The sequence below is a fragment of the Limnohabitans sp. G3-2 genome (assembly GCF_002778275.1).
In the GTDB taxonomy this organism is placed as follows: domain Bacteria; phylum Pseudomonadota; class Gammaproteobacteria; order Burkholderiales; family Burkholderiaceae_C; genus Limnohabitans_A.
The window spans coordinates 111,223-222,743 of record NZ_NESG01000007.1; the positions used below are offsets into that span (position 1 = coordinate 111,223).

111 protein-coding genes (2 of these 111 only partly in view) are annotated in these 111,521 nt (G+C 60.8%); 52 read left to right on the plus strand and 59 right to left on the minus strand.

Going from position 1 to position 111,521, the window contains the following annotated elements:
- A protein-coding gene (locus B9Z31_RS12645; protein WP_100119937.1) for an inorganic phosphate transporter crosses the window boundary here: on the plus strand, nt 1–807 show its 3' portion. Its footprint begins 207 nt before the window's first position; the window shows 807 of its 1,014 coding nt (coding positions 208–1,014); its start codon lies off the left edge, out of view; the stop codon is at nt 805–807.
- A gap of 78 nt (nt 808–885) precedes the next feature.
- On the opposite strand, the gene B9Z31_RS12650 is transcribed toward B9Z31_RS12645, so the two are convergent.
- The gene (locus B9Z31_RS12650; protein ID WP_100119938.1) at nt 886–1,332 is read right to left on the minus strand and encodes a hypothetical protein; all 447 of its coding nucleotides are present in this window, start codon (nt 1,330–1,332) and stop codon (nt 886–888) included.
- Nucleotides 1,333–1,340: 8 nt separating this feature from the next.
- Nucleotides 1,341–1,862, minus strand: a complete 522-nt coding sequence (locus tag B9Z31_RS12655; protein WP_100119939.1) for a GNAT family N-acetyltransferase — start codon at nt 1,860–1,862, stop codon at nt 1,341–1,343.
- A 137-nt stretch (nt 1,863–1,999) separates the two neighbouring features.
- Here B9Z31_RS12655 and rpsP point away from each other — a divergent pair, with 137 nt between their 5' ends.
- From rpsP to rplS, 4 genes are all read left to right on the plus strand, one after another.
- Complete coding sequence (gene rpsP / locus B9Z31_RS12660; protein ID WP_019430383.1) at nt 2,000–2,251, plus strand: 30S ribosomal protein S16; 252 nt, start codon at nt 2,000–2,002, stop codon at nt 2,249–2,251.
- A 16-nt stretch (nt 2,252–2,267) separates the two neighbouring features.
- Nucleotides 2,268–2,885, plus strand: a complete 618-nt coding sequence (gene rimM / locus B9Z31_RS12665) for a ribosome maturation factor RimM (protein ID WP_100119940.1) — start codon at nt 2,268–2,270, stop codon at nt 2,883–2,885.
- Between the two features lie 28 nt (nt 2,886–2,913).
- On the plus strand, nt 2,914–3,711 hold the full coding sequence (trmD, locus tag B9Z31_RS12670; protein WP_100119941.1) for a tRNA (guanosine(37)-N1)-methyltransferase TrmD: 798 nt from the start codon (nt 2,914–2,916) through the stop codon (nt 3,709–3,711).
- 116 nt (nt 3,712–3,827) lie between these two features.
- Nucleotides 3,828–4,211 carry a 50S ribosomal protein L19 gene (gene rplS, locus B9Z31_RS12675; RefSeq protein WP_062405559.1) on the plus strand — a complete coding sequence of 128 codons (384 nt, stop codon included), beginning with the start codon at nt 3,828–3,830 and terminating at the stop codon, nt 4,209–4,211.
- A 171-nt stretch (nt 4,212–4,382) separates the two neighbouring features.
- Here rplS and B9Z31_RS12680 read toward each other — a convergent pair whose 3' ends face one another.
- Entirely contained in the window at nt 4,383–6,470 is a 2,088-nt protein-coding gene (locus B9Z31_RS12680) for a DEAD/DEAH box helicase (RefSeq protein ID WP_100119942.1), read from the minus strand.
- Between the two features lie 259 nt (nt 6,471–6,729).
- A complete protein-coding gene (gene orn / locus B9Z31_RS12685; protein ID WP_100119943.1) occupies nt 6,730–7,320 on the minus strand; it encodes an oligoribonuclease in 591 nt (196 codons plus the stop codon).
- 94 nt (nt 7,321–7,414) lie between these two features.
- Between orn and B9Z31_RS12690 the strand changes: the two genes are divergently transcribed.
- The 3 genes from B9Z31_RS12690 to rsgA are packed head-to-tail and all read left to right on the plus strand — an operon-like array spanning nt 7,415 to nt 9,969.
- A complete protein-coding gene (locus B9Z31_RS12690; RefSeq protein ID WP_100119944.1) occupies nt 7,415–8,674 on the plus strand; it encodes a M48 family metallopeptidase in 1,260 nt (419 codons plus the stop codon).
- The gene (locus B9Z31_RS12695) at nt 8,671–8,982 is read left to right on the plus strand and encodes a 4a-hydroxytetrahydrobiopterin dehydratase (RefSeq protein ID WP_100119945.1); all 312 of its coding nucleotides are present in this window, start codon (nt 8,671–8,673) and stop codon (nt 8,980–8,982) included. Before B9Z31_RS12690 ends, B9Z31_RS12695 begins: the two co-directional genes overlap by 4 nt.
- A gap of 6 nt (nt 8,983–8,988) precedes the next feature.
- Nucleotides 8,989–9,969 (plus strand): ribosome small subunit-dependent GTPase A, encoded by a 981-nt coding sequence (rsgA, locus tag B9Z31_RS12700; RefSeq protein ID WP_100119946.1) that lies wholly within the window; start codon nt 8,989–8,991, stop codon nt 9,967–9,969.
- Nucleotides 9,970–9,980: 11 nt separating this feature from the next.
- Here rsgA and B9Z31_RS12705 read toward each other — a convergent pair whose 3' ends face one another.
- Complete coding sequence (locus tag B9Z31_RS12705; protein ID WP_100119947.1) at nt 9,981–10,946, minus strand: CobD/CbiB family protein; 966 nt, start codon at nt 10,944–10,946, stop codon at nt 9,981–9,983.
- A gap of 7 nt (nt 10,947–10,953) precedes the next feature.
- The gene (locus B9Z31_RS12710; protein ID WP_100119948.1) at nt 10,954–11,619 is read right to left on the minus strand and encodes a CoA pyrophosphatase; all 666 of its coding nucleotides are present in this window, start codon (nt 11,617–11,619) and stop codon (nt 10,954–10,956) included.
- Between the two features lie 157 nt (nt 11,620–11,776).
- Here B9Z31_RS12710 and B9Z31_RS12715 point away from each other — a divergent pair, with 157 nt between their 5' ends.
- Nucleotides 11,777–12,679 carry a hypothetical protein gene (locus B9Z31_RS12715; protein WP_100119949.1) on the plus strand — a complete coding sequence of 301 codons (903 nt, stop codon included), beginning with the start codon at nt 11,777–11,779 and terminating at the stop codon, nt 12,677–12,679.
- A gap of 114 nt (nt 12,680–12,793) precedes the next feature.
- Here B9Z31_RS12715 and B9Z31_RS12720 read toward each other — a convergent pair whose 3' ends face one another.
- The 5 genes from B9Z31_RS12720 to B9Z31_RS12740 all read right to left on the minus strand — a co-directional run bounded on the left by B9Z31_RS12720 (nt 12,794) and on the right by B9Z31_RS12740 (nt 19,240).
- On the minus strand, nt 12,794–13,801 hold the full coding sequence (locus tag B9Z31_RS12720) for a class 1 fructose-bisphosphatase (protein WP_100120054.1): 1,008 nt from the start codon (nt 13,799–13,801) through the stop codon (nt 12,794–12,796).
- A 28-nt stretch (nt 13,802–13,829) separates the two neighbouring features.
- Entirely contained in the window at nt 13,830–16,541 is a 2,712-nt protein-coding gene (gene pepN, locus B9Z31_RS12725; RefSeq protein ID WP_100119950.1) for an aminopeptidase N, read from the minus strand.
- Nucleotides 16,542–16,574: 33 nt separating this feature from the next.
- A protein-coding gene (prfB, locus tag B9Z31_RS12730; protein WP_100119951.1) for a peptide chain release factor 2 occupies nt 16,575–17,679 on the minus strand; the annotation gives its coding sequence in 2 pieces (ribosomal slippage) (nt 16,575–17,597 and nt 17,599–17,679; 1,104 coding nt in all).
- A 71-nt stretch (nt 17,680–17,750) separates the two neighbouring features.
- A complete protein-coding gene (locus B9Z31_RS12735) occupies nt 17,751–18,239 on the minus strand; it encodes a hypothetical protein (protein ID WP_233200943.1) in 489 nt (162 codons plus the stop codon).
- 86 nt (nt 18,240–18,325) lie between these two features.
- Nucleotides 18,326–19,240 (minus strand): alpha/beta fold hydrolase, encoded by a 915-nt coding sequence (locus tag B9Z31_RS12740; RefSeq protein ID WP_199174498.1) that lies wholly within the window; start codon nt 19,238–19,240, stop codon nt 18,326–18,328.
- Between the two features lie 25 nt (nt 19,241–19,265).
- On the opposite strand from B9Z31_RS12740, the gene B9Z31_RS12745 reads away from it, so the two are divergent.
- The 5 genes from B9Z31_RS12745 (at nt 19,266) to B9Z31_RS12765 (ending at nt 23,701) form a co-directional block, all read left to right on the plus strand.
- Nucleotides 19,266–21,035: an acyl-CoA synthetase gene (locus B9Z31_RS12745; RefSeq protein WP_100119954.1), complete on the plus strand. Its 1,770-nt coding sequence runs from the start codon at nt 19,266–19,268 to the stop codon at nt 21,033–21,035.
- Nucleotides 21,036–21,114: 79 nt separating this feature from the next.
- Nucleotides 21,115–22,176: an aldo/keto reductase gene (locus B9Z31_RS12750; RefSeq protein WP_100119955.1), complete on the plus strand. Its 1,062-nt coding sequence runs from the start codon at nt 21,115–21,117 to the stop codon at nt 22,174–22,176.
- A gap of 22 nt (nt 22,177–22,198) precedes the next feature.
- Complete coding sequence (locus B9Z31_RS12755) at nt 22,199–22,690, plus strand: aminoacyl-tRNA deacylase (RefSeq protein ID WP_100119956.1); 492 nt, start codon at nt 22,199–22,201, stop codon at nt 22,688–22,690.
- A gap of 28 nt (nt 22,691–22,718) precedes the next feature.
- Nucleotides 22,719–23,348, plus strand: coding sequence for a glycerol-3-phosphate 1-O-acyltransferase PlsY (plsY, locus tag B9Z31_RS12760; RefSeq protein ID WP_100119957.1), 630 nt, complete (start codon nt 22,719–22,721; stop codon nt 23,346–23,348).
- Nucleotides 23,345–23,701 carry a RidA family protein gene (locus tag B9Z31_RS12765; RefSeq protein WP_100119958.1) on the plus strand — a complete coding sequence of 119 codons (357 nt, stop codon included), beginning with the start codon at nt 23,345–23,347 and terminating at the stop codon, nt 23,699–23,701. Before plsY ends, B9Z31_RS12765 begins: the two co-directional genes overlap by 4 nt.
- Before the next feature lie 33 nt (nt 23,702–23,734).
- Here B9Z31_RS12765 and bktB read toward each other — a convergent pair whose 3' ends face one another.
- The 4 genes from bktB to B9Z31_RS12785 all read right to left on the minus strand — a co-directional run bounded on the left by bktB (nt 23,735) and on the right by B9Z31_RS12785 (nt 28,251).
- Nucleotides 23,735–24,919: a beta-ketothiolase BktB gene (gene bktB / locus B9Z31_RS12770; RefSeq protein WP_100119959.1), complete on the minus strand. Its 1,185-nt coding sequence runs from the start codon at nt 24,917–24,919 to the stop codon at nt 23,735–23,737.
- Nucleotides 24,920–25,037: 118 nt separating this feature from the next.
- A complete protein-coding gene (locus tag B9Z31_RS12775) occupies nt 25,038–25,793 on the minus strand; it encodes an SDR family NAD(P)-dependent oxidoreductase (RefSeq protein WP_100120055.1) in 756 nt (251 codons plus the stop codon).
- A 278-nt stretch (nt 25,794–26,071) separates the two neighbouring features.
- Complete coding sequence (locus B9Z31_RS12780; RefSeq protein ID WP_233200944.1) at nt 26,072–27,406, minus strand: cytochrome c; 1,335 nt, start codon at nt 27,404–27,406, stop codon at nt 26,072–26,074.
- Complete coding sequence (locus tag B9Z31_RS12785; RefSeq protein WP_369804705.1) at nt 27,403–28,251, minus strand: cytochrome c; 849 nt, start codon at nt 28,249–28,251, stop codon at nt 27,403–27,405. The genes B9Z31_RS12780 and B9Z31_RS12785 overlap by 4 nt, the downstream gene beginning before the upstream one ends.
- Nucleotides 28,252–28,342: 91 nt before the next feature.
- On the opposite strand from B9Z31_RS12785, the gene B9Z31_RS12790 reads away from it, so the two are divergent.
- On the plus strand, nt 28,343–28,861 hold the full coding sequence (locus tag B9Z31_RS12790; RefSeq protein ID WP_100119960.1) for a GNAT family N-acetyltransferase: 519 nt from the start codon (nt 28,343–28,345) through the stop codon (nt 28,859–28,861).
- An 8-nt stretch (nt 28,862–28,869) separates the two neighbouring features.
- Entirely contained in the window at nt 28,870–29,844 is a 975-nt protein-coding gene (locus B9Z31_RS12795) for a tRNA-dihydrouridine synthase (RefSeq protein ID WP_199174505.1), read from the plus strand.
- On the opposite strand, the gene B9Z31_RS12800 is transcribed toward B9Z31_RS12795, so the two are convergent.
- Together B9Z31_RS12800 and B9Z31_RS12805 are read right to left on the minus strand one after the other, a co-directional pair.
- A complete protein-coding gene (locus tag B9Z31_RS12800) occupies nt 29,829–30,194 on the minus strand; it encodes an Hpt domain-containing protein (protein ID WP_233200945.1) in 366 nt (121 codons plus the stop codon). The genes B9Z31_RS12795 and B9Z31_RS12800 overlap by 16 nt on opposite strands.
- Before the next feature lie 53 nt (nt 30,195–30,247).
- Nucleotides 30,248–31,132: an NUDIX hydrolase gene (locus B9Z31_RS12805; protein WP_100119962.1), complete on the minus strand. Its 885-nt coding sequence runs from the start codon at nt 31,130–31,132 to the stop codon at nt 30,248–30,250.
- Between the two features lie 141 nt (nt 31,133–31,273).
- Here B9Z31_RS12805 and B9Z31_RS12810 point away from each other — a divergent pair, with 141 nt between their 5' ends.
- Nucleotides 31,274–32,185: an SDR family NAD(P)-dependent oxidoreductase gene (locus B9Z31_RS12810; protein ID WP_100119963.1), complete on the plus strand. Its 912-nt coding sequence runs from the start codon at nt 31,274–31,276 to the stop codon at nt 32,183–32,185.
- Nucleotides 32,186–32,240: 55 nt separating this feature from the next.
- Here the strand turns inward: B9Z31_RS12810 and B9Z31_RS12815 are convergent, their stop codons facing one another.
- Nucleotides 32,241–32,771, minus strand: a complete 531-nt coding sequence (locus B9Z31_RS12815) for a PAS domain-containing protein (RefSeq protein ID WP_100119964.1) — start codon at nt 32,769–32,771, stop codon at nt 32,241–32,243.
- Between the two features lie 385 nt (nt 32,772–33,156).
- Between B9Z31_RS12815 and B9Z31_RS12820 the strand changes: the two genes are divergently transcribed.
- Nucleotides 33,157–35,259 (plus strand): PAS domain S-box protein, encoded by a 2,103-nt coding sequence (locus B9Z31_RS12820; protein WP_100119965.1) that lies wholly within the window; start codon nt 33,157–33,159, stop codon nt 35,257–35,259.
- A 69-nt stretch (nt 35,260–35,328) separates the two neighbouring features.
- On the plus strand, nt 35,329–36,417 hold the full coding sequence (locus B9Z31_RS12825) for an adenylate/guanylate cyclase domain-containing protein (protein ID WP_100119966.1): 1,089 nt from the start codon (nt 35,329–35,331) through the stop codon (nt 36,415–36,417).
- Between the two features lie 63 nt (nt 36,418–36,480).
- Here B9Z31_RS12825 and B9Z31_RS12830 read toward each other — a convergent pair whose 3' ends face one another.
- A complete protein-coding gene (locus B9Z31_RS12830; RefSeq protein WP_158235684.1) occupies nt 36,481–37,452 on the minus strand; it encodes a tripartite tricarboxylate transporter substrate binding protein in 972 nt (323 codons plus the stop codon).
- A 5-nt stretch (nt 37,453–37,457) separates the two neighbouring features.
- On the minus strand, nt 37,458–38,399 hold the full coding sequence (locus B9Z31_RS12835; RefSeq protein WP_100119968.1) for a LysR family transcriptional regulator: 942 nt from the start codon (nt 38,397–38,399) through the stop codon (nt 37,458–37,460).
- Nucleotides 38,400–38,992: 593 nt separating this feature from the next.
- On the opposite strand from B9Z31_RS12835, the gene B9Z31_RS12840 reads away from it, so the two are divergent.
- Nucleotides 38,993–39,760, plus strand: coding sequence for a YadA C-terminal domain-containing protein (locus B9Z31_RS12840; RefSeq protein WP_158235685.1), 768 nt, complete (start codon nt 38,993–38,995; stop codon nt 39,758–39,760).
- Between the two features lie 115 nt (nt 39,761–39,875).
- Nucleotides 39,876–40,466 carry a hypothetical protein gene (locus B9Z31_RS12845; protein WP_100119970.1) on the plus strand — a complete coding sequence of 197 codons (591 nt, stop codon included), beginning with the start codon at nt 39,876–39,878 and terminating at the stop codon, nt 40,464–40,466.
- 442 nt (nt 40,467–40,908) lie between these two features.
- Here the strand turns inward: B9Z31_RS12845 and B9Z31_RS12850 are convergent, their stop codons facing one another.
- Entirely contained in the window at nt 40,909–41,130 is a 222-nt protein-coding gene (locus tag B9Z31_RS12850; RefSeq protein WP_100119971.1) for a TIGR02450 family Trp-rich protein, read from the minus strand.
- Between the two features lie 12 nt (nt 41,131–41,142).
- Nucleotides 41,143–42,348 (minus strand): lytic murein transglycosylase B, encoded by a 1,206-nt coding sequence (gene mltB, locus B9Z31_RS12855; RefSeq protein ID WP_233200947.1) that lies wholly within the window; start codon nt 42,346–42,348, stop codon nt 41,143–41,145.
- Nucleotides 42,349–42,487: 139 nt separating this feature from the next.
- Here mltB and B9Z31_RS12860 point away from each other — a divergent pair, with 139 nt between their 5' ends.
- Genes B9Z31_RS12860 through B9Z31_RS12870 form a run of 3 tightly spaced genes read left to right on the plus strand, consistent with a single transcriptional unit; the run spans nt 42,488 to nt 45,541 of the window.
- Nucleotides 42,488–43,441, plus strand: coding sequence for a histone deacetylase family protein (locus B9Z31_RS12860; RefSeq protein WP_100119972.1), 954 nt, complete (start codon nt 42,488–42,490; stop codon nt 43,439–43,441).
- A gap of 37 nt (nt 43,442–43,478) precedes the next feature.
- Nucleotides 43,479–44,279, plus strand: a complete 801-nt coding sequence (locus B9Z31_RS12865; protein ID WP_100119973.1) for an enoyl-CoA hydratase — start codon at nt 43,479–43,481, stop codon at nt 44,277–44,279.
- Nucleotides 44,267–45,541: a mechanosensitive ion channel family protein gene (locus B9Z31_RS12870; protein ID WP_100119974.1), complete on the plus strand. Its 1,275-nt coding sequence runs from the start codon at nt 44,267–44,269 to the stop codon at nt 45,539–45,541. Before B9Z31_RS12865 ends, B9Z31_RS12870 begins: the two co-directional genes overlap by 13 nt.
- A gap of 10 nt (nt 45,542–45,551) precedes the next feature.
- On the opposite strand, the gene B9Z31_RS12875 is transcribed toward B9Z31_RS12870, so the two are convergent.
- The 3 genes from B9Z31_RS12875 to B9Z31_RS12885 all read right to left on the minus strand — a co-directional run bounded on the left by B9Z31_RS12875 (nt 45,552) and on the right by B9Z31_RS12885 (nt 48,433).
- The gene (locus B9Z31_RS12875) at nt 45,552–46,844 is read right to left on the minus strand and encodes a TRAP transporter large permease (protein ID WP_100119975.1); all 1,293 of its coding nucleotides are present in this window, start codon (nt 46,842–46,844) and stop codon (nt 45,552–45,554) included.
- Nucleotides 46,841–47,323: a TRAP transporter small permease gene (locus B9Z31_RS12880; RefSeq protein ID WP_233200949.1), complete on the minus strand. Its 483-nt coding sequence runs from the start codon at nt 47,321–47,323 to the stop codon at nt 46,841–46,843. Before B9Z31_RS12880 ends, B9Z31_RS12875 begins: the two co-directional genes overlap by 4 nt.
- Before the next feature lie 87 nt (nt 47,324–47,410).
- Complete coding sequence (locus B9Z31_RS12885; RefSeq protein WP_100119976.1) at nt 47,411–48,433, minus strand: TRAP transporter substrate-binding protein; 1,023 nt, start codon at nt 48,431–48,433, stop codon at nt 47,411–47,413.
- Nucleotides 48,434–48,721: 288 nt separating this feature from the next.
- On the opposite strand from B9Z31_RS12885, the gene B9Z31_RS12890 reads away from it, so the two are divergent.
- The 4 genes from B9Z31_RS12890 (at nt 48,722) to B9Z31_RS12905 (ending at nt 53,371) form a co-directional block, all read left to right on the plus strand.
- Complete coding sequence (locus tag B9Z31_RS12890; RefSeq protein ID WP_100119977.1) at nt 48,722–49,477, plus strand: electron transfer flavoprotein subunit beta/FixA family protein; 756 nt, start codon at nt 48,722–48,724, stop codon at nt 49,475–49,477.
- Between the two features lie 98 nt (nt 49,478–49,575).
- Nucleotides 49,576–50,508 (plus strand): electron transfer flavoprotein subunit alpha/FixB family protein, encoded by a 933-nt coding sequence (locus B9Z31_RS12895; RefSeq protein WP_100119978.1) that lies wholly within the window; start codon nt 49,576–49,578, stop codon nt 50,506–50,508.
- Between the two features lie 85 nt (nt 50,509–50,593).
- Nucleotides 50,594–52,384 carry an acyl-CoA dehydrogenase gene (locus B9Z31_RS12900; protein ID WP_100119979.1) on the plus strand — a complete coding sequence of 597 codons (1,791 nt, stop codon included), beginning with the start codon at nt 50,594–50,596 and terminating at the stop codon, nt 52,382–52,384.
- Between the two features lie 33 nt (nt 52,385–52,417).
- A complete protein-coding gene (locus B9Z31_RS12905) occupies nt 52,418–53,371 on the plus strand; it encodes a nitronate monooxygenase family protein (RefSeq protein ID WP_100119980.1) in 954 nt (317 codons plus the stop codon).
- A 3-nt stretch (nt 53,372–53,374) separates the two neighbouring features.
- Here the strand turns inward: B9Z31_RS12905 and B9Z31_RS15640 are convergent, their stop codons facing one another.
- Nucleotides 53,375–53,512: a hypothetical protein gene (locus tag B9Z31_RS15640; RefSeq protein WP_233200951.1), complete on the minus strand. Its 138-nt coding sequence runs from the start codon at nt 53,510–53,512 to the stop codon at nt 53,375–53,377.
- On the opposite strand from B9Z31_RS15640, the gene B9Z31_RS12910 reads away from it, so the two are divergent.
- Nucleotides 53,511–54,587, plus strand: a complete 1,077-nt coding sequence (locus B9Z31_RS12910; protein WP_233200953.1) for an acyltransferase — start codon at nt 53,511–53,513, stop codon at nt 54,585–54,587. The two genes, B9Z31_RS15640 and B9Z31_RS12910, sit on opposite strands and share 2 nt — an antisense overlap.
- A gap of 17 nt (nt 54,588–54,604) precedes the next feature.
- Here the strand turns inward: B9Z31_RS12910 and cphA (B9Z31_RS12915) are convergent, their stop codons facing one another.
- Nucleotides 54,605–57,181: a cyanophycin synthetase gene (gene cphA, locus B9Z31_RS12915; RefSeq protein WP_100119982.1), complete on the minus strand. Its 2,577-nt coding sequence runs from the start codon at nt 57,179–57,181 to the stop codon at nt 54,605–54,607.
- A 47-nt stretch (nt 57,182–57,228) separates the two neighbouring features.
- Complete coding sequence (gene cphA / locus B9Z31_RS12920; RefSeq protein ID WP_100119983.1) at nt 57,229–59,403, minus strand: cyanophycin synthetase; 2,175 nt, start codon at nt 59,401–59,403, stop codon at nt 57,229–57,231.
- Between the two features lie 167 nt (nt 59,404–59,570).
- On the opposite strand from cphA (B9Z31_RS12920), the gene B9Z31_RS12925 reads away from it, so the two are divergent.
- Nucleotides 59,571–61,880, plus strand: coding sequence for an ABC transporter ATP-binding protein (locus tag B9Z31_RS12925; RefSeq protein ID WP_100119984.1), 2,310 nt, complete (start codon nt 59,571–59,573; stop codon nt 61,878–61,880).
- Nucleotides 61,877–62,341, plus strand: a complete 465-nt coding sequence (locus tag B9Z31_RS12930) for a DUF1854 domain-containing protein (RefSeq protein ID WP_100119985.1) — start codon at nt 61,877–61,879, stop codon at nt 62,339–62,341. Before B9Z31_RS12925 ends, B9Z31_RS12930 begins: the two co-directional genes overlap by 4 nt.
- Nucleotides 62,342–62,419: 78 nt before the next feature.
- On the opposite strand, the gene dnaJ is transcribed toward B9Z31_RS12930, so the two are convergent.
- The 14 genes from dnaJ to B9Z31_RS13000 form a co-directional block, all read right to left on the minus strand.
- Nucleotides 62,420–63,562, minus strand: coding sequence for a molecular chaperone DnaJ (gene dnaJ / locus B9Z31_RS12935; protein ID WP_100119986.1), 1,143 nt, complete (start codon nt 63,560–63,562; stop codon nt 62,420–62,422).
- A gap of 131 nt (nt 63,563–63,693) precedes the next feature.
- Nucleotides 63,694–65,619, minus strand: coding sequence for a molecular chaperone DnaK (gene dnaK, locus B9Z31_RS12940; protein ID WP_100119987.1), 1,926 nt, complete (start codon nt 65,617–65,619; stop codon nt 63,694–63,696).
- A 120-nt stretch (nt 65,620–65,739) separates the two neighbouring features.
- Nucleotides 65,740–66,288, minus strand: coding sequence for a nucleotide exchange factor GrpE (grpE, locus tag B9Z31_RS12945; RefSeq protein ID WP_100119988.1), 549 nt, complete (start codon nt 66,286–66,288; stop codon nt 65,740–65,742).
- A gap of 183 nt (nt 66,289–66,471) precedes the next feature.
- The gene (locus B9Z31_RS12950; RefSeq protein WP_100119989.1) at nt 66,472–66,822 is read right to left on the minus strand and encodes an FKBP-type peptidyl-prolyl cis-trans isomerase; all 351 of its coding nucleotides are present in this window, start codon (nt 66,820–66,822) and stop codon (nt 66,472–66,474) included.
- Nucleotides 66,823–66,940: 118 nt separating this feature from the next.
- A complete protein-coding gene (locus tag B9Z31_RS12955; RefSeq protein ID WP_100120061.1) occupies nt 66,941–68,101 on the minus strand; it encodes a fumarylacetoacetate hydrolase family protein in 1,161 nt (386 codons plus the stop codon).
- A 108-nt stretch (nt 68,102–68,209) separates the two neighbouring features.
- Nucleotides 68,210–68,602 carry a MarR family winged helix-turn-helix transcriptional regulator gene (locus tag B9Z31_RS12960; RefSeq protein ID WP_233200976.1) on the minus strand — a complete coding sequence of 131 codons (393 nt, stop codon included), beginning with the start codon at nt 68,600–68,602 and terminating at the stop codon, nt 68,210–68,212.
- A gap of 176 nt (nt 68,603–68,778) precedes the next feature.
- A complete protein-coding gene (locus B9Z31_RS12965; RefSeq protein ID WP_100119990.1) occupies nt 68,779–70,506 on the minus strand; it encodes an acyl-CoA dehydrogenase family protein in 1,728 nt (575 codons plus the stop codon).
- A 72-nt stretch (nt 70,507–70,578) separates the two neighbouring features.
- Complete coding sequence (locus B9Z31_RS12970) at nt 70,579–71,580, minus strand: Bug family tripartite tricarboxylate transporter substrate binding protein (RefSeq protein ID WP_100119991.1); 1,002 nt, start codon at nt 71,578–71,580, stop codon at nt 70,579–70,581.
- A gap of 91 nt (nt 71,581–71,671) precedes the next feature.
- Nucleotides 71,672–72,352, minus strand: coding sequence for a flavin reductase family protein (locus B9Z31_RS12975; RefSeq protein WP_100119992.1), 681 nt, complete (start codon nt 72,350–72,352; stop codon nt 71,672–71,674).
- A 16-nt stretch (nt 72,353–72,368) separates the two neighbouring features.
- Nucleotides 72,369–72,788: a thioesterase family protein gene (locus B9Z31_RS12980; RefSeq protein ID WP_100119993.1), complete on the minus strand. Its 420-nt coding sequence runs from the start codon at nt 72,786–72,788 to the stop codon at nt 72,369–72,371.
- A 13-nt stretch (nt 72,789–72,801) separates the two neighbouring features.
- Nucleotides 72,802–73,566: an SDR family NAD(P)-dependent oxidoreductase gene (locus B9Z31_RS12985; RefSeq protein ID WP_100119994.1), complete on the minus strand. Its 765-nt coding sequence runs from the start codon at nt 73,564–73,566 to the stop codon at nt 72,802–72,804.
- Between the two features lie 29 nt (nt 73,567–73,595).
- Complete coding sequence (locus B9Z31_RS12990; protein ID WP_100119995.1) at nt 73,596–74,846, minus strand: thiolase family protein; 1,251 nt, start codon at nt 74,844–74,846, stop codon at nt 73,596–73,598.
- Nucleotides 74,847–74,939: 93 nt separating this feature from the next.
- Nucleotides 74,940–76,790: a feruloyl-CoA synthase gene (locus B9Z31_RS12995; RefSeq protein WP_100119996.1), complete on the minus strand. Its 1,851-nt coding sequence runs from the start codon at nt 76,788–76,790 to the stop codon at nt 74,940–74,942.
- 13 nt (nt 76,791–76,803) lie between these two features.
- On the minus strand, nt 76,804–77,550 hold the full coding sequence (locus B9Z31_RS13000) for a crotonase/enoyl-CoA hydratase family protein (protein ID WP_199174508.1): 747 nt from the start codon (nt 77,548–77,550) through the stop codon (nt 76,804–76,806).
- A gap of 307 nt (nt 77,551–77,857) precedes the next feature.
- Between B9Z31_RS13000 and B9Z31_RS13005 the strand changes: the two genes are divergently transcribed.
- Nucleotides 77,858–78,730, plus strand: coding sequence for an amidohydrolase family protein (locus tag B9Z31_RS13005; protein ID WP_100119998.1), 873 nt, complete (start codon nt 77,858–77,860; stop codon nt 78,728–78,730).
- A gap of 25 nt (nt 78,731–78,755) precedes the next feature.
- On the opposite strand, the gene B9Z31_RS13010 is transcribed toward B9Z31_RS13005, so the two are convergent.
- From B9Z31_RS13010 to B9Z31_RS13020, 3 genes are read right to left on the minus strand one after another with little or no spacing between them, the layout of a single operon-like run.
- Nucleotides 78,756–80,108: an MATE family efflux transporter gene (locus B9Z31_RS13010; protein ID WP_100119999.1), complete on the minus strand. Its 1,353-nt coding sequence runs from the start codon at nt 80,106–80,108 to the stop codon at nt 78,756–78,758.
- Nucleotides 80,109–80,146: 38 nt separating this feature from the next.
- Nucleotides 80,147–80,488, minus strand: coding sequence for an ATPase with chaperone activity (locus B9Z31_RS13015; RefSeq protein ID WP_100120000.1), 342 nt, complete (start codon nt 80,486–80,488; stop codon nt 80,147–80,149).
- A 6-nt stretch (nt 80,489–80,494) separates the two neighbouring features.
- The gene (locus B9Z31_RS13020) at nt 80,495–80,833 is read right to left on the minus strand and encodes a zinc ribbon domain-containing protein YjdM (protein ID WP_100120001.1); all 339 of its coding nucleotides are present in this window, start codon (nt 80,831–80,833) and stop codon (nt 80,495–80,497) included.
- A gap of 106 nt (nt 80,834–80,939) precedes the next feature.
- Between B9Z31_RS13020 and B9Z31_RS13025 the strand changes: the two genes are divergently transcribed.
- Complete coding sequence (locus B9Z31_RS13025; RefSeq protein ID WP_100120002.1) at nt 80,940–82,700, plus strand: ABC transporter transmembrane domain-containing protein; 1,761 nt, start codon at nt 80,940–80,942, stop codon at nt 82,698–82,700.
- Nucleotides 82,701–82,819: 119 nt separating this feature from the next.
- Here B9Z31_RS13025 and B9Z31_RS13030 read toward each other — a convergent pair whose 3' ends face one another.
- Nucleotides 82,820–83,008 (minus strand): hypothetical protein, encoded by a 189-nt coding sequence (locus B9Z31_RS13030; RefSeq protein WP_100120063.1) that lies wholly within the window; start codon nt 83,006–83,008, stop codon nt 82,820–82,822.
- 172 nt (nt 83,009–83,180) lie between these two features.
- Here B9Z31_RS13030 and B9Z31_RS13035 point away from each other — a divergent pair, with 172 nt between their 5' ends.
- The 18 genes from B9Z31_RS13035 (at nt 83,181) to B9Z31_RS13120 (ending at nt 99,386) form a co-directional block, all read left to right on the plus strand.
- Nucleotides 83,181–84,095, plus strand: a complete 915-nt coding sequence (locus B9Z31_RS13035; RefSeq protein ID WP_100120003.1) for a polyprenyl synthetase family protein — start codon at nt 83,181–83,183, stop codon at nt 84,093–84,095.
- 32 nt (nt 84,096–84,127) lie between these two features.
- Nucleotides 84,128–85,342, plus strand: coding sequence for a methyltransferase (locus B9Z31_RS13040; protein ID WP_100120004.1), 1,215 nt, complete (start codon nt 84,128–84,130; stop codon nt 85,340–85,342).
- Between the two features lie 37 nt (nt 85,343–85,379).
- Complete coding sequence (bchC, locus tag B9Z31_RS13045) at nt 85,380–86,333, plus strand: chlorophyll synthesis pathway protein BchC (protein ID WP_100120005.1); 954 nt, start codon at nt 85,380–85,382, stop codon at nt 86,331–86,333.
- Nucleotides 86,330–87,334 carry a chlorophyllide a reductase iron protein subunit X gene (locus tag B9Z31_RS13050; RefSeq protein WP_100120006.1) on the plus strand — a complete coding sequence of 335 codons (1,005 nt, stop codon included), beginning with the start codon at nt 86,330–86,332 and terminating at the stop codon, nt 87,332–87,334. Before bchC ends, B9Z31_RS13050 begins: the two co-directional genes overlap by 4 nt.
- A 30-nt stretch (nt 87,335–87,364) precedes the next feature.
- A complete protein-coding gene (bchY, locus tag B9Z31_RS13055; protein ID WP_100120007.1) occupies nt 87,365–88,918 on the plus strand; it encodes a chlorophyllide a reductase subunit Y in 1,554 nt (517 codons plus the stop codon).
- Nucleotides 88,915–90,441, plus strand: a complete 1,527-nt coding sequence (bchZ, locus tag B9Z31_RS13060; RefSeq protein ID WP_100120008.1) for a chlorophyllide a reductase subunit Z — start codon at nt 88,915–88,917, stop codon at nt 90,439–90,441. Before bchY ends, bchZ begins: the two co-directional genes overlap by 4 nt.
- Before the next feature lie 140 nt (nt 90,442–90,581).
- Nucleotides 90,582–90,725: a light-harvesting antenna LH1, beta subunit gene (gene pufB / locus B9Z31_RS13065; RefSeq protein ID WP_019425952.1), complete on the plus strand. Its 144-nt coding sequence runs from the start codon at nt 90,582–90,584 to the stop codon at nt 90,723–90,725.
- 44 nt (nt 90,726–90,769) lie between these two features.
- Entirely contained in the window at nt 90,770–90,994 is a 225-nt protein-coding gene (locus tag B9Z31_RS13070; RefSeq protein ID WP_100120009.1) for a hypothetical protein, read from the plus strand.
- Between the two features lie 10 nt (nt 90,995–91,004).
- Entirely contained in the window at nt 91,005–91,214 is a 210-nt protein-coding gene (gene pufA, locus B9Z31_RS13075) for a light-harvesting antenna LH1, alpha subunit (protein ID WP_053168888.1), read from the plus strand.
- Nucleotides 91,215–91,297: 83 nt separating this feature from the next.
- A complete protein-coding gene (pufL, locus tag B9Z31_RS13080; RefSeq protein WP_100120010.1) occupies nt 91,298–92,134 on the plus strand; it encodes a photosynthetic reaction center subunit L in 837 nt (278 codons plus the stop codon).
- 49 nt (nt 92,135–92,183) lie between these two features.
- Nucleotides 92,184–93,161: a photosynthetic reaction center subunit M gene (gene pufM / locus B9Z31_RS13085; RefSeq protein ID WP_100120011.1), complete on the plus strand. Its 978-nt coding sequence runs from the start codon at nt 92,184–92,186 to the stop codon at nt 93,159–93,161.
- On the plus strand, nt 93,158–94,219 hold the full coding sequence (pufC, locus tag B9Z31_RS13090; RefSeq protein WP_100120012.1) for a photosynthetic reaction center cytochrome PufC: 1,062 nt from the start codon (nt 93,158–93,160) through the stop codon (nt 94,217–94,219). The genes pufM and pufC overlap by 4 nt, the downstream gene beginning before the upstream one ends.
- A gap of 29 nt (nt 94,220–94,248) precedes the next feature.
- Nucleotides 94,249–95,088, plus strand: a complete 840-nt coding sequence (locus B9Z31_RS13095) for a hypothetical protein (protein WP_100120013.1) — start codon at nt 94,249–94,251, stop codon at nt 95,086–95,088.
- Nucleotides 95,081–96,613: a 1-hydroxycarotenoid 3,4-desaturase CrtD gene (crtD, locus tag B9Z31_RS13100; RefSeq protein WP_100120014.1), complete on the plus strand. Its 1,533-nt coding sequence runs from the start codon at nt 95,081–95,083 to the stop codon at nt 96,611–96,613. Before B9Z31_RS13095 ends, crtD begins: the two co-directional genes overlap by 8 nt.
- A complete protein-coding gene (locus tag B9Z31_RS13105; RefSeq protein WP_100120015.1) occupies nt 96,610–97,473 on the plus strand; it encodes a carotenoid 1,2-hydratase in 864 nt (287 codons plus the stop codon). The genes crtD and B9Z31_RS13105 overlap by 4 nt, the downstream gene beginning before the upstream one ends.
- A gap of 104 nt (nt 97,474–97,577) precedes the next feature.
- Entirely contained in the window at nt 97,578–97,730 is a 153-nt protein-coding gene (pufB, locus tag B9Z31_RS13110; RefSeq protein ID WP_019429105.1) for a light-harvesting antenna LH1, beta subunit, read from the plus strand.
- 12 nt (nt 97,731–97,742) lie between these two features.
- A complete protein-coding gene (locus tag B9Z31_RS13115) occupies nt 97,743–97,937 on the plus strand; it encodes a light-harvesting protein (RefSeq protein WP_100120016.1) in 195 nt (64 codons plus the stop codon).
- Between the two features lie 51 nt (nt 97,938–97,988).
- Nucleotides 97,989–99,386 carry a PucC family protein gene (locus B9Z31_RS13120; protein WP_100120017.1) on the plus strand — a complete coding sequence of 466 codons (1,398 nt, stop codon included), beginning with the start codon at nt 97,989–97,991 and terminating at the stop codon, nt 99,384–99,386.
- A gap of 218 nt (nt 99,387–99,604) precedes the next feature.
- Here B9Z31_RS13120 and B9Z31_RS13125 read toward each other — a convergent pair whose 3' ends face one another.
- Nucleotides 99,605–100,252, minus strand: coding sequence for a LysE/ArgO family amino acid transporter (locus tag B9Z31_RS13125; RefSeq protein WP_100120018.1), 648 nt, complete (start codon nt 100,250–100,252; stop codon nt 99,605–99,607).
- A gap of 136 nt (nt 100,253–100,388) precedes the next feature.
- On the opposite strand from B9Z31_RS13125, the gene B9Z31_RS15505 reads away from it, so the two are divergent.
- Nucleotides 100,389–100,532: a hypothetical protein gene (locus B9Z31_RS15505; RefSeq protein ID WP_158235687.1), complete on the plus strand. Its 144-nt coding sequence runs from the start codon at nt 100,389–100,391 to the stop codon at nt 100,530–100,532.
- Here B9Z31_RS15505 and B9Z31_RS13135 read toward each other — a convergent pair.
- The 12 genes in view from B9Z31_RS13135 to B9Z31_RS13190 are tightly spaced (at most 33 nt apart) and all read right to left on the minus strand, a layout consistent with a single transcriptional unit that may run on beyond the window.
- Nucleotides 100,505–100,948, minus strand: a complete 444-nt coding sequence (locus B9Z31_RS13135; RefSeq protein ID WP_100120020.1) for a BLUF domain-containing protein — start codon at nt 100,946–100,948, stop codon at nt 100,505–100,507. The two genes, B9Z31_RS15505 and B9Z31_RS13135, sit on opposite strands and share 28 nt — an antisense overlap.
- 10 nt (nt 100,949–100,958) lie before the next feature.
- Nucleotides 100,959–102,050 carry a phytoene/squalene synthase family protein gene (locus tag B9Z31_RS13140; RefSeq protein ID WP_100120021.1) on the minus strand — a complete coding sequence of 364 codons (1,092 nt, stop codon included), beginning with the start codon at nt 102,048–102,050 and terminating at the stop codon, nt 100,959–100,961.
- Complete coding sequence (locus B9Z31_RS13145) at nt 102,037–103,620, minus strand: phytoene desaturase (RefSeq protein ID WP_199174499.1); 1,584 nt, start codon at nt 103,618–103,620, stop codon at nt 102,037–102,039. Before B9Z31_RS13145 ends, B9Z31_RS13140 begins: the two co-directional genes overlap by 14 nt.
- A gap of 8 nt (nt 103,621–103,628) precedes the next feature.
- Complete coding sequence (puhE, locus tag B9Z31_RS13150) at nt 103,629–104,414, minus strand: putative photosynthetic complex assembly protein PuhE (protein WP_100120022.1); 786 nt, start codon at nt 104,412–104,414, stop codon at nt 103,629–103,631.
- Nucleotides 104,408–105,490 (minus strand): magnesium-protoporphyrin IX monomethyl ester (oxidative) cyclase, encoded by a 1,083-nt coding sequence (gene acsF, locus B9Z31_RS13155; RefSeq protein WP_100120023.1) that lies wholly within the window; start codon nt 105,488–105,490, stop codon nt 104,408–104,410. The genes puhE and acsF overlap by 7 nt, the downstream gene beginning before the upstream one ends.
- Nucleotides 105,491–105,519: 29 nt before the next feature.
- Nucleotides 105,520–106,002, minus strand: coding sequence for a photosynthetic complex assembly protein PuhC (gene puhC, locus B9Z31_RS13160; protein WP_100120024.1), 483 nt, complete (start codon nt 106,000–106,002; stop codon nt 105,520–105,522).
- Complete coding sequence (gene puhB, locus B9Z31_RS13165; protein WP_100120025.1) at nt 105,999–106,676, minus strand: photosynthetic complex putative assembly protein PuhB; 678 nt, start codon at nt 106,674–106,676, stop codon at nt 105,999–106,001. Before puhB ends, puhC begins: the two co-directional genes overlap by 4 nt.
- On the minus strand, nt 106,673–107,434 hold the full coding sequence (puhA, locus tag B9Z31_RS13170; protein WP_100120026.1) for a photosynthetic reaction center subunit H: 762 nt from the start codon (nt 107,432–107,434) through the stop codon (nt 106,673–106,675). Before puhA ends, puhB begins: the two co-directional genes overlap by 4 nt.
- 27 nt (nt 107,435–107,461) lie before the next feature.
- Nucleotides 107,462–108,919 carry a BCD family MFS transporter gene (locus B9Z31_RS13175; protein WP_100120027.1) on the minus strand — a complete coding sequence of 486 codons (1,458 nt, stop codon included), beginning with the start codon at nt 108,917–108,919 and terminating at the stop codon, nt 107,462–107,464.
- Nucleotides 108,916–109,626: a magnesium protoporphyrin IX methyltransferase gene (bchM, locus tag B9Z31_RS13180; protein ID WP_100120028.1), complete on the minus strand. Its 711-nt coding sequence runs from the start codon at nt 109,624–109,626 to the stop codon at nt 108,916–108,918. The genes B9Z31_RS13175 and bchM overlap by 4 nt, the downstream gene beginning before the upstream one ends.
- A 33-nt stretch (nt 109,627–109,659) precedes the next feature.
- Complete coding sequence (gene bchL, locus B9Z31_RS13185; protein ID WP_019429120.1) at nt 109,660–110,571, minus strand: ferredoxin:protochlorophyllide reductase (ATP-dependent) iron-sulfur ATP-binding protein; 912 nt, start codon at nt 110,569–110,571, stop codon at nt 109,660–109,662.
- Nucleotides 110,568–111,521, minus strand: the 3' end of a protein-coding gene (locus B9Z31_RS13190; protein WP_100120029.1) for a magnesium chelatase subunit H. 2,874 nt of this gene lie beyond the right edge of the window; the window shows 954 of its 3,828 coding nt (coding positions 2,875–3,828); the start codon falls outside the window, past its right edge; the stop codon is at nt 110,568–110,570. Before B9Z31_RS13190 ends, bchL begins: the two co-directional genes overlap by 4 nt.

Genomic DNA, 111,521 nt, shown 5'->3' on the forward strand with positions numbered 1-111,521 from the left:
ACGGTGGGAAAGGGCATCGTTCAGCCAGGCATCGTGGACACCCATGTGGTGTTTGGCGCCTTGTTGGGGGCCATCACTTGGAACGTCATCACCTGGTTTTACGGCATTCCCAGCAGCTCTTCACATGCCCTGATTGGCGGCATTGTGGGCGCTGTCATTGCCAAGGCGGGCGCCGGTGCGTTGGTGTCCACGGGCATCATGAAAACGGTGGCTTTCATTTTTGTTTCACCCTTGCTTGGCTTCTTGTTGGGCTCTTTGATGATGGTGGCTGTGGCCCATATTTTCCGACGTTCCAGACCGTCCAAGGTGGATAAATGGTTCCGTCGTTTGCAGCTTGTATCTGCTGGTGCTTACAGCTTGGGCCATGGCGGTAACGATGCGCAAAAAACCATCGGCATCATCTGGTTGCTCTTGATTGCGACCGGTTATGCCACCACTGCTGATGCATCGCCTCCGGGCTGGGTCATCGTCTCTTGTTACATGGCGATTGGCTTGGGCACCATGTTTGGCGGCTGGCGCATTGTCAAAACGATGGGTCAAAAAATCACCAAACTCAAACCCGTGGGTGGGTTTTGCGCCGAAACGGGTGGTGCCATGACCTTGTTTTTGGCCACCACCTTGGGCATACCCGTATCCACCACGCACACCATCACGGGTGCCATTGTGGGCGTGGGCTCGACCCAGCGTGCCAGCGCCGTGCGTTGGGGAGTCGCTGGCAACATCATTTGGGCCTGGGTATTGACCATTCCTGCCAGCGCTTTTGTTGCAGCGCTGGCCTATTGGGTGAGCTTCCAGATTTTTGACTGATGTACAAACCGACAGCGTTGGACTAGGGCGCTGTCAGGTCAAGCCAAGCCGTCCGCATGAAAGCATCGGGTGGCTTTTTTATTGGCTGATCAGGCGCGCCGCTTCGATCTGGTATTCAAAGTAACGTTGTAAGCTGAAGACCAAGCTGGCCATCAAGACGGTGGTGCCTAGCAGCAAGGCTGTGGCAGTGCCAATGATGGTGCCCCACTGGGTTCTGCCAGCAGCTGCCAGTTCATCGGCGGTCGGGTTGAATTTGGCGTTCCATTTTTCGATGGGCATCAGGCCATACACGATGGCATTGAGGGCGCAGCCTGCGATGGTGAAACCCAACAAGGGGATCAGCAACCAGCTGAGGGTGTCGTCCTGGCCCAACTTCTGCACGCGCTCGAGGCCATATAAACCCAGCGCTGTGGGCACAGGGAGCAGCCATCCTAAGGTGTCGGTCAAGCCATAGAGGTAAAAGCGGTGCAGGCCCAATGGGCCCGTCCAAAAAGTCAGCCAAGTTGCAAGGGTTTTGTTTTTCATCGGCTTGATTATTGCGGAGCCGAGCTGTCGCCAGCGCCCAAAGGCTTTTCCATCATCACGACATCGAGCCAACGGTCAAATTTCCATCCGCATGACTTGAGGATGCCTACGTGGCTGAAGCCCACGGCGCTGTGCACGCCGATTGATCCTGCATTCGCCGAGTCCCCAATCACCGCCAAAAATTTGCGCACCCCTGCGCGTTCGGCCTGGGCGCACAATTCGCCCAGCAGGGCGCGGCCCATGCCCTTGCGGTGCAGATCGGGGGCCATGTAAATGGAGTCTTCGGCCGAAAAGCGGTAGGCGGGGCGGGGTTTGAACCAATTGCAATAGGCAAATCCCATGACTCGGTCTTCGTCTTCCAGCACCAAGTAGGGCAGACCTTTGGACAGCACATCGGCGCGGCGGCTGGCCATGTCGGCCTCAGAGGGCGGGTCGATCTCGAAAGTGCCAGTCCCTGTGAGCACGTGGTGGCGGTAAATGGCCGTGATGGCCGCAACATCTTCGTCGCGGCTGGGTCGGATGAGTGGCAAGGCAGAGCTCCCGTTGTATAATGGTGGGCTTTTCAGTGTGTCACTGGCCGGGTGGCCAGTTGCGTGTCTCAAACGCTGAAGGATACCGGGCATCTGGGCAATTGTTCCCAAGATACCCAACCACCCAAGGATAAATCATGGTTGTTATTCGTTTGAACCGCGGCGGCTCTAAAGCACGTCCTTTCTTCAACATCGTCGTGGCTGACAAGCGCGTGCGTCGCGATGGTCGCTTCCTCGAGCGCATCGGTTTCTACAACCCCACAGCCAAAGGTGGCGAAGAAGGCCTGCGCATTGCACAAGACCGCCTGACCTACTGGAAGAGCGTGGGTGCTCAGGCTTCCCCCACCGTGGAACGCCTGATCCGTCAAGCCGGCAAAGCTGCCGCCTGATTGGTCCGCACGGGTCATGCGTCCGCCTTTGGAAACAGCCGCACTGCCGGCTGACGCCATCGAAATCGGACGCATCACCGATGCCTGGGGCATCAAAGGCTGGTTCAAGGTCTTGCCCCACAGCGCCTCGCCCGAGGCGCTTTTTTCTGCCAAGCGCTGGTTTTTGTTGCCGCCCGAGCGGCCCATGAAACCTCAACGCGCGACCGAAATGGCGGCCTCTAAAACAGAACAAGTGGCTTGGACCGAGCCTTTGCTGTTGTGCCTCAAGGAAGTCAAAGACCATTCGGACACCGTGGTCGCCTGTGCCCAAGACATCAACGACCGCAACGCCGCCGAGGCTTTGCGCGGCGCACGCATTTTTGTTCCGCGCTCCAGTTTTCCGACCGCTGCAGAGGGTGAGTACTACTGGGTCGATCTGATCGGCTTGCAAGTGCTCAACCGTGAAGGCATTGATCTTGGCCAAGTGCGCGACCTCATGTCCACCGGTCCACAAACCGTGTTGGTCATTGAAGCCGCTTCTGAGACCGAAGGCGCCAAACCCGTCGAGCGCATGATTCCGTTTGTGGCGGCCTTCGTCGATGGCGTTGACCTGTCCGCCAAGCGCATCACAGTCGACTGGCAGCCCGACTACTGAGCGGCCCCGGCCGTGGAGGGCCATCCCCATGCGCTTTGACATCATCACCCTGTTTCCCGAGCTTTTTGCGCCGCTTATGACGAGTGGCATCACCCGCCGTGCTTACGAAAGCGGTTTGGTCGATGTGCGCTTGTGGAATCCGCGCGACCACGCCGAAGGCAATTACCGCCGTGTCGATGACCGGTCTTTTGGCGGTGGCCCTGGCATGGTCATGTTGGCTGAGCCCTTGTTCAAATGCCTGACGGCGATACGTGCCGAGCGCCAAGAGGCCCATCCAGCCCCTTTGGTGTTGTTTTCTCCCATTGGGCAGGTGCTGAACCATTCGGTGGTCGAGTCGTGGTCGAGCAGCCCGGGGGCCGTGTTGTTGTGTGGCCGCTATGAAGGTGTCGATCAGCGGTTCATTGACAAGTACGTCGATCGGCAAATCAGTCTGGGAGATTTTGTGCTCTCTGGCGGTGAAATTGCCGCCATGGCGCTGCTCGATGCCGTCGCCCGTTTGCAACCCGGTGTCCTCAATGACGAAGGCAGCCACCAGCAAGACAGCTTCAACCCTGCATTGGACGGTTTGCTGGACAGTCCGCACTACACCCGCCCTGAGGTTTGGCAGGACAGTGCCGTGCCCACGGCCTTGATGTCGGGCCATCACGCCCAGATTGCGCGCTGGCGGCGCGAAGAAAGCTTGCGCATCAGTGCCTTGCATCGGCCGCAATTGCTGGAGCAGGCGCGTCTGTCGGGCAAGCTCAGTCGACAGGACGAAGCGTTCCTCCAGCAGCTTGAGCAGGGCCCATCGGCTGTTCGCAGCAGTGCGGACTCGAAAAAGCTATAATCAAAGGCTTTTCGATCCTCTACCCGCCGCGATCTGGCTCAGTCATGCACATGCATGGCCTTTACAGCACAGAACGCCCCTTGTGTAGCGAGGCATGATCGGACGGAGTTCAAAAAATGAATTTGATTCAAACTCTTGAGCAGGAAGAAATTGCCCGTCTGGGTAAAGTGATTCCTGAATTTGCCCCCGGCGACACCGTGATCGTCAGCGTCAACGTGGTGGAAGGTGCGCGCAAGCGTGTCCAAGCCTACGAAGGTGTTGTGATTGCCAAGCGTAACCGTGGCCTGAACAGCGGCTTCACTGTGCGCAAGGTCTCCAGTGGCGAAGGTGTGGAACGTACGTTCCAAACCTACAGCCCTGTGATCGCCAGCATTGAAGTCAAGCGTCGTGGCGATGTTCGCCGCGCCAAGCTGTACTACCTGCGTGACCGCAGCGGCAAGTCGGCACGTATCAAAGAAAAGTTGCCTCAGCGCAAAGCAGCACCTGCTGCCAAAGCGTAAAGCCTTTTCGGAGATACGAAAAAACCGCCCGGGTTTGCGCCCAGGGCGGTTTTTTTTATGGGCGTTTCAAATGGGCTCCTGATGGCCTTGCGGCCATGAAAAAAGGTCTTGCCGTTGAGGGCAAGACCTTCGAGAGGGCCATGAAGTCCTGGTTGCAAGCCAGAACAACAATCAACCGCGTGTGATCTTCAGCACGCGGGTGCCGCCGCGCTTGGCAGGGCCTTCGCCAGCTGCGCCGTGGGGTTTGAAGTTGCTGGCACCGAACTGCTTGGGGCCGCGAGCGAACTTGTCGCCCGCACCTGCTGCGCCACGTGGTGCAGGACGCGCGGCGTTGCGGTTGTCACCACCACGCTCTTCCCAGCGGCCACCTTGACGGGGACCGTCTTGACGTGCGTCCTGGCGTTGGGCAGGGCGGCTGTCGCCACGGTCCCAAGGGTGCGCAGGTGCTGCGCGTTGCTCAAAACGGTCACCGCCTCGGTTCTCACCACGGGGGGCGTCAAAACGACCGCCTTCTTTTCGGACGTCGAAGCGGGGTTCGCTGCGTTGCTCAAATCGAGGTTGCTCGTCACGGAAGTGGCCACGTGGGGCGCGGTTGTCAAAACCACCACCGTTGTCGCGGTCGCGGTTGCCACCGAAGTCACGGCCACCAGGGGCGGGACGACCACCACGGAAACCACCGCCTGCGTTCGCGTAATTGCGCTCACCACCAAAGCGGTCACCGCCACGGCCCATGGGCTTGCGGGCTTCGGGCATGCGAACCTTGGGCTCCAAGCCCGGAATCACTTCGGCCTTGAAAGGCTGGCGTGTGTAGGACTCGATGTCGCCAATTTTGCGACGGTCACGGATCTCGGCAAATGTCACGGCCAAGCCATCGCGGCCAGCACGGCCTGTACGGCCAATGCGGTGGGTGTAGTCCTCGGCCTTCATCGGCAAGCCGAAGTTGAACACGTGGGTGATGGTGGGCACGTCGATGCCGCGGGCGGCCACGTCGGTGGCGACCAAAATTTGGACCTGGCCATTGCGCAGGGCCATCAGTCGGCGGTTGCGCATGCCTTGGCTCAAGGCGCCGTGCAGGGCCACAGCCGAGAAGCCGTCTTGCTGCAGATCGGCGGCCAAGCCGTCGCATTCGATTTGGGTGCTGGAGAACACGATGGCTTGGTCGATGGTGGCGTCACGCAACCAATGGTCAAGCATCTGGCGCTTGTGTTGGGCGTTGTCAGCCCAAAACAGCACCTGCTTGATGTTGTTGTGTTTTTCTTGGGGGTTGTCGATCTGGATTTTCTGGACCGATGAGCCACCGTCGTGCATCACACGCATGGCCAATTGTTGAATGCGTGGCGCAAAGGTGGCGCTGAACATCATGGTTTGGCGGCGCTGGCTGGTCATGTCGTTGATGTCAGCCAAGTCGTCCGAGAAGCCCAGGTCGAGCATGCGGTCGGCTTCGTCCACCACCAAGAATTGCACCTTGTCCAGCTTGATTTGCATGGAGCGTTGCAGATCAAGCAACCGGCCGGGGGTGGCCACGACCAAGTTGGCATTTTGCAGTTTGGCAATTTGCAACTGGTAAGGAATGCCGCCGACCACGTTGGCCACGCGCAGACCGCGTGTGTGTTTGACCAGCTCAATGGCGTCTTGCGCCACTTGCTGGGCCAACTCGCGTGTGGGGCACAAGATCAGCGCACCCGGTGTGGGTGCCTTGAAATTGCGTGGATTGGTGGGGTCTTTGCGCTTGGAGCGCTTGGGTGCTGGCTCGCCCTTGGCGGCAGCGTCGGCGCATGCTTGGTCAAATTCTGCACGTTCAGCCGCTTCTTGCTCTGCCATCTGCTGGATCAGCGTGTGCAACACGGGCAGCAAAAAGGCGGCGGTTTTGCCGCTGCCGGTTTGGCTGGAGACCATCAGGTCGGTGTAGCCATTGGATTTGCCGTCTTTGGAGCCGCCCGCTGTGGGCAAGGCCAGAGGAATGGCACGCAATTGGACCGCAGTAGGCTGGGTGTAGCCCAAATCGGCCACGGCTTGCACCAGCTCAGGGGCCAGGCCCAGTTCCACGAACCCATTGGGTTCATCGGCGACAGCGGCCAATTGTTCGGATTCTTCGCTCGCGATTTCAGCGGGCGTTTCAGAGGTGATTTCGGCCGCTGCGGCGACCATGATTTCAGTGGCCAAGTTTTTCTGGGCGGCTTGCGCAGTCGACTCGGTGGTGATGGATGTGATTTCGGCAGGCGACAAGTCGTCCTGCACTGTGTTCAAAGTGTCGGTCATGTGTGTAAAAAACTCGCACGGGACAACGACCGCCAACAGAAAAACTGTTGCATCAGGTCTTAGCACCGCAAGGTTGAAAAAACATCAACCATCAAACGGTGCTCGCGAGGGGCGCTGGGCATGAAGCCTGGCCACTGTGAGTGACCCTATCGTTGGGTCAAGGCATGAAGGGAGATGTATGAATTGCCGCACCTGAAATGCAGCAAGCCCACGATTATGGCACGGCCAAAGAAAAAACGCTAGGGTTTTCCCTGAAAAATCACAATCGGATGAAATGCTCGCGGTAATGCGCCAATTCGTCGATGGATTCATGCACATCGGCCAAAGCAGTGTGCTTTTGCTGTTTCTTGAATGAGGAATACACCTCGGGCTTCCAGCGGCGCGAGAGTTCCTTGAGCGTGCTCACGTCCAAATTGCGGTAGTGGAAAAACGATTCCAGTTTGGGCATGAACTTGACCAAAAAGCGGCGGTCTTGGCTGATCGTGTTGCCGCACAGAGGGGATGCGCTTTTGGGCACGTACTTTTTCAGGAAAGCCAGGATCTGCTCTTGGGCATCGGCTTCGCTGGTGGTGGAGGCCTTGACCTTGTCGATCAGCCCACTTTTGCCGTGGGTGCCCTTGTTCCATTTGTCCATTTGGTTCAGCAATTCGTCGCTTTGGTGAATCACCAGGACAGGCCCTTCGATGCGCGGGGTCAGGTGCGGGCCGGTCACGATCACGGCGATCTCCAGCAAGCGTTCTTTTTCCGGGTCCAGGCCGGTCATTTCGCAATCGATCCAGACCAGGTTCTGATCGGATTTGGCCAGCGCTGTGGCTTCAGGGGCGGGGGTAGGGTTGTGCTCATCAGACATGGGGGGATTGTCGCCGATGCCATGAACCTGCAGGCAGCATGCTTGAAACGCGGCACAACAGAGCGCACTCGGGGACGGCTCCTACAATGCAGGGATGAATGCATCCCTGACTTTGACCCTGACGCTGGTGGTGGCCTTGCTGGCCCATGTGGCGCTCAAATTTTGGCTGAACGCCCGCCAGGTGCGCCATGTGGCCCGTCACCGTGATGCGGTGCCACAGGCTTACGCCGACACCATGGCCTTGGCCGACCACCAAAAAGCGGCCGATTACACCTTGGCCAAAGCCCGACTGTCGCAAATCGACATCGCCCTCGATGCGGCGGTGCTGCTGGGCTGGACGCTGCTGGGTGGTCTGGATGCGCTCAACCAAGTGCTGTTGGGCTGGATGGGTCCGGGCATGGGGCAGCAAATCGCGCTGGTGTTGGGTTTCATGCTGGTCGGCGGTCTGATCGGATTGCCGCTGTCGCTCATGCAGACTTTTGGCGTGGAGCAGCGCTTTGGCTTCAACAAAATCACTATCGCTTTGTGGCTGGCCGATGGGGTCAAGGGCCTGGCGCTGGGTTTGGTGTTGGGCTTGCCGCTTTTGTGGGTGGTGCTGTGGCTCATGCAAGCCGGGGGGCCATGGTGGTGGCTGTGGGCTTGGGGCGTGCTGGTGGCTTGGCAGCTGTTTTTGATGGCCATTGCGCCCAATGTGATCATGCCGCTGTTCAATAAATTCACACCCCTGGAAGACGAGACGCTCAAGGCCCGCGTCCAGGCCTTGATGCAACGCTCAGGGTTCACGGCCAAAGGTTTTTTTGTCATGGACGGCAGTCGCCGCTCAGCGCATTCCAATGCATTTTTCACAGGCTTTGGCGCCAGCAAGCGCGTGGTGTTTTTCGACACCTTGCTCAAGCAACTGAGCCCGGCCGAAATGGAAGCGGTGCTGGCCCATGAGTTGGGCCACTTCAAACACAAACACATCGTCAAGATGATGGCCAGCAGCTTTGCCATGACGCTGGCGGGTTTGGCGCTGCTCGGTTGGTTGGCCCAGCAGGTTTGGTTCTACACAGGCCTGGGCGTGATGCCCCATTTGTCGGGCAGCAACGATGCGCTGGCGCTGGTCTTGTTCATGTTGGTCACGCCCGTGTTCACTTTGTTCTTGGCCCCTGTGTCGTCCTGGCGCTCACGCCAGCAGGAGTTTGAAGCCGATGCCTATGCCTTGTCGCAAACCCCGGGTAAGGACTTGTCTTCGGCCCTGCTCAAGTTGTACCAGGACAATGCCTCGACCCTCACGCCCGACCCTTGGTATGTGAAGTTTTATTACTCGCACCCTCCGGCCAGCGAGCGTTTGCTGAGGATGAAAACCGCATGAGCACGCCAGAAGTTCGCGCCCTCAAACCCACCGAGGTGATCATGGCGCTCAGCCAGGTGTCGGGCTGGCGATTGTCGGGTGATGGCGACAACATCGCCATCGAAAAGGCCTTTGACTTTGTCGAACACACCCACGCATTGCTCTTCGTCAACAGCGTGGGCTGGTTGTCTGAAAAGCTCAACCACCACCCGGAGCTGGTGCTGACCTACCGCCGCTGCGTGGTGCGCTGGAACACGCACGATGTGCGCGGCTTGAGCCGACTGGATTTTGATGCCGCGACCCAGACCGATGCCTTGTTACCGGCATGATGCGGCATGAATAAACCCAAAGCGCGCCCGGCCTTGCCCCTGGCCCACGATCTCGAGCCGGGCTTGGTGGTCGCAACCTATGGCCGCCACTGCCTGGTGGAAACACCCGAAGGACGGCGCCTGATCTGCCACCCCCGTGGCAAGAAAAACCAAGTGGTGGTGGGTGACCAAGTGCTCTGGCAAATCGCAGGCGACGAGGGCAGCATCGAAAAATTGCTGGAGCGCCGCAACCTGTTTTACCGGCAAGACGAAATCCGCACCAAATCTTTCGCGGCCAACCTCGACCGCGTGCTGATCCTGATCGCTGCCGACCCTGAGTATTCGGAAAGCCAGCTCTCACGGGCCTTGGTGGCTGCTGAGGCCGAGCGCATCACGCCCATCATTGCACTCAACAAAAGCGATCTGGCCCAAGCCTTTGCCCAAGCATGGGAGCGACTGGCCCCCTATCGCGCCATGGGCTACAGCGTCATGCCCATCAGCCTGAGCCCGCGCAGCCCGGTGGCCGACGATGGCGTGGCCGCCTTGTGTGGACATTTGCAAGGACTGACCACGCTGGTGCTGGGGCCTTCGGGCAGCGGTAAAAGCACGTTGATCAACCGCTTGGTGCCCGATGCGCAGGTGGAAACGGGTGAGATATCGCTGGCGCTCAACTCGGGCAAACACACCACGACGAGCACCCGCTGGTACTGGGTGCCCGCTCTCGATGCAAGCGCTGCTCAGGGCGCTGGACGAACGGCCTTGATTGATTCACCTGGTTTTCAGGAGTTTGGCCTGCACCACATTGAACCCACCCGCCTGGCCGACTGCATGCCCGATTTGCGCAAGCACTTGGGGGGCTGCAAGTTTTACAACTGCACGCATTTGCACGAACCCGGCTGTGCGGTGTTGGCGCAAGTAGAAACCGAGCAGCACGTTGGCACCATCAGCGCACGCCGTCACCGCATTTACGCACAGCTGTTTGAAGAGCTGGGCCAGCAGCGCTGGTAACCCTGTGCGTCTCAGCCCAACAGATTGGCCATGGTCAACAAAGCCACCAGCACCAGCCACATGATGACCGTGCGCCAAACCAGACCCACCACTTGGGCAAAGTGAGCCACTTCTGGCGTGCGGCCAGGCGTGCTGCTGCCGCCCGATGGGGGCACCGCTTCCTCGTCTTGTTGGGTGGCTTGCAAGGGGGCGCCACCCAAACGGATGTTGATCGCGCCAGCAGTGGCCGCCAAGATGACCCCATCGTTGTCTTCCGGAAAGTTTTGCGCATGGTTGCGCCAGCCATCCATGGCGTCTTCAAAACTGCCGACAATGGCAAAACCCAAAGCCGTCATCCGCGATGGCAGCCAGTCCAAGGCCAGCCAGGCCCTCGAAGCCACTGAGCGCAGCGCCTCGCTGGCCAAGGCGCCATCGGCGGCGGGCTCTTGCCAACGCCGTTGCGCCAGTTCAGTGAGGCGATAAACCACGGCGCCCAAGGGCCCCAAGCCCACGATGGACAAAGCCGTGTACCAAAAGAACACCCCAAACACATGCCGATGGGCAGCGATCATGGAGTATTCAATGACATGGCGCACGATTTCGCTGCGCGGAATTTGTCCGACCTGCACTTGTTGCCATTCGGCCAGCTTTTCGCGGGCCTGGTTTTCATCACCGTTTTCGAGCGCTTCGCGAATGGCTGTGAAATGGTGACTGAACTGTCGAAAACCCAAGGTCAGATACAGCAGCGCCACATTCCAAACCACGGCGAACAACCACCCCAAACCCCACTCTAGGCTCCAGTGCACCACCATGGTCAAAAGGGCGGGTCCGACGACCGTGATGCCCCAAGTGATCCAGGCTTGGTGCTGAACACCGGCGTCAAATGTGCGGGCACCCCAAGCGATCCACCGGTTCATGGTGGTGTAAATCACGTTGACCGGGTTCAGCGGTCGGGCCTGCTCCAGCACCAAGGCCAGCAGAATGGCAAAAAAACTCATGGCTTCCTCATTGCACTGGGTTGACCACCAGAAAACGGTAGAAGTTACGAAGCATAGCGGCAGTCGCTCCCCAAATGAAACGCTCCACCGCTTCGCTTTGCCCATTGGGGCCCAAGCGAGCTTCGTGGTAGGGCATGGAGAACCATTGCCGTTGTTGGCCCTGCCAGTCCACTTGATGGCGGCGGTGGTTTGCCGGGTTCATCAAAAAAGACAGGGGCACCTCGAACACATCCTGCACTTCGTCTGGATTGGGCGTCAATTCGAAATCGGGCGAGACCAGCGCAATCACGGGTGTCACCCAAAAGGCGGTGCCCGTCACATAGACCGGTAATTCACCTAGCACTTGCACATGTTGAGGGGCCAGTCCGACCTCTTCTTGTGCTTCGCGCAGCGCCGTGGCTTGATGGTTGGCATCTTCACGGTCCACCTTGCCGCCAGGAAATGCAATTTGCCCAGAGTGCGTGCTCATGTGCGTGGCCCGCTGTGTCAGCAAAACGGTGGACTGCGCCACATCTGTCCCCCGCATCACGATGGGGACCAAGACGGCGGCTTGGGCTGGGGCCCGGGTGGAGAACGATGTTTCCCTTTCAACCTCGGGCTGCCAAACGGGGGGCTTGGCAAACCGCGCTCGCAGAGCATGAGGCGACAGGTGTGCAGACGGCACGGCCGGCATATCGTGGTCGATGCGCCAAACAGGAACATTGCGGGGATCAAAAGACGGTGGGGAAGACACAGTCGGTGTTTATAACCGACACAGACGCGGCCCGCTTTAAAATGGCCCTTGCTGCATTTTTTAGCAGCGCTATTTTTTATTGATTTAGGTTTACAGCATGAAGCGTGACTATTTTTCGCACAACACCTCGTCCGAGCGCCGTTTTGGCGAACACCGCTCCGGCACCTGCATGGCGCTCATCGATGGTCGGTTTTTGATTTGGATGGCCCAGCAAGGCGCCGTGGGCACCACGGGCGAGACGGTCAATCGCCAGGGCTTGCTCAGCTTGCTCTCACAAGCGCTGGCACATGCCGGATTGGATGTGGATTTGCGCCGAATTTATTGGTACAGCGACCGCTCGGACGGGCTGATCATCGACGACCAGATTGTTCGTTTGGTGCAAACCCACGATGCCGACGGCGGTGCTTCATTGCTGCGCTCTCTCGGTCACGACCTGAAACAGCTGGCCGAACACCATGCGTGTGACCACGTGCTGGTGGCCAGCGATGACGAGCGCTTCTTGGCCACCATCGATGAAGCCCAACTCAGTGGCGTGAGCGTGCATTTGCTGGCCGACGAGTCCGCCCGCAACATGCCACAAATGGTGCGTACCGATCCGGGTTGGGCCCGCTTGTTGGCGCAGGCAGACCGTCGCGTCATGGTCAACTCGCAGGCGCTGGCCGACATGCTGCAGGGCAAGCTGCCCACGGGCATGGGCTTGGCTGTGGAGGATGTGGAAGAACTGCGCAAATCGATGCACGAAGTCATCACCGCTTGGTGGGCCGATGAGCCCGAGGATTTGCGCGAAGACTTGCGTGACGCATTGCAAGTGAGCCGAGGCGTACCGCAAGAGGTGGACCGTCAGCTTTTGCTGCGCATGCGTCAGCGTTTGGCCCGTGCCTTGAGCTTGCCCGAGAAGAAAATGCTGCGTGAAACCCTGCGCGCTGTGGTTTCTGACCCTGCGGTGGGCGCAGCGCCTGCATCCTCTGGCGATGGGTTCCCGCCAGACAGCGAAGCGTGATTCAGCACGCAAGCCCATGGCTTGCGCCCATGAAAGTCAAAAGGCCCCTGACACGCCAGCGTCAGGGGCCTTTTGACGGGTGAGCTGCATCCGCCAAGCGGCACAGCCCAGCGCTCATGCCTTCGCGTGGTAGGCCGTCACGCGATCGACTTCGTTCTTGGAGCCGAGGATGACACTCACGCGTTCGTGCAATTGGCCCGGTTGCAGGTCGAGAATGCGGGTTTGGCCGTTGGTCGATGCGCCGCCGGCTTGCTCGATCAGCCAGCTCATGGGGTTGGCCTCGTACAGCAGGCGCAGTTTTCCAGGTTTGTGCGGCTCGCGCTTGTCCCAGGGGTACATGAACACACCGCCGCGGGTCAGGATCCGGTGCACATCGGCCACCATGGAGGCGATCCAGCGCATGTTGAAGTCCTTGCCGCGCGGACCATCCTTGCCTTGCAGACATTCGTCGATGTAGCGGCGCACCGGCTCGTCCCAGTGGCGCATATTGCTCATGTTGATGGCAAATTCCTTGGTGTCTGCAGGCACTTGCACATTTTCTTGGGTGAGCACAAAAGAGCCTTGTTCGCGGTCCAGGGTGAACATGGCCACGCCATCGCCCACCGTGAGCACCAGCGTGGTTTGGGGGCCGTACACGCAATAGCCTGCGGCCACCTGGTTCTTGCCGGGTTGCAAAAAGTCTTGCTCGGTCACGCCTTGGCTGTCATCGGCTTTTTTCAGCACGCTGAAGATGGTGCCAATGCTGACGTTCACATCGATGTTGGACGAGCCGTCCAGTGGGTCAAACATCAGCAGATACTCGCCCTGAGGATAGCGGTTGGGCACCAGATAGATGCTGTCCATCTCTTCGCTGGCCATGGCGGCCAGATGCCCACCCCATTCGTTGGCTTCGAGCAGCACTTCGTTGGCGATGATGTCGAGTTTCTTTTGGACTTCACCCTGCACGTTCTCGCTGTCAGCACTGCCCAGGACGCCGCCCAATGCGCCCTTGTTCACCGCGTGGCTGATGCTTTTGCAGGCCCGGGCGACCACTTCCAGCAAGAGGCGCAAATCGGCCGGGATATGGCCTTTGTCGCGTTGCTGTTCGACCAGGTAGCGGGAGAGGGAAATTTTGCTGCTCATGTTCATTCCTTGGCTTGAAGCTGCGCGATCAAGCCGCACTCAGCGCACGGCTGATGACTTCGCGCACGTCGTTGGAGAGATCCGCTTTGGCCGCCACGCGCTCGATGGCCACCTTGGCCGCACTTCGATAGGGTTCGGCCAGTCGGCTCCAGCGGTCCATGGCGCGGGCCAGGCGGGCGGCCACTTGCGGGTTGATGGCGTCCAGCGCCAGCACCTGTTCGCTCCAATACACATAGCCCGCAGCATCGGCGCGGTGAAAACCTGCCGGGTTGGCGCTGCAGTAGCTGAAGATCAGGCTGCGCGCGCGGTTGGGATTGCGCAGGCTGAAGTCGGCATGTTGCATCAGCTGGCGCACCCGAGGCAGCACGTCGCCTGCACGGTCGGGGGCGCTGGCTTGGAGCGCAAACCATTTGTCGATGACCAAGGCTTCTTGTTGAAATTGTTTGTGGAACAGGGCCAATGCGTCTTGCGCCAAAGCATGGCCGCTGACCACCAAGGCCGACAGGGCATTGAAGCGGTCCGTCATGTTGCCCGCATCTTTGAACTGTTGGTAGACCCGACCGGGTGTCACGGCGTCGCCGCTGCGCGCAGCAGCCACACACAGCATGCCCATCGCCAAACCAGCCAAGGCGCGGCGCCCGCTGGACTTCGCGTCGGGCGAGTAAGCGCCGTTGTTCTTGTGCGCGTCCCATGCCCATTGCCAGTCGGCCTGCAAGGCTGTGGCCAGTTGCAGTCGCATGGTTTCCCGCAAGGCATGCACGCGCTGCGGGTCCACCACATCCAGCTGGTCGGCGATGTAGTTTTCCGAAGGCAGGGTGAGCGCCAAGTCCTTGAAGGCGGCATCCAACTCGGGGTGGCGCAACACATTGCGCAAGGCGGCCACCAAGGCGTCGGACAGCACGGGCATTCCGGTCAGGTCCTTGTTTTGCTGGATGGCCCCCAAGGCGCTTTGCAGCATCAGGCGTTGACCGGCTTCCCATTGGTTGAAGGGGTCGCTGTCGTGGGCCAGCAAGATCAGCAGGTCGTCGGCGCTCAGGCCGTCTTCCAGCACCACGGGGGCGCTGAAGCCGCGCAACAGAGAAGGCACCGGTTCGCTGTCGATGTTGACGAAGGTGTAGCTGGCGCTGGCCTCGGTCAGCACCAAGGTGTGCTGGGCCAGGGCTTGGCTGGCGCCGTCGAGCTGAAAACGCAGCGCTGCGCCATCGCGGCCCAGCAGACCCAAAGTGACCGGGATCACGAAAGGTGCTTTGCGGTCTTGATCGGGGGTGGCCGGGCAGCTTTGGCTGAAGGTGAGGGTGTAAGTGCGCGCGTCGGCGTTGTAGCGGCCAGCCGCTTGCAGTCGGGGTGTGCCGGCTTGGCTGTACCAGTGCTTGAAGGTGTCCAGATGCTGGGCCAGGGCCGAGCCGGGGTTGGCATCGGCGATCGCTTGCGCGAAGTCGTCGCAGGTCACCGCTTGGCCATCGTGCCGTTCAAAGTACAGCTTCATGCCTTTGGCAAAACCGTCGCGACCCTGCAAGTCGTTCGGGGTCGCCACCAAGGTCTGCATCATGCGAACGACTTCTGAGCCTTTTTCGTAGATGGTGACGGTGTAGAAGTTGTTGATCTCCACGTAGCTGTCGGGACGCACGGGGTGGGCCATGGGGCCAGCATCCTCGGCAAACTGCACGGTGCGCAGCACGCGAACGTCCTCAATGCGCTTGACGGCACGCGCACTGGCAACGCCTGCCATGTCCTGGCTGAACTCTTGGTCACGGAAAACCGTGAGGCCTTCCTTGAGGGAGAGCTGAAACCAGTCGCGGCAAGTGATGCGGTTGCCGGTCCAGTTGTGGAAGTATTCGTGTCCGACGACCGACTCGATGTTGCCGAAGTCCAAATCGGTGGCCGTGTTGGGGTTGGCCAAAACAAACTTCGTGTTGAAGATGTTCAGGCCCTTGTTTTCCATGGCGCCCATGTTGAAGTCGCTGGTGGCGACGATCATGAAGCGCTCCAAATCCAGCGGTAAACCAAAGCGCGCCTCGTCCCAGGCCACGCTGGCCATCAAAGAGTTCATCGCATGTTCGGTCTTGTCCAAATCGCCGGGGCGAACAAACACCTGCAGCAAGTGCTCGGTGCCGCTTCGGCTGACGATGCGCTGCTCGCGCGCCACCAGTTGGCCAGCGACCAGTGCAAACAGGTAGCAGGGTTTTTTGTGCGGGTCGACCCACTTGGCAAAGTGCCGACCGTCGTCCAAGGTGCCTTGCTCGACCAGGTTGCCATTGGAGAGCAGCACCGGGTATTTGGCTTTGTCAGCGCGCAACGTGACGGTGTAGCTGGCCATCACATCCGGGCGGTCCAGGAAGTAGGTGATGCGGCGAAAACCTTCGGCTTCGCATTGCGTGAAGAAGGTGCCCTGGCTGACGTAAAGACCCATCAGTTGGGAGTTCTTCTCGGGGTTGCAGGTGGTGAAAATTTCCAGATCGAAAGCGTCTTGGCCCTCGGGCAAGTTTTCCAGCACCAGCTGATGGCCGTCCATCTTGAACGAGGTGCCACCGCCATTGACCAGCACGCGTGCCAAGTTGAGGTCTTCACCATCCAGTCGCAGTGCTTGCGCTGCCACGTCGGGGTTGCGACGCAGTCGCATTTTGCTCAGCACGCGGGTTTTGCTGGGGTCGAGGTCGAACGTCAGATCGACCGTGTCGATCCAGAAAGCCGGGGCGGCATAAGCCTCCCGGTGAATCGCGGTGGGTTGTCCTTCACGCATCACTAACTCCGTTTTGGTTGAGGTCTGACCGGGTCAGAGGCCTTGTTTCAGTGAGGCTTCGATGAATGCATCGAGGTCGCCATCGAGCACCTTTTGGGTGGCCGAAATTTCGACGTTGGTGCGCAAATCCTTGATGCGGCTGTTGTCCAGCACATAGCTGCGGATCTGGTGACCCCAGCCCACATCGGTCTTGGTGTCTTCCAGCTTTTGCTGCTCTTCCAGGCGCTTGCGCATCTCAAAGTCATACAAGCGCGAGCGCAGGCGTTGCCACGCCACATCGCGGTTGCTGTGCTGGCTGCGGCCGTCTTGGCACTGCACCACGATGCCCGTGGGGATGTGCGTCAGGCGCACCGCCGAGTCCGTCTTGTTGATGTGCTGACCGCCCGCACCGCTGGCGCGGAAAGTGTCGGTGCGCACATCGGACGGGTTGATGTTGATCTCGATCGAGTCGTCGATTTCGGGGTAGACAAACAGCGAAGCGAACGAGGTGTGGCGGCCACCTGAGGAGTCAAACGGGCTCTTGCGCACCAAACGGTGCACGCCCGTTTCGGTGCGCAGCAAGCCAAAAGCGTATTCGCCTTCGATCTTGATGGTTGCGCCCTTGATGCCCGCGGTGTCGCCTGGTGTTTCGTCTTCTACGGTGGCCTTGAAGCCTTTGCGCTCGGCGTACTTGATGTACTGGCGCAGCAGCATGCTGGCCCAGTCACACGCTTCGGTGCCGCCTGCGCCGGCCTGGATGTCGACAAAGCAATTGAGCGGGTCGGCCTCGTGGCGGAACATGCGGCGGAATTCAAGGTCTTCCACGAGCTTGGCCAGTTTGGCGGCTTCGGCTTCGATGGTTTGGAGGCCCTCGTCGTCGCCTTCTTCCTTGCTCATTTCAAAGAGTTCAAGGTTGTCGGCCAACTCGCTGGTCAGGTTGGTGATGGTCACCACCACGCCATCCAGGGCTTTCTTCTCTTTGCCCAGTTCTTGGGCTTTTTTGGGGTCGTTCCAGACCGAAGGGTCTTCGAGAGATGCGTTGACGGTTCTCAGCCGTTCAGATTTGGCATCGTAGTCAAAGATACCCCCGTAACTCGTGGGTACGAGCGGTCAGGTCTGTGAGGGATGCGCCGATTTGGTTGATGTGTTCTGCGTCCATGGGGAAGGTGTCCGGTTCGGTAAACCGGGCATTTTCTCATGACTTGGTGTCAAGCCGGCCGGCCGCAGGGCTTAAAACTGACGCCCGTAAGAGAACATCAGCGCGGCAGTGCCCAAAAACTTCAGCTGGACCGAGTCGTGCGGCGTGAGCTTGTAGCCCACCGCCGGGATGATGGCCGGGTTGAAGCCTTTGTAATTGAGGGGCACTTTGTTCTCATACGGGGCCACGTAGCCATACATCAAGCCCGCTGTGACTTTGGCAAACAACTGAGGAACCCCCAACAGTTGGTTGTATTGCTGACCTGCGTACAGGTACACCGAAGGCTGGCCAAAGGAATTGCTGAAAAAGCTGACGCCACACAAACGGTCACCGGGCACTTGCTCGTCGACAGCGACCAGCACCACCTGCTTGTGTTCGGGGTTCTGGCTCCAGTGGTGGGTGTAGGGCGAAAAAGTCAGCTCTCCCCGGTGTGCGGGTTCCTTTGCACCTTTCACCGCCAAGAAGTCCGGGCAATAGCGCTGGGCGGTATCGGCGTGGGCAGTCACAGCCAAAGAGGCCATGGTGAGAGCCAAAATAGATGGCAGAGCGTGAAAAATGCGCATGGGGGACAGTCGTCGAAATTAAAACGGATTGATTTTAGGGCTTCTCAATCCAAAAAACCTTCGAGGAGGCTGGCCAGTGCATGGGGTTGGTCGTGGTGCAGCATGTGACCCGCATCTGCAATCGTGGCTTTTTCCAGTCGGGGCACCGATTTCAAGCGCTCATGAAACTCGGCCAAGGTGTATTGGCCTTTCCACCACTGCGACAGCGAGTCATCGGACGCTTCGACCGCCAAGACCGGTGCGCTGATGCGCTGGTACATGGCCAGTGCTTCTTCGACTCGGAATAAATAGGGGTTGATGACTTTGTGGGCTGAATCCCCCAAGATGCGCCATTGGCCATCTGGCCCCGGCCGGGCCCAATGCTGCGCCAGCCAGTCGGCTTGGCCCTGGCCCAGTCGGCGGTTGGTTTTCATCAACCGGGCGGCCACGCCTGCGGCGTCGGCATAGGGTTTGAGGGCGTTGACCTCTTCACGCTGGGCTTTGATTTCGTTCAGCCACTGTGTCATGCGGCTGGGGGCTTGCGCGGCGCTGGTCGCCGCCATGCCAAACCCTTCCAAATTGACCAGCCGCCGGATGCGCTCGGGCCGAGAGCCCGCGTACATCATCACCACGTTGCCGCCCATGCTGTGGCCCACCAGGTCAATCGCTTGACCGGGATACAGCTGATCGAGCAAGGCGTCCAGATCGGCCAGGTAGTCGGGAAACCAATAGCTGTCGGTCACCGGGGCCTCGGTCAGGCCATAGCCTCGCCAGTCCATGGCGATGATGTGGCGCTGGCTGACAAAAGCCTCACTGAAGGCGTCCACCATGAATTGCCAAGAGGCCGCCACGTCCATCCAGCCGTGGGCCAAGACGAGGGGGGTGGCGCCGGGCTGGGGGCTGCCCCAGTGGCGAACGTGGTAACGGCAGCCGCGCAGTGGCACCCAGGAGCTTTGAGATTCGCGTTGAACTTGGTACATACTTTCTATCATAAGGAGACAAACGATGAGCGTCAGTCGCAACCAGGACCGCACGAACCCTGCCACCCCTGACCGCTATGCGGCCATTCACCAAGGCTTTGGCTGGAAAGTGCCCCAGCGCTTCAACATGGCGCAGGCTTGCTGCGGGCAATGGGCGGCACAAGCGGCCAGCGCCAAACGCCAGGCCATACGTGAACATGTGGCGGGTCAGGGCTTGGGGCGCAGTTGGACATTCGGTCAGTTGCAAAAAGAGGCCAACCGCCTGAGCCGGGTGCTGCGCGCTCAAGGGGTGCAGCGTGGCGACCGGGTGGCGATCGTCATGCCCCAGCGCTTTGAGACCGCCGTGGCCTACATGGCCGTCTTGCAAATGGGCGCGGTGGCCATGCCACTGTCCATGTTGTTTGGCCCTGAGGCGCTGTCCTTTCGCATCAACGACAGCCAAACCCGTGTGGCCGTGTGTGACGAATCGACCGTGCAGGCTTTGCTGCAGGCTCGGCCCGACTGCCCCAGCTTGCAAACCTTGATCGGGGTGGGGCCAGCCGGGGCGCTGGCCGACCTGAATTACGCGCAAGCCTTGGCCAGCCAAGCGCCATCGTTCAAAGCCGTGAGCACCTGGGCGGAAGACCCGGCGGTGCTGATTTACACCAGTGGCACCACCGGCAACCCCAAGGGTGCACTCATCCCGCACCGGGCACTGATCGGCAACCTGACGGGTTTTGTATGCAGCCAAAACTGGTTCGGATTCGACCCCTTCAACGCCGAGCGCCCGTCCCAGGCGGTGTTCTGGTCGCCGGCGGATTGGGCTTGGACTGGGGGCTTGATGGACGCCTTGTTGCCCAGTCTCTATTGGGGGCGGCCCATCGTGGCTTTCAACGGGCGGTTCTCCCCTGAAGTGGCCTTTGAGATTTTGCAAAGCCACGGCGTGACGCACACCTTTTTGTTTCCCACGGCGCTCAAAGCCATGATGAAGGCTGTCCCCAAGGTCAAAGGCCTCTACAACCTGAAACTGCAAGCCATGATGAGCGCAGGCGAAGCGGTGGGCGATGCGGTGTTTGCCTATGTCCAGCAGCAGATGGGCGTGACCGTGAACGAGATGTTTGGACAGACCGAGATCAACTATGTGGTGGGCAACTGCACGCGCTTGTGGCCTGCCAAGCCTGGCAGCATGGGCAAGGGCTATCCCGGCCACCAAGTGGCGGTCATTGATGAGGCCGGCGCCCTCTGTCCAGCGGGCACGCCGGGTGAGGTAGCGGTCAACCGTTTCGATGTGCACGGTCATCCCGATCCGGTGTTCTTTTTGGGTTATTGGAACAACCCCAAGGCCACCCAAGCCAAATACACGGGCGACTGGTGCCGCACGGGCGACATGGCCGTGGCGGACGAAGATGGCTACCTGTGGTACCAAGGCCGGACCGACGACATGTTCAAGTCCGCCGGTTACCGCATTGGCCCGGGCGAAATTGAGAACTGTCTGGTCAAACACCCCGCCGTGGCCAACGCTGCCGTGGTGCCCAAACCCGACAAAGCGCGCGGTGCGCTGGTCAAGGCGTATGTGGTCTTGTCACCCGATTGCTTGGCCCGCAGGCCAGTGGGGCCAGGCCAAGCCGGCTTTGACGAGGAGGTGCGCCGCGCACTCCAGGCCCATGTGAAAGGCCTGTTGGCCCCTTATGAATACCCCAAAGAGATCGAATTCATCGCGCAATTGCCCATGACCACCACGGGCAAAGTGCAGCGGCGTGTGCTGCGGCTCCAAGAAGAAGCGCGCGCGACAGACCAGCAGGCCCACCCTGTTTGAGGCGTGACAAAATCGACTCAGCCTTGTTTTTCCCGCCCAAGGGCGTTCAGAACCACTTCCATCCAACTCAGGACACACCATGAAACTCGTTCAACTCGGTCAATCTGACCTGCAAGTGACCCCGATTTGCTTGGGCACCATGACATTTGGCCAGCAAGTCAGCGAAGCCGATTCGCACACCATCCTGGACCGTTCGATGCAAGCGGGCATCAATTTCATCGACACGGCCGAGATGTACGCGGTTCCCGCTTCGGCCGACACCTGCGGCGCGACGGAAACGTTCATCGGCAACTGGTTTGCCAAGAACCCCGGCGCCCGACAGAAGCTGGTGCTGGCCACCAAGGTGGCCGGCCCCTCGCGTGGCATGCCCTGGATCCGCGAGGGCACGGGCATGACGGGACAAGACATCCTGAATTCGTGCGACGCCAGCCTGCGCCGACTGCAAACCGACGTGATTGACCTGTACCAGATCCACTGGCCTGAGCGCCATGTCCCGGTGTTTGGCATGACCTACTTTGATCCCGCCAAGGACAAATCGGTGACCTCGATCCACGAGCAACTTGAAGCCCTGTCCAAGCTGGTCAAGGCGGGCAAGGTGCGCCACATCGGCTTGTCCAATGAGACGCCTTATGGCGTGCACGAGTTTGTTCGCCTGGCCGAGCAGCATGGTTTGCCCCGTGTGGCCACGGTGCAAAACCCCTACGCCCTGGTCAGCCGCACTTACGACAACGGTCTGGACGAAACCTGCTACCGCCTGAATGTGTCGATGCTGGCTTATTCGCCCCTGGCCTTTGGCTTGCTGACAGGCAAATATGACCACGACGACTTGCAGGGCCCCTTGGTGCCCGATGGCGGCCGCATTGCCCGTTACGACTCCATGCGCAAACAGCGCTGGGGCCGCCCCGAGGCGCTGGTGGCCGCACGGCGCTACAACCAGTTGGCGCGTGACAACGGCATGACGCCGACGCAGATGGCGTTGGCGTTTTGTTACCACCGCTGGAGTGTGACCAGCACCATCATCGGCGTCACATCGCTGGCGCAGCTGAACGAAGACCTGGCCGCTTGGAGCACACAGCTGAGTCCCGAAGTGCTCAAGGCCATTGACGACATCCGTTGGGAACTGCGCGACCCGGCGTTGTGACTTGGCGGGGTGATATCGGGCGATGGCCAAGAAAGACAAAGTCAGCGAAACCCCGGCCACGGCGCTCTTGCGCCAGCACGGGGTGGACTTCACCGAGCACCCCTACGACTACCTGGAGCATGGCGGCGCCCAGCACAGCGCCCAAGTGCTGGGCATGGACCCTTTCAGTGTGGTCAAAACCTTGATCATGCAAGACCAGGACGCCAAACCGCTGGTGGTCTTGATGCACGGCAACCGCAAGGTGTCCACCAAAAACCTGGCGCGGCAGCTGGGGCTGAAATCGGTCGAGCCGTGTGCCCCCGAGGTGGCCAACCGCCACAGCGGTTACCTGGTGGGCGGCACGTCGCCCTTTGCCACGCGCCGCCACATGCCGGTGTACATCGAAGAAACCATCCTCGAGTTGCCGCGCATTTGCATCAATGGTGGGCGGCGTGGTTATCTGGTGGGCATAGCGCCTCAGGTGTGCATGCAACTGCTGAACGCCAAGGTGGTCAATTGCGCACTGGCAGAATGACGCCCATACAAAAACAAGGGAGCTTGCGATGGATGTGTTGATTCCGGTGGCCGTGGTGCTGGCCAGTTATTTGATCGGCTCGCTCAGTTTTGCCGTCATCGTCAGCCGCCTGATGGGCCTGAACGACCCACGCAGCTATGGCAGCAAAAACCCCGGCGCCACCAACGTCCTGCGCTCGGGCAGCAAGAAAGCCGCCATCCTGACCTTGTTGCTCGATGCGGTGAAGGGCTGGTTGCCGGTCGCGATGGTTTTGGCTTGGGGGCCCGAACACGGTTTGGGCCAGAGCGTGGCCGCGTTGGCGGGCTTGGCGGCCTTTTTGGGGCACTTGTACCCGGTGTTTTTTGGTTTTGTGGGTGGCAAAGGCGTGGCCACGGCGGTGGGCGTGTTGGTGGGCGTCAGCGGTGCTTTGGCCTTGGCCACGGTGCTCACATTTGCCATCGTGGTTTATTTCAGCCGCTACGTTTCTCTGGCCTCCATGGTGGCCGCTGTATTTGCGCCTGTGTTTTACCTGTTCGGTGACGGCGTGGCCTGGCATGCCCATTCGGCAGAAGTGTTCAGCCTGGCGGTGATGGCTTTGCTGCTGGTTTGGCGGCATCGCGAAAACATCCACCGCTTGTTGGCCGGAACCGAGTCCAAGTTGGGAAAGAAAAAAGAATGAAGCACGACGTCCAGCGTTTGCATGTGGCGGCCCGCTACAGCGAGGCGGCCATTTTCAATGGTGTGGTGTATTTGGCGGGCATGGTGCCCGAGTGCGAAGCCCGCGACATCCGCAGCCAGACGGCCGATGTGCTGCGCCAGATCGAGCAGCGCTTGACAGAGGCGGGCAGCGACAAAACCCGCATCTTGCGCACCCAGATTTACCTGAAACACATCACCGACATCGCGGCCATGAACGAGGTGTGGGACGCCTGGGTGGTGGCCGGCAGCGCTCCACCCCGAGCCACGGTCGAGGCTGCCCTGGCCGATCCGTCCTATTTGATCGAGGTGGTGGTGACGGCAGCGGTGTGCTGACCTGAATGGGCCCTTCAGGTCAGACCGCTGGCATCACATGCGCTCGAAAATCGCCGCAATGCCCTGACCGCCGCCGATGCACATGGTGACCAGTGCGTAGCGGCCGTTCACGCGTTGCAGTTCGTACAAAGCTTTCACGGTGATCAGTGCGCCCGTGGCGCCAATGGGGTGGCCCAGTGAAATGCCCGAGCCGTTGGGGTTGACCTTGGCCGGGTCCAGACCCAGCTCGCGGGTCACCGCGCAGGCTTGTGCGGCAAAGGCTTCGTTGGCTTCGATCACGTCCAGATCGTTGACCGTCAGCCCGGTTTTCTTGAGTACGGCGTGCGTGGCCGAGATCGGGCCCACGCCCATGATTTTGGGGTCCAGACCGGTGTGGGCATAGCCGACCAGACGGGCCATGGGTTGGGCACCTCGGGCTTTGGCCGCACCGGCTTCCATCAGCACCACGGCCGCAGCGGCGTCGTTGATGCCCGAGGCGTTGCCCGCGGTCACCGTGCCGTTTTCTTTCAAGAACACGGGCTTGAGCTTGGCCATGTCCTCGAGCTTGCAGCCGGGACGGAAATGCTCATCGGTGGCGTAGGCGACGTCGCCTTTTTTGCTTTTCAGCATGACGGGCAGGATCTGGTCTTTGAAGTAACCCGCTGCGCTCGCGCGCTCTGCGCGGTTGTGGCTTTCCACCGCCAGCGCGTCTTGCATCTCGCGGGTGATGCCGTACTTGGCGGCCACGTTTTCGGCGGTCACACCCATGTGGATGGTGTGGAAGGGGTCGTGCAAAGCGCCGACCACCATGTCGACCATCTTGGTGTCACCCATGCGGGCACCCCAGCGGGCGCTCAAGCTGGCGTAGGGGCCGCGGCTCATGTTTTCAGCGCCGCCGCCAATGGCGATGTCACAGTCGCCCAGCAAGATGGACTGGCTGGCGCTGACGATGGCCTGCAGGCCCGAGCCGCACAGGCGGTTGACGTTGAAGGCGGGTGTGCCTTCGGCGCAGCCGCCGTTGATCGCTGCAACACGCGACAGGTACATGTCTTTGGGCTCGGTGTTGACCACATGGCCAAACACAACATGACCGACATCCTTGCCATCGGTGCCTGCACGCGACAAGGCTTCGCGCACGACTTGCGCGGCCAGCTCGGTGGGCGCAATGTCCTTCAGGCTGCCGCCATAGGTCCCAATGGCGGTGCGCACACCGCTGACAACAACAACTTCACGGCTCATGAGAGGTCTCCAGGATTAAAAAAAATGAACAGATGCCCAAGGTTTACAACGCCAATCAGTGTCAGGCGCAATGGCTACAGCGGCCTGACAAGGGGGCGGGCGGGTTCGCGCAGGCCTTTCAGCCCCGCACATCGGCCACCGGTTCGCGGCCGAAGTCGGGGCGGGCCAGAAAGCGCAGCACCTGCTCGGCCGCCTGAGCGGGCGAGCTGAGCTGCCCCTGGGCTTTGAGTTGCAAAAACTTCGATTGGTCCGGAAAAGCCTCGCCCGCCGCAGCGCGCAGTTGCACCTGCATGTCGGTGTCGATCACGCCGGGGGCGAGCGAGCAGACTTGGGCACCGTTGGCGTGCAGGGCTTCGTCCAAGGCCAAGCAGCGGGTGAAATGGTCCAGACCTGCTTTGGCCGCGCAGTAGCCCGCTTGCGAGGCCATGGGGAAACGGCCGAGGCCCGATGAAATGTTGAGCACTTTGCGCGGCAGGGACCAGTTTTCAGTGGCCCCCAAAAACGCGGCACTCAAGGCCATCGGGGCTTCCAGTCCCACGCGCAGTGCCAGTGACAGATCGGCGGGCTGGGACTGTCGCAGCGGGGTGATGGGGGGGATGACGCCCGCGTTGTTGATCAGGCTGGCGCTGGCGAAATCCTGAGGGTTCTGGCGGCTCAGCCACTCGCGCAGCCGCGCGCTGGCGCCTTCGCCGTCCGCCAGGTCATGGGTCCATTGCGTGAGGGGGACATCCGCCTGGAGGGCCGCCGTGGCCAGCAGGGGGTGGGTGTGGCGCGACAGGCACAGCAGCGCGTTGCCGGGCTGCAGCAATTGCTCGGCCATGGCCAAACCCATGCCGCGTGAAGCGCCGGTGAGGATGTAGAGGTGTTGTGGCATGGCCGACATGCTAGCGGCATGAAACCGTCCCGTGGGTGCCGCAGATGACAGGCTGTCCAGCTGCCCAGCCATTCGGCCGCAGGGGCGGCCTCCCACAAAGATGGAGCCACAGCGCACCTTCGGCCGCAGGGGCGGCCTCCCACAAGGCTGGAGCCACCGCGCACCTTCGGCCGCAGGGATGGCTTCTCACAGCCAGAGACCACCCTTGTCTTTGTGGGAGCGAGCCCCTGCTCGCGAATGCATGCAGGGGAACTGCCCTTGCCAACGGCTTCAAAAGCTCAACGGCCCTGCGCCGCCCGGATCCGGTTCACTTGCAAAGGCGTGACTTCGCCCGCTTGGTTGCCCCATTGGGTGCGCAGGTGGGTCAGCACGGCGGCGATGTCGCGGTCGTCCAACTCGAGCAGAAAGGGCGGCATGCCAAATGGCCGAGGGTGACCTGCCGTCGCCGGGCCATAGCCGCCATACAACACCAGTTGCACCAGGTTGGTCGGATCCTTCAGGAGCACCGCACGGTTACCGGCCAGAGCGGGGTAGGCCACCTCACCCGAGGTGCTGGTCACCCCCGCGCCTTGCTCCCCATGGCATTGCAGGCACTGGCGTTCGTACACCTTGGCGCCTTGATGGGCCACTTGCAAGGTGATGCGTTGGGGTGGGGTCTCCATCGCCTTGCTGGGAGGGGCCGTTTGGGCCCGTGATTGCAAGTACAGCGCCATGGCTTGAAGGTCGGCTTCGGAGAGGTGCTGCAGACTGTGCTGAACCACTTCGCCCATGGGGCCATTGGCTTGCGCGTTCCTGGACGCACCCGTTCGCAGCAGGCGCACGATTTCAGGCAAAGGTGTGCTGGCCATGCCGCTTTCGGCGTCACGGGTCAGGTCGGGGGCATACCAGTTGAGCACGGGGATGAGCCCACCTGACAAATCGTCCACCGCGCCACTGGCCCCCAGCGCGTTGCGCGGGCTGTGGCAGGCGGCGCAGTGGCCCAGGCCTTTGACCAAATAGGCGCCACGGTTCCATTGGGCAGTTTGGGCCTTGTCGGTCTCAAAGGGGCTGGGCTGAAAGTACAGGCTGCGCCACACGGCCAAAGCGGGCTGTGTGCCCAAGGGCCAGGCCAAGGTGTTGGCCGCTGGGGCCTGCGCGACCGGGGGCAGGGTGTTGAGCCATGCAAAGACCGCGTCGCTGTCCTCGCGCGTCACCACGCTGGTGTGGTTGTAGGGGAAGGCCGGCGTCAGCAAACGCCCGCCTTTGGATCGGCCCAGGTGCATGGCTTGCCAAAAATCTTGGGCGCTCCACCGGCCCAAGCCTGTGTCGGGGTCGGGTGTGAGGTTGCTGCTGTACACCCCGCCAAAAGGGGTGTCGATGCGACGCCCCCCCGCCATGGGTGTGCCGCCCCGAGTGGTGTGGCAAGCCATGCAGTTGCCGGCCAAAGCCAAGTATCGGCCTTGTTCCAGCTGGGACTGGGTGTCGATGACCCGGGCAGCCACGGGTGCTTTGGCCGGCAGCAACAGGTCGCCCCAGTTGTCCGCCACCACGGCCAAGGCCAAAACGACCACGCTGAGCCCTGTGACCCACACGAGTCGTTTGACCGGGTGCATCTTTTGAATGGCTGGTTTCATGGGCGGCCCCCTGCTTGGGCTGGGCGTGCGGCCGAGAGTTCTGGCGCGCTGCCGCAGCGCAGACTGTCAGGCAAAGCCGGCCCAGCTGGCGGACGTTCGGCAGGCCGGGTGTCTGCAGGCAGGGCTTGCCGGGCCAGCCAACTGGACACGGCGATCAGGTCTTGCGCTGGCATGCGCTTGACGATCTCGGCCATGCAGTCGGGGGCGTGTGCGCGGCGTTGTCCGGTTTGCCATGCCCCCAGTTGGGCGTTCAGGTAGTCCAGCGGTAAGCCCAGCAGGCCGGGGACATGGGGCTGAACCCCCGTCAGCCGAGCGCCGTGGCATTGCGTGCAAGCGGGCAGACCCCGAGTGGCGTCCCCTTGTGTGACCAACTGCTGGCCTTTGGCCAAGCGCTCGGGCGTGATGGGCTGTTGGGTCGCGGGTGCGGGGTAGGGCAGTTTCAGGTCGGCAAAGTACTGTGCCATCTCTCCCAGATACGCATCGGTCAAAGGGTCGACCAAGCGGGCCATCAGTTCGTAATGGCGGCGGCCCTGTGCAAAGTTGCGCAACTGGTTGTGCAGGTAACCCGCGGGCTTGCCAGCCAGGCGAGGGTAATAACCATCAGGGCCGGCGCGGCCCTGGTCGCCGTGGCAAGCGGTGCAAGCACGGGTGCGCTCGGCCATGTCGTCGCTGAACCGGGCGGGTGTTTGTGCCTTGATGGGCGATGCCAGCAGGGCCATGGCGGCCACCAACATCCCAAAGGCTGCGCTCTTGAAACCAGGCAAAAGGGTCTGCTTTCGCTGTGCAATGCGTTGGCTGGCGTTCAGCCCAGCGTGAAAATACTCTGCGTTGAAAATGGTCCTCATGGATTGACGATAACCGAAGCGGCGACAATGTCGGGTTTGACGCCGAATGCCCATGCTTTGGGCGTCTTGTTTTTCTTTATCTGTTCAAGCCATGTCCGATATCCAAGTTCGATTCGCCACCCTCAAAGACGCTCCCGCAGTGGCGGCATTGCATGTGAGCGCCTGCCGCGCTGCTTATGCAGGCCAAGTGCCTGATGCCCATTGGGACGCCACGCCCATGCCCAAACGCGTGTCGTTCTGGAAAGAGGCCATCGAATACGGCGAACCACAGGTCATGGTGGCGATGGATGGCCAAGAGATGGTGGGTTTTGTGGGTTTTGACCGCTCTCGCGACCCGAAGTCCAAAAACACCACGGGCGAAATCTGGGCCATTTATGCCGCGCCCGAGCGCATTGGCCAAGGTGTTGGTCTGGCCCTGTGGGATGCCGCGCGCGAAGGATTACAAGACGAGGACTGCACCGACGTGACGGTTTGGCTGCCCTTGCTGCACGAGCAGACCTTGCGCTTTCACGACCTGGCAGGCTTCAAGCGCGAGATGAACACAGCCCGCACGGTGCCTTTGGGTGGCGTGAAGGTTGAAGAAGTGCGCCTCAAGCGCAAGCTCGGCTGATGTCCCTGATGCCTTCTGGGGCCCGCATTTTGCTGGCGCCCATGGAGGGATTGCTCGACCACACCCTGCGCGACATGCTCACGCGGGTGGGTGGGGTGGATGTGTGTGTGTCCGAGTTCATCCGCGTCACCAACACCGTGCTGCCGCGCCGCGCCTTCATTCGGGTGGCGCCGGAGTTGCTCAACCAAAGCCGCACCGTGGCGGGCGTGCCGGTCAGGGTGCAGTTATTGGGGTCTGACCCCGATTTTTTGGCGGCGAATGCGGCCGCACTGGCCCAGCTGGGACCTGCGGGCATTGATTTGAATTTTGGCTGTCCTGCCAAGACGGTGAACCAGCACCGGGGCGGCGCGGTCTTGCTGGACGAGCCCGAGCTGGTGGGGCAGATCGTGGCCGCGGTGCGCCGGGCGGTGCCCGCGCACATCCCGGTCTCGGCCAAGATGCGTTTGGGCTACAACGACGACAGCCGCGCTGAAGAGTGTGCTTTGGCCATCGAAGCCGCCGGGGCCAGCGATTTGGTGGTGCATGCCCGCACCAAGGCCCATGGCTACCGGCCACCTGCTTATTGGGAGCGCATTGCCGATTTGCGACAACATGTGCGCATGCCCATGGTGGCCAATGGCGAAATCTGGACTTTGGCCGATGCTTTGCGCTGCCGCGAGGTGACCGGCTGCGAGCGTTTGATGATCGGGCGGGGCATGGTGGCCGATCCTGGGCTGGCTTTGGCCATCGCGCAGCACGATGCTTTGTCAAAGGGTGGCCAGCAAAGAGCCGTCCAGTGGTCGCAAATCGTGGGTTTGATGCGCTTGTTCTGGCAGGGCATTGCCCTGCGGGTGGCGCCGCGCCACCGGGCAGGACGCCTCAAGCAGTGGCTCAATTATTTGCGACGCGTTTACCCCGAAGCGCAAGAGGCGTTTGATCAGCTGCGTTTGCTGCACGACCCGGTCAAGATAGACCAGTGGCTGTCTGCTCAGTCGGCGGGGTGAAGGCGCAGGTGCGTGGCGACTTCGCTGCGCAGTGTTTCAAGCTGAGGCGCCAGGAGCTTGTAGGCAGCCCGGACCTCCGAGGGTTCGGCGTGCTTGCTCAGATGCTCCACATTCACCACCCGTTCCACCAAGCTGTCGACACAAAACACAGGGGTGAAGCCTTTGAGTTGGTGCAACAAACGGTTGGCCCCAAGCACATCGTCTTGGTCCAGCAGCGCTTGAATCCGCGGCAACTCTTCGCCCAGGGTTTGGTACAAGGTTTTCAGCAAGGTCAAGACCCCGTTGGCATCCCCAATGAATTCCATGGCCCGGTCAATGGACAGGTAAATCGGCTCTGTGGATGGGCTCATAAAGTCAAGCGGGGGGTGTGCAAGAGGGTTAAAAATTGTAACCCCCAAGACGCTCAATCGAGCAAACCCGACAAACCCGTTTCAGGCTCAAAACGCTTGTTTTTGAACATCAAGCGTGTGGGGCCTGGGAATGCCGCGTGAGGGATGGAGTGCCTGGGGTCACCTGGGTAGCAAATGGTGCGGATACCGTCTTGATCAAAAGGTTCGGGCTCCACCACCGGGGGCTGGCGGCTTTGCGCTTCAGACAGCGCACTGTGGGTGTCTTGGTGCTTGGCCAATTGAACCAAGCCCATGATTTGCGGTGGCGCCAGTTCAATGTCGTGGTCCCAATAGCGGATCAGGGCCTCTCGGGGGGTGGTCCACAAGGTTTCGGTGGTCTCGTGGTTGTCGTGCGCCGCGGTTTGGCCTTCGGGCACGCGGGCAATGAAAAAACGGGTGTCAAAACGCTTGTGGGTCACCGAGGCTTGCCGTGGCGTGATCCACCGGGTCCAAGGCACCAAGGCGTCGGTGGCCAAGCGCAGAGAGAGGGTTTGAAACGCCTCGGCCCAACTTTGTCCGCTGGCCAAGGCGTTTTGCAGGGCTTGCAAGTCGGTGGACGCGCTCGTGCTGCCGGGCTGGCCCAGCAAGATGCCGCACTCCTCAAACGCTTCACGAATGGCTGCGACAAACAAGCCCGCGGCGCGGTCTGCGCTCAAATCGGGTTCGGCCAGTCGTTGGTGCAGGGTGGACGGGTCTTGACTCAAACGGGCCAGCACCGCCTGGCTTTGGTCGGCGAGGTCCAGTTTGCCGCCTGGAAACACATAGGCCCCGCCCAACACGCTGGACGCTTGGTGGCGCCGCAGCAGCAGCACTTGAAGGCCTTGGGCGCTGTCGCGCAGCAGAACCACCGAGGCAGAATCCAGCGGCGGTGTGGTGATGGTTTGGGTGTTCAGTTCCATGGGCAAGCTGTCAATCGTGCAACACAGCCTCAAGGCTGCTTGTTTTAAAGTGGGCCCCCTATCGGGCGACAAAGTCAGGTTAGCAGACGCTGGACCCAAGACCTGTCACCTGTTCACACCCCTACAAACCAAGGAACACCCATGAGCATTGATTTCAAAGGCCGCGTGGCCATCGTCACCGGCGCAGGCGGCGGTTTGGGCAAACAACACGCGCTGGCGCTGGCCGCACGCGGGGCCAAAGTGCTCGTCAACGACCTGGGGGGTGATGTGCACGGCGTGGGCGGCTCGGTGTCGGCTGCGCAAGCGGTGGTCGATGAAATCCGCGCTGCGGGAGGCGAAGCCATGGCCAACGGGGCATCGGTCACCGACTTCGAGGCCGTGCAAGCCATGGTTCAGCAAGCCGTGGATGCCTGGGGGCGGGTGGACATTTTGGTCAACAATGCGGGCATCTTGCGCGACAAGAGCTTTGCCAAGATGGCGCTGGCCGACTTCAAGTTGGTCATGGACGTGCACGTCATGGGCGCGGTGCACTGCACCAAGGCTGTCTGGCCCCTCATGCAGGCGCAAAACTATGGCCGTGTGGTCATGACCACGTCCTCGAGCGGTTTGTACGGCAACTTTGGCCAGGCCAATTACGGCGCAGCCAAGATGGCGCTGGCGGGCCTGATGCAAACCCTGTCGATCGAGGGTGAGAAAAACAACATCCGCGTGAACTGCCTGGCTCCCACCGCCGCCACCCGAATGACCGAAGGCCTGATGCCCGAAGCCGTGCTGAAAGCCTTGGAGCCCAGCGCAGTCGTTCCCGCCATGCTGGTCATGGCCAGTGAGGAGGCACCCAACCGCACCATCATCTGCGCGGGGGCTGGCAGCTTTGAGGTGGCGCACATCACCCTGACGCAAGGCGTGCACCTGGGCCTTGGCCCCGACACGGCCGAGCATTTGGCGGCCGCGCTGGCGCAAGTCACGGATCGGCATGGCGAGATGGTGCCGCGCTCGGGCTCCGAGCAGGGTGCGCTGGAGGTCGGCAAGGCCTTGGCGGCGCACCAAGGCTGACAGCGTTCATGCGCTGGCGCTAAAGGGATGGGCAGACCACATTGGCCCATTCCCCTCAGGCGTTTTGCAAATTCAGGACCCAATCCTCGTAGTTGGTGTGCGCGGTATTTAACGCATCGCGCAATATTTGGGTTGATGCTTCGATGGCATCACGCGGTCCTGCTTGTCGCTCCGCGCTCAACATTCTTTGGTAGAGATCCGCGACTTGAGGTAAGGCGCTGCGCTTGGGTTTTCTGCGCACAGAAAAGTACCCCACGATGTTGTCTTTCATGTCAAAAGATGGCGTGACGTTGGCAAACACCCAATAAAACGAGCCGTCTTTGCTGAGGTTTTTCACAAACGCAAACACTTCTCGGCCCGCTTGCACCTCGTCCCACAGCAACTTGAAGACCGCGCGAGGCATGTCGGGATGGCGCACGATGTTGTGCTGAACACCCAGCAACTCATTCTCAGAGAACCCCGAGTACGCGTTGAATTGGCGGTTGCCATAGATGATCTTGCCCTTGGTATCGGTTTTGGAGATGATGAATTCGTCATCGGCCAAAACTCTTTCGATGGACGTCGGAACGGTATTTTTGTATTTCATATGAGGGAATTCCGTCAATTGCGGGGAATTGTCTGTACTTCAGGCCCTCTTTGTGTTGACGCACATCAAGGGTTGAGGGCAATCCGGCGCCGTTTGGGGATCGGTTCAGCGGGGCAAGCCTCAGGCCCAGCCGAACCTGACCCGACCGTCCAACAACGCCAGCCGCCTCGGATGTCGAGGCCCATTGAGGGTCTGGCCGCTGTGCCCATCCATGGCGGCACCACAGCAAAATGGCGTCTGCTGTTATCGTGGGGCATCTTCCGAGCGGAGTCACATGCCCCATTGGCCCGCTCGCACCCTTCCAATGTCCCCCCTCATGTGTTGAAAGGGCTCTTCTTGATCCCGATCAATTTCTCCCCTGCACGACCGACCGCCACACCACCTCATGAATCCAAACCTGTCTCTCGACCTTGGTCACGCAGCGCAGGAGGGTGTCACTGAAGTTCGGCTGGAAGAGGCCGTCATCAAAACCGGGGCCTTGCAAAACGCCATTTTCAACAGCGCCAACTTCTCCAGCATCGCCACAGATGCCAAAGGGGTGATTCAGATCTTCAACGTGGGTGCTGAGCGCATGTTGGGCTATTTGGCCGCCGATGTGATGAACACCATCACGCCGGCAGAGATTTCAGACCCTCAAGAGTTGATCACCCGGGCGGGTGCCTTGAGTGCTGAATTCGATACGCCCATCACCCCTGGCTTCGAAGCCTTGGTTTTCAAAGCCTCCAGGGGCATTGAAGACATTTACGAGCTGACCTACATCCGCAAAGATGGCAGCCGTTTCCCAGCGGTGGTTTCGGTGACCGCGCTGCGTGACATCGACAAAGTCATCATCGGGTATTTGTTGATCGGAACCGACAACACCGCCCGCAAACAGGTGGAGGCGGATCAAAAAAAGCTCGACCAACGGTTGCGTGATCAACAGTTCTACACCCGCTCACTGATCGAGTCGAACATTGACGCTTTGATGACCACCGATCCGGCCGGCATCATCACCGACGTCAACAAGCAAATGGAGGCGCTCACAGGCTGCACCCGTGATGAATTGATCGGCGCGCCTTTCAAAAGTTATTTCACCGATCCGGCGCGGGCCGAGGCGGGCATCAAACTGGTGTTGAGTGACAAGAAGGTCACAGACTACGAACTCACGGCCTGTGCGCGTGATGGCAAAAAAACGGTGGTGTCGTACAACGCCACCACCTTCTATGACCGTGACCGCACCTTGCAAGGCGTGTTTGCGGCTGCGCGTGATGTCACTGAGCGCAAACGCTTTGAGCAAGCTTTGCAAGAAACCAATGTGGAAATGGAGAGTGCCAAATCCGCCGCAGAGAAGGCCAATTTGGCGAAGTCCGACTTTTTGTCTGGCATGAGCCATGAGCTGCGCTCGCCACTCAATGCCATTTTGGGGTTTGCGCAACTGATGGCCACGGCATCGCCCGCGCCCTCTGATGCGCAAAAGGAAAGCATCACCCAAATATTGCAAGCGGGTTGGCACCTCTTGAAGCTGATCAATGAAATTCTGGACCTTTCCGTGGTCGAGTCCGGCAAAGTGTCTTTGTCTTTGGAGCCTGTGGACTTGCCGGAAGTCTTGTCGGAATGCCACGCCATGATGGAAGCGCAAGCCCAAGAGCGCGGCATCGTTCTGACTTTCCCTGAGTTTGACCAACCCAGCTTTGTTTGGGCAGATCAGACACGGCTCAAGCAAATCGTCATCAATCTGTTGTCGAATGCGATCAAATACAACCAAGCCCAGGGCCAAGTGAAGGTGGCATGCGATTTGGTGTCGCCCGATCGCATTCGGGTCAGTTTCAAAGACACGGGGGCAGGGCTGCCGCCCGACAAGCTGGCGCAGCTGTTTCAACCCTTCAACCGCTTGGGACAAGAAGCCGGCAATGTGGCGGGCACGGGCATTGGATTGGTGGTGACCAAGCAATTGGTCGCGCTGATGGACGGGGTGCTGGGCGTCAACAGCACGGTGGGCCAGGGCAGTGAGTTTTGGGTGGAGTTGCGCAGCACGCCCACCCCTGAGCTCAAGACCACAGCGCCAGAGGGTGCTCTGCCCAAGCCCGCCGTTGAACGCTGGAACGCCCCACAAAAAACACTTTTGTACATCGAAGACAACCCCGCCAACATGAAGCTCGTTGAGCGCTTGATCGATCGGCGTCCGGATATCCACCTGTTGACGGCGGTTGACGGCGCGCTGGGGATTGCGCTGGCGAAGTCCACCTTGCCCGATGTGATTTTGATGGACATCAACTTGCCAGGCATCAGTGGCATCGATGCGCTCAAAGCACTCAGGGCAGACCCGGCCACCGCGCATATCCCGGTGGTGGCGATCAGTGCCAATGCCATGCTGCGAGACATTGAGGTGGGTCGGCAACTGGGGTTTTTCAGATATTTGACCAAACCCATCGTGGTGGAAGAGTTCATGACGACTTTGGATTTGGCGCTCGAGAGCGCTCAAAAAAATGCCGGTTTGATCCCATCCTGACCCTCTCTTTTTGGTTTTTTCAGCGGTCCCAAGATGGCCTCAGCTGTTCATTTTTTGTAGGGACAACGCGTGATTCACACCTCAGATATCTTGCGGGCCAAGCTGCTCATCGTCGACGATCAAGCCGCCAACGTGCTCTTGCTCGAGCGCTTGCTGCGCAGCGCAGGTTACAGCGCCATCTCCACGACGCAAAACCCGCAAGAGGTGGTGGGCTTGCACCGCCAAAACCGATACGACCTGATTCTTTTGGATCTGAACATGCCCGAGATGGATGGGTTTCAAGTGATGGAAGCCCTCAAAAGCGAGGAGGGCGATGGCAGCTTGCCTGTGCTGGTCATCACGGCCCAGCCAAACGAAAAGCTTCGCGCCTTGAAAGCCGGCGCCTTGGACTTCGTCAGCAAACCGTTTGACATTGCAGGGGTGTTGGCCAGGGTGCAAAACCTGTTGCAGGTGCGCTTGTTGAATTTGGAAACTCAAAAACTGTACAAGCAAGTGCTGGTGGAGCAGGAGTTGTCCGATTTGTTGCTGCACAACGTGTTGCCCCAAGCGATTGCGGAGCGCTTGAAAGGGCGATCCAAACTGACCGCCGACCACCTCAGCCAAGCCATTGTGGACAGCTATGACAAGGTGACGGTGTTGTTTGCGGACATCGTGGGTTTCACGGCTTTTTCGCAGGATGTGAGTCCTGAGGTGTTGGTGGGTGTGTTGAACGATCTGTTCACGCGCTTTGACCACATTGCCGAGCATCGCGGCCTTGAAAAAATCAAAACCATTGGCGACTGTTACATGGCCGCAGCAGGTTTGCCCACCGTGGTCTCTGACCATGCAGACCGTGCTGCGCACATGGCACTCGACATGCTGGAGGCGATTGAAGACTTCAACGCCAACACCCAGCACCCGCTCAACATCCGCATCGGCATCAGCACCGGTGCAGCAGTCGCGGGGGTCATTGGCAAAAGCAAATTCCTCTACGAACTTTGGGGCGATGTGGTGAACACCGCCAGCCGAATGGAGTCACACGGCATCGCTGGCCGCATCCATTTGAGTGAGGCCACCCGCCAGGCCTTGACCCAGCCTTTTAATCTTGAATCTCGCGGTGTCATTGAGGTCAAGGGTAAGGGCGAGATGAGCACTTGGTTCCTGAACAGCTCTACTTGAAGCTGACCAAGCGTTCAAATCCATCAAAGCAGCAAACTTGACTGTTGCAGGCCAATCGGATGTTCAGGGTGTGTTCGCCAAGTATTGGTATTGGCGTATCTGACGTTCATAGTAGGTTTGACTTTCGCTCGGGCTACGATTTTTCTCGACCAAGATCCCGAGTTGGGTCAGATTTGCACGAAGATTTGCATCCATTAGCGTCTTGTCGAATGCTGCGTTGATTTTTTGTGCGACTTCTTTGCGCAAGCCGCGAGGAACAAACACACCGCCCCATAGTGAAACAGGTTCCTGCGCGAAATCCGAATCAAAAAAGGTTGGTAATTGGGGCCAATCAGTCAGGCGCTGGGGTGTAGATACGCCAAGCAATTCGACAAGGCCTGATTTGATGTAGGGTAGGGCTGAGGGCAAGCTGGTCAAAGCTGCATCAATTTGGCCACTCGCCATGTCAGTCATCATCTGGCTGCTGCCCTTGTAGGGGACATGCAAGAGTTGTATGCCGTGTTTTTGAGCGAATTTCTCAAACATCAGATGCCCATAGGAGCCTGGCCCTGAACTGCCGTAGGTGTATTTCATGGGCGATAAATGTGCCAAGTTGACCATGTCACTCAAATTTTTTGCAGGAAAATTATGCCGTTTCACAATGACCAAAGGGGTTGATCCAGTGATGGATACTGCTTGCAGATCCAAAGGCTTGTACCCAATGCTGTGATTGTTTAGCGGGATAAGAATCGTCTCACTGATACCCCCTAATAGAAGCACATGGCCATCGGGTCTCATGTCGAGCAGCTTGCGGATGCCAATTGCACCGCCCGCCCCTGCCACGTTGTCGATGATTACGGGTTGACCGATGACAGAGGACAGTTGGGGTGCCAGCAATCTTGCAAATTGATCGGTAGCGCCCCCGACGCCAAAGGGCACGATGAGCGTGACCGGGCGTTGCGGCCAAGTCCGAGTGACCTGCGCTGGGTTTGCTGCGTGGAGGAGATGGATCGAAAAAAGCAAACCAACCCATATGAAAATTTTGAACACATTCATCGGCATCATTGATTCATGGGTACGGCGCCCAAAATGGGCGAGGTCTTCTCGGCCCGGTGCATGTTGCTCAAATGAGCCACCAACTGCATGGCCAGTGGGTTGACAAGGCCGGTTGGGTAAATGATCTTGTTGATCTGATGGTTCCAGTCATCGGCTAAAGGCTTGACGTGCAGTTTCCACGGCTCAGCGTAGATGCGTGCCAATTTAGCAGAACAGACAAACACGCCGACCCCTTGAGCTGCCGCTCGTAAACCGGACTCCCAAGTGGGGACCTGCATCCGGAAGGCTCTGTGAGTATCTTCAATGACCCCAGCCCTCGTTAAGACGGCCTCAGTATGACGCGTGTGTTTCATGATGACTCTGTCTAAGTGTTCAATATCAGCCTGATGAAACTGCTCTCGGTCAGACAGCGGGTGCGAGCGGTGCATGACCACGGCAATCTGGTCATGCCAGTAATCCACATGCTGCAAGCCGCTGGTCTCAGTGCTGTCCCAGATCACACCCAACGACGCCTCGCCATCCCTCACGGCTTGCACGACATCTTTGCTCAACATGTCTTTGACGACGATTTGCACCTTGCCATGCTCGGGCAGCAATAGAAAGGAAGCCAGATCCTCCGTGAGGACCGAGGCTACGTTCGCACTGCTGGCGGCCAAGGTGAGCGTGCCCGTCAAGGCCGATTTGCTCCGGGTCAGATGAATGGCTATTTTTTGTGCATCACTGACCAACTTCTTGGCTTGTTCGCACAGGATTGCGCCTTCTGGGGTGGCGAGCACGCCGCGCCGCACGCGCTTGATTAGGGGCATCTGCAATTGGTCTTCTAGTTTGGCCAAGCGTCGGGTGATGGCCGAAGCGTCCACCTGCTCGCGATCGGCCACACGCTTGATGCTTTTTGCCTCACACACGGCCACAAAAAGCCGCAGCGTCGTCAAGTCAAAGTCTTTCATGTGAAGTGACCAATGGTCTTTTGAAAATTGCTGAAACAACAGTTATTAGCGCAGAAAACCCGCTCGTTTTTTTGAGCCTTGATAGAAATGTTGTTTTGACATTTCTTCGTGGTCATTCTGACAATATTAAAGCTGTTGTTGATTTCTAAACTGCGTTGGCATTCAGCACCAACTCACTACAGGAAACAACCATGCCATCTAAAAAATCAGTCATCCGTCCCGTCGTTTTGGCGGTCAGCGCACTTTTCGTCTCTGGGCTGCAGGCACAGACAGTACCACCGCGCCCTTCCACCATTTACATCGAGCAGTTAAATGGACAACAAATTCTGGGTCGCGACCAAATTACATTTGCTGACGGTTTGGTTGGTCGTAGCGACTGGAGCGTCGATGCTTTGTTGTTTTCTTCGGGTGGAAATTCATCCGTTTTAAGTTCGGAAGGTTTACTCGCCGGCGGGGTGCAGGCGAGCCAACTCCGTGTCACTGGCAGTGTTGATTTCACCGGTGCACAAATAACTGGTTTACGCCAGTTCGACCCTACGCAAGCCGGTGCCCTCTCTGGTGTGACCACATTGAACGCTGGATCGACGTACAACATGGATTTACAAACAGGTACGGCCAGGCTTGGCGACCTGAGTACATCAGGCGAGGCGAGAGTGGGCGGTACTTTGGATGTGACCGGTGCCACCACCCTGAGTGGCGCGACCACTGTGAACAGCACACTGAGCGTGACCGGTGCCACAACGATTGTGGGCGCGACCAGCGTGACTGGAGCGACCACGATTGTGGGCACCACCAACATCAACACCACTGGCAACGCCGCAACCCGTATCGGCAATGCGGGTGCAGCGGCTACTGTCGTGGGCAACGTGGTAACGGCCACTGCTGGCAACAGCGCTTTGGCGCTGCAAAACGGTGAGGCGCGTGTGACCGTGACCAATTCTTTGGGCAACACCCACGGCTTGGTGGTCGGCGAGAGCAGCACCACCTTGTCGGGCGGCACAAGCTCCACCAACCTGACCCTGAACGACAACGGCGCCACCTTCAGTAACGCGGCCACCGGTGCGCCCACCCGCGTGACAGGTGTGGCCAACGGCTCTGGCGACTTCGATGCCGTCAACGTGCGCCAGTTCTCTGCCGCTGTGGCTGGCGTGGCTGCATCCGCCAACATTCCTGGCTTGGACACCAACAAGGCCGTCTCTGTGGGCGTGGGCATGGGTTCTTACATGAACGCACAAGCACTGGCTTTCGGTGGCAGCTACCGCTTCTCTGACAAGGGCGTGTTGCGCGCAACACTGGCCACAGGTCTGAACAGTGGTGGTGGCAAGACCTCTTTTGGCATCGGTGCCGGTTGGTCCTGGTAAGTCAAGGTCGCGTTCGCCACGACGGCATTCCTGCGTGAATGCCGGTGAACTCCTCACCCGGTGTGTTGGTGCATGCCGGGTGTTTTTGCTTTCAAAACTGTTGAGGTTTCAAGTGATGATGTCTAAACCCTTGGGCATGTTTTTCCTGTTGCTGGCCGCCTGTGCCGTGGCCCCTGGCCTAGCGCAGACGCCTGCTGCGGCGCCCCAGGGGGCTGCAGCTCCTGCCGCCCCTGCTGTGCCGTCGACGCCCCAGGCTGCAGTCCAAGCGGGGTCCCGCCCGCATCCGATCACGCTGGCTGCGGCGCAGCAGGGGGTCTTGTCGTGCAGTGGTCGCATCAACCAGGTGGTGAACGCTTTGGGCGTGACAGACAAGTCGGGAGTCGCCTTGCTGTTACCGCCTGCCCAGCAGGACCAACGTCTTGTGCCTTTGGTGCTGGAGATGCCGACCACGCAGGGTGGCTCGGCTTATATTTCGGCGACTTTTGCGCCCAATCAGGCGAACGGTTGCGGTGCCAACTACGATGCGGTGGTTTATTGGCCTAAGAGCTGCGACGAGGTCACGCAGCAGTCCTACGCCTCGCTGAAGTTGCTCGGTCGCTTGATAAAAGACGTGGTGATGCTCGATTGCGGCACCAATATGAAGGTGTTTTTGCTGCCCGCGGGCGCTGCGGGTTGTATTTCCATTAAACGCGAGATTTTGCTTTGATTGGGGAGGCAGCGGTTGACTTTGCGGTCTGATCCAAATGGAGCGCTCACTCCGAAAGCCAGTTGCAAAAATTGCGCTTGCGCGTTGCTGCTTGAAAACCCGCCTCCGCAATGGCGGTGTGGCTGGACCTATTTAAGCCAGACGCCCTTGGTGCGCAAGGCCCAACGTCTGACTAGTACCCCAAGGTCTCTGAGCAGTTCAGCTGCGAACACTGGACCGCCAAATGACTTATGTGGCAGCGCTTCATACCCGCTATGAAATAGACAAGGAAAAACTGCTCAGCCTGGGGCTTGACCACTTAATAGCCCTAGGCCTCGTGGAGTCCGGTTGTTTTAAGTGGAAACCTCGGTCTTGCTTTTGGAGATTAGTTGCCAGTAGTTGTTCGCCTCAGCTTTAGCCGGTGGAAAATATCCAATTTCAATCGCCATCGGTTCGACCCCACTCAAACCCAACCCTGCCGCCAAACACCATCGTCTTGCAGCTCCCGCCACGCAATCACCTGCGTGGCCTTGGAGAAAACCGCCTCGATTTCCACAGACACAATCGGGTCGGTGGGCAGCTCAGGTTGAATGACCCGGCTGACCAAGAAGTGCTTTTGCTTGGCCACGGGCTTGACCGCCGTCCATTTGGTCAGCAGCAGTTTTTTCGGGTTCAGCGGGTTCATGGTTCTAAGCCCTCAGCGCTTGCTGGGCATTTCACGCGCCACCGCCTCGGCCAGCTCGATCACCGCCATGGCGTAGTAGCTGCTCCAGTTGTACCGGGTGATGGCGTAAAAATTTTCGGTGCCGGCCACATAGCTGGGGGCGTTGGGCCCGTTGCGCAATTCAATCAAGGCCAAAGGGCCTGTGTGGGCCAATGCCGCACCTTCGAGGGCGGCGCCCTTGGCGACAAAGTTGGCCACGCTGAAGGTGGGCAAGATGTCTGGGGCCATCAGACTGTCCATGTCGGTTTGGTCAGGGGTCAAGGTCACCGGGTAATGCGTGGGCATGCCAGGGCGCCACTGAAAGGCTTTGAAATAGTTGGCGACTGAGCCGATGGCGTCGGCGGGGCTGCCAAACAGGTCAATCCGGCCATCCCCATCAAAGTCCACCGCAAATTTGGCCCAGCTCGACGGCATGAACTGTGGCAATCCCAAGGCGCCTGCGTAACTGCCCTTGACCGACAGGGGGTCGGCCCCACTGCGCGAGGTCAGCAGCAAAAACTGCTCCAACTCACTGCGGAAGAAAGCTTGGCGTTCTGCAGCTCTGGGGTGGGCCAATGGGAAATGAAAAGCCAAGGTGCCCAAAGCGTCCAGCACCCGAAAATGGCCTGTGTTTTGGCCATACAGCGTTTCAACCCCAATGATGCCGACGATGAGGGCAGCGGGCACGCCGTATTCGCGTTCCGCCCGCGCCAGTGCAGTTTGGTGTTTTTGCCAAAACCGCAAGCCGGCTTGGATGCGGACCGGCTCGATGAAGCGCGCCCGGTAAGCGGCCCAGTCTTTGGCCACGGGGCTGGCCGGGGGCAATACCCATTTTTCAACCGAAGGCAAGCGTTGCGCTTGGGCCATGGTTTTTTCTGCCCAGACCGGGTCGAGTGGCAGGCGGCCTGCGGCTTCTTGCAGCCATGCAGCCACTTCGGGGTTGGCACTCAGCCGGGCCGTGGCCACCGAGGCTGAGCGGCTGAGGGGCGCGTGTGGGCGGGCGCTGGCTTTGGCTTTTTTCTTGGGCTTCTTGGTTGCCTGTTGGCTGCTTTTGCCGGGTTTGTTGGCTTTTTTCTCGGTGGTTTGGGCTTGGGCCGGGTTCATCCAAGCCGTGATGGCCAAAAGGCAAAAAACAAGGGTGAAAAATGCTTGCAGGCGAAACGCTGGATTGGATCGGGAAATGGGCGGGTGGGTTTTCATGCGGCCTTCAGTTTAATCGCGCCAAGGCCGAGTGGCGGGAGCCGGGGACGGGCGTGATAAGCTGAAACCAAAATCATGGCAGTGATTCAGAAAACCCACAGTGCTGACCCAGCGCTGAGCACGCAGGAAGACAAGCCTTATGGGCGCGACAGCTTATTTCTCTCACCCCACATTCTGGAAGCACGAGATGGGTGCGGGTCACCCCGAATGCCCCGAGCGCTTGGGGGCCATTGAAGACCGTTTGCTCATCAGTGGCTTGGACATGGCGCTGCAGCGCAGAGAACCCCGTCCAGCGTCTTTGGGGGACATCGAATTGGCGCACGGCCGCATGCATGTGGCCGCTTTGCGCGGTTTGGGGGATGCTTTGCGTGAGGACTTGGCCGCAGGTGGCCCGACCCACACCTCGCTGGACCCGGACACGATGATCAATGCCCATACTTGGGATGCGGCCTTGCTTTCGGCGGGTGCGGCCATCGATGCGACGGATGCCGTGCTGGCCGGTGAGTTGGAAAACGCTTTTTGTGCGGTGCGTCCACCAGGGCACCACGCTTGCCGCGACAAGGCCATGGGTTTTTGCTTCTTCAACAACGTGGCGATTGCCGCCAAATATGCGCTGGAGCGGCATGGCCTCAAAAGGGTCGCCATCGTGGACTTTGATGTGCACCATGGCAATGGCACCGAGGACATCGTGGCGGGCGATGAGCGGATTTTGATGGTGAGCTTCTTTCAGCACCCCTTTTATCCTGAAGGCGGCGCCCAGTCGAATGCCAGCAATCTGGTCAACTTGCCTGTGCCTGCCTACACCAAGGGCATGGACATTCGCGAGCTGATCGACATGATGTGGCTGCCCCGCCTGGAGGCGCACAAGCCGGAGATGATTTTCATCAGCGCCGGGTTTGACGCCCACCGGGAGGACGACATGGGCCAGATGGGTCTGGTCGAGCAGGACTACGCCTGGATCACGCAGCGCATCAAAGAGGTGGCGCTTCGCCATGCCAAAGGCCGCATCGTGAGTTGCCTGGAAGGCGGCTACAACCTGAGCGCGCTGGGCCGAAGTGTCGAGGCGCATTTGCGCGTGCTGGCCGATGTTTAAATACATCTGCAGGTGAGGGTTTGGCACAATCGAAGCCATGACCGATTCCAACACCTCCAACACCCCCGAGTTGCTGCTGCACGAGCGCGACGCGCGTGGTGTGCACCGCTTGACGCTCAACAACCCCACCAGCTTCAACACCTTGAGCGAGGCGATGCTGACCGCGCTGCAAGAAGCCTTGAACGCGATTGCGCAGGACGATCAGGCCCGTGTGGTGGTGCTGGGCGCGGCGGGCCGGGCCTTTTGTGCGGGGCATAACCTCAAAGAAATGCGTGCCCAGCCTGAGCTGGCTTACTACCAAAAGTTGTTCGCGCAGTGCAGCCGCGTGATGATGGCCATTCAAAAATTGCCTGTGCCCGTGATGGCCCGGGTCCAAGGCCTGGCCACGGCGGCGGGTTGCCAGTTGGTGGCGCAGTGCGATTTGGCGGTGTCTGTCGATACCGCCACATTTGGCGTCAACGGCATCGATGTGGGCTTGTTTTGTGCCACGCCCAGTGTGCCGCTGGTGCGCAATATGCACGCCAAACAGGCCATGGAAATGCTGCTGACGGGGGGCTTCATTTCGGCGGCCGAGGCCCAAAGCCGCGGGCTGGTGAATCGGGTCTGCCCGGCCAGCGCGTTGGATGCCCAAGTGGAGGACATGGTCCAGTCCATTTTGGCCAAACCCCGCGAAGCGGTGCGCTTGGGCAAGGCTTTGTTTTACCAGCAGCGCGAAATGGGCATCGAAGCAGCCTACCAATTGGCAGGGCAAACCATGGCCTGCAACATGATGGACGCGGTGGCCCAAGAGGGCGTGCAGGCTTTCATTGAGAAAAGGACACCCTCATGGCGGGCTTGAAGTCATTGAGCATCGCCGACCCCTTGGCTTGGCTGAGCGCCTTGGCCCGAGCCGAGTCGCTGCAGGTGCTGATCGCATTTGCGATGTGCGTGTTTTTGGCGTGGCTGATGGTCTGGGGTATTCGCAAAGCATTTGCCGACCAGGCCTTGTCGATTTTGCTGGGCAAGCGTTTGATCGATGGGGTGTTGTTCCCGACATTTTTGCTGGCGCTGACTTTCGCCGCGCGCACCTTGTTGACCGACGCTCAGCCGAGCCCCATGTTCGGTATTTTGTTGCCCGTCTGTATCTCGCTGGCCTTGATCCGTTTGGGCGTCAAGGTCTTGCAGGTTGCTTTTCACGAAGCGCCTTTTGTACGGGTGCTGGAGCGCACGATCTCCTGGATCGCTTGGTTGGCGGTCGTGTTGTGGGTCACCGGGGTGTTGCCATTGATTCTGGATGAGTTGGACCAGATCCGCTGGAAGGTGGGTGGCTCCATGCTGTCGGTTCGCACATTGCTGGAAGGGGCTTTGACCGCCGGCTTGGTCTTGATCGTCACGCTGTGGATTTCTGCAGCCCTGGAGTCCAGCTTGCTCAAATCCGCCAAAGGCAGCGATTTGTCTTTGCGCAAAGTCATCAGCAACACGGTGCGGGCCTTGCTCATGTTCGTGGGCTTGCTGCTGGCGCTGTCCTCGGTGGGCATTGACCTGACGGCCTTGTCTGTGCTGGGCGGCGCGGTGGGGGTGGGCATTGGTTTTGGTTTGCAAAAGCTCGCCGCCAATTACGTCAGTGGTTTTGTGATCCTCGCCGAGCGCAGCATGCGCATTGGCGATAACGTCAAAGTGGATCAATTTGAGGGGTGCATCACCGACATCAAGGCGCGCTACACCGTCATCCGGTCGCCCGCTGGGCGCGAGTCCATCGTACCCAATGAGATGCTGATCACCCAGCGGGTGGAAAACTTGTCGTTGACCGACGCCAAAGTGTCGCAAAGCACCGTGGTCACGGTGGCCTACGATGCTTCTGTGGACCAGGTCATGGCACTGCTGCATGCGGCATGCCGGGCGCAAGCCCGTGTGTTGACCGAACCCCCACCTTCGGTGGCCCTGTCGGCTTTTGGCGCAGACGGGCTGGAATTCACGGTGAGTTATTGGTTTGAAGACCCGGCCAATGGCGTCCTCAACCTGAAGTCGGACATCAACCGGGCGATCCTGCAGTCGCTGCGCGAAAACGGGATCGAGATCCCTTTCCCGCAGCGGGTGGTGCACATGCCCACCAAAAGCTGAGGCTGCAGGCTCAGTCCATCATGGAGGGCAGCCACAGGCTCAGGCCCGGAAAGGCGAGCAAGATGCCCAGCGTGATGACCAGCACCAACACCAAAGGCCAAACGCCGCGGAAGATGGTGCCCAAACCGACCTTGGGCAACAAGGTGTTGAGCACGAACAGGTTCATCCCCACAGGCGGTGAGATCAAGCCAATTTGGATGACCATGACGATCAGCACGCCAAACCAGACCGGATCAAAGCCCAGTTGGACCACGATGGGGAAGAACAAGGGGATGGTCAGCAAGACCATGGTGAGCTCTTCCATCACGGTGCCCAGGAGCACATAGATCAGCATCATGGCGCCCACGATCATGATGGGCGATAAGCCCAGTCCCGTGATCCAGTCTTTCAGCTCAAATGGCAAGCTGGTGTAGTTCACGAAGTTGGCAAAAATCGTGGCGGCAATCAACAAAGTGAACAGCATCGCGGTCGTTCTGGCGGACTCGATGAGCACCTGCAGCAGCACCTCTTTGGTCAAAGCTTTGCGTGCCAATGCAAACAGGAAAGCGCCCATGGCCCCCATGCCTGCACCTTCTGTGGCGGTGAAGAAGCCGCCATAAATGCCGCCCAGGACGATGAAAACCAGCAGCAAAACGCCCCAAATACCGCGCAAAGCCGCCCAGCGCTGTGCCCAGGTGAATTTTTCGCCTGGGGGGGCGTGTTCGGGGTCGCGTGAAGTCATGATGACCACGGCCAGCATCATCAAGAGGGCGGTCAGGATGCCCGGAATGACACCTGCCGCAAACAGTTTGCCGATGTGGGTTTCAGTGATGATGCCGTAGATCACCATGATGGTGGAGGGCGGAATCATGATCCCCAAGGTGCCGCCAGCAGCGATAACGCCTGTGGACAGGGCATCGCTGTACCCGATCTTTTTCATGGAGGGGTAGGCCACCTTGCTCATGGTGGCGGCCGTGGCAATGGAAGAGCCACAAATGGCACCAAACCCAGCACAAGCGGCAATGGTGGCATGCGCCAAGCCACCTCGGCGGTGGCCAATGAAGGTGTAGGCCGCATGGAAAAGCTCATGGGCCAAGCCCGCACGGGCCACAAAGTTGCCCATGAGGATGAACAAAGGAATCACCGACAAGGTGTAGGCAAAACCCGTCTCGTGCACGACTTGTGCGGTGCTGGCCAGGGCTGGCATCCAGCCGCGTGTGAGGCCAATGCCCACGATGCCCACCAGGCCCATGGAAAAAGCCAATGGCATGCGCATGAGGGCCAGCACAAAAATGGCGGCAAATCCAAGCAGGGCTTCGCTCACAGTGTGCCTCCTTCCGACGCATCGTCTTCGGTCGGCCAGAAGGCTTTGACCAGGTGAACCAAGGCCGTGAGCCCGCACAGCAAACCCATGCCTTGAATGAAAGGCGATTTGGCGATTTTCAGCTGTGCTGTGGTTTCTCCGGTGACCGCAAAATCGGCCCCTGTGTTCCACATCAGATAAGCCAGTCCCAGCAGCAAGGCGGCGCAAACGATGTCAACCAATGCCCTCTGAAAGCGCTGCAGCCCATGGGGCAGCAGGGCGTCGAGTGAGTCAAAGACCACATGTTCGCCTTTGAGAGAGACCAAAGGCAGGGCGCCAAAAATCACCACCACCATCAGCAACTCGGTCAACTCCAAAGAGCCCGTGATGGAGTGGGACAACAGTTTTCGACCCGAGACATCGAGAAAAGTCAGCAGCATGATGGCCAGCAAAGCCAACCCCGCCAAGGTTCCACAGACAATTTCCAGAGATTTTTTCACTCGACATTCCTAAAAAAAACGGTACCTGCGATTGTGGCAGGTACCGTTGTTTCACCTCGGTGGGTGACCAGACCAACGCGCTGTCGCTTATTTTTGCTTTTGCAATTTGGCGATTTCAGCGCGGAATTCTGACAGGGTGCCAGAGGGGTCTTTCAGGCCTTTGGCTTTGGCGGCCTGTGCCCAATCGCGCTCCAATTTGCTGACGCGAACCGTGACGCCGCTGATGAAGCTGTTGTTGGCTTTGATGACCTTCACACCGTTCTTTTGCATGTTGGTCAAAGCCAGATCGTCCACGCGGTCCCAAGATTTGCCAAAGCGGCTGGCCACAGCGTCGCCAGACAACTCATCCACCGCCTTTTTGTCTTCTGCAGACAGGCTGTTGTACTTGGCCGGGTTCATCATGAAGACAAAACTGGTGTTGTAAAGACCGCCCGGGAAGGTGGTGGCGTGCTTGATGATTTTGTCGATTTTGAAAGAGTCGGTCGACTCGGCAGGGAACAAAGTGCCATCCATGACACCGCTGGAGAGCAGCTCATAGGAGTCGGGTGCCGGTTTGAGGGTGACGTTCATGTCCAGCGTCTTGGTGATCTCGTTCACCATGCCGCCACCCACGCGGAACTTCAGGCCCGACAAGTCTTCCACTTTCTCAATGGGCTTTTTGGTGTTGAACACGATGCCTGGGCCGTGGGTGAAATAGCCCAAGACCTTCACACCTTGGTGCTCGGCTGTGAATTCGGGGTGTTTGCTGGCGATGCGGTTGAAGGCCACCGACAGCGGCTCGGCACGGTCGCCCAAGAATGGGAATTCGGCCATTTGTGTCAAGACAAAACGACCGGGTGTGTAACCATGAACGGTGAAGGACACGTCGACCAAGCCGTTTTTCACGGCATCAAAAGTGCCTGGCGCGGGCGTGACCGCACGGGGCAAAATGTTGCAGCGCACGCGGTTGGATGTTTTGGCCGTCAGTGCGTCGCACCAATCTTTTTGCGCCATGGTCAAGCCGTGTGTGGGCGGGACCCAGCTGGAGACCGTCAAAACGGTTTGAGCCTGGGCAAGGCCAGACAAACTGGTCAAGGCCAATGCGGCCATGGAAATCAGGGTTTTCTTCATGGGGAAGCTCCAGTTAATTGGTTACAAAACATAATCTAAACGCTATTGCCTGCGGACTGAATCCATGCTTACCCTGATTTCCCGACCTTTGGGTCGGTGAATGGGGCTGTCCTGCGGCGAAAAAGCGCCTGGGTGAGATAAAAATTCGAACGACCGTGCTTTTTTGTCGATAATGGTGAATCTGATGGGATGTTTTCGTGCACAATTGACGTATACGTCAATCGCCAAGCGGGTCTCCGTGACCCCAAGCTGCGAGACCTGTTTTGATCTTTCAATGGAGAAGCTTTCATGAAAATTCTGGTTCCCGTGAAGCGGGTCGTGGACTACAACGTCAAGGTCCGGGTCAAATCCGATGGTTCGGGTGTGGACATCGCCAACGTCAAGATGAGCATGAACCCCTTTGACGAAATCGCCGTCGAAGAAGCCGTGCGCCTGAAAGAAAAAGGTTTCGCCACCGAAGTCATCGCTGTCTCTTGCGGCGTGGCCCAATGCCAGGAAACCTTGCGTACCGCGATGGCCATTGGCGCCGATCGCGGCATCTTGGTGGAGACCCCGGCCGATTTGGACCTGCAGCCCTTGGCGGTCGCCAAGCTGCTCAAGGCGCTGGTCGACAAAGAACAACCCGGTTTGATCATTCTGGGCAAGCAAGCCATTGACGACGACTGCAACCAAACCGGTCAGATGTTGGCCGCTTTGGCCGATCTGCCGCAAGCCACATTCGCCAGCAAGGTCGAGATCGTGGACGGCAAAGCCCAAGTGACCCGCGAGATCGACGGCGGCTTGGAAGTGCTGTCCATCCATCTGCCTGCGGTGGTGACCACCGACCTGCGCTTGAACGAGCCGCGCTACGTGACGCTGCCCAACATCATGAAGGCCAAGAAAAAGCAGCTCGACAACTTCAAGCCCGAAGACTTGGGTGTCGATGTGGCCCCCCGCATCAAGACGCTGAAAGTGGCCGAGCCTGCCAAGCGCAGCGCCGGCATCAAGGTGCCTGACGTCGCTACCCTGGTGGACAAGCTGAAAAACGTGGCCAAAGTGATCTGAGGCTCTTTGTGGGAGGCCGCCCCCGCGGCCGAATGTCGGTCAACCAGCATTCGCGAGCAGGGGCTCGCTCCCACAGAACAACGAATCAAGGAAAAAACATGACTGCTCTCGTTATTGCCGAACACGACAACGCCTCGATCAAAGGCGCAACTTTGAACACCGTGACCGCCGCTGCCGCTTGCGGTGGTGATGTGCATGTGCTGGTCGCAGGCCACAACGCAGCCGCTGCTGCGCAAGCCGCGGCTCAAATCGCGGGTGTGACGAAAGTCATCCACGCCGACAGCGAAGCCCTGGCCCATGGCTTGGCCGAAAACGTGGCAGCCCAAGTGATCGCCATCGCTGCCCACTACAGCCACATCCTGTTCCCCGCGACTGCCGCGGGCAAGAACGTGGCCCCCCGCGTGGCGGCCAAGTTGGATGTGGCCCAAATCAGCGATGTGACGCAAGTCATCTCGGCCGACACGTTCGAGCGCCCGATCTATGCGGGTAACGCGATCGCGACGGTGCAAAGCACCGACGGCACCAAAGTCATCACCGTGCGCACCACGGGCTTTGACGCGGCAGCCGCGACAGGTGGCTCCGCTGCCGTCGAAAACGCAGCCGCTCAAGCCGACAGCGGCAAGAGCAGCTTCACGCGCAGCGAAATCGCCAAGAACGACCGCCCCGAACTCACAGCCGCCAAGATCATCGTCTCCGGTGGCCGTGCTTTGGGCAGCTCGGAAAAGTTCAATGAAGTGATGACGCCTCTGGCCGACAAGTTGGGTGCCGCCATCGGTGCCAGCCGTGCAGCTGTGGACGCTGGCTACGCGGCCAACGACCTGCAAGTGGGCCAGACCGGCAAGATCGTGGCGCCTCAGCTGTATGTCGCGTGCGGCATCTCGGGCGCGATCCAGCACTTGGCGGGCATGAAGGATTCCAAAGTGATCGTGGCGATCAACAAGGACCCCGAAGCGCCCATCTTCAGCGTGGCCGACTTTGGCCTCGAAGCCGATTTGTTCGCGGCTGTGCCTGAGTTGACCAACGCACTGTGATGATTTGACGTCAGCAAAGAAGGCCTCCCAGAGAGGTCTTTTTTGTACCCGCCCCCTCTCCTTTGACCATGAACGGAATCAAGACATGAGTTACATCGCTCCCCTCAAAGACATGCTTTTCAACATCGAGCATTTGGCCCGCATTGATCAGATTGCGCAGATTCCCGGCTTTGAAGATGCGGGTTTGGAAACGGCGCAAGCGGTGCTCGAGGAGTGCGCCAAGCTCAACCAGGACGTGATCTCTCCGCTCAATTGGGAAGGAGACCAAAACCCGTCCTTCCACAACGGCAGTGGCGTGACCACCACGCCGGGCTTCAAAGAGGCTTACCAACAGTACGCCGAAGGCGGCTGGCAAGGCCTGCAGCACCCGGCCGACTTTGGCGGCCAAGGCCTGCCCAAAACCATTGGCGCGGCTTGCGGCGAAATGCTCAACTCGGCCAACATGGCTTTTGCCCTGTGCCCCTTGCTCACCGATGGCGCGATCGAAGCGCTGCTGACCGCAGGCTCTGACGAGCTCAAAGCCACTTATCTGGAAAAACTGATCTCGGGCCAGTGGACCGGCACCATGAACCTGACCGAGCCGCAGGCGGGCTCAGACTTGGCCGCCGTGCGCACCCGCGCCGAGCCCCAGCCCGATGGCACGTACAAAATTTTCGGCACCAAGATCTACATCACCTACGGTGAACACGACATGGCCGAGAACATCGTGCACCTGGTGCTGGCCCGTGTGGTCGGCGCACCGGAAGGTGTCAAAGGCATCAGCCTGTTCGTGGTGCCCAAATTCATGGTCAAGGCCGATGGCTCTTTGGGCGATCGCAATGACGTCCACTGCGTGAGCATCGAGCACAAGATGGGCATCAAGGCCAGCCCCACAGCCGTGCTGCAGTTCGGCGACCACGGTGGCGGTGTTGGGTATTTGGTGGGTCAGGAAAACCGTGGCCTCGAATACATGTTCATCATGATGAACGCCGCCCGCTATGCGGTGGGTGTGCAGGGCATCGCGATTGCCGAGCGCTCTTACCAGCGCGCGGTGCAATACGCGCGCGACCGCGTACAAAGCCGTCCGGTTGACGGCAGCTTGCCCGCAGCGGGCCCCATCATTCACCACCCCGATGTGCGCCGCATGCTGATGACCATGCGCGCCTACACCGAGGGCTGCCGCGCCATGGCCGCCACGGCTGCGGCGGCCTACGACGCCTCGCACCACCACCCCGATGCCGAGGTGCGCCAGCACAACGCGGCGTTTTACGAGTTCATGGTGCCGCTGGTCAAGGGCTACAGCACCGAGATGAGCCTGGAAGTCACCAGCTTGGGCGTGCAGGTGCACGGCGGCATGGGCTTCATCGAAGAAACCGGTGCGGCGCAGTACTACCGCGACGCCAAGATCCTGACCATTTACGAAGGCACGACCGCCATCCAGGCCAACGACCTGGTGGGGCGCAAGACCGCCCGCGACGGCGGCCAGACCGCCAAAGCACTGGCTGCGCAGGTGGCGCAGACCGAAAGCGAACTCGCGTCTTCTGGCAACGCCGACGCGCAGGCTGTGGCCAAGCGCCTCAAAGCCGCCCGTGAAGCCTTTGTGGACGTGGTCGACTTTGTGGCCGGCAACACCAAAGCCCACCCCAACGATGTGTTCGCTGGCAGCGTGCCTTACCTCATGCTGGCGGGCAATCTGATGGCGGGCTGGCAAATGGGCCGCGCCTTGCTGGTGGCCCTCACACCCGAGGCGCAAGCCCAAGACGCCGCCTTCATGGCCGCCAAGGTGACCACCGCACGTTTCTACGCCGACCACATCCTGTCCAAAGCCCCCGGCATCCGCGACAGCATTGTCGAAGGTGCGGGCAGCGTGACCGCGATGGCGCTGGACGCATTCTGATTCCGATTCCAAAAACAATCTTAAGGAGACAACATGTCCAAGCTGCCCAACGTTCTGGCCCATCTGCCATTTCCCGCCATCGCCTCGCCCCTGTTCATCATCAGCAACCCCAAGCTGGTGATTGAGCAGTGCAAGGCCGGCATTGTGGGCTCTATGCCTGCTTTGAACGCACGCCCTGCCGAGCAACTGGAAGAGTGGTTGATTGAAATCACCGAAACCCTGGCGGCCTACAACCAGGCCCATCCAGACAAGCCCGCTGCGCCTTTTGCCATCAACCAGATCGTGCACAAGAGCAACGACCGGTTGGAGCACGACATGGCCATGTGCGTGAAGTACAAAGTGCCGATCATCATCACCTCGCTGGGCGCTCGTGAAGAGATCAACGCGGCCGCCCACAGCTACGGTGGCGTGGTGCTGCACGACATCATCAACAACAAGCACGCGCATAAAGCGATTGAAAAGGGTGCGGATGGCCTGATCGCTGTCGCCGCGGGTGCCGGTGGCCATGCGGGCGTCAAAAGCCCGTTCGCCTTGATTCAGGAAATCCGCCAGTGGTTTGATGGTCCGGTGGCCTTGTCCGGATCGATTGCCACGGGCGACGCGATTTTGGCGGCCCAAGCCATGGGCGCAGACTTTGCCTACATCGGCTCTGCGTTCATCGCCACGCACGAAGCGCGTGCGGCCGAGGCGTACAAACAAGCCATTGTGGACAGCAACTCGGACGACATCGTGTACAGCAACCTGTTCACGGGTGTGCACGGCAACTACCTGGCCCCGTCGATCCGCGCCGCTGGCCTGGACCCCGAGAACCTGCCCGAGTCCGACCCCAGCAAGATGAACTTTGGCGGTGACGCCAAAAAGGCTTGGAAAGACATCTGGGGCTGCGGCCAAGGCATTGGCGCGATCCAGTCGGTGCAAAGCACCGCCGATCTGGTGGCCCAGTTCAAGGCGCAGTACCAAGCAGCTCGCGCCCGTTTGGCGCTCTGACCTTCACCGGCCCACGCCCACTTCACCGGTCAGCGATTTGCGCACTTCGCGCATCACCACGCCCCAGCCTGCGTTGGGGCGCTCTTTTTTGATCGATGCGATCAAGGCCACCGGTTGCCTGTTGATTGTGTTGCACCACATGGCTTTTTATGGGCCCATGTCGGATGTGGTGGCCACGGCCTGGCCAGCGGTGGTGCGCTGGCTTTATGACCATGGACGCTACGCCGTCCAGCTGTTTTTGGTCTGCGCGGGTTTTCTCACCGCCAACCACTTGGCCCGCTTGGAGTCGCTGGCCTTGAAAGACGCTTTCAAGTTGGTGGGAAACCGTTATCTGCGTTTGGCGATCCCTTTGCTGGCGGCGCTCAGTTTCACGGTGCTCATCACAGAGTGGGTGCGCCCCGATTTTGACCACGCCAGCTTATCGGCGACGCCCGATTGGGGGCAGGCTTTGGCGCACATGTTGTTGCTGCAGCACCTCTTGGACATGGAGGCCTTGTCAGCGGGCATTTGGTATGTGGCCATTGACTTTCAGCTGTACGCCATGACCTTGCTCAGCTTGTGGGTGGTGAGCCTCTGTCGCTCTGCGCAAGCCCGGTATTCCGTCAGAGCCATGCGCTTGGTGCTGTGGTGCCTTCTCACCTGTGCGTCATGGTGGTGGTGGAATCTGGACACTGCGCTGGACGACCATGGCGTGTATTTTTTCGGCGCCTATGGCTTGGGTCTTTTGGCCTGGGAGGCCAGGTCCTGGTTGAGCCACAACGCGCCCACAGCTCAACAAAAATGGGCGTTGTGGCTTGGGCTGCTGCTCTTGTGGGGGGTGGCTTGGTGGCTGGGCCCCAGGGGGCGAATGGCCGTGGCCTTTGGCATCACGGCATTGCTGGTCGCCGCACCTGTGCGCTGGTTCTTGGGTGATGCCCTGTCGCAATCGCCATGGCGCAGGGGCGTGGCGTGGTTATCGGGTGTGTCCTATTCGGTATTCCTCATGCATTTTGGCGTGAGTTTGGCCATCAGCGCATGGATCACCTGGGCGTGGCCCGATGTCCTCTGGGCCAATGCGATGGGCATGCTGCTGGCACTGCTGGTGTCTTTGGGCTTTGGAGGAATGCTCTACCGATTCGTGGAGCGCCAAGCCCCTACTTGGTGGCATTGGTGGCTGTGGGCCGGATTTTTCAAGGCCAGCGTGGCGCTGACCGTGCTCACCAACCCGGTGGGCTGATGCGCACGGCGTCGCCCTCAATGGGCCTTGCTGGCTTGGACTTTTTCAGTGATGTAGGCCAAAGCCTCTTCCACTTGGTCGATCAAGATCAAACACAAATCACCCGGCGATAAACGCGCAAGCGCTGTGTCAATGGCGTTGAATTCGCCTTGGATGTCTTGCACATGCGTGGTGCGGACAGCGCCTTGCAAACCCTCGCGCAGCAAAGCGATGACCTCACCGTCTTCACGGCCACGTTGGCAGGCGTCTTGGTAAAGCAGCACTTCGTCAAACGCCTGGCCCAGGATCTTGGTTTGGTCGCGGATGTCTTGGTCACGCCGGTCACCGGCACCACTGATGACCACCATGCGTTTTTGGGCAGGCATGTTGTCCACGGCCTGCACCAAAGCTTGAATGGCATCGGGGTTGTGGCCGTAGTCCGCAATCAGGGTGGCCCCACGGTAATCGAACACATTGAAGCGGCCAGGCACGCCCTGGATGTCGCTGATGAAGGTGGCCACGCCCTGAGCGATCGCATCCCAAGGCACGCCGACAGCCCAAGCCGCACCAATGGCGGCGATGACGTTTTCGGTCTGGAACCCAATTTGGCCTTGCCGAGTGATCGGCACTTGAGACAGGGGTATGCGCAACACCTGCTTGCCTTTTTGGGCCACGATGTGGCCGTCTTCGGTGAACACCACACGTTTGCCTTGCGCACGGTGCGTGGCCAACACGGGGTGATTGCCGTCGAGTGCAAAAAAGGTCACTTCGCCCGGGCAGTGCGGCGCCATGAAGGCCACGGCCGGATCCGCGGCGTTGAGCACGGCCATGCCGTTTTGTTCCACGTTGAGCACAATCACGCGCTTGAGCACGGACAGGTCTTCGAGGGTGGTGATGTAGTTCAGGCCCAGGTGGTCACCGCCACCCATGTTGGTCACGATGGCCACGTTGCAGCGGTCAAAGGCCAGACCTTCTCGCAGCAAACCGCCGCGAGCGGTCTCAAACACAGCGGCATCCACATCCGGGTGCATGAGCACGTTGCGCGCGCTGCGCGGACCGCTGCAGTCGCCCGAGTCGGTTTGCCGGCCGTTGACATACACACCGTCCGTGTTGGTCATGCCCACGCGCAAGCCTTGCGTTCTGAGCAGGTGCGCAGTCAGGCGAACGGTCGTGGTTTTGCCATTGGTGCCCGTGACCGCGATCACGGGGATGCGGCCTGTTGAACCGTTCGGGAACATCTGGTCGATCACCGCATTGCCCACGTCGCGGCCTTTGCCATAGGATGGGCTGATGTGCATGCGCAAGCCTGGCGCCGCATTGACTTCGACGATGCCGCCGTTTTGCTCTTCCAGGGGGCGCAATACGGATTCGCACACCACATCGACACCACAAATATCGAGGCCCACCATTTGGGCCGCTTCCACCACCCGGGCCGCGACCTCGGGGTGCACGTCGTCGGTCACATCGGTGGCGCTGCCCCCGGTGGACAAGTTGGCGTTGTTGCGCAAAATGACACGGCGACCTTTTTCGGGCACCGATTCGGGCTCCAGATCTTGGGCGTGCAAACGGCCAATGGCGATGTCGTCAAACCGGATTTTGGTCAGAGAAGTCGAGTGACCGGTGCCGCGGCGGGGGTCGGCATTCACCAAGTCCACCAGCTGGCGCACCGTGTGTTTGCCGTCGCCGACAACCAAGGGCGGCTCGCGGCGTGCCGCCGCGATGAGTTTGTTGCCCACCACCAGCAAACGGTAATCGCTGCCCGGCAGGAACTTTTCGACCATCACGGTCCCATAGCGCTCGGCTGTGGCGTAGGCCTTGTCGAAAGTCGAGCGTTCTGTGATGTTGACGGACACACCTTTGCCCTGGTTGCCATCTTGCGGTTTCACGACCACAGGCAGCCCCACCTCGAGAGCAATGGCCCAGGCTTCGTCAGGGGTTTCGGCCGGGCGCCCCAGGGGCACAGGCACACCTGCCGCATGCAGCAGTTTTTTGGTCAGGTCTTTGTCTTGGGCAATCGATTCGGCGATGGCACTGGTGGAGTCCACTTCGGCCGCTTGGATGCGACGCTGCTGTGAGCCCCAACCAAATTGGACCAGGCTGCCATCGGTCAAGCGCCGAAAGGGAATGCCACGGGCCACGGCCGCATCCACAATCGCGCCGGTCGAAGGGCCCAAGCGAACGTCTTCGTCCAATTCGTGCAGTTGCGCCAGCGCACTTTCAAGGTCAAAGCCATGACCCGCCATGGCGGCTTGGCAAAGCTTTTCAGCCAACTCGAGGGCCAAGCGACCCACTGCTTCTTCGGAATACTGCACCACCACTTGGTAAACACCGGGTTCTTCGGTGGCGGTGGTGCGGCTGAACGTGACGGGGCAGCCCGCGTGGGCTTGCAGCGCGAGGGTGACTTTTTCGAAGGCATGCGCCATGGACGGCGATTGACCTGGGCGTGTGCCTTCGATGGGGCCCACCTCGGGGAAAATGCGGCGCAAGCGCTGCTCGATCGGATGGTTGGAAGCCAAGCTGCGCTCGGCTTCAGGGCAGGTCACGATGGCTTCTATGGCCGTGTGACGGCTCCACAAATTGGGACCGCGCAGAGCGCGAATTCTTGACACTTCCATGAACCGGGATTCCTTTGATGCGCGAGGGCCACAGGGCACTGGGGGCGTTAATGAGAGGTGTTCTGGCCGAAGCTCTTGATGCCGGCTCGGATCAGATCGGTACCGATGTCCAAGGCCCAAGCCACGCAAGCGGCGACCAACATGTCGTTGGTGCCCAGCTTGCCTTCTTGCAGCAGGCGGGCCACGGCAGGGCGTTTGATCGACAGCACCATCGACTCGCGCTGGCCTTCGCACAGCATCAGCTGTCCATCACGCCAAAAACCAACTCGTCCGCCTTGTGCCCGGTGGGCCATCAATCGGGGCGTGTTCTCGTCATCGGCATAAAAAACCACGCCACCATCGCTGTAGCTGGCCAATTCGGCCACTTGCGCATCAGCCGCATGGAGCACGGCCGTGCCTTGGGGCAGCACCACATCAATTTGGGTGCGCACATAGGTGGGCATTTTTTCGTCACTGCCAGGGTACAAGTCGTCCAGCCCCAAAGCCTTGGGCATGCGGGTCACCACACCCACATGGCAGCGGTCATAAGGCAGGCCCTCGGCCAGCAAATGGCGTGCGTCGCTTTCAAACACCGCTGCTTGAACCGAACGGTTGATCAACAGCCTTTGGGCATTGTCCCAATCCATGCCATTTTGGTTTTGAAGCTGGCGCTGGTTCATGAACAAGCCGTCTGCACAAGCCAAACCGGTGTAGAGGCCCTTGAGGTGCAATAACCAAGACACCAGCTTGGCTGGGCGGGTGGTGTCGCCATCACCCAGGAAGCCCACCACCGGAATACGGCCTGTCTCAACGGGTTTGAACAAATGGTTGGCGATGGCCTGGCCCACCGGACGGGGTTTGCCAGAGGCGGGTTTGAGGTGCATCAGCAAGCCGGGGCCGGCGTTGACTTCCACAATCGCACCGCCTTGTGCGGCCAAGGGCTGAGAAATATCTTGCGCCACCAAATCGACACCCGCGATGTCCAAGCCCACCACGCGAGCCGCCAAAACGGCCAGTGCGGCCACATCGGGGTGAACTTCATCGGTCACGTCCAAGGCCATGTTGCCCGTGCGCATGATCAACACGGTGCGGTCTTTGTCAGGCACGCTGTCTGCCGTCAGGCCTTGCCGCTTGAGCTCGAGCACCGAGGTGGTGTGTTCGTCCAGCCGGATCGTGTCGAGTGGAAAGTCTTCTTCTTCGCCGCGGCGGGGGTCGGAGTTGATCTGCAACTCGATCAGCTCGGCCACGGTGTGCACGCCATCGCCCACCACGCTGGCGGTTTCGCCTTTGTTGGCTGCGGCCACCTGGTCGCCCACCACCAAGAGCCGGTGTTCCTCGCCCAAAATGAAGCGCTCCACAATCACTTCGCTGCCTTCGGCCAGCGCAATGTCGTAAGCGGCAGCAATGTCTTCTTGTTTGGACAGCTCCAGCGACACGCCACGTGCATGGTTGCCATCGGTCGGTTTGACACACACCGGCAAGCCGATGTCTTGCGCCGCTTCCCAAGCCGCCATGGGGCTGTCGACGATTTGGCCTTCAGGCACCGGCACGCCACACATGCTGAGCAACTGCTTGGTCAGGTCTTTGTCTTTGGAGATGCCTTCAGCAATCGCACCCGTGCGGTCGGTTTCGGCTGTCCAGATGCGGCGTTGTTGGGCGCCATGGCCCAGCTGCACCAAGTTGCCATCGTTCAGACGGATGGATGGAATGCCGCGGTCGCTGGCGGCATCCACGATGCTGGCCGTGCTCGGGCCGATGCACAGGCTGTCCACCATTTGTTTGAGTCGGTTGATTTCGGCGCCCACATCAAAAGCACGGCCTTCAATGGCCGCCAGGATCAGCTCGCGTGCGGTCTCGAGCGCGCTGCGACTGACGGCTTCGTGGCGGGTGCGGATCACGACTTTGTAAATGCCGCGTGGACCGGCTTCTCGGGCTTTTCCAAAGCCCGTTTGCATGCCCGCTTGGGTTTGCAGCTCCAGCGCCACATGCTCGAGCACATGGCCCGCCCAAGTGCCTTGCTCCAGTCGCTGCAAAAACCCACCGCGCTCGCCGACGCTGCAACGGTGCTCCACCAGACCTGGCAAGCAAGCGGTCAGGCGCTCATTGAAGCCGGGCAGTGTGTTGGAGGGGAAGTCTTCCAAGGAACCAATGTCGACCAGGGCTTCCAAGACAGGACGGTAAGTCCAGATATTGGGTCCGCGCAAATGGGTCATGCGCAGAAATTGGATGTTGTGAGCGTTCATGGCTGAAAGGGGCGGCGATACAATGGCAAGCCCGTCGTGGCGCTGCTGGAGAGCTCAGGATTCAAAAGATACATGGGCAGTTCTTGTGCCGTGGTGTGCGACATCCATGGTTGTTTCTTGTCTCGTCGGCCGTCTGGCGCATGCGAGTCGTTTCCGGTTCTTCTTTCATGACATCCACTTCCCCTCTGTCCTCTGCTTCCCGTCAGGTCTTGCCTGATGCATGGCAGGTTGAAGTTCAGTCTTGTCTACAACCCCATGAAAACGCAACAGCGTGGCTGGAGGTTGACCTTGACAACAGCTTGAGATTCGCCAAAAGTGCCATCATTTTGACCGATCAACGGGTCTTATATCGGCCTGAAGGCGAAAAAAACTGGTCCGCTTTGCCCTTGCAAGCCGGTTTGTCGCTCAAATTGACGGACCACGCCGGTGTGGGTTGCCTGGTCTTGGGCAGTGCCGCTGGCCAATTGGCGGTTTGGCGGTTCACTTTGGGCTTGCAAGCGGCGGTGGCGCGGTGGGTCGCGCAGTTTGAGGGGCAACTGGCGCAAAGCGGCAGCAGCGAAGCAGGACGCCCCTTGCAAACCGTCCTGTCTGGGTCGGTTTGCCCGGTCTGCCAAACCGTCATGGCCGAGGACGAGGAGGATTGCCCCAGCTGTGGGCGTGAGGATTTGGCGCCCCCGTCGACCTGGACCCTGTTCAAGTTGTGGCGCTTCGCGCACCCCTACAAAGGCTCCTTGCTGGCCGGTTTCTTGTTGACCTTGGCCGCCACAGCGGCCACGTTGGTGCCCCCATACCTCACCATGCCCTTGATGGACGACATCCTGATCCCTTACCAAAACGGCAAGGACATTGACCCGCAATTGGTGTCGCTGTATTTGTTGGGCTTGTTGGCTTCGGCTTTGTTGGCCTGGGGTCTGGGTTGGGCGAAAACCTACATCTTGGCCTTGGTGTCTGAGCGCATCGGGGCCGATTTGCGCACCACCACCTACGAGCATTTGCTCAAGCTGTCGTTGGAATATTTTGGCGGTCGGCGCACGGGTGACTTGATCGCCCGCATCGGCAGCGAGACCGACCGCATCAACGTGTTCTTGTCTTTGCACCTGCTGGACTTTGCGACCGACGTGCTGATGATCTTGATGACGGCGGTGATTTTGTTCACCATCAACCCGACCTTGGCTTTGGTGACCCTGTTGCCCTTGCCTTTCATCGCTTGGCTGATCCATGTGGTGCGCGAAAAACTGCGCACCGGGTTTGAAAAAATCGACCGCGTTTGGGCCGAAGTGACCAATGTGCTCACCGACACCATTCCCGGCATCCGCGTGGTCAAAGCGTTTGCGCAAGAAGACCGCGAAGCCCAACGTTTCAAGGACGCCAACGCGCACAACCTGCAAGTCAATGACCGGCTCAACCGCGTGTGGTCGCTGTTCTCACCCACCGTGACCTTGATGACCGAAATCGGCTTGCTGGTGGTCTGGGGTTTTGGCATTTGGTTGGTCTCCGACGACCAAATCACCGTGGGTGTGCTGACGGCATTTTTGGCCTACATTGGCCGCTTTTACAGCCGACTCGACTCCATGAGCCGGATTGTTTCGAACACGCAAAAAGCGGCATCGGGTGCCAAGCGCATTTTTGACATCCTGGACCACGTCTCCAGCGTGCCCGAACCGGTCAACCCGGTGGCTTTGCCTGAACGTGTACAAGGCCACATTCGGGTGCGCGATGCGGGTTTTCGCTACGGCAACCGCGCGGTGATCCGCCAGCTCAACCTGGACATCCAACCGGGTCAGATGATTGGCCTGGTGGGCCACAGCGGTTCGGGCAAGAGCACCTTGGTCAACCTGATCTGCCGCTTTTACGACCTGAGTGACGGCGCCATTGAACTCGATGGCACCGACATCCGCCAGCTCAAGGTGGCCGATTACCGCCGCCAAATTGGATTGGTGCTGCAAGAGCCCTTCCTGTTCTTCGGCACCATTGCCGACAACATTGCTTACGGCAAGCCCGATTCAAGCCGAGAAGACATCGTCGCCGCGGCCCGCGCCGCCCACGCCCATGAATTCATCTTGCGCATGCCGCAAGGCTATGACTCCTTGGTGGGCGAGCGGGGTCAGGGCTTGTCGGGCGGAGAACGCCAGCGCATTTCGATTGCACGCGCCTTGCTCATCAATCCGCGCATCTTGATTTTGGATGAGGCCACTTCGGCGGTGGACACCGAAACAGAAAAAGAAATCCAGCGCGCCTTGGACAACTTGGTGCGCGGGCGCACCACGATTGCCATTGCCCACCGCTTGTCCACCCTGCGCAAAGCCGATCGGCTGGTGGTCATGGACAAAGGGGTCGTGGTGGAAGAGGGGACACACGATGCTTTGATTGAGGCACAAGGCGCTTACTGGCGCTTGTACGAAGCACAGCAGCGCCAGGCCGAAGCCGACACCGTGTTGGGCGGCAGCCTGTCTGAAGAACAAAAGGTGAGTGCATGAACCCGTTCGACCTGCAGCGCGATGCCTTCGGCCTTTGGGTCTTGGTGATGCCCGATGGCACGCGCCATTCACCGGTCACGGCCTTGCGGGCCTATCCAGTGTCTGCCCCCGATGAAGGTGTGGCGCTGATGGATGCCGAAGGGCATGAGATCTTTTGGATCGATGCCCTGGCCCATTTGGCCGAGCCCCTGCGCGCGCAGGTGGTGCAAGCGCTGAACGAGCGGGAATTTTTGCCAGAAATTTTGCAGCTGTCAGCCGTCAGCAGCTTTGCAACGCCCAGCACTTGGTCTGTGCAAACCGATCGGGGTGCGACGGAGTTTTTGCTCAAGGGCGAAGAAGACATCCGGCGCCTGACCGGCACGGTGCTGCTGATCAACGACGCCAACGGCGTGCAATTCATGATCCGTGACCTGGCCGCCATGGACAAACACTCGCGCAAACTGCTGGACCGTTTCCTCTGAAGCGGGACGAGGTAGGCGGCGCACACAAGAAAAAGGCGGTGGGACCGAGGTCCAACCGCCTTTTATGGGGCCTGGGGCTCAGGCGCCAAAAAAGCCCTTGAGCTTGTCGGTCCAGGTTTCTCCGCTGGGTTGGTGTTTGCCGCCCCCTTTGGACAAGGACTCTTCAAACTCTTTGAGCAATTTTTTCTGGTGCTCGGTGAGTTTCACGGGGGTCTCAACCGTGATGTGGCAATACAGGTCGCCCGGGTAAGTGCCGCGCACCCCTTTGATGCCTTTGCCGCGCAAACGGAACTGCTTGCCTGTCTGTGTGCCCTCTGGGATGTCAATGGCCGCTTTGCCGCCCAAGGTGGGCACCTCGATCTCGCCGCCCAAAGCCGCTTTGGAAAAGCTGATGGGCACGGCGCAATGCAAGTCATCGCCATCGCGCTCAAAAATCGCGTGCTTCTTCAGGCGAATCTCGATGAACAAGTCGCCGGCAGGCCCGCCGTTGGTGCCCGGTTCCCCGTTGCCCGCGCTGCGGATGCGCATGCCGTCGTCGATGCCAGCCGGGATTTTGACTTCCAGCGTTTTTTGCTTCTTGACTTTGCCTTGGCCATGACAGGTGCCGCAAGGCTCTGGAATGATCTTGCCGGTGCCTCGGCAGTTGGGGCAGGTTTGCTGCACGCTGAAAAAGCCCTGGCGCATCTGCACTTGGCCTTGGCCGTTGCAAGTGCCGCAAGACTTGACACTGGTGCCTGGCTTGGCGCCCGTGCCGCTGCAGGTGTCGCACGCGTCCCAGCTGGGGATGCGCAGCTGCGAGTCTTTGCCATTGGCGGCTTCTTCGAGCGTGATTTCCATCGCGTAACTCAGGTCGGCGCCGCGGAAAACCTGACGGCCACCCCCGCGACCACCACGACCTTGGCCACCAAAAATATCACCAAAGATGTCGCCGAACGCATCCCCAAAACCACCGAAGCCTTCTGCGCCGCCCCGCATATTGGGGTCCACACCGGCATGGCCGTGCTGGTCGTAAGCCGCGCGCTTTTGGGCGTCAGAGAGCATTTCGTAGGCTTCTTTGACTTCCTTGAATTTGGCTTCGGCTTCTTTGGCTTTGGCGTCCTCCCCCTGATTGCGGTCAGGGTGGTACTTCATCGCCAGCTTGCGGTAAGCCTTTTTGATGTCTTCGTCTGAGGCGTTTTTGGCAACGCCCAGCACTTCGTAAAAATCTCGTTTGGTTGCCATGACTTGAGGCCTTTACATGCAAAAAACGTCCCGAGACCTGCTCGGGACGTTGGGGGTGTTTCTGGGAGGCCACCCCTGTGGCCGAATGCAATCGCGAGCGGGGGCTCGCTCCCACAGAATCGCTGGGGGCATCAGCCTTTTTTGACTTCCTTGACTTCGGCGTCCACCACATTGTCGTCCTGTGGTGGGGCCTCGGCGCCGGACGCCGCAGCACCCGCAGCGGCTTGCTGCGCTTGCATGTCGGCGTAAACCTTTTCGCCCAACTTTTGGCTGGCCGTCATCAGCGCTTCGGTTTTGCTTTCGATGGCGTCTTTGTCCTCGCCCTTCAACGCGTCTTCCAGCGCTTTGGTGGCGGCTTCAATCGCTTCTTTTTCAGAGGCTTCGATCTTGTCGCCGTGCTCGGTCAGGCTCTTTTTCACGCTGTGCACAGCGGCTTCGCCAGCATTGCGGGCTTGCACGAGTTCGAGCTTTTTCTTGTCCTCTTCGGCGTTCAACTCGGCGTCTTTCACCATTTGCTGAATTTCGGCTTCGGACAGACCGGAGTTGGCCTTGATCGTGATCTTGTTTTCTTTGCCTGTGCCTTTGTCTTTGGCGCCCACGTGCAAGATGCCGTTGGCGTCAATGTCAAACGACACTTCGATCTGGGGTGTGCCGCGTGCTGCGGGTGGGATGCCTTCGAGGTTGAATTCGCCCAGCGCCTTGTTGCCACTGGCGATATCGCGCTCACCCTGGAACACTTTGATCGTCACCGCGGGCTGGTTGTCTTCAGCGGTCGAGAAAGTTTGCGCAAACTTGGTCGGGATCGTGGTGTTCTTGGTGATCATCTTGGTCATCACGCCACCCATGGTTTCGATGCCCAGAGACAGAGGCGTCACGTCCAGCAGCAGCACGTCGGTGCGGTCGCCCGACAAGACCTGGCCCTGGATCGCAGCGCCCACGGCCACAGCTTCGTCGGGGTTCACGTCCTTGCGTGGCTCTTTGCCAAAGAACTCTTTGACCTTCTCTTGCACCTTGGGCATGCGCGACATGCCGCCGACCAAAATGATGTCGTCGATCTCGCCCACCGACACGCCGGCGTCCTTGATCGCCATGCGGCAAGGCGCGATGGTGCGCTCGATCAATTCCTCCACCAACTGCTCCAACTTGGCACGGGTCAGTTTGATGTTCAGGTGCTTGGGGCCTGTGGCGTCGGCCGTGATGTAGGGCAGGTTGACGTCGGTCGCAGCCGAGCTGGACAGCTCGATCTTGGCTTTCTCAGCGGCTTCTTTCAAGCGTTGCAGGGCCAACACGTCTTTGGCCAAATCGACGCCGGATTCTTTCTTGAATTCGGAGATGATGAAGTCGATGATGCGTTGGTCGAAGTCTTCGCCGCCCAAGAAGGTGTCGCCGTTGGTGGACAGCACTTCGAATTGCTTTTCACCGTCGACGTCGGCGATTTCGATGATGGACACGTCGAATGTGCCGCCACCCAAGTCATACACGGCGATCTTGCGGTCGCCTTTTTCGGTTTTGTCCAAACCGAAAGCCAGGGCCGCAGCGGTGGGTTCGTTGATGATGCGCTTGACGTCCAAACCTGCGATGCGGCCGGCGTCTTTGGTGGCTTGACGCTGTGCGTCGTTGAAGTAAGCCGGCACCGTGATGACGGCTTCGGTCACTTCTTCGCCGAGGTAGTCTTCGGCGGTTTTCTTCATCTTGCGCAGAATTTCAGCGCTGATTTGGGGCGGGGCCAATTTGTTGCCGCGCACTTCCACCCAAGCGTCGCCGTTGTCGGCTTTGGCAATGGTGTAGGGCATCAGGTCGATGTCTTTTTGGACTTCTTTTTCGGCAAACTTGCGACCGATCAAGCGCTTGACCGCGTACAAGGTGTTGCGCGGGTTGGTGACCGCTTGGCGCTTGGCCGAGGCGCCAACCAGGATTTCGCCGTCTTCTTGGTACGCAATGATCGACGGGGTGGTGCGAGCGCCTTCGGCGTTCTCGATCACTTTGGTCGTGTTGCCTTCCATGATGGCCACGCACGAGTTGGTGGTGCCCAGGTCAATACCGATGATTCTTCCCATGAGGATGCTCCGAAAAAGTTAGAAATACAGATGGTTTGCAAATGGGGCAGGGTGGAAAATTTTCAAGCCCCCGCACAGCGAAAATGGTGAAGCCCTCGCCCAAGGGCCGATCAGCGCGGTTTATTTGGGCGCAGTGACCGTGACCAAAGCCGGGCGCAGCACGCGGTCCGCGATGGAATAGCCCTTTTGCAGCACCGTGACCACGGTGTTGGCTTCTTGCTCGGCGGGGACCACGCTGATGGCTTGGTGGTGGTGGGGGTCGAACTTGGTGCCCGCTGGCGGTGCGATTTCGAGTACTTTGTTGCGCTCCAGCGCACTTTTGAGTTGGCGCAAGGTCGCCTCAGAGCCTTCGCGGATCTGCTCGATCGTCACATTGGGGATCGCCAGACCGGCTTCCAAGCTGTCCAGCACGGGCAGCAGGCTGTCGGCAAATCCCTCGACCGCGAACTTGCGGGCCTTGGCAATTTCGTCGTCGGCACGGCGGCGGGCGTTTTGCACATCGGCCTGGGCCCGCAGGTACTGGTCGGCCAGGTCGGCGTTTTGGGCCTTCAGATTGACCAACTGGGCTTGCGCATCGGCCAAGGGGTCGGTTGAAGCCATGGCGGCCGCAGCGGCCTGGGCTTCTTCGCTGGAGGGGGTGTTGTCGGGTGTGGAGGAGGCTTCTGACATGAACAGGGTCCGCAAAAAATGGATACCCCTGTTAATTAGGGGCGAAGGCTGCAACTTCAAGAGGGGATTTCGGGCACGGGCGCCAGACCAGAAAAAACCCGCCAAATGGCGGGCCGCAGGCTGAGCCAGAACCGGATCAGAGGGGGCATGGAACCCCCAAAAAACCCTGCCCGGGGGGCGAGATCAGTCCAGCGCGAGCAATTCCACGTCGAACTTCAGCGTCGCATTCGGGGGGATCACACCGCCAGCGCCGCGCGCGCCGTAGCCCAGCTCGGCAGGAATGATGAGGGTGCGCTGACCGCCCACCTTCATGCCGGCCACGCCTTCGTCCCAGCCCTTGATGACCATGCCTGCGCCCAAACCGAACACAAACGGGTCACGGCGGTCGCGGCTGGAGTCGAATTTGGCACCTTGCTCGCCGTCTTTGAAGAGCCAGCCGGTGTAGTGGACCGTGACGTCTTGGCCAGCGGTGGCCACAGCGCCTTCACCCACAACGGTGTCTTCGTATTGCAGGCCTGAGGGGGTGGTGTTCATGGGAAATCCTGTCAGAAATGGCCCGAAGTCTTGAAAAAAGGCATCGGAATGTGGAAAACACAAAATTATGCCAGCCCCAGAGGACCTGCCCGGTTTTCAAGGGCCGTTTGCGCAGACCTTAACGCCGCGCCAAATCGCGCATCAGCGCGCTGACGCCATAGGTCCAGGGTGGTGCTTGGTCCGAGGTGGTGACGTGGTTGACCAAGGTGCCCAAGAGAGGCGTGGACACGCTCACGCGGTCGCCCACCACGTGGGTGAAGCCCTGACCAGGCCCGTGGCGGTCTTGGGTCGGGGCAAACATGGTTCCCAGAAAGAGCATCATGCCGTCGGGGTATTGGTGGTACTTGCCCATGGCTTGAGCCACCAAGTCGAGTGGGTCACGGCTGATTTGGCCGAGGGCACTGCTGCCTTGCATCACAAAACCTTCGGGGCCCTGCACTTGGAGGGTCAGCTCACACTGGCGCACATCGTCGATGCTGAAGTGTTCGTCAAACAGGCGAATGAAAGGGCCGATGGCGCAACTGGCGTTGTTGTCTTTGGCTTTGCCGAGCAGCAAGGCGCTGCGGCCTTCAAAGTCGCGAAGGTTCACGTCGTTGCCCATCGTGGCGCCGACCACTTCGCCGCGCGAATTGGCGGCCAAGACGATCTCGGGCTCAGGGTTGTTCCATTGGCTGGCAGGGTGGATGCCCACTTGCGCGCCGGGGCCGACCGCGCTCATGGCTTGTGCTTTGGTGAAAATTTCAGCGTCGGGCCCGATGCCCACCTCCAGGTATTGGGACCACATGCCTTGGGCCAGCAACACCTCTTTGAGCTGGGCCGATTCGGGCGAGCCCGGTTTCACACTGCGCAGGTTGTCACCAATCACCGCCACGACCGCCTGACGGACGGCCTCGGCACGGCTGGCGTCACCCCGGGCTTGCTCTTCGATCACCCGCTCCAGCATGCTGGCCACAAAAGTCACGCCAGCGGCCTTGACCGCTTGCAAGTCGCAGGGGGCCATGAACCAAGCTTGGCTCGGATCCCGTGTGGTCTCGTTGCTGTTGGCCAAGATGGCCGGCGTGCTGCCCAAGGCCTTGGCTTGCCCAGAGGCCAAGCCCTGCCGGACTTTTTCGGCCACCTGGTCTTGTTCGAGCAGGTCGCTGCACGTCAAGGCCAGAGCCGAGAGATCGTGCACGTGTTGCGGCGTGACGGCCACCACCACAGGGCCAGTCTTGGGCTGCCAGATGCGGCCGATCAGCAGGGCATGGTCAGCCATGGAAGGCAGGGCGGAGGTGTTCATGGTCATAGGGTGAGGCATTCAACCGAAAGAGTGGGAGACATCATGCCAGACGGCAGGTGGGCGCCCAGTCACCTGCGGGATGCGCTGCAGTCAGAGCGCATGCCCTATTCAAAGGTAAATTTTTTGCAGCAATTCGAGCAAGGTTTTGCGTTCTGCAGGCGTGAGTTTGGCGGTTTTTTCGACCTCCAATTCAGAGGCCGTTTGTTCGGCTTGCACCATCAAGGCCCGGCCCTTGGGGGTGGCATGCAGGCCCACCGCCCGGCCATCGTGCGGGTGGGGTTTGCGCTCGATCAGGCCGCGAGACTCCAAGGACTGGATCAGCCCGACCAGGTTGGGCGGCAAAAGGTTGAGCGACGCACACAGCTGGCGCGAGGTCACGCCGGGGTTGTGCTGGATGGTGGACATCACCGAGAAGTCGACGGGCTTGAGTCCGTAAGGTGCCAGCCGTTCCAAAAACAGCTCGATGATGCTCAGCGCAGCCCGGCGCGCGTTGTAGCCCATCAAGGTTTGCAAATAGCTGGAGTCCACTTTGTCGACGCAAGCGACCGCAGAGTCCTTGGGGCCGCTGCGCAGGCGCGCTGCCTTGACCGAGACGGCGCGCTTTTTGGGGCCAGCGGCGGATGCGGCCAAGGCGCGAGGTGCTTTGGGCGCAGGCATTGGACTGGGCATGGGGTCGTTCATCCCGCAGCCGCGCATTGCTGCACGATGATGAAGCTGCGCATTTGAAACTCAGGCAGCACCCAGCTGCGCAGGGCTTGGGCCGGGGCCAACCAGCGCGTCTGTGCATGGGGCGTGTCGGCATCGACACCGGCCTCGATGCGCAGCCAGGCCCAGTCCATCAGCACCAAGGCCACCGCACGCAAATAATCGTCGGCCACGCGGTAGGCCAGGGCCGCGTCTTTGGGCGCAGCCTGCACGATTTGCTGGGTGATGGCGCGCAAAGTCTGCAGTCTGGCTTGGGCCGGGGTGTGGGCCTTGCTGTTTTGGGCCGCCCGGGGCAGGTCCAGCGCCAAGGTGTCGAGCAGCGCGTTCATGCCCACGCCACCATCGGTGAGCACCTTGCGCACCAGCAGGTCAATCGCCTGGATCTCGTTGGTGCCTTCGTAAATCATGGCCACACGGGCGTCGCGCACGATCTGCTCGATGCCCCATTCGCGCACATAGCCGTGCCCGCCAAACACCTGCAGGCAGTCGCTGCCGCCGTGGAAGGCTTGGTGGGTGAACACCGACTTCATGACCGGCGTGACCAGGGCGCACCAGCGCTGGGCAGCGGCTTGTGTGGCGGTGTCGGGGCTGTGTTTGATCAGGTCGAGTTCCAGCGCAGTGCGGTAGGCCAGCACGCGACCGGCATCGACCCAGGCGCGTTGCGTGTCCAGGATGCGGCGCATCGCGGGGTGCTCGGCAATGAAGTCGGCTTCGGCCGCTGATTTGCCCTTGCCCGGTGCACGCATCTGGCGGCGCTCTTGCGCATAGGCATCGGCCTTTTGCCAAGCCGCGTCCAAGAGACCAATGCCTTGCAGGGCCACGTGCAGGCGGGCGGCGTTCATCATCACGAACATCGCGTTCAGGCCTTTGCCGGGCTCGCCCACGATCGAGCACACCGCTTCGTCAAAGCGCATCACGCAGGTGGGGCTGCCGTGCAGGCCCATTTTTTCTTCGATGCGGTCGCAGTGCACGCGGCTGCGGCTGCCGTCCGGGTAGAACTTGGGCACCAAGAAGAGCGACAGGCCCTTGGGGCCGGGTGGCGCGTCGGGCAGACGGGCCAGCACCAGGTGCACGATGTTGTCGCTCAGGTCGTGTTCGCCGCCCGAGATGAAAATCTTGGTGCCGCTGACCGCGTATTGGCCATCCGGCAAAGGGATGGCCTTGGTGCGCGCCAGGCCCAAGTCAGAGCCCGCATGCGGCTCGGTCAGGCACATGGTGGCCAGCCATTCGCCGGTGGCGACTTTCTCCAAATACTGCGCTTTGAGCGCGTCGCTGCCATGGTGCTTGATGCACTCATATGCGCCGTGCAACAAGCCCGGGGCCATGGTCCAGCCGTGGTTGGCCGCACTCAGCATTTCGTACAGCATGGCTTCGAGCACGGTGGGCAGGCCCTGCCCGCCGTCTTCGGCGCTGGCGGCCAAGGCGGGCCAGCCGGCTTGCCAAAAGCTTTGGTAGGCATCTCTGAAACCCGGCGGCATGGTGACCCCGCCATCTTTCCACTGGGCACCGATTTCGTCGCCATCCCGGTTGAGCGGGGCGATCACCTCGCCCACAAACTTGCCGGCTTCGTCCAGCACTTGCTGCATCAGTTCAGCGTCCACCTCCGCGAAAGCGGGCAGAGCTTGCAGCTGGGTGGGCGCGTTCAGGACGCGGGACAACACGAACTGCATGTCGTCGGTGCGAGGTTGGTAGGCGTTCATGGGGCTCTTTGCTCAGTGGAAAAATCCGGCGCACCCCTCAAGGTGCGCCGGACCGTGGCCGATGGAAATGGATCAGGAGTCCACGCTGAAGCCGATGCGCTTGATCAGTGGGCCCCAGCGTTCGAGTTCCACTTGCGAGCTCTTGAGCTGGTCAGCGGCAGAGCCACCAAACGGAATCAGGCCCACCACGGTCAGAGCGTCTTGCACGCCCTTGTCTTTCAGGGCTGCGTTGATGGCCGTGTTGGCGGCTTGGATCACGTTGGCCGGCGTTTTGGCGGGGGCGTAAAAACCGAACCACTCTTCCACGGTCAACTCTGGGAAGCCTTGCTCGGCAAAGGTGGCCACATCCGGCACAAAGGGCGAGCGGGTTTTGCCCGAGGTGGCGATGATGCGCATCTTGCCGGCCTTGTGGTTGGCAATGAAATCGCCGTGCGGGGTGAACATGCAGGCGATCTGGCCGCCGACCACATCGGTCACGCCAGGCACCGAGCCACGGTAGGGCACATGTTTGAACTCGAAGTTCTGGTTCAGGCCGAGCAAGGCGCCGATGAAGTGCGGTGTGGAGCCTGCTGCAGGCGAGCCGTAGCTGGCCAGAGCGGGGTTGGCCTTGGCCCAAGCGATGAAGTCTTTCACGTTTTTGACGCTGGCCGGCACCATGGGGCCCACGGCAAAACCGTGGTGGATCATGGAGGCGGTGCCCACGGGCGTGAAGTCTTCAAACGGCTTGTACTGCAAGTTCTTGAAGATGTGGGGGTAGAGCGAAATGGCCGAGAACGGGGTCATGGCCAAGACCGAGCCGTCGGCCGGTGCACTTTTGAGCAGGTTCAAAGCAATTTGACCGCCAGCGCCAGGGCGGCTGTCGATGATGCCGGCGTTCTTGCTGTAGGGCGTGCCACCAAACTTTTCGGCTACGCGGCGCGCGCAGATGTCGCCCGAGCTGCCTGGTGGGAAGCCGTAGAGCACTTTGACTTGCTCGATGGGCAGGCCACTTTGTGCCCAGGCTTGCTGGAAAGCGGTGCTGCCCAGAACGGCGGCGCCGATGGTGGCTTGAATGAATTCACGACGGTTGCTCATGCTTGTCTCCTCTTAGAGTGGTAAAAAAACAGGGGGATGAAAGGGTTGAAAGGGTTGACAGGGTTGACAGGGTTGATGGGGCTGGTGGATGTCATGGCTTGGCTGATCGCGCCGCTTGATCGGCCGAGCCTTCCAGCCCGGCCAACAAGGCTTTGCTGTTGCCGGGTATGACCATTTGGAATTGATTCTCGACAAAGGTGTAGTCGTAGTAGCCCATGCGCGCCAGAGGCTGGATCTTGAGCACATCGATGAGGCCTTGGCCGTTGATGATGTCATCGTCGATGTGGATGGCGACCACGCGGCCAAACACCACATCGGCGCTGCCCATGGGCGGCTGGCCGGGAAAGCGCAGGCTGTTGAGGTACACGCATTCGAACTGGATGGGCGAGGCCTTGACCCGCATGGGCTTGACCAAACGGCTGGGCAGCTTCTCGAGCCCTGCGCGCTCAAACTCGTCCACGCCATGGGGGACTTCTTCGGCCGAGATGTTGACGGCTTCGCGCAAGGCGTAAGTGGCCATGTTCCAGACGAACTCGCCGGTTTGTTCGGCGTTGCGCACCGAGTCCTTGCGCTCACCTTGGGTGGTCTGGTTGGCACTGAACATGACGATGGGCGGATCAAAGGTCACATTCTGGAACTGGCTGTAGGGTGCCAAGTTGTGACGGCCCTGTGCATCGACGGTGGAGATCCAGCCGATGGGGCGTGGGATCACGCAAGACTTGAAGGGGTCATGCGGGAGGCCGTGGGGGGTGACGCCGGGTTCGTAGTACATGGCTCAGGTTCTGGCTTCAGCTGCACAAGGCTCGGATGTCCTCGGGCACCGGGATGGCTTTGATGCGGTCCGGGTCTTCGGGGTGTTTGATGCAGAAAGCGCGCACTTCGGTGCCTTCGCACAAGACGGTGTCGCCGCGCATGACCACGTGCTTGTGCACGAACACTTTGTCGCGCCACTCTTGCACGCTGGTGTGCACCTGCAGGGTCTCGCCATAGGTGGCGGGGCGGATGAATTTGGTGTTGATCTCCAAGAGCGGCGTGCCGATGATGCCGCGCGTTTTGACCAGCTCTCGCCACGGCAACACGCCACACTTCACAAAGAAGTTCAGAGACGATGCGTCCATCCACTTGGAGAAGTTGGGGAAGAAGACGATGCCTGCCGGGTCGCAGTCACCGAACATCACTTGCACTTCGTAAACAACGGTTTTGCTCATGGGGGGCGCTCTCTTAACGGGGGGCCATGCGCAGTGCGCCGTCCAGGCGGATGACTTCGCCGTTCAGGTGGTCGTTGCTCACAATGTGGCAGGCCAGCTCGGCAAACTCGCTGGGTTTGCCCAGGCGCGCAGGGAAGGGGATGCTGGCGGCCAGCGACTGCTGCACGGGCTCGGGCAGTCCTTTGAGCAAGGGGGTCGCGAACAGGCCAGGGGCGATGGTGCAGACACGGATGCCGTGTTGCGCCAAGTCGCGCGCCATGGGCAGCGTCATGCCCGCCACGCCGGCCTTGGAGGCACTGTAGGCCTGCTGGCCGACCTGACCGTCAAAGGCCGCCACCGAGGCGGTGAAGACCATGACGCCACGGGCGTTGTCGTCCATGGGGCCCAGCTTGGCGCAGGCGGCTGCAAACAGGCGGGCCGCGTTGTAGGTGCCGATCAGGTTGACTTGTATGACCTTGGCGAAGTCTTCCAGCGGCGCCGCGTTGCCGTCTTTGCCGACCACGCGTTTGGCGGTGCCGATGCCCGCGATTTGCATCAGGATGCGGGCGGGGCCGTGGGCAGCGGCGGCGATCTCGATGGCTTTGGCCATGCTCTCCGGGTCCGACACGTTGCAATGCACCGCCAGGCCGCCGATGTCTTGGGCCACGCGCTCGGCGTTGTCCATGTGGAGGTCGAGCACCGCGACCTTGGCACCCAGACGGGCGAGTTCACGGGCAGTGGCTTCACCGAGGCCCGAGCCCCCGCCGGTGACCAATGCGGCTTGTCCTTGGATGTTCATGCTGTGTCTTTCAAAAGGTTGGGAAGGGTTCAGACCGCTTCGGGGTTTTCGATCAAGAGCGCAATGCCTTGTCCGCCGCCCACGCAGGCGCTGGAGATGCCGTATCGGAGCCCTGAGCGCTGGAGTTCACGCGCCAGCGTGATCGTCAGGCGCACGCCCGTTGCGGCCAGTGGGTGGCCCAGCGCGATGGCGCCGCCATTCACGTTGAGTTTGGCCAAGTCCAGGCCGAGTTCGCGGCCCACGGCCAAGGTTTGTGCGCCTTGGGCTTCGTTGATCTCGAAGCGGCCAATGTCGGACAGCTTGAGGCCCGTGCGTTCCAGCAAAAGTCGGATCGCCGGGGCTGGGCCAATGCCCATGATCTCGGGCGGCACGCCCACTGCCGCAGCCGCAACCACGCGGGCCAGCGGTTTTTTGCCCTGCGCTTTGGCGTAAGAGCCCGAGGTGACCACGCACGCCGCAGCGGCATCGACCAGGGCCGAGCTGTTGCCACCGGTTTGCACGCCGCCTTCGTAAACCGACTTGAGCTTGGCCAGCACCTCTGGCGGGGAAATTCGGGGGTGGGTGTCTGTGGCCACTTCGGTGACCTTGCCTTGCAGCTTGATGCCACGGGCCTTGTAGCCTTCGAGCTCAAACTTTTCAGTGACCACCGGCACGATCTCGCCCGCATGGAAGCCCGCTTGCAGCGCCGCCACGGCCTTGGCAAAGGACTCGGATGCGAACTGGTCCACCTCTTCGCGGGAGATGCTGTACTTTTTGGCCAGGTTCTCGGCCGTCTGGATCATGTTGATGCCCGCGGCCGGGTCCTTCAGGGCTTCCCACATGTAGTCCTTGAAGCCCACGGGTGCGCCCAGTTTGAAGCCGGTGCGGTGGTCAAAGGCCGCAATCGGGTTGCGCGTCATGCTCTCGGTGCCCACCACCAGCGCCGCGTCGCACACGCCCGCTTCGATCTGTTCGCCCGCTTGGCGGAACAGCTCAAAGCCTGTGCCGCAAATGCGCTGGGTCATGATGGCCGGCACTTCTTGCGGCACGCCGGCGTACAGGCCAATGTGGCGCGGCAGGAAGAACTGGTCAAAGTCGCCGGGCGCCATGTTGCCGGTGATGACCGAGCCGATCTCGCTGGGCGGAATGCCAGCGCGCTTCAATGCTTCGCGGGCGGCCTTGATGCCCAAATCGGTGGGCGAGATGTGGCCCAAAGCGCCGCAGTAATCGACCATGGGCGTGCGCACGCCTTCGTGCATCCACACATCGGCAAACGCGTTGAAAAATCCTTTGGAGGCCATGTGGTTTCTTTCAGTTGTTGCTGGCACGACGCCCTCGTCGCATAAAGGGGTGGCTTGCGCCACCGCGAGCGGGGCGTCGCGCCTGCCGGTCAATCATTGCGGTTGGACGATGTGCGGCAATGTGCCTTCGTGCAGCGCGGCCACGGTGCTTGCCCGGTGCGAGAGCACTGAGCGTTGGTTGATCGAGCCCTTGTCGGTGATCTCGCCTTTGTCGATGGTGGGCGGCTCGCTCAGCAGGCACAGCCGCGCAATGCGGTTGGCGCTGCCGGTGGCGGTTTGCGCCAATGTGTTCACGATGTCCTGGAATTTGGCCAGCACAGGGGCCGAGGCCAGCACATCCGACAGGGGGGCGTCGGCCGCCAAGCCGCTCAAGGTGCGCACAGCCGGTGTTGGGAAAATCATGGCGCCGACTTCTTTCAAGTTGATGCCGGTCAGCACCGCGTCCTGGATGTAAGGGGCACCGGCTGCAATGATTTTTCCGCGCAAGGGGCCCACGCTCACGAAGGTGCCGGTGGCCAATTTGAAGTCTTCAGCGATGCGGCCGTCGAACTTCAGGCCCAAATGCACATCGTTTTCGTCGATCCATTTGACCGCGTCGCCCGTCTTGAAGAAGCCTTCTTCGTCAAAGGCGCCAGCGGTTTCTTCGGCGTTGCGCCAGTAGCCTGGGGTGATGTTGGGGCCGCGGTAGCGCACCTCGGTTTTGCCTTGCATGGCCACCAGCTTGAGCTCCAGGCCAGGTGTGGGCACACCCAGGTCACCCGCCTGCACAAAGGGGTTGGTCACAAAGATGCCAAAGGGGCCGGATTCGGTCATCCCCAGGCCCGTGCCCATGACAATGCGCTCGCCCACTTCGCGCTCTTGCGATTCGTAGAGGCTGTCCCAGATGGGTTGCGCCAAAGCGGCACCGGCGTAGAAGAACATCTGAACGCGCGAGAGCAAGGTTTTGCGCAGCGCATCGTCGGTCTTCATCGCGTTGGCGATGGCTTCAAAGCCTGTGGGCACGTTGAAGTACACCGTGGGTGCGATCTCGCGCAGGTTGCGCAAGGTCTCGTGCATCAAAGCAGGCGTGGGCTTGCCATCGTCAATGTACAGCGTGCCGCCGTGGAACACGGTCATGCCAAAGTTGTGGTTGCCGCCAAAGGTGTGGTTCCATGGCAACCAGTCGACCAGCACCAAGTCCTGTTCCGCCAGGACGGGCATGGACTGGGCCATTTGCTGCTGGTTGGCGCACCACAGGCGGTTGGTGTTGATGACGGCCTTGGGCAGCTTGGTGGAGCCGCTGGTGAACAAGAACTTGGCAATGGTGTCGGGCCCGGTGGCCGCCATGGCTGCATCCACCGCAGCTGTGGCGGGTTCTGCACACAGGTGCTCAAAGGCGGTGACACTTCGGCCGGGCACATGGCCCTCGACCATCACGACTTCCATGTCCTCGCTCACCGTGGCGGCGATGGCTTTGGCATAACGATCGTCCGAGGCGAACACCAGTCCCGGCGTGACGGTGCTCAGCACATGCTTGAGTTTGTCGTAGTCCACGCTGACCAAGGAATACGGGGGCGAGGTGGGCACATAGGGCACGCCGGCCACGAGACAGCCCAAAGCCAGCAAGGCATGTTCCAAGCTGTTTTCACTCAGGATGACCACCGGCCGCTCGGCACTCAAGCCCCGGTTGATGAGGCTTTGCGCAATGCTGCGTGCTTGGGCCCAAGCCTGTGCATACGTGATGTGCCGCCACTGGCCCAAGGTGCCATCGGCGTTCTTCTCGCGCCGCGCCATGAAGCTGTGCTGGGGCTTGGTTTGCGCCCAGTGCTGCAGGCGATCGGTCAGGCGGTCGGGGAAGGCTTGCAGGTCTTGGTCCGCTTTGAGGTACTGCGTGCCGGACTCACCGCTTTGCAAGTGGACACGGGTCACGCCGAATTTGAGCGGGCGAAATTTGGGGGCGTTCATGCGGGTCTCCGGTTCAGCTTTTTTGCACCTTGGCGGCCTTGCCTTCCAGGAAGGCACGAACGCGGGCTTTGGCTTCTGGCGCGGATTGGGCAATCGAGGCCATCAAGGCTTCGGTGAACAAGCCGTGGTCAGCGGGTTGTTCGGCGATGCGGGGCAGGGCGTGCGTCAGGGCAAAGTTGGTCAGTGGCGCGTTGGTGGCAATGCGGGTGGCCAACTCGATGGCCTTGGCCAATGCCGTGCCCGTGGGCACGAGGTATTGCGCCAAACCCACGCGCTCACCGTCTTGTGCGTTGTACACGCGGCCCGTGAGCATCATGTCGGTCATGCGGGCTGCGCCGATCAACTTGGGCACACGCACCGAGCCACCGCCGCCCACGAAAATGCCGCGTGTGCCTTCGGGCAGGGCGTAAAAAGTGCTCTCGTCGGCCACGCGGATGTGGCTGGCGCTGGCCAGTTCCAGGCCGCCGCCCACCACAGCCCCATGCAAAGCCGCCACCACAGGCACGCGCCCTTGCTCCACGGCGTTCAGCGCCACGTGCCAACTGCGGGAATGGTGGATGCCTTCTCCGGCGTCGCGCTCTTTCAACTCTGACAAATCCAGGCCGGCGCAAAAGTGGTCGCCCTCGCCGTGGATCACGGCGGCACCCGCTTCGGGCGGCAGGTTCTGGAACACATCGCGCAGCGCTTCGATCAGGCCATCGTTCAAGGCATTGCGCTTGGCCGGACGGCACAGGCGGACCACGGCGACGGCCCCTTGCATGTCCAAAGCCACGCCGTTGGCGGCAGCACGTTCGAGGATAGGGTGGTGGGTGTGGGTCATCGCAAGCGCTTTCAGCAGACCTGACCCGAAGGCCAAGAAGGTTATTATTGATAACCATATTGTGATCAGCCGATGGCCATTTGCTGCTTGGTGTTTTCCCTAGGGTTGGCGTGCTTCACCGTTGGCGTGTCCCATTGGGAGCGCGGGCATGTCGATCTCCAGGCCTTGGGCGGGGTGGTCTTGCCTGTGACCTGGGTGTGGCCCGCGATCGGCTATCGTTCAGCCTTATTTGCTGCGGAAGAGCCCCATGAAACACGAAGACCTGGTCGCCATCGACATCCACACCCACGCCGAAGTGAGCTGCTGGAACCCCTTTGACAACTACGGCGAGGAATACGACCGCGCCGCCGACAAGTTCTTTGGCAGCAACCGCCGCCCGACCATCGAAGAGACGGTGAAGTACTACCGCGAGCGCAAGATCGGCCTGGTCATGTTCACGGTGGACAGCGAATCGCAGCTGGGGCGCAGGCGCATCCCCAACGAAGAGATCGCCAAGGCCGCACGCGAGAACAGCGACATGATGATCGCGTTCGCCAGCATCGACCCGCACAAGGGCAAGATGGGTGCACGCGAAGCCGAGCGCTTGATCCAAGAAGAGGGCATCAAGGGTTTCAAGTTCCACCCGACGGTGCAGGGCTACCACCCCTACGACAAGATGGCCTGGCCCATCTACGAGGTGATCAACCATTACAAAATGCCCGCGATTTTTCACACCGGGCACAGCGGCATTGGCTCGGGCATGCGCTGCGGCGGCGGCTTGCGCTTGGCCTACAGCAACCCCATGCACCTCGATGACGTGGCGATCGACTGGCCCGACATGCAGATCGTGATGGCTCACCCGAGCTTCCCGTGGCAAGACGAGGCTTTGAGTGTGGCCACGCACAAGCCCAATGTGTGGCTCGATCTGTCAGGCTGGAGCCCCAAGTACTTTCCCAAGCAACTCATCCAATACGCCAACACCTTGCTCAAAGACCGCGTCTTGTTTGGCAGCGATTACCCGCTGATCACGCCCGAGCGCTGGATGAAAGACTTTGAGGTGGCCGGCTTCAAACCCGAGGTGATGCCGGGCATTTTGAAGGGCAATGCGATCCGTTTGTTGGGGCTGGACAAGGCCGCTTGACTCTGAGCGTTGCGCGGGCCAGGCCTCAGCGCGCGCCCCACGGGGTGAGTTTGACGGCGGCTGCGGTGACCACGCCATAAAGCACCATGGCCACGGCCACCAGCCCATAAAACTGATCGGCGCTGCCTTGGTGCTGGGAGAGCCCATAACCCACCCCCGCCACCAGCACCAGGCGCACCGTGCCCGCCAGCACGGGCCCGATGACCTGACCAGCGCCCTGCGAAGCAAAGTACAAGGTCAAGCCCAGGCCAAAAAATGGAAAAGCCGGCCCAGCGGTCACCAGGTATTGCCGGGCAAAACCCAGCACCACTTCGTCTTGAGTGAACAGCCTGGCCCACAGATCAGGGGCCAGTGTCACCACGGCCCCGATCACCGCCAAATTGAGAGCCGACACAGCGCCCGCCACCCAGGCGACTTGCCGCGCACGGTCCACATGGCCTGCGCCCATGGCCATGCCCACCATGGGCACAGAGGCCACACCGATGCCAAAGGCAATGGGGATGAGCAAAAACTCCAGGCGCTGACCAATGCCGTAACCGGCCAAGGCTTCGGTGCCCAGCTGGGCCAGAAGTGCGGTAAATATCAAAACGGCCAACACCGATTGCACGGGCGATAAACAAGCTATGGCACCCACTTTGAGGATGTCAGCGAACACACGGCGCTGTATTTTGAAGGCCTGCAGGGGGAGTGTGAGGCGGCCTTGACCGGTGATCAGGTACCAGAGGAAATAAGCCACACCAGCCGCCGTGGCGATGATGTGGCCCCACGCCACGCCCACCATGCCCATGGCGGGCACAGGCCCTGCGCCCAGAGACAGCACCCCGCCCAAAATGATTTGCAGGGCCGAGGTGAGCATCAACGCGATGGAGGGCGTGCGCATATTGCCCGTGCCGCGCAGCACCGAGGCCAAGGTGTTGATGAGCCACACCCATAGGGCGCCACTGAAAAGGACCAGGCCGTAAGCGTTCGCTTCAAGCAAAACGGCGTCTCGCCCGCCCAAAAGTTGGTAAAGCCATGGCCCCCAGACCACAAAAAGGGCGCTGTAGACCAGACCAGAAGCCACACCAATCAGCAAGGCATGCTGCAACAAGGTTTGCGCACGCGGCACGTCGGACGCGCCCAGCGCCCGGCTGATGGCGGCAGACACCCCGCCCCCCATGGCCCCGGCCGACATCATCTGGGTGAGCATGGCGAAGGGGAAGACCAGCGCCATGGCCGCCAAAGGGGCGGTGCCCAAGCGGCCCACGTAATAGGTCTCGGCGATGCCCACCAGCACCGTCATGACCATCGCCAGCACATTGGGTGCGGACAAGCGCAGCAAGGTGGGCAAGATGGGCGCGGTCAGCAGGCGCTGCAGATCGTTGGAAGCTGGGGTCATGCGCCGATCATGGCCTCGGCCTTGCGTCCTGTCAGGATTTAGGCGACAGCCGCTGCGGGCGGCGGTGCTTGCAGCAGCTGGTCCATGGGCCAGTTGAGCAATTCGGCCAGGCGGCACACCACCCAACGTGCTTCGACAGGCGACACCACAGAAGGCTCGGTGAGCAAGCCCAACTCGCATTGCGTCAGCACCAGCTCTTCGGTGATGCCCAAGGTGAACTGCATGTTGGCCGCTTTCTCGGTGAGCAGGTTGGCCAAGTCTTCACACAGCTCGTAGCGCTGGGCCATCTCCCGCAGGCTGATGCTGGGTTTGACCTTGCCCGGCGGCACATAAAGCGCCGTGAAACTCTCCGGCAAATACAGCTGGTTGTCGTCGCTCATGGCGGATCAGGCTTTTTTGACGAATTCGGTTTTCAGCTGCATGGGCCCAAACCCCTCCACCTTGCAATCGATGTCGTGGTCACCGTCGATCAGACGGATGTTTTTGACCTTGGTGCCCACCTTGACCACGGCAGACGACCCCTTGATCTTCAGGTCCTTCACCAAGGTCACGCTGTCACCGTCTTGCAGCACGTTGCCATGGGCATCTTTCCAGACTTTGGCCACTTCAGCCGCTGCAGCTTCGGCAGGGTGCCATTCGTGCCCGCAACTGGGGCAGATCAACAGGTTGCCGTCTGGGTAGGTGTACGCGTCGTGGCATTGGGGGCAGGGCGGCAAGGTGCTCATGGGGAAACTTCTCTTGAAAACCCGATTGTCGTCGCCAAAAGCTGCGAAATGGGGCTGGTGCTTTTGACGTTATGCTTCACGCGACTGTTTTTTATCCTTTGTTGACATGGCCACCACCCCCAAATCGCTCACCGGTCTTGCCCCATTTCTCAAGCCCTACCGCGTGGCCATGGGCTTTGCCGCTGTGTTCTTATTGCTGGCGGCAGGCACCACCTTGGCCTTTCCCTGGGTTCTGCGCCAGTTGATTGACCAAGGCCTGGCCAGCGGTGCCACGGCCGAGCAGCTGTCGGGCAATTTTTTGCAGTTGTTTCTGGTGGCGGCCGCTTTGGCGGTGTTTTCTGCAGGGCGTTACTACACCGTGAGCTGGTTGGGCGAGCGCATCACGGGCGACCTGCGCAACGCGGTGTATGGCCATGTGCTCCAGCAAAGCCCGGCTTTTTTTGAAACCACGCAATCGGGCGAGGTGCTCTCTCGCCTGACCAACGACACGACCTTGGTTCAAACCGTCGTGGGTTCCTCTTTTTCGATGGGACTGCGCAACCTGGTCATGGGCGCAGGCGCCCTGATCATGCTGGTGTGGACCAACCCGGTGCTCATGCTGCAGGTGGTCGCGGTGCTGGCCGCTGTGATTTTCCCCAGCGTCTATTTGGGCCGGCGCGTGCGCCGTCTGTCCCGCGCCAACCAAGACCGTGTGGCCGATTCGAGCGCCATCGCGTCCGAGGTGCTCAACGCCATCAGCGTGGTTCAAAGTTACACCGCCGAGGGCCGTGAGACCCGTCGTTTTGTGGAATCGACGGCGCGTGCCCTGGGTACGGCACTGGGCCGCATCCGCGCGCGGGCCGTGCTGGTGGGTTTCATCATCATGGCCTCGAGCGCCGTTTTGCTTTGGGGCCTTTACATGGGCACCCTGGCTGTGCGTGCGGGCACCAGCACCGCCGGCCAACTGGGCGAGACGGTCTTTTATGTCATCTTGCTGGCCAGCGCATTTGCGGTCCTGGGTGAGGTCTATGGCGACTTGTTGCGCGCCGCCGGCGCGACCGAGCGCTTGATGGAGTTGCTGCACACCGAGTCCAACCTCAAGATCGCGGCCCAGCCCCAACAAGCCCCCTGGCCGCAGGGCGGATCGTCTTTGCTGCTGGAGTCGGTGCGCTTTCATTACCCCTCGCGTCCCGACACCTGGGCGCTGGACCAACTCAGTGGACAGATCCATCCGGGCCAGACGGTGGCGGTGGTGGGGCCCAGTGGTGCAGGCAAAACCACTTTGTTCGATTTGCTGATGCGCTTTCACGATCCGCAGACGGGTCGCATCGTGCTGGACGGGGTGCCGATCGACCAAATGGGCCTGCATGCCTTGCGCGAGCGCATGGCCATCGTGCCGCAAGAGCCGGTTATTTTTTCGGGCACGGTGATCGAGAACATCCGCTATGGCCGCCCAGACGCCAGTCTGCAAGACGTGCACGCCGCAGCCGAAGCGGCTCATGCGCAAGAGTTCATCCGCGAGTTGCCCGAGGGCTTTGACACCTATTTGGGGGATCGGGGGGTGCGTTTGTCGGGCGGTCAACGCCAGCGCATCGCGATTGCACGGGCCATTTTGAAGAACCCGCCGCTTTTGCTGCTGGACGAAGCCACCAGCGCGCTCGATGCGCAAAGCGAAAAAATGGTGCAAGCGGCACTGGACAAAGCCATGGTGGGCCGCACCACGCTGGTCATTGCGCACCGCCTGGCTACGGTGCAGCGCGCCGATGTGATCTGGGTTTTGGAGCGTGGGCGTCTCATGGAGCAAGGCACCCACGCTGAACTGCAAGCCAAGGGTGGGCTTTACGCCAGCCTGGCGGCCTTGCAGTTCAATGCCGGATCACCCGTCTGAAGGGGTTGGGGCCAAAGCGGCCAGCAGGCTGCGGGCTGCGGGCTGCGGGCTGCGACATCACCCCGCGAACCTGCGCAAACCCCTGCCCAGCGCTGTGCGGGCCGGGTGCCCCCCTGCCACTACGGTTTTTGGCTGAGATCGGGCGTCTCTTGACCTGACTCTGCCAGCTGCGCCTTCGCCTCTTGCGCGGCCTTTTCACGCGCCCTTTGTTGGCGCGTTTGTTCTTGCGCCTTGCGCACATCGTGCATTTGCCAGAAGGCAAACAGGAACACCAAGCCAAAAATACCCAGTTCCATCCAAATTCCCATGGGATTGCTCCTGTTGTCGTGGCCCTTGGCCAACACCGCCGAGATTTTGCGCGCAAGTGCAGGCGCGCAAATGCGGGTTTGTGTCAATACATGTTGACAGTGCTTTGAATCAGGTTACATTTACACCCATGCCTGTCAGCTTGGGTTGACAGGCCGTCCCTCCGGAGGTCCCATGAGCCTGATGACACGCGCCGAGCAAGCCCTGAGCACGCATTTTGAGCAAGCTGCGGGCCGTGGTGCGCCGCCCAGGCTGGTGGCCGCCATGCGACACGCCGTGTTTTCGGGTGGGGCACGCATCCGCCCGCAGCTGTGCATGGCCGTAGCCACCGCCTGTGGCGACAACGCGCCCCATCTGACCAATGCCGCCGCTGTGGCCCTCGAGTTGATGCATTGCGCCTCCTTGGTGCACGACGACATGCCTGCTTTTGACAACGCCGACACCCGGCGCGGGCGCCCCACGGTGCACAAAGCATTCAGCGAACCACTGGCTTTGCTCGCCGGGGATGGCTTGATCGTCATGGCCTACCGCGTCTTGTTGCAGGCGGGTGTGCAGCAACCTGAGCGCTTGATGGCGCTGATGGACAACATGACCACCGGTGTGGGCTTGCCACACGGCATCGTGGCTGGACAAGCCTGGGAATGCGAAACCAGTGCCGATTTGGGCCAATACCAACGCGCCAAGACTGGTGCGCTGTTTGTGTCTGCCACCTGCGCGGGCGCCCTCAGTTGTGGCGTGGCACCCGAGCCGTGGGCGCATTTGGGCCAGTATTTGGGAGAGGCTTACCAAGTGGCCGATGACATCCGCGACGTCATCGCCGATGCCGCCACCCTGGGCAAGCCCGCAGGTCAAGACGCTTTGCATGCGCGCCCGAGCTCAGCCCAAGCGCTGGGCCTGACGGGTGCGATTGCCCACTTTGACCAGCTGATCGATCAGGCGGCGGAATCGATCCCGACGTGCTCATGCCGCGACATGCTGCGCCAATTGGTTCAGGTCGAAGCCGAGCGTTTGGTGCCCAAAGCCCTGTGTGAGGGCTATTTCAAGACCCACCCTGAAGTGGCCACCGGCCGCATCCGTGCCCCGCATTGAGCGGCGTGCCCTCAAGACACGAAGGAAGCACCATGTCCCAACCCCTGGATCTGGCCGCTCTGCAGGCCCCGAACGCTTCCGCCTCTCTGAAGGACGCGTGGCAAGCCCGATTGGAGCGTTGGTACGCCCATCCCGGTTTGTACCGTTGGTCGCTTGGCAATCCCTTGACCCGCTGGCTGACGCGTCGCCGCACCCGCAAGCTGTTCGATTTGATGGCCGGTTTTGTGCACAGCCAAGTGCTTCTCGGTTGTGTGCGCTTGGATCTGTTTCGGGCCCTTCACCAAGCCCCCGCCCATTTGGAAGATTTGGCGCGTCGCACCGGGCTGGCCCCTGCCGTGTTGCAGCGCTTGCTGCTGTCGGCCGTCGCGCTGGGGCTGCTGGAGCACCGCAGCCAGGGTCGGTTTGGCCTGGGTCCATTGGGCGTGCCGCTGGCGCAGCACGAGGGCATTGCCCAAATGATCGAGCACAACCACCTGCTCTACCAAGACATGCAAGACCCGCTGCAGTTTTTGAACAACGCCTGGAGCGGCGGTATGGCCGAGTATTGGCCCTATGCCCATGAAAAACCTGCGCTGGCCATGCCGGCGTCGGAGGTGGACAAGTTCACCCGGTATTCCCAGCTCATGGCCGCATCGCAAGGCTTTGTGGTGCAAGAAATCCTGTCGTCTTACTTTTTTGACGAACACCGTTGCGTGCTCGATGTGGGCGCCGGCAAGGGCCGCTTTGTGAGCGAGCTGGCCGCGCACGCCCCGCACCTGAAGTTCAAGATGTTTGACCTGCCCCCCGTGCTGGCGCTGGCCCGCGAAGGCTTGCAGGCCAAGGGTTTGACCGAGCGTGTGGCTTTGCACCCCGGCAGCTTTCTGGACGACCCCTTGCCCGAAGGCGCGGACCTGATCACTTTGGTGCGCGTCGCGCATGACCACCCCGATGCCGTGGTCCGGCAGATCTTGCAAAAAGCCCATGCGGCTTTGCCCTTGGGGGGCGTCTTGCTTTTGGCCGAGCCGATGGCGCAGCCTGAGGGCGAAGCGGGCCAACCCAGTGCCTCGGTCGACGCTTACTTCCACTTTTACCTGCTGGCCATGGGGGCAGGGCGGCTGCGCACGCCCCAAGAGCTGCAAACCATGATGCAAGAGGCCGGCTTCTCCCACGTCGAGGAGGTGCCCAACGCCATGCCCATCCATGCCCGCATTCTTGTGGGGCGCAAATCTCAGTGTTTACCCTATGATTCGCGCGAAAGTGTCAATTAGATTTGACATGTGTTGATGTAAAGCAAAAAATACAATCATGAAATCCCAAGCCGTCGTCTTCAACAACCCCAGGCGTCTGTCATTGCAGGCCTTGGACCTTCCTGAACTGCAGGCCGGTCAGCTTGAAGTGGCCGTGGAATACAGTGGCATCAGCACCGGCACAGAGCGCATGCTCTGGGACGGCAGCATGCCGCCCTTTCCGGGCATGGGCTACCCCTTGGTGCCGGGCTATGAGACGGTGGGGCGCGTGGTGCGCAGCGCCTCAGACTCGGGTTTCCAAGCCGGTCAGCGTGTGTTTGTCCCGGGCGCCAATTGCTTCACGGGCGTCAAAAGTCTGTTTGGTGGCGCGGCTTCGCGGCTGGTGGTGAGCGCGCAAAAAGTGGTGCCTGTGGCCGAGCATGCGGGCGCGCAATCGGTGCTGTTGGCGCTGGCTGCCACGGCCTACCACGCGGTCTCGGGGGGTGGGCAGCAAGACCCGTTCGCCCCGCCCGAGCTCATCATTGGTCACGGCGTCATGGGCCGTTTGTTGGCCCGCTTGACGGTGGCTGCAGGCTTGCCAGCCCCCACCGTTTGGGAAACCCAGGCGGAGCGATTTGCTGGCGCACAGGGCTACACCGTCATGCAGCCGCAAGACGACCCGCGCCGCGACTACAACACCATCTACGACGTGAGCGGCGACGGCAGTCTGCTCAACGGCCTGATCCAGCGCCTGCGCCCCGGTGGCGAGTTGGTGTTGGCCGGTTTTTACAAACAAGACCTCTCTTTTGCCTACGCCCCGGCCTTCATGCGCGAAGCGCGCATGCGCATCGCCGCCGAGTGGAAGCGCCCCGATTTGTTGGCCGTCAACGAACTGGTGAACACCGGTCGTTTGTCGCTCGACGGTTTGATCACCCACACCCAGCCATCGACACAAGCTGGTTCTGCCTACGAGACCGCCTTCGGAGATGCGAGCTGTCTCAAGATGATCCTCGATTGGAGTGCCACAGCATGAACACAGATACCGCCACCCAGCCCATCAAATTTGTCGAAGTGCTCCGGCGCGAAGCCGACGTCGAGCCTGACGCCGTCAGCACCTCCGAGGTGACCAAAGAGACGCAAATCATTGCCATTTATGGCAAAGGCGGCATTGGCAAAAGCTTCACCTTGGCCAACCTGTCCTACATGATGGCGCAGCAGGGCAAGAAAGTGCTGCTGATTGGCTGCGACCCCAAGAGCGACACCACCAGCTTGCTGTTTGGTGGCAAGGCTTGCCCCACCATCATCGAAACCTCATCCCGTCTCAAACTCTCCGGCCAGGCCGTGAGCATTGGCGACGTGTGCTTCAAGCGCGATGGCGTGTTCGCCATGGAACTCGGCGGCCCTGAGGTGGGACGCGGCTGCGGTGGACGCGGCATCATCCACGGCTTTGAAACGCTCGAAAAACTCGGTTTCCACGACTGGGGATTTGACTACGTGTTGCTCGACTTTTTGGGCGACGTGGTCTGTGGCGGTTTTGGCCTGCCGATTGCCCGCGACATGTGCCAAAAAGTCATTGTGGTGGCCAGCAACGACTTGCAGTCGCTGTATGTCGCCAACAACGTGTGCTCGGCCGTGGAGTATTTCCGCAAGCTCGGCGGCAATGTGGGTGTGGCCGGCATGGTCATCAACAAAGACGATGGCACGGGCGAAGCCCAGGCCTTTGCGGACAACGCCGGCATCCCTGTGCTGGCCGCCATCCCGGCCAACGAAGACATCCGGCGCAAGAGCGCCAGCTACGAAATCATTGGCCGCCCTGATGGCGAGTGGGGTCCCTTGTTTGCCGAGTTGGCCAAGAACGTGGCCGAAGCCCCTCCGCAGCGCCCCAAACCTCAGACCCAGGACCAATTGCTGGGTTTGTTCAGCGCCGATGTGGTCGGCCGCAACGTGGTGCTCGAGCCCGCAACCGTGTTCGACATGGTGGGCAAGCACGAAGACATCAAGCCCTCGCTGGAAGTCGTCTACGACGCGGCCTGATTCGCGAAGACCCCTCCACAGGACACGGCCATGACACGCACCATTCCGATTCACCCCAGCACCGACGCCCCCAACCCCGCAGGCCTGCAGGGTGACGGCATGGGCTGCCACGCCGGCACCGAAGCCATGGTGGCCGCCGCCAAAGAGGCCGGCAAGTCCGAGGTGCTGGACCAATACGCCCGAGATTACCCGCGCCAGCCCGATGCCGGACCGCACGACCAGCCGCAAAGCATGTGCCCGGCCTTTGGTTCGCTGCGCGTGGGTTTGCGCATGAAGCGCACCGCCACCATCCTCTCGGGGTCGGCCTGCTGCGTTTATGGCCTGACCTTCACGTCCCATTTCTACGGCGCACGCCGCAGTGTGGGCTATGTGCCCTTCAACTCCGAGTCGCTGGTCACGGGCAAGCTGTTTGAAGACATCCGCGAAGCGGTGCACGCCGAAGCCGATCCGAGCAAAGTCGACACCGTCATCATCATCAACCTGTGCGTGCCCACCGCCAGCGGTGTGCCGCTGCAGCTGCTGCCCAAAGAGATCAATGGCGTGCGCGTCATTGGCATTGACGTGCCCGGATTTGGCGTACCCACCCACGCCGAAGCCAAAGACGTGTTGGCCGGGGCGATGCTGAAATACGCCCGTGAAGAAATCATGAGTGGCCCAGTGGCTGCGCCCCGCGCCGGTCGGGGTGACAAACCCACCGTGGCGCTGCTCGGCGAGATGTTCCCGGCCGACCCGGTCATCATCGGTCAGATGCTGGCGCCCATGGGTTTGGCCGCTGGCCCGGTGGTGCCCACCCGGGAGTGGCGTGAGCTGTATGCCGCGCTCGACTGCTCGGTGGCTGCCGCCATCCACCCGTTCTACACCGCCAGTGTGCGCGAATTCAAAGCGGCTGGGCGTCCTGTGGTGGGTTCGGCCCCAGTGGGACTGGAAGGCACACAAGACTGGTTGCAAAACATTGGCCAGGCCGCGGGCATTGCGCAGGCGCAAATCGATGTGGCGCGCAACCAATCGCTCACGCAAATGCGCGGGCTTTTGATGCAAAAGCCCATCTCCGGCCGCATCACGCTCAGCGGCTACGAAGGCTCCGAGTTGCTCGTGGGCCGTCTCCTCGTCGAGTGCGGGGCCGATTTGCGCTATGTCGGTTCCGCCTGTCCCGCCACCGAATGGAATGCCCAAGACATCGCCTGGCTGCAAGCCAAGGGTGTGCAGGTGCAAATGCGTGCATCGCTCGAGCAAGACCTCAACGCCATGTACGAGTACCGGCCGCAGCTGGCCATTGGCACCACCCCGGTGGTGCAGATCGCCAAGCAAAACAGCGTGCCGTCCCTGTACTTCACCAACCTGATTTCGGCCCGGCCCCTGATGGGTGTGGCTGGGGCCGGCTCGCTGGTGCAGGTGGTGCAAGCGGCCATGGGCAATCAGGCCCGCTTTGACGCCATGAAATCCTTCTTTGGCGATGTGGGGGCCGGCCATGCGGCGGGCGTCTGGGAGTCGGTGCCCAAAGACCGGCCTGAGTTCAAAGCCGAAACCCGTCGCCAAATCGAAAAGATTTTGAAAAAGCGCAAAGCCGAGGAGATGGGTTCATGAACCAGATCAATCCTCCACCCAGCAGCGTGGCCAAGCCCAAGTCGCCACTCATCCTGGACCACGACCGCGCAGGCGGTTACTGGGGTGCGGTGTATGTGTTCACCGCCATCAAGGGTTTGCAAGTGGTGATCGACGGCCCCGTGGGCTGCGAAAACCTGCCGGTGACTTCGGTGCTGCACTACACCGATGCCTTGCCACCGCACGAATTGCCGATTGTCGTGACCGGCCTGGCGGAAGAGCAACTGGGCCGCGAGGGCACCGAGGGCGCCATGAAACGGGCGCATGCCACGCTCGACCCGGAGTTGCCCGCCGTGGTGGTGACCGGTTCGATCGCCGAGATGATCGGTGGCGGCGTCACGCCCGAAGGCACCAACATCGCTCGCTTTTTACCGCGCACCATCGACGAAGACCAGTGGCAGTGCGCCAACCGCGCCATGTATTGGCTCTGGAGTGAATACGGCCTGCGCAAAGTGCCTGCCCGCAAACCCTTTGAAGACCGACCTGCAGGTGAAAAACCGCGCGTCAACATCATTGGCCCCTGCTACGGCACCTTCAACAGCGCCAGTGACCTGGCCGAAATTCGCCGGCTGGTGCAAGGCATCGGTGCCGATGTCAACATGGTCTTCCCACTGGGCAGCCATTTGGCCGATGTGTCGCGGCTGGTCGAAGCCGATGTGAACATTTGCATGTACCGCGAATTTGGCCGCATGCTCTGCGAGGCGCTCGAGCGCCCTTATTTGCAAGCGCCCATTGGCCTGCACAGCACCACCAACTTCTTGCGCAAGTTGGGCGAACTGCTGCACCTGGACCCAGAGCCCTTCATCGAGCGCGAAAAACACACGACGCTCAAGCCCATGTGGGACCTGTGGCGCTCGGTCACACAAGACTTTTTTGCCACCGCCAGCTTTGCCGTGGTGGCAGGCGAGACCTATTCACGCGGTCTGAAAAACTTCCTCGAGCACGAGATGGGTTTGCCCTGTCGCTTCAGCGTGTCACGCACTGCGGGCAACAAGACCGACAACGCCGCCGTGCGTGAGATGGTCAAAACGCAAACACCGCTGATCATGTTTGGCAGCTACAACGAACGCATGTACCTGAGTGAGATCTCAGGCGGCAGCCCCATGCGCGCCGCCTTCATTCCGGCATCCTTCCCGGGCGCCATCATCCGCCGCCACACCGGCACACCCTTCATGGGCTACAGCGGTGCGACCTACGTGATCCAGGAGGTGTGCAACGCGCTGTTTGATGCGCTGTTCCACATCTTGCCCCTGGGCACCGAGATGGACAAAGTCGAAGCCACGCAAGCGCGTGGCGTGGTGGCCCCCAACGCCAGCTGGCAGGACGAGGCGCAGCAGCGCCTGCGCGATGTCGTGCAAAGCCAGCCGGTGCTGGTGCAGATTTCTGCAGCGAAACGTTTGCGCGATCAGGCGGAACAGCTCTCGCATGCCCAGGGTCAAAACGAGGTGACCGAAGCCCATGTGAACGCGGCCAGCCGCGAGCTGGGCTTGGGGGTGGCGGCATGAACGCACACCTCTTTCAAACAACAGCAGGTGCTGCCGTCGGCGGCGCCGCTTCTCTGATGTCGTGGCCTTTGGCTGCGGATGCCCATCTGCGCGGGCTGTGCGCAACCCGGGTCGCAAGGCCTCTTTAAAAGGAGCAAAACATGTCCACCAAGACATCAATTTCCGGACTCACCGATGAGGAAGCCCAGGAGTTCCATCACTACTGGATGCAGGGCACCGTAGGCTTTACAGCAGTCGCTGTACTGGCCCACATCCTGGTCTGGGCGTGGCGTCCCTGGTTCTGATTCAGAGCCTGTTTTTTCATCCATAGATTGACGGAGTCACTGTCATGCAAAACACAACCCACCTCAACGAGGACCATTCGCGTGCGGATGAGTCCCCTGCGTTCTGGTCCATTTTCCTCATCGGATTCGGATGTCTGTTCGTGGTCGTCGTACTGGCCAAACTGGTCGGCGTTCACTGGCGAGATCTGTTGCCCGGTGCAGAAGATGCCAAGAGCATGAGTCAGGGTGTCAAAGCTGCGGTGTACACCTTCATGTCCCACATCATTTAGGAGATTCACCATGTGGAGAATTTGGCGACTTTACGACCCTTTGCGTGCCATGGTGCTGCAGGGTATTTTCTTGTTTGGCCTGGCCGCGATGATTCACCTCATCTTGCTCAGCACCAACAAATTCAACTGGCTCGACGGCGCGAAAAAACCCGTCGCAGCATCGGCGCAAAACTCGCCGCTGCCGACTGCGGTGGCTTCGCTTGCGGCCCCCAAGTCCTGATCCAGGACTTGCCGTTCAGGTGCCGTCATTGAACCCGTGTCAATGCGGCATCTGTTTATCCACTGAAGCAGGAGGACCAAGCCATGGCCATGCTGAGTTTTGAGAAAAAGTACCGTGTCCGCGGAGGTACCCTGCTGGGTGGTGATTTGTTTGACTTCTGGGTCGGACCGTTTTACGTCGGCTTCTTCGGCGTCACAACCTTGTTCTTTTCGTTCCTGGGGACTGCCCTCATCTTGTGGGGTGCCTCACAAGGTCCCACCTGGAACATTTGGCAGATCAGCATCGCACCGCCTGATTTGTCCTACGGTTTGCGCTTTGCGCCCTTGATGGAAGGCGGCCTGTGGCAGCTCATCACGGTGTGCGCGATCGGCGCTTTTGGCTCGTGGATGATGCGTGAGGTGGAAATCTGCCGCAAGCTGGGCATGGGCTTTCATGTGCCTGTGGCCTTTGGTGTGGCCATCTCGGCTTACGTCACTTTGGTGGTCGTCCGCCCGGTGCTCATGGGTGCATGGGGCCACGGATTTCCCTACGGCATCTACAGCCACCTGGACTGGGTCTCCAACGTGGGCTACCAGTACCTGCACTTTCATTACAACCCGGCACACATGATCGCCGTGAGTTTCTTCTTCGCCAGTGTGTTTGCCTTGTCGCTGCACGGTGGCCTGATCTTGTCCTCCACCAACCCTGCACCGGGCACCGTGGTCAAGACACCCGAACACGAAGACACGTTCTTCCGCGACATCATCGGTTATTCGATCGGCACCTTGGGCATCCACCGCCTGGGCTTGTTTCTGGCACTGGCTGCCGTGTTGTTCAGCGCCTTGTGCATTGTGCTCAGCGGCCCCTTCTGGAGCCGTGGTTGGCCCGAATGGTGGAGCTGGTGGCTGAACATGCCCATCTGGTCCCAGTGGCCCGTCTGAGTCGGACTGAACGCACAGACCGAATCCAAAGAATTGAGGAGTACAGCACATGGCCGACTATCAAAACCTGTTCACCACGGTGCAAGCCGTGGGCCCAGTGCACCAAGGGGTGCCACTGGGACACGGCAACAGCCCGCGCACCGGGCAGCCCCTGATCAACTACTGGGTGGGCAAGGTGGGCAATGCCCAGCTGGGGCCCATCTACTTAGGCGGCTTGGGCCTGGTCTCGCTGGTGTGCGGTCTGATCGCGTTCACCCTGATCGGCATGAACATGCTCGCTTCGGTGAACTACGACCCCATCCAGTTTGTGCGCCAGCTGTTCTGGTTGTCTCTGGAGCCGCCACCCCCGAGCTATGGCCTGAGCTTGCCCCCACTCAACCAGGGCGGCTGGTTCCTGATCGTCGGACTGTTCCTCACCGCCTCGGTCTTGTTCTGGTGGGCGCGCACTTACCGCCGTGCGGTGGAGCTGGGCATGGGCACGCACATCGCTTGGGCGTTCGCCGCTGCCATCTGGTTGTTCCTGGTGTTGGGCCTGTTCCGCCCGATCTTGATGGGTTCATGGGGTGAGGCGGTGCCCTACGGCATCTTCTCCCACCTGGACTGGACGGCCGCTTTCTCGCTGCGCTACGGCAACCTGTTCTACAACCCGTTCCATGCGCTGTCCATCGTGTTCCTTTACGGATCGGCCCTGCTCTTTGCCATGCACGGTGCGACGATTTTGGCGGTCACACGCTTTGGCGGCGAACGCGAGATCGAGCAGATCACCGACCGGGGCACCGCCTCTGAGCGTGCCGCGCTGTTCTGGCGCTGGACCATGGGCTTCAACGCCACCATGGAATCGATTCACCGCTGGGCCTGGTGGTTTGCGGTGTTGTGCCCCATCACGGGCGGTATCGGCATCTTGCTGACGGGCACCGTGGTGGACAACTGGTACCTCTGGGCCATCAAGCATGGCGTGGCGCCACCGTACCCCGAAATTTTCCCCGCGATGGTGGACCCCGCACTGAGCACTGGAGGCAAGCCATGAACATGAAGACCTTGAACACATTCGGCTGGGCCGCCCGCTGGGCCAAAGGCCTGGGCCTGGCACTGGCCGGTTTGGTGCTCGCTGGCTGCGAGCGCCCTGTGCCCGAGACGGTGCAAAGCGGTTACCGTGGCACCGGCATGGCGCAGATCTACAACGCCCGCCTGCTCGAAGTCAAAACCGAAAAAAATCAGCCGCCTGTGGCCATTCCTTCGGCCGGCTCCGATGGCCCCAAGGCCTCGCAGGTCTACAAGAACGTCAAGGTCCTGGGTGACCTGAGCGTGGGTGATTTCAACCGTTTGATGGTCTCCATGAGCAGCTGGGTCGCGCCCAACGAGGGCTGCGCGTATTGCCATGCGCTGCCCAACTTCGAAGACGACAGCAAATACACCAAGGTGGTGGCGCGTCGCATGGTCGAGATGACCCAGCACATCAACGCCGATTGGCAGCCCCACGTCTCCAAAACCGGTGTGACCTGCTACACCTGCCACCGCGGTGAACCCGTGCCCAATGCCATCTGGTTCAAGGCCGATCCACAACCGCAAGGCTCGAACTTCATCGGCGACAAAACCGGTCAAAACACCCCTTCACCGGTGGTGAATTTGTCCTCGCTGCCCAACGATCCTTTCACCCCTTTCTTGCTGGGTGACCAGAAGATCCGTGTGAACGGCCCCACCGCATTGCCATCGGGTAACCGCATGTCGATCAAGCAGGCCGAGTGGACCTACGGGCTGATGACGCACATGTCGACCTCCTTGGGCGTCAACTGCACGTATTGCCACAACACCCAATCCTTCCAAAACTGGGAAAACAGCCCGCCCCAGCGCACGACGGCTTGGCACGGCATCCGCATGGCCCGAGACCTGAACCTGACCTACATGGAGCCTTTGACGGAAGTCTTTCCGGCGCACCGCAAGGGCCCGCTGGGTGATGTGGCCAAGCTCAACTGCGCCACTTGCCACCAAGGCGCCTACAAGCCGCTCAATGGTGCGCAAATGGCCAAAGACTTTCCCGAGTTGCTCAAACCTGCTTTGGCCGCGGCCAAAGTGGCGTCCAAGTAGATTCACTGACGCTTGACCGGACACCTGTCATGGAAGCCATCACATCACTTCATGACCCGCTGTCCGGCGTGGTGGTGGTGTTGCTGGCCGACTTTTTGCGTCAACACCAAGGTTGGGGCTGGCTGCGCTTGGTCGCAGGGGCCAACCCCTACAAAGAGGTGCCGGGTCTGACCATGGTCAAGGTCATGGGCAGTGGCCATGCGGGCGGGTTCAGCCTGCGCCCCAGCGCCACGCATCAAGGCCTGATTTGCACATTCAGCCACCTCGACTTGGCTTTGCAGTTTTTGGACAGTCCGGCCGTGCAGGCTTACCGCAGCCGTGCCCGTGAATGCTGGACCGGCGTGATGGCGGTGCAATCGGCACGCGGACATTGGGACAAGCAGGCGTGGCAAAGCAGCACGCCGCAAGCCTTGGGGGCCTCGGGTCGTGCGGCTTTGTCGTGCGCGCCGACCAACTCAGCGCCTTTTGCGGTGCTGACCCGCGCGAGCATCGTCCCCACCAAGGCCATGGCATTTTGGCGCTATGCCCCCGCCGCGCAAGCCGATTTGGACCAATCCCCGGGCTGCCTTTTGGCCATGGGTTTGGGGGAGGCGCCCTTGGTGCGCCAATGCACCTTCAGTCTGTGGCAGGACACCGCGTCCATGCTCCATTACGCCCACCAAGGCGCTCACCAAGTGGCCAGTGCGGCGGCCTACAAGCACCAGTTTTTCTCGGAGTCCCTGTTCGTGCGCATGCAGGTGCTGCAAATGGCCGGTGTGTGGAAAGGGCAGCCTTTCCGTTACCCCCATCCCAACGAAGCCAGGGCCTCAGAAGGTGTTGACCGCTTCGCTGAAGCCGATTCGTTCACGCCAGAGGCCAGCCATGTCTGAGCACAAGGTCGTCATCGTGGGCGCGGGCATGGGCGGCTTGAGCAGTGCCCTCCTGTTGGCGCATCAAGGCTTGGATGTCACGGTCGTGGAAACCTCGGACGCACCCGGAGGCAAAGTGCACAGCCGCGAGGTCCAAGGCGCCCACATCGACAGCGGCCCCACGGTGTTCACCATGCGCTGGGTATTCGACGACTTGTTTCGCCAAGTGGGCACGCGTCTCGAAGCTGAGATGCACATCACGCCTTTGCAAGTTTTGGCGCGGCATTTTTGGCCCGATGGCAGCCAACTTGACTTGTCCGCCAACGCCCAAGAAAGTGAAACCGCCATCGCCGCATGGTCGGGCGGCGACGAGGCGCGGCGCTTCCGTGATTTTTGCAAAACCACGCGCCAACTGTATGCCACGCTGGAAGGCCCCATGATCCGCGCCCAGCGCCCCAACATGGGTGGCTTCATGGGTGATTTGGGCCTGCGGGGTTTGGGCGTTTTGGCCCAACTGGGCCCCATGCGCAACCTGTGGCAACAACTGGGCCACCAATTCCACGATCCGCGCTTGCGTCAGTTGTTTGCACGCTACGCCACCTACTGCGGTTCATCGCCTTGGCAGGCTCCCGCCACCCTGATGCTGATCGCACAGGTCGAGATGGACGGGGTCTGGTCGGTGGAGGGGGGCATGGTCGGGATGGCCCAGGCCTTGGCCCGCGTTGCGCGTCGCCATGGCGCGGTGTTCCGATACCAAAGCACATGTCAGCGCATCGAAAAGCGCCAAGGCCGCGTGTGTGGCGTGCATTTGACGTCGGGCGAGTTCTTGCCCGCTGACCGCGTGATCTTCAATGGCGATGCGGGCGCTCTGCGCCAAGGATTATTGGGTGAAGAGGTCCGCCAAGCGGTGCCCGCCAGCGCGCCGCCGCGTTCCTTGTCGGCATTGACCTGGTCCCTCCACACCCCTGTCGCGGGTGTGGCGCTGGATCGGCACAACGTGTTTTTTCAGAACACCTACGCCAGCGAGTTCGAGGACATCTTCGAGCACCAGCGACTGCCTCGTCAACCGACGGTGTACGTCTGCGCGCAAGACCGGCCCGCGTCGCTGCCCGTGGGCGCCGATGAGCGTATTTTTTGTTTGGTCAACGCCCCTGCCTGCGGAGATGGCAACGCGATCACCGAGGAGGCTTTAGAACAATGCCAAACGCAAACTTTTCAGCACCTGCGCCAACTGGGCCTGCACCTGCAGCCCACGGCGGCCAACAGCCTGCGCACGACGCCCCAGGATTTCCATCGGCGCTTTCCAGCCAGCGGGGGAGCCCTGTACGGGCAGGCGACGCACGGCTGGACCAGCATCTTCAGCAGACCTGGCTGCGCCACACCCCTGCAGGGCCTGTATCTGGCGGGGGGCAGCGTGCATCCGGGGCCGGGCGTGCCGATGGCAGCCTTGTCCGGGCAACGGGCGGCCGAGGCCGTGATGGCGAGCCTCGCTTCGACCAGCACGTTCCCGATGGGGGCTACCTTTGGTGGTATGTCGACGCCATGAGTGACGACGGCCAACACGGGATCACCCTCATTGCCTTTGTGGGCAGTGTGTTTTCGCCTTACTACGCTTGGGCCCGCAAGAGCGGCCCGGCCAACCCCGACAACCATTGCGCTTTGAATGTGGCCATTTACAGCCAAGGCCAAGGCCGTTGGGCCATGACCGAACGCGGTCAGCGCCATTGCCACCGCAGTGAGCGCCAATTCAAGATCGGTCCCAGCCAAATGAGCTGGGATGGCGATTGCCTGACGATTGACATCGAAGAAGTCTGTGTGCCCATTCCGCGCCGTGTGCGAGGCCGCATCCGCTTGTGGCCGCAGCAGCTGTTTGGCTATTCCACGCCCTTGGATGCGGCTGGCCAGCACCGTTGGGGGCCCTTGGCCCCGGCCTCTCGCATCGAAGTGGATCTGAGTGCGCCCGACTTGAAATGGCAAGGCCACGCTTACCTCGATTCGAACGAAGGCGACGAGCCTGTGGATCGGGGTTTCCACACCTGGGACTGGTCACGCGCCCGCATGCGCGATGGCAGCACCTTGGTGTTTTACGACATGCAAGCGCCGGGCACGAGCGACCGGGCGCTTTCGCTGCGGTTCACCCCCAAGGGCACGGTGGAGCCGGTGACGCTGCCGCCCGTGCAGCGCCTGCCCAAGACCGGCTGGCGCATCGAGCGGCGCATGCGCAGCGCGCAAGCCGTGCGTGTGCACGAGCAATTGGAAGACACCCCTTTTTACCAGCGTGCTTTGCTGCAATTTGAGCACGCAGGCGAGCCCTTGCTCGCCTTCCATGAAACCCTGTCGGTGCCGCGTTTGGTGTCACCGGTGGTTCAAGCCATGCTGCCCTGGCGCATGCCGAGGCGGGCTTGAGATGAACAACCTTGAACGTGATGTCAAGGCAACCCCATTCCTGGCCATGGTGGCCAAGAATAGCCCTCGTGCGGGCCGTGCACGTCTTCTGCAAGGAGAAAACTATGTCTAACTCAGACAAAGTCTGGCCAACGGGACTGACCGAGGCCGAATCGGAAGAGATTCACCGCAATCTCATCCAGGGTACGCAGATCTTCGGCATGATTGCCGCTTTTGCTCACCTGCTGGCCTACATCTACTCACCCTGGCTCAAGTAAAGGAGAAGCATCATGATCTACTCGAAAATGTGGTGCGTGGTGAAACCTTCGGTGGGTATTCCGGTGTTCATTGCGGCTGTGGCGATCTCGTCGTTCAGCGTGCATTTGGCCCTGACAACCAACACCACCTGGGTGAAAAGCTTCTTGAACGGTGGTACCAAAGTGGTCGCTGCGGCGCCTGCTGCGGATTCTGCGGTGAAGAAGTAAAGGGTGAAAGCCCGAACGGCCAAGCGCGAAAGCGCTTGGTCTTTCTGATTTATGAACAAAACCAAATCTCGTTCTTCTTGGGCGAACTCGCTGGCCAGTCTCGGTCCGCGTTTCATGCCCTTTGCCGACGCTGCCAGCGATGATTTGCCTTTGTCGCGTTTGCTGCGTCTGTCGCTGTTTCAAATTTCTGTGGGCATGGCCATGGTCATGCTGGTGGGCACCCTCAACCGCGTGATGATTGTGGAGCTGAAAGTGCCCGCCACGCTGGTGTCCTTCATGGTGGCTTTGCCGCTGCTCATGGCGCCGCTGCGGGCGCTCATCGGCTTTCGCTCGGACAACCACCGCTCTCAACTGGGCTGGCGGCGCGTGCCCTACATCTGGATGGGCAGCTTGCTGCAATTCGGCGGTTTTTCCATCATGCCTTTTGCGCTGCTGGTGCTCAGTGGTGCGGGCCAGTCCAGCCAGGCCCCCGCTTGGGTTGGCTTGGTGGGCGCTGCGGGCGCCTTCGTGCTGGTGGGCATTGGCATGCACACGGTGCAAACCGCGGGCCTGGCCCTCGCCACCGACTTGGCGCCGCCTGAGAGCCAACCCAAGGTGGTGGGCCTCATGTACGTGATGCAACTGCTGGGCATGATCGGCAGCGCCCTGATGCTGGGCCACTTGTTGCGCGACTACAGCCCCGGCCAACTGATCCGTGTGGTGCAAGCCGTGGCCGTGATGACGCTGGTGCTCAACGTGGTGGCCCTGTGGAAGCAAGAGCCTCGCAGCCGCACGCGCAAACCCGGTACACCCCTCGAGCACAGTTTTGGCCAAGCCTGGCAGTTGTTTTGCCAAGGCCCCAACACCGTGCGCCGTTTGTTGGCCGTGGGTTTGGGCACCATGGCCTTCACCATGGAAGACGTGTTGCTGGAGCCCTATGGGGGTGAAATTCTCAACCTCAGTGTGTCCACCACCACCCTGCTCACGGCCACGCTGGCTCTGGGGGGGCTGATCGGATTTGCTTGGGCCTCGCGTGTGCTGAGCCAGGGCCAAGATGCTTACCGCATGGCCAGTTGGGGGGCTTGGGTGGGGGTGCCTGCATTTGTCTGTGTGATCGCTTCAGCGCCGATGGATTCACCGGTTTTGTTTGCCATGGGCATTTTCCTGATCGGTTTGGGCGGCGGCCTGTTTGCCCACGGCACTTTGACGGCCACCATGCAAATGGCCCCACCCGAACAGGTGGGTTTGGCCATGGGCGCTTGGGGCGCGGTGCAGGCCACGGCAGCGGGTCTGGGCATGGCCGCAGGCGGCTTGGTGCGCGACGGCGTGGCCCTGGGCAGCAGCTCCGTCCTCGGTTATTCGGCGGTTTATGGCCTCGAAATTGTCTTGCTGGCCCTGACCCTGTGGGCCATGGCGCCCATGATGCGGCCAGCCCGTCCCTCTGTACGGACGACGCCCAACTCTGCATAATCCAGCTTTTGCTTGTCCCGTCCTTCACCCTCAACCCAAGGAAAAACCATGGAAATCAAACACATTCTCATCATCATGTTCGTGGTTTTTTGCCTGTTCATGCTGGCCAACTGGTTCAACCGCCCGAAAAACCCACGCAAGTGATGCTGGACGTTTTCCAACTCAATAACCGCCCTCGTGGCGGTTTTTTGTGGGCTGCTTGCGGCCGATGGGGACTTTCAGAGCGCGCTCACAACATGGCGAATCAGCAAAGCCGACAGCACCCACATGGTGACCCCGATCAGGGCGTCCAGCACCTGCCAGGCGCGGGGGCGGGCAAACCAGGGCGCTAACCACCGTGCCCCAAAGCCCAAGGCGCTGAACCACAGCAAACTGGCCGAGCTGGCCCCGGCCGCAAACCAGCCCTGCATGGACGATGGCTGCTGCGCCCCGATGCTGCCCACCAGCAGCACCGCATCCAGATACACATGCGGGTTGAGCAAGGTGAAAGCCGCCGCTTGGGCCAACACCGCTACACGGCCCAGTCCCTGACCGGTGCTGGTCACATCCAACGCGCTGGTTTGGCGCGCCCGCTGAAGGGCCCGCCAGCCATACATCGCCAAAAATGCCGCCCCGCCCAAGGCCAAAGCCTGTGCCAGCAGGGGCCGCTCGCCCAAGGCTTGGGCCATGCCGAACACGCCGCCCGTGATCAGCACCGCATCAGCGACCGCACAAAAAGCCACCACGCTGCCCACATGCTCGCGGCGCAGACCCTGACGCAAAACAAACGCGTTTTGCGCGCCAATGGCCACGATCAGCCCGAGGCTGAGCAACAGGCCTTGGGCAAAGACGGGGCCCACGTCCGAGAGGGTGTTATTCCAATTCATGGCCGCTATTTTCGCAGGTGCTTTTGAATGGGCCGCACGCACGCTTCACGTTTCGCCGTTGGCCGGCCTGGGCTGGGGCTTGAATACGACCGCAGGGGTTGCGCTACACCTGCACAGTGCTGCCTGGGTGGCATGGATGCCTGACCCACCCTTGGATGTGCCCTTGTATGGGCAGGAAACCCGCGCTCAATCCGCCGTGATGGAGGGCTTGAGTCGCGCTGTGCTGAAAGCGGCTCAAGACAGCTTGATCACTCAAACCACAGGCATCCGTATCGGCTGACCCGCTTCCAGCAAATCCATCACCTGCTGCATCACCTGCGGTCCAGAGGCGGAATACGGGTCAAAGTCGGGGTGTTGCAGCTTGACCATGGGGTCGTCCACCGACAAATGCACGAGGGCCATGGACCAATGGCCAAAACGGCGTTCATGAATTTCTTCGTAGTGCAGGATGTCGACGTCTTTGTGACGGTTGTCCACGCAAATGCGCCGGTACAGCGCATTGACGCGGCTGCGCTCGCCCTCGATGACCTGAAAGAAAAAACCCTGGCCTTGGCACAACACACCCGTGATGGCTTGTGCCGGGTTGTGCGCATGGGCCTGAGCCAAGATGGAGGTGGTCATCGTGGTGGTTTGTGGGCCGACCGCGCGGCTCACATACAACAAGCGCACCAAGGTGCTGTGGCTGGGCACTCTCATCGTGTTGGGCTCATGGTGTCTGCTGCAAGGCGTTGCGGTCGAGGCGTTCGTTTTCGCGGCGCTCAAACAAATCCAGCATCCAAGCCACGCGCTCGGGCATGGCCCGGTTGGGGAAATACGCCTTGTTGCCCGTTTGTTGGGTGGCGTCTCGGCAGCCTTGCACCAGGCCCACAATGGCGGCCAGCGGTTCGGGGCTGGTGGGGGCCACGCGAATCCAGTGCACCTGGGTCCAGGCGCTGGCCAGCAGCATGAGCTTGCGGGTGGTGCTGACCACGGTGCGTTTGTTCACCGAGTTCAGGCCTTCGCGGCGCAGCTGGTGGCCAATTTCGGCATAAATCATGCTGGCGGCGCAGATGGCGGCGCGGCAATCCGGGGGCAGGGCGGCAATGCCCGAGTGGGCTTGTTTGTACAGGCGATCGGCTTCGTCCAGCAAGCGCTCAATCACTTGCGCAATGGCCGGGGTGAAGGTGGGCTGGGCCATCCACGCGTCCGGATGGACACCTGCCTCGAGCAGCCAGCGCCGCGGCAAGTAAAGACGGCCGATGCTGGCGTCGTGACCCACATCGCGGGCAATGTTGGTCAGCTGCATGGCCACGCCCAACTCACAGGCACGGGCCAGGGTGTCCATGCTCTGCGGTCCCATGATCCAGCTCATCATCGCCCCCACACTGCCGGCCACGCGGGCACCGTAGGCGTGCAGGTCTTCGATGCTCTCGTAAGTGCGGCCTCCAGCGTCCCATGCAAAGCCTTCGATGAGCGCATCGAGCAAATGGCGGGGCAGCTTGTACTGTTGCACGACCAGGCTCAGGGCATGGTCTTCGACATGGTCACTCGGGGCACCGGCGTAGATCGCGTCCAAGCGTTCTTGCAGCACATCGAGCGGGGTGTCGCCCGCGGCCGCTTCGTCCACCAAATCGTCGGCCACACGGCAAAACGCATAGAGGGCGATGGCGGCGATGCGCACCCGCGGTGGCAGCAAGCGGCTGGCGGCAAAAAAGGTTTTGGAGCCGCCTTGCATCATGGCCACACAGGCCTGCAGGTCGGTCGAATCGAAGTTCAACTCTGGGTTGGCCACAGGGCTCGTGCGATCAGACCTTGACATGGGGCACCACCGTTTCCAAAGCTTTGGCAGACATGAGGACACCCGGTACGCCCGCGCCCGGGTGGGTGCTGGCGCCCACCACAAAGAGGCCCGGAACATCTTCGCTGCGATTGTGGGGACGAAACCACGCGCTTTGCAGCAGCAAGGGCTCCAGGCCAAAGCCTGCGCCTTTGTAAGACCACAAGTTGTCGTGAAAATCCTGTGGCGTGCTGACCTTGCTGGTCACGATGCTGGCTTGCAGGCCCGGCAACACGCTGGCCTCCAGGCTCTCGGCAATGGCCGCGCGGTAGGTCTCGGCAAAAGCGGGCCAGTCGGTGCCACTGTCCAGGTGCGGCACGGGCGAGAGCACATAAAAGGTGTCGCAGCCCTCGGGTGCCATGGACGGGTCGGTGGCGGTCGGGCGGTGCAAATACAGGCTGAAGTCTTCGGCCAATTGGTGCTTTTTGAAGATGTCTTGCAACAGACCTTTGTAGCGTGGGCCCAGCACCATCATGTGGTGCGGCACGTCGGGGTATTGTTGGGAGGTGCCGAAGTACCAGACAAACAAACCCATGGAGTATTGGCCTTTGGCAATCTTGCGGTCGGTCCACACCCGGCGGTGTTCGGGGGCCACCAGGTTTTTGTAGGTCCAGGCGGTGTCGCCGTTGCTGACCACGATGTCGGCGGGCACGAACTCGCCGCTTTGCAGTTCAACACCACATGCGCGGCCGTTTTCAATGCGAATTTGCGTCACAGGCGCGTTGCAGCGCAGCGGCACACCGCGCTCTTGCAGCAGGCCGACCAATCCTTTGACAATCGCGCCGGTCCCGCCCATGGCCGAGTGCACGCCCCAGGTGCGTTCCAGCGAATTGATGAGCGCGTAGGCGCAGGTCACGGCAAAGGGGTTGCCGCCAATCAACAGCGGGTGAAAGCTCATCACGATGCGCAGCTTGTCGTTGCGGATGTGTTTGGCCACCAGGCTGTACAAACTGCGCCAAGCACCCATACGCAAGAAGTCGGGGATGGCCGCCATCAGATCGCTGACTTTGTCAAAAGCCATGTCGCCCATGCCCTCAAAACCCAGGGTCTTGCAGCGCTCGGCTTCTTCCAAAAAGCGTTCGTAGCCGGGCAGGTCGGCCGGTTCAAAGCGGGCGACTTCGGCGCGCATGTGCTCGGCGTCACCGTTGTAGTCAAACCAGGTGCCGTCTGCAAAACGCACCCGGTAAAACGGGTCCATGGCCACCAGTGTCACGTCGTCTGCGAATTGTTTGCCGCACAGCGCCCACAGTTCTTCGAGCAAAAAGGGCGCGGTGATGATGGTCGGGCCCGCGTCGAATTTGAAGCCGTCTTGGTGGTGCACGTATGCGCGGCCGCCCGGGGCATCCAGCTTTTCAAAGACCTTGACCTCATAGCCTTTGACGCTCAGGCGGATGGCTGCGGCCAGTCCACCGAAACCGCTGCCAATGACCACCGCCACGGGCCGGGGCTGCACCTTGGCTGCGGCGCTCAGCTCAGGCCCTTGTGGCGAAACCGGGATGCCAAAACCCTCGGAGCGCAAAGCACGGGTGGTGGGTGAGGTGAGCGTGTTCATGGCGGCCTTCAGGGGGTTGTGGTCAAAGCCGTTTTGCGGGTTTGGCCCATGGCCCAACCCCACAAGCGCTCCAGTGGCCAAGGGAAAATCATGATGATGTGTTCAACGATGGCCAGCCCCAGCAGCGTGGCCAACATGACCCAGCCGGTGGTGATGGCCACCGCGCCTTGTTGCGCCAGCCAGACCAGCCAGAACCAGGTGCCCATGGCCACGCCCATCGACAGCACAAACCACAGCGACATGCCGCGCGTGGTTCGGAAATAACTGGCCAGGTACTTCAGATGCTCGGGCAGGTATTGCGCACCGTTTTGCGGCACACCAAAATACAAATTCAGTTTGGCCGACAGGCGCATGCACCACAGCATCGCAAAGGTGCAAATGGCCACGTGGCTGACCTGGCCCTCTTGCATCCACCACAACACGGCAAAGTTGGCCAGCAAGGCCAGCTCGTGGTAGAGCATGACCTGCACCGACTGCACAAACCGTGGCCAGCCCGTGGCCCCCGCGTCCAATGGGGTTTTGCGCGGGCCGGTGATCCAACCGGTCAAAAAGGCCAGCTCGTGCCAGCCCCACATCAGGATCACGCTGCCAAAGGCGAGGTAGGCGTTGAACACGCTGACCTCTTGCATGCTGTGGGCCACGCCCCAAAAACTCATAGCCAAAAGCACCGTCCAGCCGGCCAGGCTGAAACGGAAGCTGCGCGCAGGCAGCCGGTCGAGCCACAAGATCACCCCCGTGCCGAGCCACCAGCACAGGGCCGTGAAAACGCAGGCCCAGACCACTTCATTCACCATGCCGGTTCCATGCGCACTTGGGGCGACAGGTCTTGTTGAATCACGGGCATGAAGAACAGACGGGCAAAGGTGGCGGCGGCTTGGACGGCGCACACGCCTTGCTGCAGTTTGCCGAGCACACCGCCGCGGGCCTTGGCTTTGGCCATGGCTTGCGACAGTGCAAACAGGCGCTCTAAGCCGCGGCGGAAATCGGGGTGGTCGGTGTCCAGCGCCAACGGGAAGACCTGCTTGGTGATCTCGGTGGTGATGCGGAACACCTGGTAGTCGTATTCACTGGAGTCGAGGCCCATGGCTTCGTGCAGCATGGGGCGGGTGTGGTCACGCACGTACATGGTGGCGTACACGGCCAATAAGAAAAAGCGAATCCACAGCTTGTTGGCGCCGCTGAGCAGTTTGGGGTTGGCACGCATGATCAGCGCAAACGATTCGCCATGGCGGAACTCGTCGTTGCACCACAGCTCGAACCAGCGAAAGATGGGATGAAAGCGTTTTTCGGGGTGCTTTTCGAGCTGGCGGAAGATGGTGATGTAGCGGGCGTAGCCGATTTTTTCGGACAGGTAGGTCGCGTAATAAATGTATTTGGGCTTGAAGAAGGTGTACTTCTTGGTGCGCTTCAAGTTACCCAGGTCGATGCCTAAGTTGAAGTCGCGCAGCGACAGGTTGATGAAGCCCGCATGGCGCGATTCATCGCGCGCCAAATAGGTCATCAGCTGCTTGATGTCGGGGTTGGTGACGTTTTTGCGGATTTCGTTGTAAAGCACGCAACCCGAAAACTCCGAGGTGAGGGAGCTGACCAAAAAGTCCATGAACTCCTGGCGCATCTCGGGTGAGAGGCTGGCCATGCCCGAGGCCACTTCACCCGCAAACGCCTCGTCGCGCTGGAAGTGGTCGTGGTTGTTGTCACCTTCGTATTCGGCCATCATCTTGTCCCACTCGGCGCGCACCGGCTCGATGTTGATGCGGTCCATGGCGGCAAAGTCGGTGGTGTAAAAACGCGGGCTGATCATGTCGTCGTGCACCGCCTTTTTGTTGGCGTCTTCAGCGGTTTCGATGGTGTGGACAGCGGTGGCGTTCATGGGGTTCTCCGGTGCAGAAAATGTCAAGTTCAGGGGGCTTTTTGACCCGCCAGTCGCAGACTGGCAAAGACGGCGGCGTTGCTGGGCCCGAAGGACTCCAGATCAATGCGTTGCCCCGTGCTGGGGTCTTGCAGGGTCATGCGGCCGTCGGTGCGGCCAATCAACAAAAAGGGGGCGTCGCCGCTCAGGCTTTCACGGTGGCGCTCTCTGGCCAAGGCACGCAGGGTGCTGCGCAAAAAACCTTGCTCGCCAGAAAACTGGGCGACATGTTGTCCGGTGCGGTGGTCCAGCACGGCGATGTCGCCGCCCGCCACGTCTCGGAACTGCAGGTCGCGCTGCCACTGCACGGCGGCGTCGGGTGTGCGTGGATCCAGTCCCGACCAGCGCGCCAGTCCCACGGCCACCAACATGGCCAGCAGCATCACGCCAATCCAGGCCATGGGCCGGTTCAGGCCTGGGCTCTGAGGTGTTGGGCTGGGGGCTTGCCAGTCTTGGTGGTGCAGGGTGCTCATGCCAGCATCCCGGGTGGGGTGGTGTTGGGCGTGGGCGCTGGCGCATCGCCGAGCTGAAGACTTTGGCCCGCACGTTCGGCACGCCACAGGGTCAGCAGCAGTTCACCCACTTGCTGGCCGTCCGGTACGCAGCGCAATGTGGGTTGCGGCTGGGTGACGTGCCAGGCGCGCTGGTGGGGCCACAGGTGGGCCCAGCCGATGCGGTCTTCGGGGTGCAAGGCCAGCGCGAGGTCGTCAGTCCCGCCGCTTTGGGCCTTCAAAGAAGCGCCCGCGATGCGTTTGAATGGCAGATTGAAGGTCAGGGTGAGCACGATGCCAATGCGCATGACCACGCGCTTGTTGGTCAGGGTGTAGAGCGTGCTGCGCGCCGACATCCAGGCGGTGCCCAACAGCAGCGCCAGGGCCAGCGCGTAGAGGCCGGCGGCCACCACCCAAGGCTTCCACGCCACCTCCGCAAGGGGTTTCATCCCTGTACCGCTGTCCGGGGCGGTGAGGTTGATGGCCTGCACCGCCAGCATGAGCGCGAAGTACAGCGCGACCTTGCGCACATGGAAGGCATGGATGGCCAAGCGCTGCCAGTCGGGCGCGCCCTGCCAGACCACACGCTCGCCCGCAGGCAAGGCGCTGGGCAAGCCTGGAGCGGCTTCCCACTCGTGCTCGTGGGTGGCTTTCATATGATGGGTTCCTGGCGCTCAGGCGTTGCGTACAGAGTGCCCGCACCGTAATAGGCGGTGATTTTTTCTTCTTCCAGAAGGGTGATTTGGTCTGGCGATTTGGTTTGCGGCACGTTGGCAAACTGGTGCGCCAGAATGGCTTGCACATGCGAGCCGTCTTTCTTGATGCGCGCAAACGTCATGGGCAGTAAAACGCGTTTGTCGGAGTTCACCAACTGGACTTCGGCATAGCGAAACAGCATTTCCATGCGGTCCACCCACAACTCGACCACGGTACCGGCGATGACTTTGTCAGCGCCCCAGACCGGCAGACCGCGTGGGTCCACGTCGTTTTTGGCCACCGAGTGGTCGGTGGCAATGCGCATGGGCACGATTTTGGGGTGGCCGTGCTCCATGTCTGGCACGTCGGCGCGCATGGCCCAGGCACCCGGGCCCACACCCGCCAGCAATGGGTCACCCAAGGGCTCCAGGGGGGCACCGTTCCAGCCATGGACGGGTTGGGCGCTGTACTTGCCGTCAGGGCGACTCAGGTCGGGTGAGAGGTAGGTGTGGCCATCTTCGGTCTTGTAGGCCACCGGCTCGGGCACGGGCGGCCAGCCTTGAATTTGGGGGCCGTTTTCGCGCCCCGAATCCATGGGGTAGCCCTCTCGGTGGTTTTCACGCAAGAGGTAATAAATCAGCCCCGCAAAGAATGCCCAAAACATGTACAACACGATTTGGGCCACATCGATGTACTGGGTGATTGCGCCTGTTTCCATGGCTGTCTCCTTCAAAAAATCGGTGCATCAGCCCGGCAGTTGCGCCAGGCCAAAGGGTTGGGGGGTGCCGGTTTGGGGGGGCTCTGCGCGTGCGGCCAAACGGCTCGCACGCAACATGGGGCCCAGGGCCACCAGCACGACAAACAACAAATACATTTCAAAGTGGTACACGAAGCTGTAGGCGGTGATGGGCGTGACCAACACTTCACCCAAAGCGCCGGACATGGCCAGCACCGACACGCCGTCGCGCAAAGCCCCGCCCAGGGCCATGGCCGCGCCCGCGCTGGTGGCTTGCACCGCGCCCCAGGTGCCCATGACCAGACCGCCCAAATGGCCAAGCGGGCTGCCGTCCTCGGCCATGCCCATGGCCGTGACCAGCATGCCCACCGAAAACAATCCGCCGCTGAAACCGATCAGACCGACGCCGATGCGGAACATCCAGGCCGCTTCGAGCGGTCCCGAAAAAATCACCATGGCAAACGCGGGCAAGCCCAGCAGCACGCCCAGGCTGGCCAAGCGGCAAGCGTGCATGCCACCCGACAACCAGCGGGCTGACACGAGGAAAGCCAATAAAGCGCCACCGGCACTCAAAGCTGTCAAGGCGCTGGTGGCGCCCACGTCAAGTTTCAAAATCTCGGCCGCGTAGGGCTCGAGCACGATGTCTTGCATGTTGAAGGCGAAGGTGCCCAAGCCCAAGGTCCACAAGAAGCGGCGCATTTGTGGCTGGGCCATGAGACCCTGCCAACTGCTGGCAAAGCCACCGGCTTCGCGGCGACCGCGCTTGGCCCCCCGGGCCTCTTGTTTCCACAGCGAGGCCAGGTTCATCACCGCCACCATGACGGCGCAGCCTTGCACCAGCTGGATGAGTTTTTGTGGGCTGAAGTCACTGAGGAGCAGACCGAACACCGCGCTGCTGGCGATCATGCCCACCAGCAGCATGCTGTAGAGCAAGGCCACCACGCGGGGGCGTTTGTCGTCGCTGGCCAAATCGTGCGCCAGTGCCATGCCAGCGGTTTGCGTGACCTGGATGCCCGCACCCACCAACACAAAGGCCAAGCATGCCCCCAGCTGACCCACCCACAGGTTGGCCGCTTCGGGTTCGGACAGCAGCAACAAGGCAAACGGCATGATGGACAGGCCGCCAAACAGCAGCAAGGTGCCGGTCCACATGTAAGGAATGCGGCGCAGGCCCAGGGCCGACGGGTGGGTGTCGCTGCGGTAGCCGATCAGGGTGCGCAGGGGGGCAAACACCATGGGAATGGCCACCGCCAGTGCCACCCACCAGGCCGGTACTTGCAGCTCCACGATCATGACCCGGTTGAGCGTGCCCACGAGCAGCGCCGTCACCATGCCGATCACCACCTGAAACAGCGACAGGCGCAGCAAGCGCGCCATCGGCAGCTCGGGCGAGGCCGCATCGGCAAACGGCATGAAGCGCGTGCCGTAGGCGGTGAACCAGCGGGGCATGGGCACGCGCAGTTTCATGAGCGGGTCCACTCCCAGGCTTGCGAGGTGTAGAAGCCGCTGGCCACGCGCTGCATGCGCGCGCCTTGCCAGCCTTGTAAATCCATGTGGTTTTGCATGCGCTGCAGCAAGTCGGCGTGCGCCACGGGCGACAAAGACGGCGAGCGGTCGCTGCGCGGAAAGAGACGGCCCGCGCTGTGCATAAGGGCCAACAGCGGTGTGCGCGGCGCAAAGGTGAAGGCCATGGAGCCGCGGGTGCGCTGGGCCAAACCGGCCAGTGCCTCGGCGATTTGGTCGCTGTCGTAGTGGATGAGCGAGTCCATGCAGACCACATGGTCAAAGTGACCCAAGTCGGGGCTGAGCATGTCGCCCGACATGAACTCCACCGAGCCGGGCAGGGTGGGGTGCTCGGCGGCCATGCGTTCGGCAGCGAGCTTGACCAGGGTGGGTGACAAATCAATCGCCACCACTTCTGCACCGCGCAGGGCCGCTTGCAGGGCCAAGGCACCCGTGCCGCAACCGGCGTCCAGCACGCGCTTGCCGCGCAGGTCTTGTGGCAACCACGACAGCAAGGTCTCGCGCATGGTGTCGCGCCCGGCGCGCACGGTGGCGCGGATGCGGCCCACCGGCTCGTTCGAGGTCAGGCGCGCCCAGGCATCGGCCGCGGTGCGGTCAAAGTAGTGCTCGATCTGGCTGCGGCGTTGTTCGTAGGCGGTGGTGCTGTTCATGGGGTGCTTTCGGTGCGTGTTTTGACGTGTGGATCAGTCAAAACCCAACAGGTCAAAAATGTCGCGGTCTTTCATCGGGATGGAGGGCAGCGGGTCGGCCCCCAGCCACAAGGCCGCAGCCAAGCGCATGTACTCGTCTTGCACGGCCTTGACCGCCGGTGTGGGCTCGAGCTCAAACAGGGTGCACTTTTGCAAACGGCTCTTGCGGATCTCGTCGAGCATGGGGAAGTGCGCCATGGTTTTGAGGCCCGTGACCGCGTTGTATTTGTCGATCTGGTCGGTCGCGTCGCTGCGGTTGGCGATCACGCCGCCCAAACGCACGTTGTAGTTTTTGGCCTTGGCGCCAATGGCTTGCACGATGCGGTTCATCGCAAAGATGGAGTCAAAGTCATTGGCCGTGACGATGAGCGCCCGGTCAGCGTGTTGCAGCGGGGCAGCGAAACCGCCGCACACCACATCGCCCAGCACGTCAAAAATCACCACGTCGGTGTCTTCGAGCAGGTGGTGCTCTTTGAGCAGTTTGACGGTCTGGCCGACCACATAGCCACCGCAGCCGGTGCCAGCGGGCGGGCCGCCGGCCTCCACGCACATCACGCCGTTGTAGCCTTTGAAGACGAAGTCATCGAGGCGCAGTTCTTCGGCATGGAAGTCCACCGTTTCGAGCGCGTCGATCACGGTGGGCATGAGTTTTTTGGTCAGGGTGAAGGTGGAGTCGTGCTTGGGGTCGCAGCCGATTTGCAGCACGCGTTTGCCCAATTTGCTGAACGCCACCGACAGGTTGGACGACGTGGTGCTCTTGCCAATGCCGCCCTTGCCGTAGACCGCAAACACCTTGGCGGTGCCGATCTTGACGGTGGGGTCCATCTGGAACTGCACGCTGCCTTCGCCGTCTGCGCCGCGTACCCTCTGGATGCTGTTCACGGGGATGCTGGTGGTTTCGATCATGCTGGGAGTCCTTCTTGTATGCCTTCAAGGCGGTCTTCAAGTTCTTCACCGGCACGCAGCAGGGCTGTCATGGTCTCGGCGTCGGGTTGCCAGTACTGGCGGCGGGTGGCTTCCAGCAGGCGGTTGGCCACTTTGGCCGATGCGGTGGGGTTGAGCTGGGCCATGCGCTCGCGCATGGCGGGGTCCAGCACAAAGGTTTGGGCCAGCTGCTGGTAGACCCAGGGCTGCACCTGCCCTGTGGTGGCCGACCAGCCCATGGTGTTGGTCAGGTGCGCCTCGATCTGGCGCACGCCCTCATAGCCATGCTGCAACATGCTCTCGTGCCACTTGGGGTTGAGCATGCGGCTGCGGGTTTCCAGGGCCACTTGCTCGGTCAGGCTGCGCACCACGCCATCGCCTTGGGTTTGGTCGCCAATGAAGACCGGCGGGGCTTCGGCGGCGTTGCCGTCGCGCTGGTGTTTGGCCTGCAGCACGGCGCGGCTGATGCCGCCCAGGGTGTCGAAGTAGGTGTCGATGCTGGTCACGCCCAGCTCCACCGAATCCAGGTTTTGGTAGGTGAGCGAGACACTGGCCAGTGCGCTTTGCAGCACCGAGGTGTTGCGTACCGGGCGGCCTTCGCGGCCGTAGGCAAAACCCTTGCGCTGGGTGAAGGCGTCACCGAGTTCGTTCTCGTTTTCCCAGCAGCTGCTGTCGATCAGGTGGTTCACGTTGGCGCCATACGCGCCTTCGGTGTTGCCAAACACGCGCAGCGCGGCGCACTCCATGGTGCTGCCTTCGTGCTCGGCCAAGTAGGCCAAGGCATGTTGGCGCACAAAGTTTTGCTCAAGCGGCTCGTCGGCGCTGGCGGCCAAAAACGCGGCTTCGGCCAGCAGACGGATTTGCATGGGCAGCAGGTCGCGGAAGATGCCCGACAAGGTGATGACCACGTCGATGCGGGGGCGGCCGAGCTC

Coding starts and splice junctions, on each gene's coding strand:
- B9Z31_RS13115 (WP_100120016.1), top strand. CDS start 97,743: ATGATCTACTCGAAAATGTGGTGCGTGGTGAAACCTTCGGTGGGTATT.
- B9Z31_RS12885 (WP_100119976.1), bottom strand. CDS start 48,433: ATGAAGAAAACCCTGATTTCCATGGCCGCATTGGCCTTGACCAGTTTG.
- B9Z31_RS13050 (WP_100120006.1), top strand. CDS start 86,330: ATGAACACAGATACCGCCACCCAGCCCATCAAATTTGTCGAAGTGCTC.
- B9Z31_RS12790 (WP_100119960.1), top strand. CDS start 28,343: ATGTCCGATATCCAAGTTCGATTCGCCACCCTCAAAGACGCTCCCGCA.
- B9Z31_RS12755 (WP_100119956.1), top strand. CDS start 22,199: ATGGCCAAGAAAGACAAAGTCAGCGAAACCCCGGCCACGGCGCTCTTG.
- crtD (WP_100120014.1), top strand. CDS start 95,081: ATGTCTGAGCACAAGGTCGTCATCGTGGGCGCGGGCATGGGCGGCTTG.
- B9Z31_RS12930 (WP_100119985.1), top strand. CDS start 61,877: ATGAACCCGTTCGACCTGCAGCGCGATGCCTTCGGCCTTTGGGTCTTG.
- mltB (WP_233200947.1), bottom strand. CDS start 42,348: ATGAAAACCCACCCGCCCATTTCCCGATCCAATCCAGCGTTTCGCCTG.
- B9Z31_RS12800 (WP_233200945.1), bottom strand. CDS start 30,194: ATGAGCCCATCCACAGAGCCGATTTACCTGTCCATTGACCGGGCCATG.
- B9Z31_RS13145 (WP_199174499.1), bottom strand. CDS start 103,620: ATGAACACGCTCACCTCACCCACCACCCGTGCTTTGCGCTCCGAGGGT.
- rimM (WP_100119940.1), top strand. CDS start 2,268: ATGCGTCCGCCTTTGGAAACAGCCGCACTGCCGGCTGACGCCATCGAA.
- B9Z31_RS12810 (WP_100119963.1), top strand. CDS start 31,274: ATGAGCATTGATTTCAAAGGCCGCGTGGCCATCGTCACCGGCGCAGGC.
- B9Z31_RS12865 (WP_100119973.1), top strand. CDS start 43,479: ATGACCGATTCCAACACCTCCAACACCCCCGAGTTGCTGCTGCACGAG.
- B9Z31_RS13015 (WP_100120000.1), bottom strand. CDS start 80,488: ATGAGCGACGACAACCAGCTGTATTTGCCGGAGAGTTTCACGGCGCTT.
- B9Z31_RS12890 (WP_100119977.1), top strand. CDS start 48,722: ATGAAAATTCTGGTTCCCGTGAAGCGGGTCGTGGACTACAACGTCAAG.
- pufB (WP_019429105.1), top strand. CDS start 97,578: ATGTCTAACTCAGACAAAGTCTGGCCAACGGGACTGACCGAGGCCGAA.
- B9Z31_RS13025 (WP_100120002.1), top strand. CDS start 80,940: ATGGCCACCACCCCCAAATCGCTCACCGGTCTTGCCCCATTTCTCAAG.
- puhA (WP_100120026.1), bottom strand. CDS start 107,434: ATGGAAACAGGCGCAATCACCCAGTACATCGATGTGGCCCAAATCGTG.
- B9Z31_RS13175 (WP_100120027.1), bottom strand. CDS start 108,919: ATGAAACTGCGCGTGCCCATGCCCCGCTGGTTCACCGCCTACGGCACG.
- dnaJ (WP_100119986.1), bottom strand. CDS start 63,562: ATGGCAACCAAACGAGATTTTTACGAAGTGCTGGGCGTTGCCAAAAAC.
- bchM (WP_100120028.1), bottom strand. CDS start 109,626: ATGAACAGCACCACCGCCTACGAACAACGCCGCAGCCAGATCGAGCAC.
- pufL (WP_100120010.1), top strand. CDS start 91,298: ATGGCCATGCTGAGTTTTGAGAAAAAGTACCGTGTCCGCGGAGGTACC.
- B9Z31_RS12955 (WP_100120061.1), bottom strand. CDS start 68,101: ATGAACACCTCCGCCCTGCCTTCCATGGCTGACCATGCCCTGCTGATC.
- rpsP (WP_019430383.1), top strand. CDS start 2,000: ATGGTTGTTATTCGTTTGAACCGCGGCGGCTCTAAAGCACGTCCTTTC.
- B9Z31_RS12750 (WP_100119955.1), top strand. CDS start 21,115: ATGAAACTCGTTCAACTCGGTCAATCTGACCTGCAAGTGACCCCGATT.
- pepN (WP_100119950.1), bottom strand. CDS start 16,541: ATGCGTGAAGGACAACCCACCGCGATTCACCGGGAGGCTTATGCCGCC.
- B9Z31_RS12745 (WP_100119954.1), top strand. CDS start 19,266: ATGAGCGTCAGTCGCAACCAGGACCGCACGAACCCTGCCACCCCTGAC.
- B9Z31_RS12820 (WP_100119965.1), top strand. CDS start 33,157: ATGAATCCAAACCTGTCTCTCGACCTTGGTCACGCAGCGCAGGAGGGT.
- B9Z31_RS12705 (WP_100119947.1), bottom strand. CDS start 10,946: ATGAGTTTTTTTGCCATTCTGCTGGCCTTGGTGCTGGAGCAGGCCCGA.
- B9Z31_RS12785 (WP_369804705.1), bottom strand. CDS start 28,251: ATGAGGACCATTTTCAACGCAGAGTATTTTCACGCTGGGCTGAACGCC.
- B9Z31_RS13035 (WP_100120003.1), top strand. CDS start 83,181: ATGAGCCTGATGACACGCGCCGAGCAAGCCCTGAGCACGCATTTTGAG.
- grpE (WP_100119988.1), bottom strand. CDS start 66,288: ATGTCAGAAGCCTCCTCCACACCCGACAACACCCCCTCCAGCGAAGAA.
- B9Z31_RS12950 (WP_100119989.1), bottom strand. CDS start 66,822: ATGAACACCACCCCCTCAGGCCTGCAATACGAAGACACCGTTGTGGGT.
- B9Z31_RS13000 (WP_199174508.1), bottom strand. CDS start 77,550: ATGCAAGGGGCCGTCGCCGTGGTCCGCCTGTGCCGTCCGGCCAAGCGC.
- B9Z31_RS13010 (WP_100119999.1), bottom strand. CDS start 80,108: ATGACCCCAGCTTCCAACGATCTGCAGCGCCTGCTGACCGCGCCCATC.
- B9Z31_RS12910 (WP_233200953.1), top strand. CDS start 53,511: ATGGCTTTTTATGGGCCCATGTCGGATGTGGTGGCCACGGCCTGGCCA.
- rplS (WP_062405559.1), top strand. CDS start 3,828: ATGAATTTGATTCAAACTCTTGAGCAGGAAGAAATTGCCCGTCTGGGT.
- B9Z31_RS12775 (WP_100120055.1), bottom strand. CDS start 25,793: ATGCCACAACACCTCTACATCCTCACCGGCGCTTCACGCGGCATGGGT.
- B9Z31_RS12835 (WP_100119968.1), bottom strand. CDS start 38,399: ATGAAAGACTTTGACTTGACGACGCTGCGGCTTTTTGTGGCCGTGTGT.
- B9Z31_RS12900 (WP_100119979.1), top strand. CDS start 50,594: ATGAGTTACATCGCTCCCCTCAAAGACATGCTTTTCAACATCGAGCAT.
- bchL (WP_019429120.1), bottom strand. CDS start 110,571: ATGATCGAAACCACCAGCATCCCCGTGAACAGCATCCAGAGGGTACGC.
- B9Z31_RS12765 (WP_100119958.1), top strand. CDS start 23,345: ATGAAGCACGACGTCCAGCGTTTGCATGTGGCGGCCCGCTACAGCGAG.
- B9Z31_RS12720 (WP_100120054.1), bottom strand. CDS start 13,801: ATGAGCAGCAAAATTTCCCTCTCCCGCTACCTGGTCGAACAGCAACGC.
- B9Z31_RS13030 (WP_100120063.1), bottom strand. CDS start 83,008: ATGGGAATTTGGATGGAACTGGGTATTTTTGGCTTGGTGTTCCTGTTT.
- B9Z31_RS12815 (WP_100119964.1), bottom strand. CDS start 32,771: ATGAAATACAAAAATACCGTTCCGACGTCCATCGAAAGAGTTTTGGCC.
- B9Z31_RS12960 (WP_233200976.1), bottom strand. CDS start 68,602: ATGGGCTACAACGCGCGCCGGGCTGCGCTGAGCATCATCGAGCTGTTT.
- B9Z31_RS12715 (WP_100119949.1), top strand. CDS start 11,777: ATGAAGCGTGACTATTTTTCGCACAACACCTCGTCCGAGCGCCGTTTT.
- B9Z31_RS12990 (WP_100119995.1), bottom strand. CDS start 74,846: ATGGCCTCCAAAGGATTTTTCAACGCGTTTGCCGATGTGTGGATGCAC.
- B9Z31_RS12795 (WP_199174505.1), top strand. CDS start 28,870: ATGCCTTCTGGGGCCCGCATTTTGCTGGCGCCCATGGAGGGATTGCTC.
- B9Z31_RS13140 (WP_100120021.1), bottom strand. CDS start 102,050: ATGTCAAGGTCTGATCGCACGAGCCCTGTGGCCAACCCAGAGTTGAAC.
- plsY (WP_100119957.1), top strand. CDS start 22,719: ATGGATGTGTTGATTCCGGTGGCCGTGGTGCTGGCCAGTTATTTGATC.
- B9Z31_RS13020 (WP_100120001.1), bottom strand. CDS start 80,833: ATGAGCACCTTGCCGCCCTGCCCCCAATGCCACGACGCGTACACCTAC.
- B9Z31_RS13135 (WP_100120020.1), bottom strand. CDS start 100,948: ATGAGAGTGCCCAGCCACAGCACCTTGGTGCGCTTGTTGTATGTGAGC.
- B9Z31_RS13070 (WP_100120009.1), top strand. CDS start 90,770: ATGCAAAACACAACCCACCTCAACGAGGACCATTCGCGTGCGGATGAG.
- B9Z31_RS13095 (WP_100120013.1), top strand. CDS start 94,249: ATGGAAGCCATCACATCACTTCATGACCCGCTGTCCGGCGTGGTGGTG.
- rsgA (WP_100119946.1), top strand. CDS start 8,989: ATGAATAAACCCAAAGCGCGCCCGGCCTTGCCCCTGGCCCACGATCTC.
- B9Z31_RS12740 (WP_199174498.1), bottom strand. CDS start 19,240: ATGTACCAAGTTCAACGCGAATCTCAAAGCTCCTGGGTGCCACTGCGC.
- B9Z31_RS12870 (WP_100119974.1), top strand. CDS start 44,267: ATGGCGGGCTTGAAGTCATTGAGCATCGCCGACCCCTTGGCTTGGCTG.
- B9Z31_RS12925 (WP_100119984.1), top strand. CDS start 59,571: ATGACATCCACTTCCCCTCTGTCCTCTGCTTCCCGTCAGGTCTTGCCT.
- B9Z31_RS13005 (WP_100119998.1), top strand. CDS start 77,858: ATGAAACACGAAGACCTGGTCGCCATCGACATCCACACCCACGCCGAA.
- B9Z31_RS15505 (WP_158235687.1), top strand. CDS start 100,389: ATGCCTGACCCACCCTTGGATGTGCCCTTGTATGGGCAGGAAACCCGC.
- B9Z31_RS13120 (WP_100120017.1), top strand. CDS start 97,989: ATGAACAAAACCAAATCTCGTTCTTCTTGGGCGAACTCGCTGGCCAGT.
- B9Z31_RS12690 (WP_100119944.1), top strand. CDS start 7,415: ATGAATGCATCCCTGACTTTGACCCTGACGCTGGTGGTGGCCTTGCTG.
- B9Z31_RS12830 (WP_158235684.1), bottom strand. CDS start 37,452: ATGAATGTGTTCAAAATTTTCATATGGGTTGGTTTGCTTTTTTCGATC.
- B9Z31_RS12850 (WP_100119971.1), bottom strand. CDS start 41,130: ATGAACCCGCTGAACCCGAAAAAACTGCTGCTGACCAAATGGACGGCG.
- puhC (WP_100120024.1), bottom strand. CDS start 106,002: ATGAGCACCCTGCACCACCAAGACTGGCAAGCCCCCAGCCCAACACCT.
- pufC (WP_100120012.1), top strand. CDS start 93,158: ATGAACATGAAGACCTTGAACACATTCGGCTGGGCCGCCCGCTGGGCC.
- cphA (WP_100119983.1), bottom strand. CDS start 59,403: ATGAACGCTCACAACATCCAATTTCTGCGCATGACCCATTTGCGCGGA.
- B9Z31_RS13040 (WP_100120004.1), top strand. CDS start 84,128: ATGTCCCAACCCCTGGATCTGGCCGCTCTGCAGGCCCCGAACGCTTCC.
- B9Z31_RS12650 (WP_100119938.1), bottom strand. CDS start 1,332: ATGAAAAACAAAACCCTTGCAACTTGGCTGACTTTTTGGACGGGCCCA.
- pufM (WP_100120011.1), top strand. CDS start 92,184: ATGGCCGACTATCAAAACCTGTTCACCACGGTGCAAGCCGTGGGCCCA.
- B9Z31_RS13125 (WP_100120018.1), bottom strand. CDS start 100,252: ATGAATTGGAATAACACCCTCTCGGACGTGGGCCCCGTCTTTGCCCAA.
- B9Z31_RS12985 (WP_100119994.1), bottom strand. CDS start 73,566: ATGAACATCCAAGGACAAGCCGCATTGGTCACCGGCGGGGGCTCGGGC.
- B9Z31_RS12680 (WP_100119942.1), bottom strand. CDS start 6,470: ATGACCGACACTTTGAACACAGTGCAGGACGACTTGTCGCCTGCCGAA.
- dnaK (WP_100119987.1), bottom strand. CDS start 65,619: ATGGGAAGAATCATCGGTATTGACCTGGGCACCACCAACTCGTGCGTG.
- B9Z31_RS12805 (WP_100119962.1), bottom strand. CDS start 31,132: ATGGAACTGAACACCCAAACCATCACCACACCGCCGCTGGATTCTGCC.
- B9Z31_RS12860 (WP_100119972.1), top strand. CDS start 42,488: ATGGGCGCGACAGCTTATTTCTCTCACCCCACATTCTGGAAGCACGAG.
- B9Z31_RS12995 (WP_100119996.1), bottom strand. CDS start 76,790: ATGAACGCCCCCAAATTTCGCCCGCTCAAATTCGGCGTGACCCGTGTC.
- B9Z31_RS12840 (WP_158235685.1), top strand. CDS start 38,993: ATGGATTTACAAACAGGTACGGCCAGGCTTGGCGACCTGAGTACATCA.
- B9Z31_RS12895 (WP_100119978.1), top strand. CDS start 49,576: ATGACTGCTCTCGTTATTGCCGAACACGACAACGCCTCGATCAAAGGC.
- bktB (WP_100119959.1), bottom strand. CDS start 24,919: ATGAGCCGTGAAGTTGTTGTTGTCAGCGGTGTGCGCACCGCCATTGGG.
- pufB (WP_019425952.1), top strand. CDS start 90,582: ATGTCCACCAAGACATCAATTTCCGGACTCACCGATGAGGAAGCCCAG.
- bchZ (WP_100120008.1), top strand. CDS start 88,915: ATGAACCAGATCAATCCTCCACCCAGCAGCGTGGCCAAGCCCAAGTCG.
- pufA (WP_053168888.1), top strand. CDS start 91,005: ATGTGGAGAATTTGGCGACTTTACGACCCTTTGCGTGCCATGGTGCTG.
- B9Z31_RS12970 (WP_100119991.1), bottom strand. CDS start 71,580: ATGAGCAACCGTCGTGAATTCATTCAAGCCACCATCGGCGCCGCCGTT.
- B9Z31_RS12695 (WP_100119945.1), top strand. CDS start 8,671: ATGAGCACGCCAGAAGTTCGCGCCCTCAAACCCACCGAGGTGATCATG.
- cphA (WP_100119982.1), bottom strand. CDS start 57,181: ATGGAAGTGTCAAGAATTCGCGCTCTGCGCGGTCCCAATTTGTGGAGC.
- orn (WP_100119943.1), bottom strand. CDS start 7,320: ATGTCTGATGAGCACAACCCTACCCCCGCCCCTGAAGCCACAGCGCTG.
- B9Z31_RS15640 (WP_233200951.1), bottom strand. CDS start 53,512: ATGTGGTGCAACACAATCAACAGGCAACCGGTGGCCTTGATCGCATCG.
- trmD (WP_100119941.1), top strand. CDS start 2,914: ATGCGCTTTGACATCATCACCCTGTTTCCCGAGCTTTTTGCGCCGCTT.
- bchC (WP_100120005.1), top strand. CDS start 85,380: ATGAAATCCCAAGCCGTCGTCTTCAACAACCCCAGGCGTCTGTCATTG.
- B9Z31_RS12710 (WP_100119948.1), bottom strand. CDS start 11,619: ATGCCGGCCGTGCCGTCTGCACACCTGTCGCCTCATGCTCTGCGAGCG.
- B9Z31_RS12780 (WP_233200944.1), bottom strand. CDS start 27,406: ATGAAACCAGCCATTCAAAAGATGCACCCGGTCAAACGACTCGTGTGG.
- puhE (WP_100120022.1), bottom strand. CDS start 104,414: ATGGTGAATGAAGTGGTCTGGGCCTGCGTTTTCACGGCCCTGTGCTGG.
- B9Z31_RS12845 (WP_100119970.1), top strand. CDS start 39,876: ATGATGTCTAAACCCTTGGGCATGTTTTTCCTGTTGCTGGCCGCCTGT.
- B9Z31_RS13105 (WP_100120015.1), top strand. CDS start 96,610: ATGAGTGACGACGGCCAACACGGGATCACCCTCATTGCCTTTGTGGGC.
- B9Z31_RS12735 (WP_233200943.1), bottom strand. CDS start 18,239: ATGGCCTCTTTGGCTGTGACTGCCCACGCCGATACCGCCCAGCGCTAT.
- puhB (WP_100120025.1), bottom strand. CDS start 106,676: ATGAAAGCCACCCACGAGCACGAGTGGGAAGCCGCTCCAGGCTTGCCC.
- bchY (WP_100120007.1), top strand. CDS start 87,365: ATGACACGCACCATTCCGATTCACCCCAGCACCGACGCCCCCAACCCC.
- B9Z31_RS12965 (WP_100119990.1), bottom strand. CDS start 70,506: ATGAACGCCTACCAACCTCGCACCGACGACATGCAGTTCGTGTTGTCC.
- B9Z31_RS12980 (WP_100119993.1), bottom strand. CDS start 72,788: ATGAGCAAAACCGTTGTTTACGAAGTGCAAGTGATGTTCGGTGACTGC.
- acsF (WP_100120023.1), bottom strand. CDS start 105,490: ATGAACGCCACCGCTGTCCACACCATCGAAACCGCTGAAGACGCCAAC.
- B9Z31_RS12905 (WP_100119980.1), top strand. CDS start 52,418: ATGTCCAAGCTGCCCAACGTTCTGGCCCATCTGCCATTTCCCGCCATC.
- B9Z31_RS12975 (WP_100119992.1), bottom strand. CDS start 72,352: ATGTACTACGAACCCGGCGTCACCCCCCACGGCCTCCCGCATGACCCC.